The sequence below is a fragment of the Brevundimonas aurantiaca genome, from assembly GCF_904830995.1.
Taxonomy (GTDB): domain Bacteria; phylum Pseudomonadota; class Alphaproteobacteria; order Caulobacterales; family Caulobacteraceae; genus Brevundimonas; species Brevundimonas aurantiaca.
Genome location: NZ_CAJGVD010000001.1, coordinates 2,677,341 through 2,786,791 on the forward strand (window position 1 = coordinate 2,677,341; position 109,451 = coordinate 2,786,791).

The 109,451-nt window shown below is 67.3% G+C and carries 118 protein-coding genes, 1 tRNA gene and 2 pseudogenes (2 of these 121 cut by a window edge); 81 read left to right on the plus strand and 40 right to left on the minus strand.

Annotated elements, in window-relative coordinates; translation table 11 throughout:
• The 7 genes in view from JMT67_RS13190 to JMT67_RS13220 are tightly spaced (at most 39 nt apart) and all read left to right on the plus strand, a layout consistent with a single transcriptional unit that may run on beyond the window.
• Window positions 1-1,419, plus strand: partial view of a phage tail protein gene (locus JMT67_RS13190; RefSeq protein WP_201463716.1) — the 3' portion only. The gene continues 2,403 nt to the left of window position 1, outside the view; 1,419 of the gene's 3,822 nt are visible here — the last part of the coding sequence; its start codon lies off the left edge, out of view; the stop codon is at window positions 1,417-1,419.
• Window positions 1,412-1,840 (plus strand): hypothetical protein, encoded by a 429-nt coding sequence (locus JMT67_RS13195; protein WP_201463717.1) that lies wholly within the window; start codon window positions 1,412-1,414, stop codon window positions 1,838-1,840. Before JMT67_RS13190 ends, JMT67_RS13195 begins: the two co-directional genes overlap by 8 nt.
• Before the next feature lie 17 nt (window positions 1,841-1,857).
• A complete protein-coding gene (locus tag JMT67_RS13200; RefSeq protein ID WP_201463718.1) occupies window positions 1,858-2,358 on the plus strand; it encodes a hypothetical protein in 501 nt (166 codons plus the stop codon).
• Window positions 2,359-2,362: 4 nt separating this feature from the next.
• Entirely contained in the window at window positions 2,363-2,812 is a 450-nt protein-coding gene (locus JMT67_RS13205; protein ID WP_201463719.1) for a hypothetical protein, read from the plus strand.
• Entirely contained in the window at window positions 2,812-3,198 is a 387-nt protein-coding gene (locus JMT67_RS13210) for a PEGA domain-containing protein (protein ID WP_201463720.1), read from the plus strand. Before JMT67_RS13205 ends, JMT67_RS13210 begins: the two co-directional genes overlap by 1 nt.
• Window positions 3,195-3,443 carry a phage tail assembly chaperone gene (locus tag JMT67_RS13215; RefSeq protein ID WP_201463721.1) on the plus strand — a complete coding sequence of 83 codons (249 nt, stop codon included), beginning with the start codon at window positions 3,195-3,197 and terminating at the stop codon, window positions 3,441-3,443. The genes JMT67_RS13210 and JMT67_RS13215 overlap by 4 nt, the downstream gene beginning before the upstream one ends.
• Window positions 3,444-3,482: 39 nt before the next feature.
• Complete coding sequence (locus JMT67_RS13220; RefSeq protein ID WP_201463722.1) at window positions 3,483-3,794, plus strand: hypothetical protein; 312 nt, start codon at window positions 3,483-3,485, stop codon at window positions 3,792-3,794.
• A 22-nt stretch (window positions 3,795-3,816) separates the two neighbouring features.
• Here JMT67_RS13220 and JMT67_RS13225 read toward each other — a convergent pair whose 3' ends face one another.
• A complete protein-coding gene (locus JMT67_RS13225) occupies window positions 3,817-3,975 on the minus strand; it encodes a hypothetical protein (RefSeq protein WP_201463723.1) in 159 nt (52 codons plus the stop codon).
• A gap of 71 nt (window positions 3,976-4,046) precedes the next feature.
• On the opposite strand from JMT67_RS13225, the gene JMT67_RS13230 reads away from it, so the two are divergent.
• Window positions 4,047-4,436, plus strand: a complete 390-nt coding sequence (locus JMT67_RS13230) for a hypothetical protein (protein WP_054765135.1) — start codon at window positions 4,047-4,049, stop codon at window positions 4,434-4,436.
• On the plus strand, window positions 4,433-4,810 hold the full coding sequence (locus JMT67_RS13235; RefSeq protein ID WP_054765134.1) for a hypothetical protein: 378 nt from the start codon (window positions 4,433-4,435) through the stop codon (window positions 4,808-4,810). The genes JMT67_RS13230 and JMT67_RS13235 overlap by 4 nt, the downstream gene beginning before the upstream one ends.
• 141 nt (window positions 4,811-4,951) lie before the next feature.
• Here JMT67_RS13235 and JMT67_RS13240 read toward each other — a convergent pair whose 3' ends face one another.
• Entirely contained in the window at window positions 4,952-5,308 is a 357-nt protein-coding gene (locus JMT67_RS13240) for a hypothetical protein (protein ID WP_201463724.1), read from the minus strand.
• 94 nt (window positions 5,309-5,402) lie between these two features.
• Between JMT67_RS13240 and JMT67_RS13245 the strand changes: the two genes are divergently transcribed.
• The 3 genes from JMT67_RS13245 (at window position 5,403) to JMT67_RS13255 (ending at window position 6,767) form a co-directional block, all read left to right on the plus strand.
• A complete protein-coding gene (locus JMT67_RS13245; RefSeq protein ID WP_233455880.1) occupies window positions 5,403-6,119 on the plus strand; it encodes a M15 family metallopeptidase in 717 nt (238 codons plus the stop codon).
• Window positions 6,116-6,526, plus strand: coding sequence for a hypothetical protein (locus tag JMT67_RS13250; RefSeq protein WP_201463725.1), 411 nt, complete (start codon window positions 6,116-6,118; stop codon window positions 6,524-6,526). Before JMT67_RS13245 ends, JMT67_RS13250 begins: the two co-directional genes overlap by 4 nt.
• A gap of 70 nt (window positions 6,527-6,596) precedes the next feature.
• Window positions 6,597-6,767 (plus strand): hypothetical protein, encoded by a 171-nt coding sequence (locus JMT67_RS13255; protein ID WP_201463726.1) that lies wholly within the window; start codon window positions 6,597-6,599, stop codon window positions 6,765-6,767.
• 47 nt (window positions 6,768-6,814) lie between these two features.
• On the opposite strand, the gene JMT67_RS13260 is transcribed toward JMT67_RS13255, so the two are convergent.
• Entirely contained in the window at window positions 6,815-7,279 is a 465-nt protein-coding gene (locus JMT67_RS13260; protein WP_201463727.1) for a YozE family protein, read from the minus strand.
• Window positions 7,280-7,397: 118 nt separating this feature from the next.
• On the opposite strand from JMT67_RS13260, the gene JMT67_RS13265 reads away from it, so the two are divergent.
• From JMT67_RS13265 to JMT67_RS13275, 3 genes are all read left to right on the plus strand, one after another.
• Complete coding sequence (locus JMT67_RS13265) at window positions 7,398-7,721, plus strand: hypothetical protein (protein ID WP_201463728.1); 324 nt, start codon at window positions 7,398-7,400, stop codon at window positions 7,719-7,721.
• Between the two features lie 524 nt (window positions 7,722-8,245).
• A complete protein-coding gene (locus JMT67_RS13270; protein ID WP_152949013.1) occupies window positions 8,246-8,998 on the plus strand; it encodes a hypothetical protein in 753 nt (250 codons plus the stop codon).
• Entirely contained in the window at window positions 8,970-9,290 is a 321-nt protein-coding gene (locus tag JMT67_RS13275; RefSeq protein ID WP_152951017.1) for an STAS-like domain-containing protein, read from the plus strand. The genes JMT67_RS13270 and JMT67_RS13275 overlap by 29 nt, the downstream gene beginning before the upstream one ends.
• A 463-nt stretch (window positions 9,291-9,753) precedes the next feature.
• Here the strand turns inward: JMT67_RS13275 and JMT67_RS13280 are convergent, their stop codons facing one another.
• Genes JMT67_RS13280 through JMT67_RS13290 form a run of 3 tightly spaced genes read right to left on the minus strand, consistent with a single transcriptional unit; the run spans window position 9,754 to window position 11,037 of the window.
• Window positions 9,754-10,461 carry an SOS response-associated peptidase gene (locus tag JMT67_RS13280; protein ID WP_201463729.1) on the minus strand — a complete coding sequence of 236 codons (708 nt, stop codon included), beginning with the start codon at window positions 10,459-10,461 and terminating at the stop codon, window positions 9,754-9,756.
• Window positions 10,462-10,483: 22 nt separating this feature from the next.
• A complete protein-coding gene (locus JMT67_RS13285; RefSeq protein WP_201463730.1) occupies window positions 10,484-10,822 on the minus strand; it encodes a hypothetical protein in 339 nt (112 codons plus the stop codon).
• Window positions 10,819-11,037: a hypothetical protein gene (locus tag JMT67_RS13290; protein ID WP_152949010.1), complete on the minus strand. Its 219-nt coding sequence runs from the start codon at window positions 11,035-11,037 to the stop codon at window positions 10,819-10,821. Before JMT67_RS13290 ends, JMT67_RS13285 begins: the two co-directional genes overlap by 4 nt.
• A 172-nt stretch (window positions 11,038-11,209) precedes the next feature.
• Between JMT67_RS13290 and JMT67_RS13295 the strand changes: the two genes are divergently transcribed.
• From JMT67_RS13295 to JMT67_RS13310, 4 genes are all read left to right on the plus strand, one after another.
• The gene (locus tag JMT67_RS13295; RefSeq protein WP_201463731.1) at window positions 11,210-12,073 is read left to right on the plus strand and encodes a DNA adenine methylase; all 864 of its coding nucleotides are present in this window, start codon (window positions 11,210-11,212) and stop codon (window positions 12,071-12,073) included.
• Window positions 12,074-12,977: 904 nt separating this feature from the next.
• Window positions 12,978-13,241 carry a hypothetical protein gene (locus tag JMT67_RS13300; protein ID WP_152949508.1) on the plus strand — a complete coding sequence of 88 codons (264 nt, stop codon included), beginning with the start codon at window positions 12,978-12,980 and terminating at the stop codon, window positions 13,239-13,241.
• 67 nt (window positions 13,242-13,308) lie between these two features.
• Window positions 13,309-14,031, plus strand: coding sequence for a hypothetical protein (locus JMT67_RS13305; protein WP_201463732.1), 723 nt, complete (start codon window positions 13,309-13,311; stop codon window positions 14,029-14,031).
• 30 nt (window positions 14,032-14,061) lie between these two features.
• Complete coding sequence (locus JMT67_RS13310; protein WP_201463733.1) at window positions 14,062-14,814, plus strand: hypothetical protein; 753 nt, start codon at window positions 14,062-14,064, stop codon at window positions 14,812-14,814.
• A gap of 152 nt (window positions 14,815-14,966) precedes the next feature.
• Here the strand turns inward: JMT67_RS13310 and JMT67_RS13315 are convergent, their stop codons facing one another.
• On the minus strand, window positions 14,967-15,737 hold the full coding sequence (locus JMT67_RS13315; protein ID WP_183217790.1) for a DUF1365 domain-containing protein: 771 nt from the start codon (window positions 15,735-15,737) through the stop codon (window positions 14,967-14,969).
• Complete coding sequence (locus JMT67_RS13320) at window positions 15,734-17,116, minus strand: NAD(P)/FAD-dependent oxidoreductase (protein ID WP_201463734.1); 1,383 nt, start codon at window positions 17,114-17,116, stop codon at window positions 15,734-15,736. The genes JMT67_RS13315 and JMT67_RS13320 overlap by 4 nt, the downstream gene beginning before the upstream one ends.
• A 98-nt stretch (window positions 17,117-17,214) precedes the next feature.
• Between JMT67_RS13320 and JMT67_RS13325 the strand changes: the two genes are divergently transcribed.
• Both JMT67_RS13325 and chrR read left to right on the plus strand, forming a co-directional pair.
• Window positions 17,215-17,820: a sigma-70 family RNA polymerase sigma factor gene (locus JMT67_RS13325; RefSeq protein ID WP_182714564.1), complete on the plus strand. Its 606-nt coding sequence runs from the start codon at window positions 17,215-17,217 to the stop codon at window positions 17,818-17,820.
• Window positions 17,817-18,455 carry a cadmium/peroxide/UV radiation responsive anti-sigma factor ChrR gene (gene chrR, locus JMT67_RS13330; protein ID WP_183217794.1) on the plus strand — a complete coding sequence of 213 codons (639 nt, stop codon included), beginning with the start codon at window positions 17,817-17,819 and terminating at the stop codon, window positions 18,453-18,455. The genes JMT67_RS13325 and chrR overlap by 4 nt, the downstream gene beginning before the upstream one ends.
• Window positions 18,456-18,522: 67 nt before the next feature.
• Here chrR and JMT67_RS13335 read toward each other — a convergent pair whose 3' ends face one another.
• Complete coding sequence (locus JMT67_RS13335) at window positions 18,523-18,903, minus strand: hypothetical protein (protein WP_182714562.1); 381 nt, start codon at window positions 18,901-18,903, stop codon at window positions 18,523-18,525.
• Between the two features lie 281 nt (window positions 18,904-19,184).
• Here JMT67_RS13335 and JMT67_RS13340 point away from each other — a divergent pair, with 281 nt between their 5' ends.
• The 5 genes from JMT67_RS13340 to JMT67_RS13360 all read left to right on the plus strand — a co-directional run bounded on the left by JMT67_RS13340 (window position 19,185) and on the right by JMT67_RS13360 (window position 23,444).
• The gene (locus JMT67_RS13340) at window positions 19,185-19,532 is read left to right on the plus strand and encodes a hypothetical protein (protein ID WP_054764738.1); all 348 of its coding nucleotides are present in this window, start codon (window positions 19,185-19,187) and stop codon (window positions 19,530-19,532) included.
• A 2-nt stretch (window positions 19,533-19,534) separates the two neighbouring features.
• Window positions 19,535-20,215 (plus strand): response regulator transcription factor, encoded by a 681-nt coding sequence (locus JMT67_RS13345; RefSeq protein ID WP_054764739.1) that lies wholly within the window; start codon window positions 19,535-19,537, stop codon window positions 20,213-20,215.
• 10 nt (window positions 20,216-20,225) lie between these two features.
• Entirely contained in the window at window positions 20,226-21,653 is a 1,428-nt protein-coding gene (locus JMT67_RS13350; RefSeq protein ID WP_183217797.1) for a sensor histidine kinase, read from the plus strand.
• A gap of 69 nt (window positions 21,654-21,722) precedes the next feature.
• On the plus strand, window positions 21,723-22,634 hold the full coding sequence (locus JMT67_RS13355) for a DUF1206 domain-containing protein (protein WP_201463735.1): 912 nt from the start codon (window positions 21,723-21,725) through the stop codon (window positions 22,632-22,634).
• Window positions 22,635-22,775: 141 nt separating this feature from the next.
• Window positions 22,776-23,444, plus strand: coding sequence for a DsbA family oxidoreductase (locus tag JMT67_RS13360; RefSeq protein WP_201463736.1), 669 nt, complete (start codon window positions 22,776-22,778; stop codon window positions 23,442-23,444).
• A 6-nt stretch (window positions 23,445-23,450) separates the two neighbouring features.
• Here the strand turns inward: JMT67_RS13360 and ppk2 are convergent, their stop codons facing one another.
• Complete coding sequence (gene ppk2 / locus JMT67_RS13365; protein ID WP_182714573.1) at window positions 23,451-24,200, minus strand: polyphosphate kinase 2; 750 nt, start codon at window positions 24,198-24,200, stop codon at window positions 23,451-23,453.
• Between the two features lie 230 nt (window positions 24,201-24,430).
• Here ppk2 and JMT67_RS13370 point away from each other — a divergent pair, with 230 nt between their 5' ends.
• The 3 genes from JMT67_RS13370 (at window position 24,431) to JMT67_RS13380 (ending at window position 26,238) form a co-directional block, all read left to right on the plus strand.
• Entirely contained in the window at window positions 24,431-25,000 is a 570-nt protein-coding gene (locus JMT67_RS13370) for a chemotaxis protein CheD (RefSeq protein ID WP_152949515.1), read from the plus strand.
• A gap of 76 nt (window positions 25,001-25,076) precedes the next feature.
• Window positions 25,077-25,838: an extensin-like domain-containing protein gene (locus JMT67_RS13375; protein ID WP_201463737.1), complete on the plus strand. Its 762-nt coding sequence runs from the start codon at window positions 25,077-25,079 to the stop codon at window positions 25,836-25,838.
• 196 nt (window positions 25,839-26,034) lie between these two features.
• The gene (locus JMT67_RS13380; RefSeq protein WP_008264090.1) at window positions 26,035-26,238 is read left to right on the plus strand and encodes a cold-shock protein; all 204 of its coding nucleotides are present in this window, start codon (window positions 26,035-26,037) and stop codon (window positions 26,236-26,238) included.
• A gap of 110 nt (window positions 26,239-26,348) precedes the next feature.
• Here the strand turns inward: JMT67_RS13380 and JMT67_RS13385 are convergent, their stop codons facing one another.
• A complete protein-coding gene (locus tag JMT67_RS13385; protein ID WP_201463738.1) occupies window positions 26,349-28,538 on the minus strand; it encodes a histidine kinase dimerization/phosphoacceptor domain -containing protein in 2,190 nt (729 codons plus the stop codon).
• Between the two features lie 235 nt (window positions 28,539-28,773).
• On the opposite strand from JMT67_RS13385, the gene JMT67_RS13390 reads away from it, so the two are divergent.
• Complete coding sequence (locus JMT67_RS13390) at window positions 28,774-29,550, plus strand: transglutaminase-like domain-containing protein (RefSeq protein ID WP_191555148.1); 777 nt, start codon at window positions 28,774-28,776, stop codon at window positions 29,548-29,550.
• A gap of 14 nt (window positions 29,551-29,564) precedes the next feature.
• Here the strand turns inward: JMT67_RS13390 and JMT67_RS13395 are convergent, their stop codons facing one another.
• Both JMT67_RS13395 and rpmB read right to left on the minus strand, forming a co-directional pair.
• A complete protein-coding gene (locus JMT67_RS13395) occupies window positions 29,565-31,337 on the minus strand; it encodes a M1 family metallopeptidase (protein ID WP_201463739.1) in 1,773 nt (590 codons plus the stop codon).
• A gap of 110 nt (window positions 31,338-31,447) precedes the next feature.
• Window positions 31,448-31,744 carry a 50S ribosomal protein L28 gene (gene rpmB, locus JMT67_RS13400; protein ID WP_054764747.1) on the minus strand — a complete coding sequence of 99 codons (297 nt, stop codon included), beginning with the start codon at window positions 31,742-31,744 and terminating at the stop codon, window positions 31,448-31,450.
• Between the two features lie 275 nt (window positions 31,745-32,019).
• On the opposite strand from rpmB, the gene JMT67_RS13405 reads away from it, so the two are divergent.
• On the plus strand, window positions 32,020-32,481 hold the full coding sequence (locus tag JMT67_RS13405; protein WP_228185138.1) for a DUF3617 domain-containing protein: 462 nt from the start codon (window positions 32,020-32,022) through the stop codon (window positions 32,479-32,481).
• A gap of 3 nt (window positions 32,482-32,484) precedes the next feature.
• Here JMT67_RS13405 and JMT67_RS13410 read toward each other — a convergent pair whose 3' ends face one another.
• Both JMT67_RS13410 and JMT67_RS13415 read right to left on the minus strand, forming a co-directional pair.
• Window positions 32,485-32,865, minus strand: coding sequence for a hypothetical protein (locus tag JMT67_RS13410; RefSeq protein WP_233455881.1), 381 nt, complete (start codon window positions 32,863-32,865; stop codon window positions 32,485-32,487).
• 106 nt (window positions 32,866-32,971) lie between these two features.
• Window positions 32,972-33,301 (minus strand): ArsR/SmtB family transcription factor, encoded by a 330-nt coding sequence (locus JMT67_RS13415; RefSeq protein WP_201463740.1) that lies wholly within the window; start codon window positions 33,299-33,301, stop codon window positions 32,972-32,974.
• A gap of 81 nt (window positions 33,302-33,382) precedes the next feature.
• On the opposite strand from JMT67_RS13415, the gene JMT67_RS13420 reads away from it, so the two are divergent.
• Window positions 33,383-34,129 (plus strand): SDR family NAD(P)-dependent oxidoreductase, encoded by a 747-nt coding sequence (locus JMT67_RS13420; protein ID WP_201463741.1) that lies wholly within the window; start codon window positions 33,383-33,385, stop codon window positions 34,127-34,129.
• Window positions 34,130-34,198: 69 nt separating this feature from the next.
• On the opposite strand, the gene JMT67_RS13425 is transcribed toward JMT67_RS13420, so the two are convergent.
• Both JMT67_RS13425 and fdxA read right to left on the minus strand, forming a co-directional pair.
• Window positions 34,199-34,729, minus strand: a complete 531-nt coding sequence (locus tag JMT67_RS13425; RefSeq protein ID WP_054764749.1) for a CarD family transcriptional regulator — start codon at window positions 34,727-34,729, stop codon at window positions 34,199-34,201.
• A gap of 309 nt (window positions 34,730-35,038) precedes the next feature.
• On the minus strand, window positions 35,039-35,380 hold the full coding sequence (gene fdxA / locus JMT67_RS13430) for a ferredoxin FdxA (protein ID WP_054764750.1): 342 nt from the start codon (window positions 35,378-35,380) through the stop codon (window positions 35,039-35,041).
• 180 nt (window positions 35,381-35,560) lie between these two features.
• Between fdxA and JMT67_RS13435 the strand changes: the two genes are divergently transcribed.
• Window positions 35,561-36,202 (plus strand): YceI family protein, encoded by a 642-nt coding sequence (locus JMT67_RS13435; RefSeq protein WP_224764380.1) that lies wholly within the window; start codon window positions 35,561-35,563, stop codon window positions 36,200-36,202.
• Here JMT67_RS13435 and JMT67_RS13440 read toward each other — a convergent pair.
• The 4 genes and pseudogenes from JMT67_RS13440 to JMT67_RS13455 all read right to left on the minus strand — a co-directional run bounded on the left by JMT67_RS13440 (window position 36,192) and on the right by JMT67_RS13455 (window position 41,133).
• Window positions 36,192-36,470: an RNA-binding S4 domain-containing protein gene (locus JMT67_RS13440; protein WP_152949520.1), complete on the minus strand. Its 279-nt coding sequence runs from the start codon at window positions 36,468-36,470 to the stop codon at window positions 36,192-36,194. The genes JMT67_RS13435 and JMT67_RS13440 overlap by 11 nt on opposite strands.
• A 184-nt stretch (window positions 36,471-36,654) precedes the next feature.
• Window positions 36,655-39,143 (minus strand): annotated as a pseudogene (locus JMT67_RS13445) (helicase-related protein).
• 68 nt (window positions 39,144-39,211) lie between these two features.
• The gene (gene fixJ / locus JMT67_RS13450) at window positions 39,212-39,823 is read right to left on the minus strand and encodes a response regulator FixJ (RefSeq protein WP_054764753.1); all 612 of its coding nucleotides are present in this window, start codon (window positions 39,821-39,823) and stop codon (window positions 39,212-39,214) included.
• A complete protein-coding gene (locus JMT67_RS13455; RefSeq protein ID WP_227976046.1) occupies window positions 39,820-41,133 on the minus strand; it encodes a sensor histidine kinase in 1,314 nt (437 codons plus the stop codon). The genes fixJ and JMT67_RS13455 overlap by 4 nt, the downstream gene beginning before the upstream one ends.
• A gap of 523 nt (window positions 41,134-41,656) precedes the next feature.
• Here JMT67_RS13455 and JMT67_RS13460 point away from each other — a divergent pair.
• From JMT67_RS13460 to JMT67_RS13520, 13 genes are all read left to right on the plus strand, one after another.
• Window positions 41,657-43,591, plus strand: coding sequence for a methyl-accepting chemotaxis protein (locus JMT67_RS13460; protein WP_201464055.1), 1,935 nt, complete (start codon window positions 41,657-41,659; stop codon window positions 43,589-43,591).
• A 74-nt stretch (window positions 43,592-43,665) separates the two neighbouring features.
• On the plus strand, window positions 43,666-43,953 hold the full coding sequence (locus JMT67_RS13465; protein WP_054764755.1) for an STAS domain-containing protein: 288 nt from the start codon (window positions 43,666-43,668) through the stop codon (window positions 43,951-43,953).
• Complete coding sequence (locus JMT67_RS13470; RefSeq protein ID WP_054764756.1) at window positions 43,950-44,315, plus strand: response regulator; 366 nt, start codon at window positions 43,950-43,952, stop codon at window positions 44,313-44,315. Before JMT67_RS13465 ends, JMT67_RS13470 begins: the two co-directional genes overlap by 4 nt.
• A gap of 30 nt (window positions 44,316-44,345) precedes the next feature.
• Window positions 44,346-46,625 (plus strand): chemotaxis protein CheA, encoded by a 2,280-nt coding sequence (locus JMT67_RS13475; RefSeq protein WP_201463743.1) that lies wholly within the window; start codon window positions 44,346-44,348, stop codon window positions 46,623-46,625.
• 3 nt (window positions 46,626-46,628) lie between these two features.
• A complete protein-coding gene (locus tag JMT67_RS13480; protein ID WP_054764758.1) occupies window positions 46,629-47,084 on the plus strand; it encodes a chemotaxis protein CheW in 456 nt (151 codons plus the stop codon).
• Window positions 47,081-47,941: a CheR family methyltransferase gene (locus tag JMT67_RS13485; protein WP_054764759.1), complete on the plus strand. Its 861-nt coding sequence runs from the start codon at window positions 47,081-47,083 to the stop codon at window positions 47,939-47,941. Before JMT67_RS13480 ends, JMT67_RS13485 begins: the two co-directional genes overlap by 4 nt.
• Entirely contained in the window at window positions 47,941-48,981 is a 1,041-nt protein-coding gene (locus JMT67_RS13490) for a protein-glutamate methylesterase/protein-glutamine glutaminase (RefSeq protein ID WP_182715089.1), read from the plus strand. Before JMT67_RS13485 ends, JMT67_RS13490 begins: the two co-directional genes overlap by 1 nt.
• 17 nt (window positions 48,982-48,998) lie before the next feature.
• A complete protein-coding gene (locus JMT67_RS13495) occupies window positions 48,999-49,388 on the plus strand; it encodes a response regulator (protein ID WP_054764761.1) in 390 nt (129 codons plus the stop codon).
• Window positions 49,385-49,930: a chemotaxis protein CheD gene (locus tag JMT67_RS13500; protein WP_054764762.1), complete on the plus strand. Its 546-nt coding sequence runs from the start codon at window positions 49,385-49,387 to the stop codon at window positions 49,928-49,930. The genes JMT67_RS13495 and JMT67_RS13500 overlap by 4 nt, the downstream gene beginning before the upstream one ends.
• Window positions 49,930-50,271 (plus strand): hypothetical protein, encoded by a 342-nt coding sequence (locus tag JMT67_RS13505; protein WP_054764763.1) that lies wholly within the window; start codon window positions 49,930-49,932, stop codon window positions 50,269-50,271. Before JMT67_RS13500 ends, JMT67_RS13505 begins: the two co-directional genes overlap by 1 nt.
• 4 nt (window positions 50,272-50,275) lie before the next feature.
• A complete protein-coding gene (locus JMT67_RS13510) occupies window positions 50,276-50,869 on the plus strand; it encodes a response regulator (protein ID WP_054764764.1) in 594 nt (197 codons plus the stop codon).
• A complete protein-coding gene (locus JMT67_RS13515) occupies window positions 50,866-51,363 on the plus strand; it encodes a hypothetical protein (protein ID WP_183217819.1) in 498 nt (165 codons plus the stop codon). Before JMT67_RS13510 ends, JMT67_RS13515 begins: the two co-directional genes overlap by 4 nt.
• Before the next feature lie 215 nt (window positions 51,364-51,578).
• Window positions 51,579-51,655: transfer RNA gene (locus JMT67_RS13520), tRNA-Arg, on the plus strand.
• 350 nt (window positions 51,656-52,005) lie between these two features.
• Here JMT67_RS13520 and JMT67_RS13525 read toward each other — a convergent pair.
• Window positions 52,006-52,713 carry a glutathione S-transferase gene (locus tag JMT67_RS13525; protein WP_201463744.1) on the minus strand — a complete coding sequence of 236 codons (708 nt, stop codon included), beginning with the start codon at window positions 52,711-52,713 and terminating at the stop codon, window positions 52,006-52,008.
• A gap of 173 nt (window positions 52,714-52,886) precedes the next feature.
• Window positions 52,887-53,990, minus strand: a complete 1,104-nt coding sequence (locus tag JMT67_RS13530) for a helix-turn-helix transcriptional regulator (RefSeq protein WP_201463745.1) — start codon at window positions 53,988-53,990, stop codon at window positions 52,887-52,889.
• 223 nt (window positions 53,991-54,213) lie between these two features.
• Here JMT67_RS13530 and JMT67_RS13535 point away from each other — a divergent pair, with 223 nt between their 5' ends.
• From JMT67_RS13535 to JMT67_RS13545, 3 genes are all read left to right on the plus strand, one after another.
• Window positions 54,214-55,914 carry a ShlB/FhaC/HecB family hemolysin secretion/activation protein gene (locus JMT67_RS13535; RefSeq protein ID WP_201463746.1) on the plus strand — a complete coding sequence of 567 codons (1,701 nt, stop codon included), beginning with the start codon at window positions 54,214-54,216 and terminating at the stop codon, window positions 55,912-55,914.
• 8 nt (window positions 55,915-55,922) lie between these two features.
• A complete protein-coding gene (locus JMT67_RS13540) occupies window positions 55,923-59,867 on the plus strand; it encodes a beta strand repeat-containing protein (protein WP_201463747.1) in 3,945 nt (1,314 codons plus the stop codon).
• A 298-nt stretch (window positions 59,868-60,165) separates the two neighbouring features.
• A complete protein-coding gene (locus JMT67_RS13545; protein WP_201463748.1) occupies window positions 60,166-60,777 on the plus strand; it encodes a MarR family winged helix-turn-helix transcriptional regulator in 612 nt (203 codons plus the stop codon).
• Window positions 60,778-60,855: 78 nt separating this feature from the next.
• Here JMT67_RS13545 and JMT67_RS13550 read toward each other — a convergent pair whose 3' ends face one another.
• Window positions 60,856-62,595, minus strand: a complete 1,740-nt coding sequence (locus JMT67_RS13550; protein ID WP_201463749.1) for a methyl-accepting chemotaxis protein — start codon at window positions 62,593-62,595, stop codon at window positions 60,856-60,858.
• Between the two features lie 300 nt (window positions 62,596-62,895).
• Here JMT67_RS13550 and JMT67_RS13555 point away from each other — a divergent pair, with 300 nt between their 5' ends.
• The 4 genes from JMT67_RS13555 to ligD all read left to right on the plus strand — a co-directional run bounded on the left by JMT67_RS13555 (window position 62,896) and on the right by ligD (window position 67,804).
• On the plus strand, window positions 62,896-64,398 hold the full coding sequence (locus JMT67_RS13555; RefSeq protein ID WP_201463750.1) for a methyl-accepting chemotaxis protein: 1,503 nt from the start codon (window positions 62,896-62,898) through the stop codon (window positions 64,396-64,398).
• A gap of 5 nt (window positions 64,399-64,403) precedes the next feature.
• Window positions 64,404-64,916, plus strand: coding sequence for a chemotaxis protein CheW (locus JMT67_RS13560; RefSeq protein WP_054766834.1), 513 nt, complete (start codon window positions 64,404-64,406; stop codon window positions 64,914-64,916).
• Window positions 64,897-65,166, plus strand: coding sequence for a hypothetical protein (locus JMT67_RS13565; protein WP_201463751.1), 270 nt, complete (start codon window positions 64,897-64,899; stop codon window positions 65,164-65,166). Before JMT67_RS13560 ends, JMT67_RS13565 begins: the two co-directional genes overlap by 20 nt.
• A gap of 82 nt (window positions 65,167-65,248) precedes the next feature.
• Complete coding sequence (ligD, locus tag JMT67_RS13570) at window positions 65,249-67,804, plus strand: DNA ligase D (RefSeq protein WP_201463752.1); 2,556 nt, start codon at window positions 65,249-65,251, stop codon at window positions 67,802-67,804.
• Between the two features lie 128 nt (window positions 67,805-67,932).
• Here the strand turns inward: ligD and ku are convergent, their stop codons facing one another.
• Window positions 67,933-68,778, minus strand: coding sequence for a non-homologous end joining protein Ku (gene ku / locus JMT67_RS13575; RefSeq protein WP_201463753.1), 846 nt, complete (start codon window positions 68,776-68,778; stop codon window positions 67,933-67,935).
• 99 nt (window positions 68,779-68,877) lie between these two features.
• Here ku and JMT67_RS13580 point away from each other — a divergent pair, with 99 nt between their 5' ends.
• Both JMT67_RS13580 and JMT67_RS16300 read left to right on the plus strand, forming a co-directional pair.
• Window positions 68,878-69,666 carry a cytochrome c oxidase assembly protein gene (locus JMT67_RS13580; protein ID WP_233455883.1) on the plus strand — a complete coding sequence of 263 codons (789 nt, stop codon included), beginning with the start codon at window positions 68,878-68,880 and terminating at the stop codon, window positions 69,664-69,666.
• Window positions 69,663-70,382, plus strand: coding sequence for a cytochrome b (locus JMT67_RS16300; protein ID WP_233455884.1), 720 nt, complete (start codon window positions 69,663-69,665; stop codon window positions 70,380-70,382). Before JMT67_RS13580 ends, JMT67_RS16300 begins: the two co-directional genes overlap by 4 nt.
• Before the next feature lie 46 nt (window positions 70,383-70,428).
• Here the strand turns inward: JMT67_RS16300 and JMT67_RS16495 are convergent.
• Window positions 70,429-71,022: pseudogene (locus JMT67_RS16495) on the minus strand (c-type cytochrome); the annotation flags it as partial.
• Between the two features lie 96 nt (window positions 71,023-71,118).
• Between JMT67_RS16495 and JMT67_RS13590 the strand changes: the two are divergent.
• The 4 genes from JMT67_RS13590 (at window position 71,119) to JMT67_RS13605 (ending at window position 75,319) form a co-directional block, all read left to right on the plus strand.
• Window positions 71,119-71,523: a c-type cytochrome gene (locus JMT67_RS13590; protein ID WP_201463755.1), complete on the plus strand. Its 405-nt coding sequence runs from the start codon at window positions 71,119-71,121 to the stop codon at window positions 71,521-71,523.
• Entirely contained in the window at window positions 71,513-72,484 is a 972-nt protein-coding gene (gene coxB, locus JMT67_RS13595) for a cytochrome c oxidase subunit II (RefSeq protein ID WP_201463756.1), read from the plus strand. Before JMT67_RS13590 ends, coxB begins: the two co-directional genes overlap by 11 nt.
• Window positions 72,481-75,033, plus strand: a complete 2,553-nt coding sequence (locus JMT67_RS13600) for a cbb3-type cytochrome c oxidase subunit I (protein ID WP_201463757.1) — start codon at window positions 72,481-72,483, stop codon at window positions 75,031-75,033. The genes coxB and JMT67_RS13600 overlap by 4 nt, the downstream gene beginning before the upstream one ends.
• 91 nt (window positions 75,034-75,124) lie before the next feature.
• Window positions 75,125-75,319 carry a hypothetical protein gene (locus JMT67_RS13605; RefSeq protein WP_224764354.1) on the plus strand — a complete coding sequence of 65 codons (195 nt, stop codon included), beginning with the start codon at window positions 75,125-75,127 and terminating at the stop codon, window positions 75,317-75,319.
• Window positions 75,320-75,324: 5 nt separating this feature from the next.
• Here the strand turns inward: JMT67_RS13605 and JMT67_RS13610 are convergent, their stop codons facing one another.
• Genes JMT67_RS13610 through JMT67_RS13620 form a run of 3 tightly spaced genes read right to left on the minus strand, consistent with a single transcriptional unit; the run spans window position 75,325 to window position 77,987 of the window.
• Entirely contained in the window at window positions 75,325-75,705 is a 381-nt protein-coding gene (locus JMT67_RS13610) for a hypothetical protein (RefSeq protein WP_233455885.1), read from the minus strand.
• A gap of 4 nt (window positions 75,706-75,709) precedes the next feature.
• On the minus strand, window positions 75,710-76,540 hold the full coding sequence (locus JMT67_RS13615; protein WP_201463758.1) for a TIGR02587 family membrane protein: 831 nt from the start codon (window positions 76,538-76,540) through the stop codon (window positions 75,710-75,712).
• Window positions 76,541-76,586: 46 nt separating this feature from the next.
• Window positions 76,587-77,987: a UDP-N-acetylmuramate--L-alanine ligase gene (locus tag JMT67_RS13620; protein ID WP_201463759.1), complete on the minus strand. Its 1,401-nt coding sequence runs from the start codon at window positions 77,985-77,987 to the stop codon at window positions 76,587-76,589.
• A gap of 68 nt (window positions 77,988-78,055) precedes the next feature.
• On the opposite strand from JMT67_RS13620, the gene JMT67_RS13625 reads away from it, so the two are divergent.
• From JMT67_RS13625 to rpoD, 5 genes are all read left to right on the plus strand, one after another.
• Entirely contained in the window at window positions 78,056-78,895 is an 840-nt protein-coding gene (locus JMT67_RS13625; protein ID WP_201463760.1) for an LD-carboxypeptidase, read from the plus strand.
• Between the two features lie 363 nt (window positions 78,896-79,258).
• Entirely contained in the window at window positions 79,259-81,121 is a 1,863-nt protein-coding gene (dnaG, locus tag JMT67_RS13630) for a DNA primase (RefSeq protein ID WP_201463761.1), read from the plus strand.
• 45 nt (window positions 81,122-81,166) lie between these two features.
• Entirely contained in the window at window positions 81,167-81,406 is a 240-nt protein-coding gene (locus JMT67_RS13635) for a hypothetical protein (protein WP_182714159.1), read from the plus strand.
• Window positions 81,403-81,807, plus strand: a complete 405-nt coding sequence (locus JMT67_RS13640) for a type II toxin-antitoxin system VapC family toxin (protein ID WP_201463762.1) — start codon at window positions 81,403-81,405, stop codon at window positions 81,805-81,807. Before JMT67_RS13635 ends, JMT67_RS13640 begins: the two co-directional genes overlap by 4 nt.
• A 365-nt stretch (window positions 81,808-82,172) precedes the next feature.
• Window positions 82,173-84,119 (plus strand): RNA polymerase sigma factor RpoD, encoded by a 1,947-nt coding sequence (rpoD, locus tag JMT67_RS13645; protein WP_191555168.1) that lies wholly within the window; start codon window positions 82,173-82,175, stop codon window positions 84,117-84,119.
• 42 nt (window positions 84,120-84,161) lie between these two features.
• Here rpoD and JMT67_RS13650 read toward each other — a convergent pair whose 3' ends face one another.
• On the minus strand, window positions 84,162-84,425 hold the full coding sequence (locus JMT67_RS13650) for a DUF2798 domain-containing protein (RefSeq protein ID WP_152949547.1): 264 nt from the start codon (window positions 84,423-84,425) through the stop codon (window positions 84,162-84,164).
• A gap of 202 nt (window positions 84,426-84,627) precedes the next feature.
• On the opposite strand from JMT67_RS13650, the gene JMT67_RS13655 reads away from it, so the two are divergent.
• Genes JMT67_RS13655 through JMT67_RS13665 form a run of 3 tightly spaced genes read left to right on the plus strand, consistent with a single transcriptional unit; the run spans window position 84,628 to window position 86,091 of the window.
• Window positions 84,628-84,807 (plus strand): DUF2256 domain-containing protein, encoded by a 180-nt coding sequence (locus tag JMT67_RS13655; protein WP_152949548.1) that lies wholly within the window; start codon window positions 84,628-84,630, stop codon window positions 84,805-84,807.
• A gap of 56 nt (window positions 84,808-84,863) precedes the next feature.
• A complete protein-coding gene (locus JMT67_RS13660; protein WP_054764794.1) occupies window positions 84,864-85,604 on the plus strand; it encodes an extensin-like domain-containing protein in 741 nt (246 codons plus the stop codon).
• Window positions 85,605-85,641: 37 nt separating this feature from the next.
• Window positions 85,642-86,091, plus strand: coding sequence for a hypothetical protein (locus JMT67_RS13665; protein ID WP_152949550.1), 450 nt, complete (start codon window positions 85,642-85,644; stop codon window positions 86,089-86,091).
• A gap of 4 nt (window positions 86,092-86,095) precedes the next feature.
• Here JMT67_RS13665 and JMT67_RS13670 read toward each other — a convergent pair whose 3' ends face one another.
• The 4 genes from JMT67_RS13670 to JMT67_RS13685 are packed head-to-tail and all read right to left on the minus strand — an operon-like array spanning window position 86,096 to window position 87,866.
• On the minus strand, window positions 86,096-86,443 hold the full coding sequence (locus JMT67_RS13670; protein WP_054764796.1) for a DUF1428 domain-containing protein: 348 nt from the start codon (window positions 86,441-86,443) through the stop codon (window positions 86,096-86,098).
• A 22-nt stretch (window positions 86,444-86,465) separates the two neighbouring features.
• Window positions 86,466-86,948 (minus strand): VOC family protein, encoded by a 483-nt coding sequence (locus JMT67_RS13675; RefSeq protein ID WP_152949551.1) that lies wholly within the window; start codon window positions 86,946-86,948, stop codon window positions 86,466-86,468.
• Window positions 86,948-87,406 (minus strand): SRPBCC family protein, encoded by a 459-nt coding sequence (locus JMT67_RS13680; RefSeq protein WP_201463763.1) that lies wholly within the window; start codon window positions 87,404-87,406, stop codon window positions 86,948-86,950. Before JMT67_RS13680 ends, JMT67_RS13675 begins: the two co-directional genes overlap by 1 nt.
• A gap of 13 nt (window positions 87,407-87,419) precedes the next feature.
• Window positions 87,420-87,866, minus strand: coding sequence for a VOC family protein (locus JMT67_RS13685; protein ID WP_201463764.1), 447 nt, complete (start codon window positions 87,864-87,866; stop codon window positions 87,420-87,422).
• 56 nt (window positions 87,867-87,922) lie between these two features.
• On the opposite strand from JMT67_RS13685, the gene JMT67_RS13690 reads away from it, so the two are divergent.
• The gene (locus JMT67_RS13690; RefSeq protein ID WP_201463765.1) at window positions 87,923-88,618 is read left to right on the plus strand and encodes a winged helix-turn-helix transcriptional regulator; all 696 of its coding nucleotides are present in this window, start codon (window positions 87,923-87,925) and stop codon (window positions 88,616-88,618) included.
• 91 nt (window positions 88,619-88,709) lie between these two features.
• A complete protein-coding gene (locus JMT67_RS13695) occupies window positions 88,710-90,614 on the plus strand; it encodes a methyl-accepting chemotaxis protein (protein ID WP_201464058.1) in 1,905 nt (634 codons plus the stop codon).
• Between the two features lie 13 nt (window positions 90,615-90,627).
• Here JMT67_RS13695 and JMT67_RS13700 read toward each other — a convergent pair whose 3' ends face one another.
• Complete coding sequence (locus tag JMT67_RS13700) at window positions 90,628-90,837, minus strand: flagellar basal body rod C-terminal domain-containing protein (RefSeq protein WP_201463766.1); 210 nt, start codon at window positions 90,835-90,837, stop codon at window positions 90,628-90,630.
• A 205-nt stretch (window positions 90,838-91,042) separates the two neighbouring features.
• Here JMT67_RS13700 and JMT67_RS13705 point away from each other — a divergent pair, with 205 nt between their 5' ends.
• The 3 genes from JMT67_RS13705 to JMT67_RS13715 all read left to right on the plus strand — a co-directional run bounded on the left by JMT67_RS13705 (window position 91,043) and on the right by JMT67_RS13715 (window position 94,301).
• Window positions 91,043-92,956, plus strand: a complete 1,914-nt coding sequence (locus JMT67_RS13705; protein WP_201463767.1) for a DEAD/DEAH box helicase — start codon at window positions 91,043-91,045, stop codon at window positions 92,954-92,956.
• Between the two features lie 38 nt (window positions 92,957-92,994).
• A complete protein-coding gene (locus tag JMT67_RS13710; protein WP_201463768.1) occupies window positions 92,995-93,318 on the plus strand; it encodes an Mpo1-like protein in 324 nt (107 codons plus the stop codon).
• Window positions 93,319-93,410: 92 nt separating this feature from the next.
• On the plus strand, window positions 93,411-94,301 hold the full coding sequence (locus tag JMT67_RS13715) for a hypothetical protein (RefSeq protein ID WP_191558197.1): 891 nt from the start codon (window positions 93,411-93,413) through the stop codon (window positions 94,299-94,301).
• 72 nt (window positions 94,302-94,373) lie between these two features.
• On the opposite strand, the gene JMT67_RS13720 is transcribed toward JMT67_RS13715, so the two are convergent.
• The 5 genes from JMT67_RS13720 to JMT67_RS13740 form a co-directional block, all read right to left on the minus strand.
• Window positions 94,374-94,934, minus strand: a complete 561-nt coding sequence (locus JMT67_RS13720) for a 3D domain-containing protein (RefSeq protein WP_152949556.1) — start codon at window positions 94,932-94,934, stop codon at window positions 94,374-94,376.
• Window positions 94,935-95,018: 84 nt separating this feature from the next.
• Window positions 95,019-95,843, minus strand: coding sequence for a sulfite exporter TauE/SafE family protein (locus tag JMT67_RS13725; RefSeq protein ID WP_201463769.1), 825 nt, complete (start codon window positions 95,841-95,843; stop codon window positions 95,019-95,021).
• A gap of 35 nt (window positions 95,844-95,878) precedes the next feature.
• Entirely contained in the window at window positions 95,879-96,565 is a 687-nt protein-coding gene (locus JMT67_RS13730; RefSeq protein ID WP_183217981.1) for a hypothetical protein, read from the minus strand.
• A gap of 75 nt (window positions 96,566-96,640) precedes the next feature.
• Window positions 96,641-97,657: a tRNA dihydrouridine(20/20a) synthase DusA gene (gene dusA, locus JMT67_RS13735; RefSeq protein ID WP_201463770.1), complete on the minus strand. Its 1,017-nt coding sequence runs from the start codon at window positions 97,655-97,657 to the stop codon at window positions 96,641-96,643.
• Between the two features lie 219 nt (window positions 97,658-97,876).
• Window positions 97,877-98,806 carry a LysR family transcriptional regulator gene (locus tag JMT67_RS13740; protein ID WP_054764807.1) on the minus strand — a complete coding sequence of 310 codons (930 nt, stop codon included), beginning with the start codon at window positions 98,804-98,806 and terminating at the stop codon, window positions 97,877-97,879.
• Between the two features lie 92 nt (window positions 98,807-98,898).
• Here JMT67_RS13740 and JMT67_RS13745 point away from each other — a divergent pair, with 92 nt between their 5' ends.
• The 9 genes from JMT67_RS13745 to JMT67_RS13785 all read left to right on the plus strand — a co-directional run.
• A complete protein-coding gene (locus JMT67_RS13745) occupies window positions 98,899-100,401 on the plus strand; it encodes a CoA-acylating methylmalonate-semialdehyde dehydrogenase (protein WP_201463771.1) in 1,503 nt (500 codons plus the stop codon).
• Window positions 100,402-100,545: 144 nt separating this feature from the next.
• Entirely contained in the window at window positions 100,546-101,685 is a 1,140-nt protein-coding gene (locus tag JMT67_RS13750; protein ID WP_201463772.1) for an isobutyryl-CoA dehydrogenase, read from the plus strand.
• Between the two features lie 66 nt (window positions 101,686-101,751).
• Window positions 101,752-102,033: a type II toxin-antitoxin system Phd/YefM family antitoxin gene (locus JMT67_RS13755; RefSeq protein WP_182714146.1), complete on the plus strand. Its 282-nt coding sequence runs from the start codon at window positions 101,752-101,754 to the stop codon at window positions 102,031-102,033.
• Window positions 102,014-102,424 (plus strand): type II toxin-antitoxin system VapC family toxin, encoded by a 411-nt coding sequence (locus tag JMT67_RS13760; protein WP_201463773.1) that lies wholly within the window; start codon window positions 102,014-102,016, stop codon window positions 102,422-102,424. Before JMT67_RS13755 ends, JMT67_RS13760 begins: the two co-directional genes overlap by 20 nt.
• Window positions 102,425-102,431: 7 nt before the next feature.
• Entirely contained in the window at window positions 102,432-103,478 is a 1,047-nt protein-coding gene (locus JMT67_RS13765) for an enoyl-CoA hydratase/isomerase family protein (RefSeq protein WP_201463774.1), read from the plus strand.
• Window positions 103,372-104,433, plus strand: coding sequence for a 3-hydroxyisobutyrate dehydrogenase (mmsB, locus tag JMT67_RS13770; protein ID WP_267904152.1), 1,062 nt, complete (start codon window positions 103,372-103,374; stop codon window positions 104,431-104,433). The genes JMT67_RS13765 and mmsB overlap by 107 nt, the downstream gene beginning before the upstream one ends.
• A 242-nt stretch (window positions 104,434-104,675) precedes the next feature.
• On the plus strand, window positions 104,676-105,173 hold the full coding sequence (locus JMT67_RS13775; protein WP_182714142.1) for an RNA polymerase sigma factor: 498 nt from the start codon (window positions 104,676-104,678) through the stop codon (window positions 105,171-105,173).
• Window positions 105,170-106,138 (plus strand): FecR family protein, encoded by a 969-nt coding sequence (locus JMT67_RS13780; protein WP_183217992.1) that lies wholly within the window; start codon window positions 105,170-105,172, stop codon window positions 106,136-106,138. The genes JMT67_RS13775 and JMT67_RS13780 overlap by 4 nt, the downstream gene beginning before the upstream one ends.
• A gap of 112 nt (window positions 106,139-106,250) precedes the next feature.
• Window positions 106,251-109,451: the 5' portion of a TonB-dependent receptor gene (locus JMT67_RS13785; RefSeq protein ID WP_201463776.1), read on the plus strand. It continues 54 nt past the right edge of the window; only the first 3,201 of its 3,255 coding nucleotides appear in the window; its start codon is at window positions 106,251-106,253; its stop codon lies beyond the right edge, outside the window.

Here is a 109,451-nt window from a genome sequence, read left to right on the forward strand (position 1 = left end):
AACGGTCTGTTTCTGACGGTGGCCGGCGGCGGCTCGGCCGAGAGCGCGAACAGAGGCGTTTATCAGCCGTCCGGCGTTGGGGCGCTGGGCACGGTGCAGGGCGACGGCTGGTATGTCCAGGAGCTGACGGTGCGCCTCGACAGCGGCTCGCTGATCGGCGCGGGCATGCACCTGCAGCATATCGACGGCGCCGGGAACATTATCGGTTCCACAAACATCAACTGCGCAGGCGACCAGACCGTGACCGGCGGCGCGGCCGGCGCCGGTGTGGTCGGGCAGGTCTATCGATACGCCGTCCTGATCAAGGCGACGGCCGGGACCAAGATCTTCGTGCCCTTCGCCATGGCCTTCTGGAACGGCTACTCCGCCGCCGCCGTGGCGAAGTCGGTCACCTTTACAAAATGCCTGGTCAGGCCCGCGACGGCCGGCGAGATCGAGACCGGCGTCGCGCGCAACGGTTACGGCACGATCCACGCCCGGATGACGAATGAGGAGATGGTGCGCGCCTCGGAGACGGCGGCCCTGTCCGTGCGGCAAGGCGTCCTTGAGGCCAAGGCCACGGTGCTACCGAACCTGCTTCGGAACTCCGATTTCAGCCAGGGCATGCGGTACTGGACCTCCGGCGGCGCCGCTGCGCTGTGGACCACCTTTTACGACCCGGCGTACGGCTCACTGGCCGGGGCTCTTGGTGGGAACGACGGCCAAGCCTACTATCTGATTTCGGACCTGGTCCGGGTCTACGGCAACGCGACCTACACCCTCTCCTGGAACGGCGACGGCGGTGCAGCGCCGGGGGCGGTCGGATTCTACTGTTCGCAGTTCGACGTGAATGGAAACTACATCGCCGAGGGCGACGGCCTGGGATTCACCAACTTCACCAGCGTCGATTGGGTGACGCGAAAGTCGACCACCTTCACCACGCGAAGCGACTGCGTCTATCTCAAGGTCGTCGTCGTCAAGCCCGGATACGCCAACGGCAATCCTCTGAACGCCTTCGTCAGCCGGATCATGCTGAACACGGGCTCGGTCGCCGCCGGTTGGACCGATGGCGCGACGGCGCGAGATCTGGCCGCCCGCGTCATCAGCAGCGAAGGGGCCCTGGCGACCGTTCAGGGGCGCCAGACGGCTTGGGCGCAGAAGCGCGTCATCGCAGGAAGCGCCGAGGCCTTCGCCGAAATGATGGCGTTGGATGACAACGGAAACGTCACCTCGGCCGTCAACCTGGGCGGCAAGCGGATCGGTGTGTGGAACCCGGTGGACGGGGGTTGGATCGAGGTCGTCAGCGTCGCGGACGGTCGCGCGAAGATCGACGGCGCCGTGGATATCAACGTCGGGTCAAACGCGGTGACGATCCGCTCCGCCGCCTCTGGCGCACGGATCGAGATGACCGGCTCGCGACTGTCGATGTACGATGGTTAAGCGCAACGCAATCGGCCTGTTGAGCACCGGCGCCTGGGGGATCGACATCAGCCTGCCCGGCGTGGATGTCGATTCCGCCGCCCTCAATCAGATGGCCTTTTCGTCGCGCTGGGCCAACGGTTGCGTCATCCACCAGACCGGCATCGTGACCAGTGTTTTCGACGGCGGCGGCAAGACGGTTTCGTTTCCGGCCCTGCCCTATGTGCCCATGGTCTATCTGGTGGCCCGGCGGGACGACAACGGGACGATCCGATCGTCGGTTCAGTACATGAACCTGAACTACAACGATCTGCGGTTCATGTTTCACCCCTTCTGCCGAGTGACGGCCTCCAGCCTGTTCTTCGACGCCCAGCAGAACGGGCGGCTGCCGGGCATCAACTACGACTGCCGCTATGTGGTCTTCAAGACGCCTGGGGCTTGAGAGGGGGGAGCTTGAGTATGACGCGGCGACTCGTGATGGGCGATCTGGGGTCAGGGCAGTGGGCCGCCCGCATCAGCAAGCCGGGGGTGGACGCTCTGACCGGCGACCGCGCCCAGATGATGTTCGATTCCGATCTCGCCAGCACCCGCATCCTGATGGCCGGATCGGTGACCTCGTTCTTTTCTTCGTCCAACTCGCGGACACGGGTCGAGAACCAGACGGTGCAGCTGCCGGCCATCGACTATGAGCCGATCATCTTCTGCGGCTTCATCAATCGGGTGTCGGACCAGGCGGGCAATGGAGTAGTCGATCCGCTGTCGGGGCAGAGGGTCGGGTCTCTGTGGTTCAGCGGCGTCACAAACGCCAATCCCAAGGACTATGCCGACTGGGCCTGGAACCCATCGACCTATCAGCTGACGTTCAACGCCGAGTGCATCAACACCTGGTGGCCCTTCGCCCGTCCCGGCAGTCAGCCGATGATCTTTCGCTACATCGTCTTTTCGTCGCGGAGCAACTGAGGTGGTGGAGCGTATCAGGGTCGAGCCGGGCGTCTTTCGCATCAGCAAGCCGGGGGTGGACGTCGGCTCGGCCTCCGCGACCAGTCCGGACAACTTCATCCTGCATGAGGGCTATCAGAACCTCGGCGTCTTCATGACGGGGACGGCGACCCTGGCCGCCTACGCCGAGGACGGCAACGGCTCCTATAACGGGCAGACCATCCTCTATCCCTACGACCTGGGCTACATTCCACTGGTCATCGCCCATTGGTTGCTGCTGCCGGGCGAGGCTTTCGCCTCCTACGCCAACTCCGAAAGCTGGCGGTACATGGAGCCCGACGTCGAGACGACCGACCGGGGCTTCTATGTCTGGCCCATGCGCGACCGGCTGAGGTGCACTCGCTGGGGCAACTCAAGCCTTGGGGACGTGACGATCCGCTACACCGTTTTCTTCGCCAAGATGGGAGACGCCTGATGATCGTGGTCTATGACCAGCAGGGCCGCATCCAGTACACCGTCGACGACCCCTATCCGCCCGAACTGGAAGAGACCTATTCGGCGCTGGAGGCCGAGCAGGCGGATTTCAACTATCACGACGAGCCCCAGGCCGACGTCATCGGCTGCTATGTGGACATGGTTGGGCGGGTGGTCACGCCGCGCCCTGAGATGGATGTGGCGGTGACGGGCGCTACGCTTTCGAACCTGCCGGCAGGCGCAACGGTGGCGGTGGATTCGGTTTTTGTGGTCGAGGACGCCCCGTTAGCGGTGACGCTGGAGGCCGTCGACGCAGGCGCCTATTCCGTCCGGGTCTCCAAATGGCCCTACTTGGATTTCGAGACGACGATGGAGCTGACGCCATGAAGCTGATTGTCAGCAAGCGCACGGACCATCACTGGGCGCCGGTGCGCGCTGAACGCGACCGCCTGTTGGCCCTGACCGACGCCTATCTGACCGGCGACCGGCTGGATGAGACGCAGACGGAGACGCTGAAAACCTATCGCGCGAGGCTGCGGGATTTGCCGCAGAGCCAGGTATCGGCCGCCGATGTCGTCTGGCCCGACCTGCCGCCCTTCGTCAAAGAACCGCCAGGGCCATCGAGGGTGTGAGCCCGCCCTGACACATTTTCCGTCGATTGGAGACAGACCATGACCCCGACCAAAACTGATGAAGAACTGGCGACCGAGGCGCAAGCCGCTCTTGACCAGGCTGCAGCCATCAAGCGCGAGATCGCCGGCCGTCAACTGGCGAAGGTTCAGGCATTCGCCGACGCCATAGCGGCGGGCGACGTGGCGGCGGCGCGGATCGCCGCCGAGGGGTTGCCGGACCCGGCCGCCAGTCACGCCCGAAACTGGCTGACCGTCACGGAGGGCGTGCCGAGCCTGATCGCCGCCGAGATCGACCGGCTGAAGACGGCGGCGGCAGAGCCCAGTTCGCCGTCTGATATGTCCCCAGCCTGACCGCCCGAACGGCGTCGAGGGGCTAGAGGTCCTTCGCCGGGCCGTCGGGTTCGTCGGGCTCGCCGTCGGCGTCCTTGTCGGTGAAGTGAGCGGGCTTGCCCCATCCCTCGATCCGTCCGGACACCGCAAACAGGGCGCCCGCCAAGATCACCGCGCCTATGCCGAGCCAGATCAGTTCCATGTCATGTCCATGACCGGGAAGCGCCCGCCCGTCCCGATCGGTTCCCTACCGCCTGATCCTTTGGAGGCAAGATGCCCGAACGCGCCCGCGACATCGTGGAACTGTTGGTCGCGGCCGGCGGCGGCGCCGGGATCACCGGCTTCTGGGCCTGGCTGAACGGTCGCCGGCCGGGCCAGGCCGCCATCCTGGGCGCGGCGGCCCAGCTTCAGGAGGCGCTGAACAAGGCGGCGGAGAACACCGTCGCGGGCCTGCGCGAAGAGGTGGACGGCCTGCGCCAGGAGATCCAGCGGCTGGAGGGCGAACTGCGTCAGGAGCAGCAACGGTCGCTGAGCCTGGAGAGCATTCTGCGCAAGAACGGCTACGACCTGTCGGACGCGACGCAGCCGGGCGCCTTCACCGCCATAGACCCAGCCGCCGGGACCGCCTCCGTCGTCCCGCCCCGCCGCAGGAGAAAGCCATGACCGACCCGGAAGCCGCCAAGGCCATGGAGGCCGTCGCCGCCGCGACCAAGGGGGCCGACACGCCCGAGGCCGCCTCGGTCGTCGCCCGGCCGCCGGAAGCGGCGGTCAAGATGCTGGCCTGGGCCGGGCCGGCCCTGTCGGTCATGATCATGTCGATCGTGGCGGCCCTGGCGTCGGCCCCGGCCTGGCGCTGGCTGGGCCTGCCTGAATGGCCCGATGAGGTCGCCGCCGTCCGGGTTCAGGCTCTGGCCTGGATCGCCGGGGCTCTGGTCGCCATCCTGGGCGTCGTCGTCTTCCGGCTGGCGTCCGGCGGGCTGAAGCGGGTCGAGGCCAAGGCCGGTCCGGCCGGGCTGACGGTCGAGACGGGCGACTGACGAACCCCGTTCGCGAACGGCGTGCGCGTCAGGCGAGGATTCGGGCGATGGCGAAGGCGCCGATGGCGATCGCCAGCCACAGAGCCGCGCCGCCCAGGACGGCAGCCCAGGTCCGTGACCGCCTGTTGTCGTTCTGAGGCTTCATGAGAGGCGCCTCAGCCGCTCGGCGGCGGCGCGATCGATGATCCGGCTCAGGATCGACGTCAGCTCAGGGTCGTGCGCCAGGTCGCAGTTGTAGAGAAGCTCGCGCGCGGTCCGCAGCACGGCCATGGGGTCGGGGCCGCTATCGAGCGCCTCCAGCGCCGCATCCAGGTCGATCGACGGCGTCGCTCCGCCGGGGTGACGGTTGGGATATCGGTCGCTCCAAGCGCTGAGGTTCGCCAGTCGCAGACCCTGAACCAGTTCGTCGGGCGTCACGTGGTCAGGAAGTGCGCCGAAAGCGTGAGCGAAGGCGGCGAGGCGAGCCAAATCCAGGTTGACGACAAGCAGAACCGACATCGTAGAACCCCCGTCTTTCGCGACAACCATAGATGCGGCACATCACGACCACAAGTCACGCCTGACACGGCGTCACTAGGCGGCGTGGGGCGGTTTGGAAGACGAAACGCCGTTCATCTACGACTGGCCGAAAGGGCGCCGGCAGCGGTTCAAGCCGCTGGACAGCGAGGCGCTGAACATCTGGGCGCACGGGCGGACCTGGTGCCCGCGCGCCTTCTATCCCCCGCCACTGAACCCCTTCTGGTGCAGGCTGCGTCCCTGCCCGGCCGGATGGCCGGACGGCGAGAACGCGGTCTGCCCGCTGATGCCTTCATCTGAAACCGGAGAGTCCACCATGGCCTTTGTCCTAGGCGCGAAGTCGCGCGCCGAATTGAACGGGGTTCACCCCGACGTCGTGCGGTTCGTCGAGTTGACGCTCAAATATTCGACGCAGGATTTCAGCGTCCACGACGGGCTGAGAACCGAGGCCGAACAACGGGAATATGTCCGCACCGGCGCGTCTCAGACCATGAACAGCCTGCACCGCAAGCAAGCTGACGGCTGGGGCCATGCCGTGGACCTGGTGCCGTTCATCAACGGAAAGCTGCGTTGGGAATGGGGGCCAATCTATGTGATCGCGGCGGCCGCGAAGCGCGCGGCGGCGGATCTGAACGTGCGCATCCGGTGGGGCGGCTGCTGGCAGGAACTGTCGCAGATCAAGGGCGCCGCGCCTGACGACATGGAACGGGCGGTGGCCGCCTATGGCGCCGAGCGGCGCAGGGCCGGAAAGAAGGCCTTCACCGATGGTCCGCACTTCGAGTTGGTCCGATGATCCGCGCGGCTCTCACCGTCGTCGCCCCCTGGGCGCTCGCCGCCGTCGTCGGCGCCCTGCTTTGGACCTGGACGCCGCTCGTCGGCCCGGCCGCCCGCTACGCCCGTCTGGAGTCCGACCGCGACGCCAAGGCCGCCGCCGCCAAGGCGTGGGAGGCCCATGCGCGCGGCTGGATGGCCAGCTTCCTCGCCGCCGAGGGCATCCGTCGCGACGAACGCCAGAACAGCCGCATGGCGACCGATCAACTGGCCGCCCAGTGCGACGCCCGCGTGGCCCAGGCCCGTCAATCCTCCCGCGTCATCGAACGCATCGTCACCAAGGAGCCGACCTATGATGAGACCCGTTGTCCTGTGCGCAGCCTCGTTGATCCTGGCGAGCTGCGGCGGGCGCTCCAGCCTGCCGACTGAGCCGATCGTCCCGCGGGCGGCGAGGGCGACGGACCCGCGCCTGTGCGCGCCGCTGAAGGCGGAGCCGCCGGTGGAAGGTTCGATCGTCCAGCCGGTGACGGCGGCCGAGGCGGACGCCATCCGCGATCACCTGACCAGCGACGCCGAGGCGCGGGCCTGGGGCCGTGAGGGATGGGAGCGGGCGGCGGTCGCGGCGGAGCGATGTGAGCCGCCTCCCCAGCCGCCGCCCCGGCCGGGCTAGACTCAACGAGCGCCGTCGCCCGCAGGGGCGGCGGCGCTCTTCAGCGTTCAGGGCAGATATTCGTCCAGGGCTTCCATCAGGGCCTTGCGCCCCGCGCTGAAGCGGGGCTGGGAAAGATAGTCGAGGCAGTCGCCCGGCGTCCCGTCCGGAAAGTCGGGGTCGGCCTTGGCGTCCCGCGCCAGGTCGCCGACCGGATCGTCTCGGTCGGCTTGGTCGAAAAGCCAGCGGGTGAAGCTGGCGGGCGACGGGGCGGCGTCGGTGATCAGCCGCGCCAAGGCGAGCGCATCGCGCCGCGCCGACGGAAGGGCAAGGCTGATATCGCCGCGTTCCACCGCCAGCGACAGAGACGCGCGTTCCAACGCCAGCTGGTGCCGATGCTTGAACTTCTTCCAGTCGTCGTCGCCCAGTTCCAGGTCGACATAGGCGGTCTTGCCCAGGCCCATGCGCTCGGCCATCTGGGCCTGGGTCAGGCGGGCGCGCTCCCGAAGGTCTTTCATTTCCTGAACGCTCATAGTCCACTCCTTCAGCGGCTGAGGATCAGGGCCGCCCCCTTTCGGAGGCGACCCCTTTCCGCTACATTCGGAACTTGACGGTCAGTCTAAGTCCGATCCAGCGGAGGACCAGTTTGAGGTGCAAGCTCATCTGGTTCTCCCTGCTTTCGTCAGCGGGATTGCTGACACGCTCTGTATGACCGGTTTCCGGTATTCATTCAAGCATTTTGACCGTTTTCCGGTATTTATTTCGCTTTCGACGCTGGACTGTGGTCGCGAGCGGAGCGATGGTCGGCTCATGGAAAACGCACAAACCATCGAGTTCTGGATCACCCGCAACGGTCGGCTGACGGCCGACGGCGAAGTGATCGGCCAGTTCGGCAGCGAGGCCGCCGCCGCCGACGTCGCCATCCGTTTCTCCCAGGATGCGGGGGTGTTCTACCGGATCTATTATTCGTTGTGAGCGGGTAGGGGCGAACCCCCGCCTTGTCCTCGGCTCGCGGCATGGCTTTACGAGGCCGTCGGTTCAATCCTTGCGGTTGGACTAAAGGGATTGATGGGTTATCAACCCACAATCTTCCTTGAGTCGTGTGGAGTCGATTTGCCGAGAGCCAGATGCGGCGCCTGAGCCCGACGCAGAAACTATATCACCAGCGCCGCGCTCGTAGGAATCTACGGTGGAAGCATCGGCTTAATCTGCCGAAAGTACTTCCCACACCAGACGGCCAGCGCTTTCTCAACAACGCAATGGAGGCGGGGTGGGTCATCCTTCCTGCTCCACGCGATCTGTCGTGGGCAGATACCAATCTGCACCGGCTATGCACCTATCTAGCGAAGATACGGCGTGAGGTCAGCCTACGCGGTCGGAAGGTCATCGTAGATCTCAGTCCTTGTTCGAAGATTTCGTCTCTAGCTTGTATGATGTTGGCCGCAGAGATTGAGCGGTGTCAGCAACTGCATCCTGACTCGATCAACGGGTTAGATCCCTTGAACAAGAAAGCGAGGGCGATGCTCTATGCGATGGGATTCTATGAGCATCTGAAGATGAACCGGCCGCCTGTGACGGAGAGGGCACCACAGGCGATTCAAATACGCTCGGGATTAGGGTCTGACGAAACCATCGCTGCCGACGCTCACGAGGTCGCCGAGCTCGCGAACAAGGTTTTCGAGGACGACAATTTTGCAAAGCGAGTTCACTCGGCTCTCAACGAGGCGCTGGGCAATGTGCAGATGCATGCTTACGCCAACGAGGCAGGGGTTTCGCCTCTTGCAGGGCGATGGTGGATCGCCGGCCTGGTCGATCACAAGAACCACGAAGCCTACTTCTTCGCTCTGGATCACGGCGTCGGAATCCCCGCTACGGCCCCAAAGAGCATGGGGGAAGCACTGGCAAGCCGCTTGTCGGCGGTCGTCGGTACCGCCGTGGCTCGCGATCACCAGATTCTTCAAGCGGTAGTAGACGAGCGCCGAACCCGCACAAAGAAGGCCCAGCACGGCAAAGGCATCGCCTCTATGATCAGCCTAATCGAGCTGGCTGGTGAGGGCGAGTTTCGGATTTTCAGCGGGAAGGGGCTCTATCTCCTCGATTTTGTGAAGGGTGGAGCAACGGAACCTCAAGCTTTCGCGCTGCCTTTGGGCTATACATTCCCAGGTACGCTCATTATCTGGCGTGTAGCTGGGCCGGCTGAGAATGCGGAGTCCACGGGAGATGATGGCCAAAGTGATCAAAGTCGCGAGTGATTTCACGCGCTTCCCTTATGGGCGGTATCGGTCGCAAGGAAAATTCAGCGGCGAGGCCTTCCGAGACGATGTGCTTCTGCCTCTGCTGAAAGCGGGCCAATCTGTTGAGGTGGATCTTGATGGGACGAGCGGCCTGTCCCCCTCGTTCCTAGAAGAAGCCTTCGGAGGGTTGGTGCGCGCCGGCCTCGAGGTGGAGCGGATCTTGCAGCAGGTCAAAATCAAGTCCGACGATGATCCGTCCTACATCGATGAGGTGAAGGAGTACGTGCGCGACGCAGGCTTGGTGCACTGAAAGTTGGCCGATAGCCTGGGTGGAGCACTGACTGGCGCGCTGACGGGAGGCACGGTCAGTCTCTTGATGGGCATTGGACACGCCTACGCCAGACGCTTCATGGTGGCGGTAGACGCAGAACTCGGCCGTTTGGACGACTTAATCGACAGCGCCGTGGGCCTTGCAAAGGTTCGGGGCGGCGGGTTGGAGGCCGGGTCCACCGACACTGCCTCCCTCTTTGAACGTCGGTACAGGCTGGGGCGAAATTTGAAGCGCCTTATGGGAACTCGGCCGGGGTACGCAAACGTTGCCACCTGCCTTGCGCTGTTCTCTCGTCATCTGGCCAAGTTTGACCCGTGTGAGGGCGACGCCTCTCTCGCGTCTCCCGATGAGATCGAGGCTGACGGGCAAGCGCTCAGGCGAGCCGTATGCGCTGTTGCAGGAAAGAATTGGTACTGGCGATATTTCAGGTCTCTTTAGGTTTTTATCTTAGCGCCGCCAGCGCTCCGTCCGGCAGCGCCCGCTGAAGCCGCTGCGCCTGTGACCACGGCGCCGTCATCCACGCCTCGATCTCATCCGGCTGCGTCAGGATCACCGGCATTGCCTTGGGGTGAACCGACTTCACCGGCTCGCTGGGATCGGTCGTCAGGAAGGCGAAGAGGTCGGCGGATTCCCAGCCGGTCTTGATCTTGCGCACCCCCTGCCATCCCTGAAGGTGGATGCCGGCGAAGAAGGCCAGGGGCTCTGGGTCTTCGACCGCCAGCTTGAACCAGATCGGCCGGTATTTGCCGGCGGCGTCGCGGCCGGGCTCGCTGAAGGCGGTGAAGGGGACAAGGCAGCGGTGGGCCGGCTCCAGCCAGCGTTTCCAATGGGCCGAGGCAGTGTTGCGGACATTGGTCGTGCCGCTGTCCGGCTCCCTCTTCAGCAGCTCCTGAAAGTCGAACTCGGCGCCCTTGGCGCGCAGCTTGTCCGCGCGCTTGGTCGCCGCCTCATAGACGGCCCTGGACGACGACGGCATGCCCCAGCGGGCCAGGGCCAGTTCGCGCACGCCGTTCGCATCATTCCGGACGATCGGCGCGGCGTAATCAGGATAGACGTCGCCCGGCGCCAGGTTGCCGACCGAGGACGTCATGGCCTTTGCCATGTCCATGATGGCCTGGGGGCCGGTGCGCTGGCGATAGAGGTTGCACATGGGCGAACGCTGACACGGCGCGTCAGGTTTGTGGAGTCCGTCGCGCCGCTCTCTGGGCCGCGCGGCGGCTTTGGACCTGTCGATAGGTGAACAGCCAGTCGCTGTGCGCCTGAAACCGCGCGGCCCCTTCTGGGGTCAGCAGCCATTGGGCGCGAAGGCCCCGGTGGATCTGAAACCGGATCATGCCCAAACAATCGCCGTTGGTGCAGAACGGCAGGCGATCGGCCAGGGAGAAGTCGCGCCCCTTAACGGCGGCGATGCGCTGCAGATCGACGTCGGCGAAGTCGCCGCAGCACTCACAGTGGCGCGTGGTCCGGATTCCCTCATCTATCAGCTCGCCGACGGTGCATCGCGGGATCACGTCGCCGGCGACAGCAGACCCAGCCTGGCGGCGTCAGCGATCAGGCGGGCGTTCTCGGCCGGGTGCAGATAGACCACGTTCGACCCCGGCGCCGGCGTCGGCGGCAAATCCGGATGCGGCGGCGGGCAGCCGGTGCGCGCGTCCAGTTCGGCGATCAGCTGCAGGCGCTCGTAGAGAGAAAGGGTTCGAGGCGAACCCGGTTCGTCGGTCTTCATCCGTTCCTCCTCCATTCATTCCGCTCCACGTCCGGGGCGGGATCGGCGCGTTGCCGCGCGCCGATCTGCGGGCCGAACCCCGCACGACCAGGACCGATCGGCCGCCCGGTCGATCGCCGCCCCCGCTCACGCGAGCCGGGGACTCCTAACCGTGCGAAAGGCGACTCCGCAAATGAATTGTTCTCGTAATGTTCTCATCGTCACCCAGCGGCCCGTGGCGCCGTGCGAGCCGCCGGCCGCCTGGCTGGGCGGCAAGCGGAACCTGGCTCGCCGCATCTGTCAGGTGCTGGCCGCCACGCCGCACGACGCCTATGCCGAGCCCTTCATCGGCATGGGCGGGGTGTTTCTGCGGCGGCGGGTTCGGCCGCCCGTCGAGGTGATCAACGACCTGAGCGGCGACGTCGTCACCCTGTTTCGCGTGGCGCAGCGCTTCCCCGAGGCCCTGATCCGCGAACTGGCCTGGCGGCCGGCGGCGCGGGCCGAGTTCGAAAGGCTGCGCGAGACGCCCGACGCGGATTTGCTGGACATCGAACGGGCCGCCCGGTTCCTGTATCTCCAGACCCTGGGCTTCGGCGGTAGGGTGGCGGGGCGGTCGTTCGGGGTCAGCCCCAGCAGCCCCCACAACTTCGACCTGACCAAGATCGAGCCCCGGATTCGCCAGCTGCACGACCGCATGGCCGGGGTGGTGATCGAGAACCTGGACTGGCTGGCCTTCATCACCCGGTACGACCGGCCGGGGACGCTGTTCTATCTCGATCCGCCGTACTGGGGCGGGGAGGGCGACTACGGCGCCGGCATGTTCTCGCGCGACGATTTCCAGCGGATGGCGGACAAGCTGCAGGGGATCGCCGGTCGGTTCCTGCTGTCGATCAACGACCGGCCGGAGATCCGCGAGATGTACGCCTGGGCGGAGGTAGAGGCGGTGAAGACGACGTACTCGGTCGCCGGCGGGGACAAGGCGTCAACGGCGGCGGAGTTGTTGATCGGGAAGGGCGTGGAGTTGGCGCCGGCGGCGGCGCAGCTGGGGCTATTCTAGGCACGCGTCACGCCTTGCCAACGAACGCGGCGCAGATCACAACAGGGGAAGTCACGTACGTGACGAAGGTGGAGGGGAGAAGGTTTCCTTTGGCTGGTACCGTGGAACCGTCTCTCCCTCCGTTCGTCAGGCCCGCTGCATATCGCTAGCGGCCCTTCCGACCCGCGAAGGGCTTACTTGCCCTTCTTGGGGCCCGGCTTCACCGTTTCAACCACGTGGGTCGAGGGCTTCCGCCGGGCGACATCGACCGGAACGAAACGTCCGGTCCTGGCGCTGCGTCCGATTTTGCTCATCGGGCAACTCCTGTGCTCAAGCGCGACGAACAACCGTCACCGTCGCTCAAGGCCCGAGCAGCCTCGAGCCGGGCGACTATGACACGGGTCGAGTGATTCGAAACCAAACACAGTTACGCGCTTCTTACGCGCAAGCGGTTTTCGTCGGATAGGTCAGGCTAGCCTGGGGAAAAGTGTCGCCCGGGATTGCTTGCGGATTTTTCCAGGTGCCGATAAGCCTTTGATCTCAATAAGGGAGCGATGGGGCGGTTTTTCCCGCATCGTATTGAACGGCAAGGGTAGCGGCCCGCTTCCCAAGCTGAATGTCGTGGGTTCGATTCCCATCGCCCGCTCCAGTTTCCCGCCCATCCTCCGATCGCGCCCCTGGACCCCGACGCCTCTGCACGACGCGCCGTCCGCCCGTCGTGAGGCGCCCGGCACGCCGTGTGCGGGCGGCGTCCCCAGGGCGGAAAAGGATTTAGCACCGCAACTCAGAATTTTTTTAAGTTGAAGCGCCCGTAGGTTGTGCCTGCTAAGGGTTTTTGCATCGACATCTGAGCTTTTAGAATCCCTCAGGTTGTGGCTGTACTTGGCCGACGGAGCTGATCCGTCTGCAATGCGGATGTCGTCACATGCGTCGTTTGCTTGTTTCAGGCGCCGCCCTGATCGCCGGCCGGCCGTCGCGGGGCCGCCTCGGCCCAGGGCCAGGGAAAGCGGGCCCTCGATGCAACACCTTCACCACCACGATGACCCTGTCGTCCAAGGGCGTCTGGTCGTTCCGCTTCACCGCCACCCCCTATGGCGAGAACACCACGGCGGTCTGCACCTTCGAGCCCACATCGACCAATGCGTCGACCGGCCGATACTACGCCGACGCCAAGGTCTCCGGTCTCTGATCGGTTTACGTCTTAAAAGGGAAGAGATCGCAATCTGCGATCGCTTTCTCCTTCAGGGAAGCCCGCCATGACCGACGCCCTCAATCCCAAACCGCCTTCGGCTGCGGCCTCGGCCGCCGCGCCCAAATCCGACGCCGCGCCAAATCTCGCGCAGAACATGGAGCGGCTGCGGACCCTCGCCGCGATCATTACGGATGAGAGCGGGAACGTCACCACACAGGCCAAGCATGCGGCGGCTCTGGAGGAGCGCCGGATGTTTCTCGACGGAAAGTTCAAGGGGTCAGGTACGGAGACGACGCCGATATATCTTAAGATCAGCAACAGCGAGTTCAGAAAGAAAATAGATTCTATAAGAACTGAAATGATGAACTTAGACCTCAGTCCTGCGGACGAGGTGAAATTCGTTAATTCATACTCATCAGAAGACCAGCAGATCATATTCGATTTCATTTTAAGTCCCACATACGGAGACGGCTCTCGGCAGTACGCCGACCTCGACAGCTGGAAGAAGAATATGGAGGCCCTGTCCAAGGTTCAGGACTTCATGGCGAAGGCCAAGACGGACCCGGCGGTCAAGGCCGATCCCAAGTACGCCGAGGTGGAGAAGCTGTGGATGATGGCCGACACCTCCGCGCCGTCCTGGACCGCCCTGGTGCTGCAACTGTTCGGCGAGACGCCCAGTTCGAAACTGGACCTGTCGGACAAGGCCAGGACCGTCGTCGGCGACGTCAAGCCCAACACCCAGCCCGCCCCCTATGAGCCGGGCGCAGTGGCGTCAAAGCGCGTCTGATCCCTTCCTCCGACATCAAGAGCCGCTCCAATGACCGACGCCCTCAATCCTGCCTCGACCCCCGCCGCCGGCGCCTCCTCAACGGCGGCGCCTCCGATGACGCCGAAGCTGGCGGAGAATCTGGAGAAGCTGCGCGGTTTGGCGGCGATCATCGCCGACGGCGACGGCAAGACCAATGTGGAGGCGAAACAGAAGGCTTATGTTGCGGTGCGGCGCATGATCATCGACGGCGCCTTTGCAGGTCCGGCGAGCAACAACCAGTTGGTGTCGCCCATCCTGGATATCGTGGATCAAAGCGCATACGGAAAGCGCGTCGATACATTGTCGAAGAACTATCACGATGAGGTCATCGCCCTCAATCAAGACGGCCGACTGGGTGAGGCTCAGGTCGAAGTTCTGAGCAAATACTCTGAAGAAGATCAGAGGCTGATATATGACAACGACATCAACCCGGTTTTCTCGGGGGGGATGAGACGGTACGGCGACGTCGAGAGTTGGAAGAGCAACATCTCTGCTGTTTCCAAGGTCCGGGACTTCATGGCGAAGGCCAAGACGGACCCGGCGGTCAAGGCCGATCCCAAGTACGCCGAGGTGGAGAAGCTGTGGATGATGGCCGACACCTCGGCGCCGTCCTGGACCGCCCTGGTGCTTCAGCTGTTCGGCGAGACGCCCAGTTCGAAACTGGACCTGTCGGACAAGGCCAGGACCGTCGTCGGCGACGTCAAGCCCAACGCCCAGCCCGCCCCCTATGAGCCGGGCGCTGTGGCGTCAAAGCGCGTCTGATCATCGACCGACCGCGCTAGAGCATGATCGTTTCGGACGGAACCGCTTCGCGGTTCCGACAGAAGCGTGAATCATGCTCTCGCTTTAAATCTGGAGCCTGATTCACCGTTTCAGCGGAACCGCGAAGCGGTTCCTCCTCAACGGATCAGGCTCTAAAGCACCAGAACCCCCGGCTCGGGCGCCGGCTTGCGGGTCAGGGGGGTGCGTTTCAGCCACAGTTTCAGCGCCTCCCAATGGATGGCGGCGACGACCTTCAGCGTCAGCAGCGGCATGGACAGGGCGGCGGCCACCAGGGCGCGGTCGGTCAGGGGGTGACGGCGGCCGGTCATGGCGGTGGCGATCAACAGGCCCTGGGCGTCGCGGCCGTCGATCGCCAGGCTCAGGGTCTCGCCGGGCGGGCGGCCCCGGAAGACATAGTCCATCTCCATCCCCATGAAGGGCGAGACATAGAGGCGTTTGTCGGCCTGCTGGCGGAACCGGTCGTCGTCGGCCTCGGCCGCAGGGACCGGCAGGACATAGGACCGGCGCTCGCCGAAGGTGCTGGTGACCTCATAGACCATGGCCGCCAGCCGCCCGTCGGGCCGATGGCAGTAGTAGAGGCTGATCGGGTTGAAGACGAAGCCCAGCACGCGGGGCATGGTCAGGAGGCGGATCGCGCCGGAACCGACGTCGATCCCCGCCTCGGCCAGGCGGGCGACGATCTGGGCGCGAAGCGGGGCGCCCGAGCCGTCGCCGTGGTCGCGGTCGTAAAAGCCCATCAGGTTGAATCGGCCGCGCGAAAAGGTCTTGAGCCGCCGGTGCAGGACGTCGATCTCGTCCAGGTCCAGCATCAGCCAGAAGACGCGGTATTTCAGCCGATGCCGCCGGGGCCTCAGACGGGTGTGAAAGACCCCGCCGACATAGAGGGCCGAGGCCCCCGTCACGCGACGCGCGCCAGGGAGGCGGCGCCAGAGGTCAGATGGATGCGACCGCTCTCATTCTCGACCGTCCAGGGGCGGCGCACCCCGCCCAGCTGTTCGGCGACGGCGAGGCCCGACTGAAGCCCGTCCTCATGGAAGCCGGCGCCGAAATGGGCCCCGCAGAACCAGACGCCGCCGTGACCTTGCAGGCTCCACAGGTCTTTTTGCGCCCGGACGGCGGCCGGGTCGAAGATCGGATGTTCGTACAGTTCGCTGCGCAGCAGCGTCCCGGCCGCAGGCGGGCGGGGCGGGTTCAGGGTGACGAACAGGTCCTGGCCCGGCAGGCCCTGAAGCCGGTTCATCCAATAGGTGACGCAAAGGCCGTCGTCGGCCCCGATATAGTTCCACGAGGCCCAGGCCCGGCGCCGACGCGGCATCAGGCCGGGGTCGGTGTGCAATATGGTCAGGTTGCGGCTGTAGCGGAAGGCGCCCAGCAGCTCGCGTTCGCGCGCCGTCGGCTGGGCCAGCATGGCCAGGGCCTGGTCTGCGTGGGCGCCGATGACGACATGGTCGAACCGTTCGGTCGCCCCGGTCGCGTCCTGAACCAGAACCCCGCCCTCGATCCGTCGGACTTGGCTCACGGCCCGGCCCAGGCGCGACCCCTCGCCGCCGCGGCCGGCGGCGGCCGGGTTGGCCGCGATCTGGTTGGCCGAAATCTGGCGCGCCAGTTCCTGGACATAGACCCGGCTGCCCCCGACCACGGTGCGCCACAGCGGCCGGCCGACCAGTTTCAGCAGGCCGTGATTGCCGCAGAACCTCAGGAAAGACTCAGCCGGATAGTCCAGCAGCGTATGGGCCGGAGACGACCAGATGGCGGCGGCCATGGGCAGAAGGTGATCGTCGCGGAAGGCTTCGCTGAAACCCTCGCGCTTCAGATAGTCGCCCAGGGTCACGTCGCTGTCGGCCAGGGCCGCCAGCCCTTCCGGCGCCGAGCGATAGAAGCGCAGAATCTCGCTCAGCATGGACCAGAAGCGCGGGCGCAGCATGTTGCGGCGCTGGGCGAACAGGCCGGGCGCCGCATATTCGAACCGCCCCTGATCCAGGGAGACGGCGAAGGACATGTCGGTGGCCTGGGTCTTCAGCCCCAGATGGGCGAACAGGGCGATCAGGTTCGGATAGGTGGCGTCGTTGAAGACGATGAAGCCGGTGTCCACCGCCGTCTCGCCCTCCGCCGAACGGACGTCGACCGTGTTCGAATGGCCGCCCAGCCGATCCTCGCGCTCATAAAGGGTCACGTCGTGACGGCCCGACAGCAGCCAGGCGCAGGACAGGGCCGAGACGCCGGAGCCCACGACGGCGATCCGCAGGCGGGGACCAGTCTGTACGGCGGCTGAAGGGGGCATTGGGTTTCCAGAAGGGCGGATGTTTGCGACGATACGCCGCCCGCTCTGCAGCGGATCACGAAATGATCCAGACTTCGACCTGAACCGTATTAGGGTCGATGCATGAGCAGATTTCCATCCTTCGGCCGATTCGGACGCCCGTGATCCCGGCGGGCGATGATTTCGACCGCCTGATCGAGGCGGTGGCGATGCGACGCGATCGGGACGCCTTCGCGCGCCTGTTCGACCATTTCGCCCCGCGGCTGAAGGCCTATCTGATGAAGGCGGGGGCCACGGCCGGCGCGGCCGAGGACTTCGCCCAGGACGCCATGCTGACCGTCTGGCGCAAGGCCGAGCTGTTCGACCGCACCAAGGCCCATGCCGCGACCTGGATCTTCACCATCGCCCGCAACCGGCGGCTGGACGTGCTGCGCCAGGACGCGCGGCGTCTGCCCCTGCCCGAGATCGACCTGGTTCAGGACGAGCCGGAACAGCCCGACACGGTCGTTCTGGCCGCCGAAAACGCCGCCCGGCTGAAGGCCGCCATGGCGCGGCTTTCGCCCGATCAGATCGAGGTGCTGCGCCTGGCCTTCTTTCAGGACAACCCCCATTCGGAAATCGCCCGGCGGCTGGAACTGCCCCTGGGCACGGTGAAGTCGCGTATTCGCAAGGCCATGATCAAGCTGAGAACCCTGCTGGACGACGAACAGGGAGGGGCGGCGTGACCGGCGTGCACAATCCCTCCGAAGAGCGGCTGTTGGCCTATGCGGCCGGGACCCTGAGCCCGCCCGAGGCGGTGGTGGTCGCCGCCCATCTGGCGATGCGGCCCCAGAACGAGGCCTGGGTCAGGACGCTTCAGGCCGTAGGCGGCCGTCTGCTGGACGAGCTGGAGCCTCAGGCCCTGGCCGAGGACGCCCTGGCGCGGGTGATGGCGCGCGCCGAGACCGACGCCGGAGAGGTTCTGGCCTCCACGCCGCTGAATGACATGGCCGGCCTGCCCGAGCCGTTGCGCCGCTACGCCTTGGGGCCGTGGCGCTGGCTGGGACCGGGCATGCGCGCCCGCGACGTCCATGCGCCGCGCGACGGCGATTGCCGCGTCATCCTGCTGGAGATCGGGCCGGGGCGGGAGACGCCCAAACACACCCACGGCGGGATCGAGCTGACCTGCGTCATCCACGGCGCCTACGCCACCGAGACGGCGCTGTTCGAGCCGGGCGATTTCGAAGAGGCGGACGGCGAGGTGCTGCACCAGCCGCGCGTGGTCTCGCCCGACCCCTGCCTGTGCGTCGTGGCCCTGGACGGCCAGATCCAGCTGGACGGCTGGCTGGGCAAGCTGATGCAGCCCTTCATCAAACTGTAGGCCCACAAGGAAAGACGCCCGGTCCGCAGGGACCGGGCGTCTTGGTTTTCAGGCCGGGAGAGGGCGATCAGCCGCGACGATTGTCCCAGTCGCGGCGCTCATAGCGGACCTGGGCCGCCAGGCGATCCAGGCGGCGGTCCAGATCGGCGCGCTCCCAACCGCTGAGGCCGCCCCGGCGGTAGCCGGCTTCCAGACGCTGGACGCTGTTGAGTTCGGCGCGCAGACGGCCGGCTTCGCGGCGGCTCAGCTGGCCGGTGCGCAGGCCCTGGTCGATGCGGCGGTCGAGTTGGTCGATGCGGACGTTGACCGAGGGGCCGTAGCCGTAGCCGGCGGGCTGGGCGTGATGCGGACGACCATGAGGGCCGTAGGATTGGGCGGCGGCGGGCAGGGCGGCCGAGGCCGCGGCGGCCAGGACCAGGGCGGGGATGAGGGCTTTCTTGTTCAGCATCGGATCAATCCTTGCGTTGGGGACGCTCCGAGGGGGAGCGCCGATGAAGCCAAGAGACCACGCCCCGCCTGAGCCCGATCTGAACGGCGCGTTTCAGGCGCCGTTCATCTGTTCGCCCCCGTCGTTCGCCCCCGTCAAACGAGCGAACGGGGCGCACTCCGCCGTCTTTGGCGCGGGCCGTCTTTGGTGTAAGGGCGGTTGACGGGGATTTTCATCAGTCTGGCCCCTTTCCGACACCCTCGTTCAGCGGCTGTTCAGAGCCGTCCGCCTAGAACCACCCCATGACCCGCACCCGCGCCCTCCTCATCGCCGCCGTCCTGGCCCTGGTCCCTGCGACCCTGGTTCCCGCGACCCAGGTCTCGGCCCAGTCGCGCGAGGCGTCGCGGGATCAGGATCGCGAGGCCGCCCAGGACCGTCGGGGTCCGCCCCCGCGCGACAGCCGGGCCATGGACGCGCCCCGCGCCGACCTGGGGGCCGTGGTGCGCCGGGTCGGCGCCGGTCGCGAGGGCCGGATGCTGGGCGTCAGCCCGCGCGGCGACACAGTGGTGGTGCGCTGGGAATATCCTGGCGGCCGGGTGGCGGATATTCGCGTCGACGCCCGTTCGGGCCGCGTGATGGGAGAAGACTGAAGATGCGTGTCCTGCTGGTCGAAGACGACGCCGATCTGTCGCGGCAGCTGAAGGGCGCCCTGGCCGACGCCGGCTATGCGGTGGATCACGCCGCCGACGGCGAGGAGGCCTGGTTCCTGGGCGACACCGAACCCTATGACGTGATCGTTCTGGACCTGGGCCTGCCCAAGATCGACGGGGTGTCGGTGCTGGAGCGCTGGCGGCGCGAGGGCAAGGCCACGCCGGTCCTGATCCTGACGGCGCGCGGCGCCTGGTCGGACAAGGTCTCGGGCTTCGACGCCGGGGCCGACGACTATCTGACCAAACCCTTCCATACCGAAGAGCTGCTGGCGCGGCTGCGGGCCCTGCTGCGCCGCTCGGCCGGCATCGCCTCGGCCACCCTGTCGTGCGGCGGCCTGCGGCTGGACCCGCGCGCGGCCCGCGCCAACGTCAACGGCGAGCCGCTGCGCCTGACCTCGCTGGAGTACCGGCTGCTGCACTATATGATGATGCATCAGGGCCGGGTGATCAGCCGCACCGAACTGGTCGAACATCTGTACGACCAGGACTTCGACCGGGATTCAAACACGATCGAGGTCTTCATCGGCCGACTGCGCAAGAAGATCGGCTCGGACCGGATCGAGACGGTGCGGGGCCTGGGCTATAGGCTGGCCCCCCTGGCCGGCGAGTCCGAGGCGGCGTGACCCTGAGTCGATGAACCGGGACGGGGGGACGAGGCGCGCCGGCTGGGGCCGATGGTTCGGCCGGCCGGGGCGGTCGCTGACGCGGCGGCTGATCTGGCTGGCCTCCGGCTGGATCCTGCTGGCTCTGGTCGCCACGGGCCTGGTCCTGACCAATCAGTTCAAGGAATCGGCTCTGCGCCGCCTGGGCAACGTCCTGGCCGAGACGACCGACGAACTGGTGGTGCGGACCGTCACCGCCAGCGGAACGGTGATGACGCCCCAGATCATGGACGCCCCGACCTTGCGGGTCTTTTCCGGCAAATACTGGATGACGGCCGAGCCGACCCTGGCGGGGGGCCTGCGCATCCTGACCCGGTCGGACTCCCTGTATGGCGAAGACCTGGTCGCGCCGCCGGACCTGCCGGCGCGGCTGGACGACGCCTATGGCCAGACCATCACCTATAACGCCGTCGGTCCGGCGGGCGAGCCGCTTCGGATCGCCGCCAGTATGAAGTCCCTGCCGGGGCGGGCCGCGCCGGTGGTCTTCTTCGTCGGAATCGACCGCTCCAATGTCGAGGCGGATGCGCGCCAGTTCGCCACCGTGACCTGGGTCGCCCTGTTGCTGCTGGGCTTCGGCCTGGTCTCGGCGGTCTTCATCCAGGTCCAGGTGGGTCTGCGGCCCCTCTATGATCTGAGGAATGAGATCGCGGCGGTCCGCAAGGGCCAGGCGGCCCGGATCGAACGCGCCTATCCGCTGGAGATCCAGCCCCTGGCCGAACAGGTCAACAATCTGCTGGACCACAATCAGGAGGTCGTGGACCGTCAGCGCACCCATGTCGGCAACCTGGCCCACGCGCTGAAGACGCCCATCTCCGTCATGCTGGCCGAGGCCGGGACGGCGCAAGGGGCCCTGCCGGAACTGGTGCGTCGCCAGACCCAGATCATGCAGGGCCAGGTCGATCACCATCTGCGCCGCGCCCGCGCCGCCGCCCGCGCCGCCCACGGCCTGGGCGAGACCACGCCGGTGCCCGAGGTGCTGGACGAGCTGGCGGTCATGATCGAACAGGTGTTCCGCGACAAGGGGGCCGAGATCGACTGGCGCGCGCCCGACGACCTGGCCTTTCTGGGCGAGCGTCAGGATCTGCAGGAGATTCTGGGCAATCTTATCGAGAATGCGGCCAAGTTCTCGCGGCGGCGGGTGCGGGTCTCGGCCGGGGGCAACGGCCTGGGCCAGATGATCGTCGTGGTCGAGGACGACGGACCGGGCCTGCCGGCCGATCAGCGCGAGGCGGTGATGAAGCGCGGCGCCCGGCTGGACGAAAGCGCGCCCGGATCGGGCCTGGGTCTGTCGATCGTCGAAGACCTGACCCGCGCCTATGGCGGGCGGCTGACGCTCAGCGACAGCGACATGGGCGGGCTGAAGGCGGTGCTGGAGCTTCCCGCCGCCCACGGAGCCTGAGGCGGCGGGCGGGGCGGGAGCCATAGGCGGCCGGGCACGTTGAACGGCTCCGCCTCTTCAGGAGCCCGCATGGCTGTCGCCCGCCTTCGTCACGCCGCCGCCGCCCTGGGCCGAACCGTGCGCGACCGGCTTGCCGCCGCGCGCCGGACGCCGCCGCTCCATGTCCTGATCGAACAGGCGGCGCGGATCGGCTATGGGGCGCGGGGCTTCGTCTATCTGTCGGCCGGCGCCCTGACCCTGCTGGCGGCCCTGGACCGGATCGGCGACGCGGTCGGCACGGGCGGGGCGGCGGGCTGGCTGGCGGAACAGCCGTTCGGTCGGGTCTGGCTGGTGGCCCTCGGCCTGGGATTGTGGGCCTTCGTCGGCTGGCGCGTCCTGCAGGCCGTCTTCGATGCGGACCATGCGGGGCGCGATCTGAAGGGCTGGGCGACGCGGGCGGGCCAGGCGGCCAGCGGCCTGTTCTACGGCCTGCTGGCGGCGGGGGGGTTCGAATATCTGGACGAGGCGGGCGGCGCGACCAGCCAGGCGGCGGACCAGGCCGAAAGCATCGCCGAAAACCAGGAGAAGGCGGCCATGGTCCTGGACCTGCCGTTCGGCGACCTGCTGCTTATGTCGGCGGGGCTGGTGGTGCTGGGGGTCGGGATCGGCAACATCGTGCGGGCCTTCCGCGACGACTTCGACGCCGCCCTGGCCTGTCCTGACGGCCTGCGCCGTCCGGCCTCGATCCTGGCGCGGATCGGCTATGGGGCGCGGGGCTTCGCCTATCTGCCGCTGGGGGTCTTCGTCGTTCTGGCCGGTCTGCACACCCGATCGGGCGAGGTCACCAATACGGCGGCCGCCCTGGAGACGCTGGAAAGCCAGCCCGGCGGCTCATGGATCCTGGGGCTGACGGCTGTGGGTCTGATGGCGTTCGGCGCCTTCGCCTTCGTCGAGGCCCGCTGGCGACGGATACGTCCGCCGCGCGATCTGAAGCTGGGGTGAGTGAAGCGCGCGGGTGCGGGTGAACAAGCGGTGCGCGGGGTCTGCGGCGGCAGACCCGCCCCGCTCACCTCCTGCTCACTGGCGCCAGGGCAGCGGCCCTCCCATATGATCCGAAACCAAGGCTGTTTCAGAAGGCGCGCCATGTCCCAAATCGCTTCCAAGACCCTGAAGATCGACTTCGTCTCCGACGTGGTCTGCCCCTGGTGCGTGGTGGGGCTGGGCGGCCTGGAGGCGGCGCTGGACCGGCTGAAGGATGAAGGCGTTCTGGCCGACATCACCTTTCACCCGTTCGAGCTGAACCCGCAGATGGCGCCGGAGGGCGAGAACATCGTCGAACACATCGGCCGCAAATACGGGGCGAGCCCGGAACAGTCGGCCGCCAACCGCGCCATGATCCGCGAGCGGGCAGGGGAGGTCGGCTTCGACATGCGGATGACCGACGAAAGTCGGATCTGGAACACCTTCGACGCCCACCGGCTGTTGCACTGGGCCCACGAGACCGCGCCTGAAAAGCAAAAGGCGCTGAAACAGGCCCTGTTTACCGCCCATTTCACCGAAAACCGCAACCTGACCGACGCCGGGGTTCTGACGGCCGCCGCCGAGGCGGCAGGGCTCGACCGGGCCGAGGCGGGCGAGGTCCTGGCCTCGGGCCGCTACGCCCAGGCGGTGCGCGCCGAGGAGGATCTGTGGCGCGCGCGGGGGATCAACTCGGTTCCGGCCGTGGTGGTCGAGAACAAATATATGATCAGCGGCGGCCAGCCCGCCGAGGTGTTCGAACAGGCCCTGCGCCAGATCGCCGGCGAAGCCTGACCTCTTTTAGCGCGCCAGCCGGCCCTTGGCTTCGGCGGCGGTCAAGACCACTTCGTCGTCCGGTGCGGCGATCTCCTCGCCGCAATGGTCCAGCACCTTCAATATGTGCCGGATCAGGTTCAGCCGGGCGGTCTTCTTGTCGTCGGTGGCGATGACGGTCCAGGGGGCGTAGGCGCGGTCGGTCTCGTCCAGCATCCGGTCGCGGGCGGCGGAATAGGCGTCGAACCGGGCCTCGGCCTCGGCGTCCAGGGACGACAGTTTGAACTGTTTCAGCGGATCGACCCGGCGCTCCTTCAGCCGCTGAGCCTGCTCCTTGCGCGAAATGTCCAGCCAGATCTTGATCAGAATGATCCCGTCCTCGGTCAGCATCCGCTCGAACCGGGGGGCGTCGGTCAGGAACTGGGCGTATTGTTCCGGGGTGCAATAGCCCATGACCGGCTCCACCCCGGCGCGATTGTACCAGGAGCGGTTGAAGATGACGGTCTCGCCCGCCGCCGGCAGGTGCGGGACATAGCGCTGGAAATACCACTGGGTGGTTTCGCGATCGCTGGGCTTGGGCAGGGCGACCACACGGGTCTGGCGCGGCGACATATGTTCGGTCAGCCGTTTGATGGCGCCGTCCTTGCCCGCCGTGTCGCGCCCCTCCAGCACGATCACCACGCGCAGCCCGTGTTCGATCGTCCAGGCCTGGGTCTTCACAACGGCGAGCTGGAGCCGTTCCAGTTCGGCGTCATAGGCGTCGGTCTTTTTTCCCATCGGGGCATGGTGAAGGGTCCGGCGCGTCGGGACAAGCGGAGCTTTAATGAGGGTGTCGCCGATTACGGCTGTATACTTAGGAAGACAACCGTCGGCTACATGGTAGGCGGCCAATTGTCTATGCAATTCCAGCAATTTAACTTGAAAATAAGGAGCAATACCGACCTATCCTATACTGTTTATACACCCAGAGCGCTCATGGTCGGCGGATCAGTCAAACGGGTTCGCAGATGTTGATCGGCAATTTCTCAGTGGTGAACAGGGACCCCCTCGGGAAGGGGCGTCGGTTCTCCCTGGGACAGGGCGAATACGGGGTGTCGGACGAGTCGGATCTGGCCCTGACCACGGTCCTGGGCTCGTGCGTGGCCGCCTGCATCCATGATCCGGTCGCCGGCGTGGGCGGGATGAACCATTTCGTGCTGGCCCGCCGCAACCGCGGCGCCAGCGGCGATCCGGCCCGCTACGGCGACCATCTGATGCCGCTTTTGATCGAGGGGCTGTTGCAGGCCGGGGCGAAGCTGAACCGGCTGGAGGCCCAGGTGTTCGGCGGGGCCAGCCCCGGCAATTTCGTCAACTCCATCGGTCAGGACAATCTCGCCTTCGCCTGCGGCTTTCTGGAAGAACTGGGCGTGCCCGTCGGCGTGGGTGAACAGAGCGGCCCGGCGGGATGCCGGATCGTGTTCTGGCCCGCCAGCGGCCATGTGACGCACAAGCCCCTGACGCGCGTCAAAGAGACCAAGGTGCGGCGCATTATCCTGCCGCTTGTGAAACCGCTGAACCTGACGCCGGCCGCCGCCTGAGACTCCCTCGGCGTTGAACGTGCAGCCCTGCGCGGCGTTTGCCAGCAGGGCCGTTGGCGGTCCATGCTGGGACCGTATGAAGCGCGACTTCGCCGATTTCTGGAATCTGATGTGGGAGGTCGGGCTGTTGGCCTGCGCCGCCTTCGCCCTGCTGAACGCCTATGCGCCGCCGCAGGATCTGCCCTGGAAACCGCTGGACTTGAACCAGCCGGTCGGGCGGGCGACGGCGGCCAAGGTGGCGGACTTCGACCTTTCCCCCACCGCCGCGCCTGAAGAGGTGCAGGGCGCGACCGAGGCCTGTATGCAGGTGCTGCGCGAGGCGGGGGTCGAGGTCGAGCGCGCCGCCGATCGCGACGACGGCGGCTTCTGCGTCGTGCGCGGCGCGGTGCGGATCACCGGCGGCGCGGCGACGCCCCTGGCCCCGGCTGATGTGGTGATGCAGTGCCCCCTGGCCGTGCGTTACGTCATCTGGGACCGTCAGGTGCTGCAGCCCGCCGCCCGCGACATCCTGGGCTCCGCCCCGGCTCGGGTCGAAAACTATGGGACCTATTCCTGCCGCCGCATCTACGGCTCTAAGGACGTCAGCGAACGGCCCAGCGAACACGCCCGCGCCAACGCCCTGGACGTCGCGGGCGTGACCCTGGCGGACGGGCGCACCGTGACCGTGCTGGACGACTGGCGCGGCGAGGGGCGGGCGGGACCGGCGGGGTCTCGCTTCCTGCACGCCCTGCGTGACGGCGCCTGCGGCCTGTTCGCCACGGTTCTGACGCCCGACTATAACGCCGCCCACGAGAACCATCTGCACCTCGACGCCGGCGACCGGGGCGTCTGCCGTTAAGCGCGATAGGCGAAAAGGCCCGCCGCTTTGCTGTTGACCGTCTGGAAAAGCCGGGTGACAACAGAGGCGCAGTCCGGATTTTGCGTGGGGTCCACACCCGCGTCTCGCTCCTTCGCCTGAACGAGCTGTCCAGATGGATTGTCGGGTCCTCCCGAGGGAGATCCGCCTGGAAAAGCGCGTTTACGGAGACGCAGACATGGCGACCGGTACGGTCAAGTGGTTCAACCCCACCAAGGGCTATGGTTTCATCCAGCCCGACAGCGGCGGCTCTGACGTGTTCGTTCACGTCACCGCCGTTCAGAAGGCCGGCCTTCAGGGCCTCGATGAAAACGCCAAGGTCGAATACGAGCTGGAAAATCAGCGCGGCAAGACCTCGGCCATCGACCTGAAGCTGCTTTAAGTCGAAGAATGGAAACGGGCGCGGAGATGATCTCCGCGCCCGTTTTTCCTGTTGACTGCGGCCTTCGCCGCGAAGCTTGTTTGACGCGGCGTCCGCCGCAGGGCCTGGCTTCAGGCCGGCGCCTCGATGCGCGTGCGCAGGGCGACCTCCAGTCCCGGCTTCTGATCGCGATAGTCGATCTGACCGCCAAGCTGGGCCACCAGACTGCCGATCATCATCGAACCGAAGCCCTTGCCGGCCTTGTGGCCGCCCTTGCCGTCGTCGGACACCACCAGACGCAGGCTGTCGTCCGCCTCGGTCAGGCCGATGCGCAGCGGACCCGGCGCCCCGTCATAGGCGTATTTCTGAGCATTGATGATCAGTTCGGTCAGGATCAGGCCGATGGTCACCGCCCGGTCGGCCCCGACGCAGACCGGCGCCAGATCGGTCTCGATCGCCGACACCCATTCCGGCCCCATGCTGGAGCCCAGATCCTCTACCAGTTCGCCGATGTAGCGCGACAGGTCGATGGCGGCGTCATGATCCCCGCGATAGAGGCGGGTGTGGACGCTCGAGACGGCCCGCACGCGGCGGCGCGCCTCCTGCAAGGCGACCCCGGCCGGGCTGTCGCCCAGGTCGCGCGCCTGAAGCCCCAGAAAGCTGGACACCAGGGTCAGGCTGTTCTGGACCCGGTGATTGACCTCGCGCATCAGGAACTCCTGCTGCTCCAGCCGCAGGTCGCGCTCGGACAGGCGGGCCTGAAGCGACTGGTTCAGGCTGCGAAGCTGGGTGACGGAGGTGAAGTCCGACAGGGCGTCGCGCAGGCGGGCGGCGGATTCGACGGCGGCGGCGCCCCAGCGACGGGCGCGGCCCGACACGGTCTCGCGCCATTCGGCGAAGGAGGCGCGCGGCGTCAGAGCGCCGCCCCCGTCCGTCGATTTGACGGCGGTCGACGGATCGCCGGCCCAGCGCACCGTCTCCAGAATCTCGGCGCGGAACCATAGCAGGCTGAGCGGCTGCGGCCCCGGCAGGCGCACGGCCAGAAGGCCGCTGGCGTGGGTCCGCCAGGCCTCGGCCTCGGGCAGGAGGGTGGACAGGGCGTTGGTGGCGACCGGACGAAGCCCCGGCTGCGCCTCCAGCCAGTCCGCGATCTGACGCTGGGCCTCCGGCGGCGGGACATGGCCGAACCCCTCGATCCGGTCGCCCTGGACGATCGCCACGCCGTCGGCGCCGACCAGGTCCTTGAGCGCGCCCGCCTGATCCCCCAGGCCCGAGGCCAGGTCGCGGTCGCGCGACAGACCGATGATCAGCTCATCCTCCAGCCGACGCAGCCGGACCCGTTCGCGATACAGTTCGGCGTCCGCCTTGGTCTTCAGCTGGCGGGCCAGGGTGCGGGCCAGGGTGGTGCAGGCCACGCGCAGTTCATAGGACAGCAGCAGGGGCGTGCTGCTGTGGCAGGCGACCAGGCCCCACAGAACATCATCGACGATGATGGAGACCGAGGCCGAAGCCCGCACCCCCATATTGTGCAGATACTGGATATGGATCGGCGACACGGAGCGCAGGCCGCTGTCGCTCATGTCCAGCGGAGGCTCGTCCGGATACGGCGGCCGCAGCGGCTGGGGCGTGTAGCGGGTGTCGGGAATGACCCGCACCGGATTGCGCAGATAAAGGGCCCGCGCCTGGCGGGGAATGTCGGTCGCCGGGAAATGGTGGTTCAGGAAGGAGGTCGCCTCGCCCGCGCGCGATTCCGCCACCACCTGGCCCGCCTCGTCGTCCAGGAAGCGATAGATCATGACCCGCTCAAAGCCGGTCAGGCTTCGGAAGGCGTCGGCGGCGCGTTCGCAGACGCCTTGGACCGTGGCGCTGCGTTCCAGGGCCGCGCCGGCCGTATCGAGCCGGGTGATCAGTTCGACGCCCAGCCGGGCCTGTTGCGAGCTCTGCTCGACCTCGACCACCATCCGCAGGGCGGGGGCGGTCTCCGTCGCGGCCGCCTTTCCGGCGGGCGCATAATAGACGACGACGTCGTATTCCAGCCGGTTGGCCGCGCGCCAGCGGCCCGCGAAGCCCGCCTCGCGGATGGCCGCCATGTCGCGCAGACGACGCCCCACCACCTCGCCCAGAAGATCGGCGATCGGCAGGCCGATCCAGCGGGTCTGGCCGGTCAGATCCTCGATCGCCCCGGCTCCCTGTTCCAGAGTCAGGGCGTCTGGATTCAGCACCAGCAGCAGGCCGTGGCCCTGGATCGCCTGGGGGATGTGGATCGGCTCCCGGTCGCAGTCGTTCAGGGCGACCTGGGCGCGGACGTCGTAGTCCGTCATGATTTCGTCTTCCCGTTGCGGCGGCTTCGCCCCCAGCGGAAGGTCGCAAGTCCGACCTGCGAGGCAGACGGCAGGTCAGATAGGGAGAGGTCCATAGGGCTCACACCGTAACACATTGGCGAGGCTTGTCTATTTAAGCCTTCCGTGTACGGCGGCGTACAGTCTGGAGGGGCTGGACATGGAACGGCCGCAGTCGCATGGCGTTAGCCCCATTCCCTTCCACCGGTCAGACCCCATGAAATTGCGCGTTCGCGCCGAGCTCGTTTACAGCTTTGATCCGCCCACGGACGCCATCTACAAGATTCAGGTCGCCCACTGGCCCGGCCAGGAGATTCTGGAGGAGCGACTGACCTTCGATCCGCCGGTCCAGTTCCAGGAAGACGAGGATGTCGATTTCGGCGCCCGGACCCTGCGTTGCCACGTCCAAGGCGAGGTCGCCCTGGTCTATGAGGCGGTCGTGGACAATGGGGTGCTTAAGGGGCTGCCGCCCAGCGTGTCGCAGCATGACTGGGGCGATCTGCCGGCCGAGGTCCTGCCCTATCTCCAGCCCAGCCGCTATTGCCCGTCCGACCAGTTCGGCCGGTTCGTGACGCGCCAGTTCGGCGAGACGGCGGGCGGGGCCCGGGTTCTGGCCATTCTGAACTGGATCGCCGAGAACATCGACTATGAGCACGGGGTCTCGGACACCGAGACGACGGCGGCCCGCACCTTCATTGATCGGGCGGGCGTGTGCCGCGACTTCACCCACCTGGGCATGACCTTTTGCCGGGCCTCGGGCATTCCGGCCCGCGCCGTCAGCGCCTTCGCCCATCAGCTGACCCCGCCCGATTTCCACGCGATCTTCGAGGTCTGGCTGGACGGGGGCTGGTGGCTGGTCGATCCGACGGGCCTGGCCCCGGTCGAGGGGCTGGTGCGGATCGCCTGCGGCCGCGACGCCGCCGACATCGCCTTTCTGACCACCCAGGAACGCTGCCGGATGGTGCGCCAGTCAGTGACGGTGGAGGCGGCTTAGGAGGCCATCAGCCTCTAGGGCTTGGCCGCCGCCCTCTGCTCGGCCTTATAGGCCTGAAGCCGGTCGATGACGTCCATCTGGCGCAGCACCTTGTTCTGCGGGTCGATCAGGACATGGGCGCCGGCCGGGACCGCGATCTCGCCCCGGCCGCCCGTCATGGCCACGGTCCGAACGCGGCCGTCGATCTCGACCTCGACCGGCATGGGGAAGACGCCGCCGTCGCCGGTGGTCCATTGCAGGCTCAGCCGGCCGTCACGCCGGGTCTGGGTCAGGACCGGCAGGGCGGCGTTGTACAGATAGCCGCGGAAGAACCAGCCATAGTCTTCGCCCGTCACCGCATTGACGATCTGCAGATAGTCCTGGGTCGAACGGTACAGGGGCGTAAAGGCGCCGGGGCGAGGATCGTCGGTCCCATAGACCAGCCGCGTCAGGGACCGATGGAAGGCGTCGTCGCCGATCAGCATCCGCAGCGAATGGGCGATCAGCGAACCCTTGGAATAGATGTCGCCGCCGGGACCCACGTCGCCCTTATAGACCTCGTCCTCAGTCTTGGGCGTGCCGGACACCACGGGGTATTTATTGACCAGCCCCTCGCGCTGATTGGCCAGTTCCCGCTGCATGTAGCGGTCGCCCAGCAGCCAGCGGGCGTACAGCGGCTGCATATAGCTGCCCAGTCCCTCATGCAGCCACATGTCGTCGGCGTTGGCGTTGGTCAGCTGGTTGCCGAACCATTCGTGGGCGAATTCGTGCTGCAACAGCCAGTCATAGCCCCGGCCGTCGATCTTGTAGCCGTTGCCGTAGGCGTTGATGGTCTGGTGCTCCATGCCCAGGTGCGGGGTCTCGACCACGCCCATCTTCTCGTCGCCGAAGGGGAAGGGGCCGACGTTGGCTTCGAAGAAGTCCAGCATCTGGGGGAATTCGGCGAACAGGGCCTGGACCTTCTCGGGCGCGTCCGACTTCAGATGCCAGTAGTGCAGCGGGATCGTATTGCCGAACCGGCTCTGATACTGGCCGCTGACCTCCTCATAGGGGCCGACGTTCAGGGCGATGGCGTAGGTGTTGGGGCTCTTGGCCGACCAGTTCCAGGTGGTCCAGCCGTCGCCGTGATCGACCTTGCCCAGGAAGCGGCCGTTGGACGGAGCCGACAGGTCGGACGGGACGGTGATGTGCAGATCGACCCGGCCGGGCTCGCCGTGCGGGCTGTCGATACAGGGCCAGAAGATGTCGCAGCCCTCGCCCTGGACGGCCGTGGCGATCCAGGGCTCGCCCGAGGGGGCGGTGGACCAGACGAAGCCGCCGTCCCAGGGCGCGCGCGGGGCGACGCGCGGCTGTCCGGCATAGGCGACCCGCAGGACGACCGACCCGCCCGCGGCCAGGGTCTGGGGCAGTTCGACCGTCAGCCGCCCCTCGGGGTTGGACCAGCGGTCGGCGGCCAGTTCGACCCCGTCGATCTGGACCGAAGAGATGGGCAGCAGCGTATCCAGATCGACCATCAGCCGCTCCAGCGGCGCCTTGGCGGTGAAGCCCAGAACGGCGACGGCGTCGATGGCCTTGTCCTGGGGAATGACCTTGATCGACAGATCGGCCGTGTCGAACCGCATCGCCTGCTGTTCGACGGTCAGGGGCTGGTCGGTCGCCAGGGTGTAGGGGGTCGATTCGCGCACCGGCGTCGCCGCCTGCGTCTCCTGCGCCTGGGCGATCGACGGCGCGACGGTCAAAGCCGACAGGCCCGAAACCGAAAGACCAAGGGCGGCGGCCGAGGCGGCCAGGGTGCGGGCGACAGTCATGCGGATTCCCCTCCAGTTGCCCGTCAGGCTTAATCCGGGCTTGGAAGGCGCGCAAAGAAAAAGGCCGGCGTCGCCGCCGGCCCTTTCCAGATCATGATGCGTCGCCCGACTTAGGCGGCGGCCTGTTCGGCCAGCTTGGCGCGGACCTGGCGCTTGATGCGCTGGGCGGCGATCGACAGCTGCTCGTCGCGGGCCTTGACGATGAAGGCGTCCAGGCCGCCCTTATAGTCCAGGGTGCGCAGGGCGGCGTTCGAGATACGCAGCGAGAAGGTCTGACCCAGGGCGTCCGAGGTGACCTTGACCGTCTTCAGCGACGGCAGGAAGCGGCGCTTGGTCTTGATGTTCGAGTGGCTCACGCTGTGGCCGACCATCGGGCCGATACCGGTGAGTTCGCAACGACGCGACATCGTCAGATCCTTAAGGTGCGGCGTCCGGCCCGAAGCGTGGGAGCGGACGCATGAAACAGTTGCGCGCGGGAACCAGCCCGCGCGAGAGGGGGCCGTATAAGGGAAGAGGCGGTCGGGCGTCAAGCCGAGTCTTGAACGCCGAGGCCAGGCGCGCCGGCGGCGGCCGAAATCCAGCCCTGCGGCTGGACGGCGGGGAACAGCCTCGTTCAGCCGTCATTCAAATGACGCGCTCTATACGCCATATCATGAAGACTTCCGCTGAACAGAAGGCCGCCATGTCCCGTCCGTCTCTTAAACTGCTGGCCGCCCTGGCGCCCGTCGCCGCCGGCGCCCTGATGCTGGCCGCCCCGGCCATGGCGCCCGCCCAGACTCCGGCCCAGTCGGAAGTGCTGCCGGGCTATTGGGAATACACCACCAGCGCCCTGGGCCAGAACGAGACCCATCAGAAATGCGTCCGTCCCAGCGAGATCAACCGCTTCTTCGGCGGCCTGTCGACCAACCGCTGGCGCTGCACCTATCCGACCCGGGTGGTCGGCGACGGCCGCGCCCGGTTCGAGGGGACGTGCCAGGACAAGAAGGGGCGGCGGATTCAGGTCCGGCTGAACGGAACCTATGAGGACACCAGCTTCAGCTTCCGCGGCGGGGCCCAGCTGCTGCGCGGCACCCCCTATATTCCGGCCAGCATCACCGCCCGGCGCATCAGCGCCCAGTGCCCCGCCAACGCCGAATATTTCTGACGCTCAGACCGGCTCGGCCCGCGCCACCACATAGGTGTGGGTCTGGTCGCCGGTCGAAAGGCTGAGGTATTCGCCGGTCTGGATCACTTCGTCGGCCAGGCGGAAGCCGTGGGCGTCGTCGGCCTCTCCGGGTTCGAAATCGAGGAACCAGCGGTCCGGCGCCGCATGGCGCAGGCGTCCGAAGGCCAGGGTAGCCCCGTGCGAGAAGCGGCGCACCCGGCATTTCTCCGGCGCCTCGCGCCAGACGGCGGCGTCCAGCCGGCGCTCGGCCGTCAGGGGCGCCAGTATGTCATAGCCCATGTCATGGTCGCCGTCGGGGTGCTGGGGTTCGCGCGCCAGCTCCAGGCGGATGTGGTGAAACCCCAGCGGGGTGGCGTCGGTCATGGTCGGCTCCTTGTCCGTCTTCATCAAGGCGAAGCGACGTGGCGCGGCATTGACCGGGATCAAACGGGTCGACTCTTAGAAGGCGGGACCGCCTGCGCCGGCCGTCCTAATCCGGCGCCTTGGCGGAGGCCGAGGCCAGGATCTGGGGGAGCAGGCCGGGAAACCGCCGCTCCAGATCGTCCCATCGCAGGGTGTTTATGTTCTCGACGCCGCGCTTGGTCGTTTCGACCAGACCGCTTTCGCGCAGAACGCGGAAGTGGTGGCTCAGCGTCGACTTCGGGACGTTGCCGAAGGGCGCGGTGCTGGCGGTGCAGTTCAGGCCGCAGTCCGCCCCCGCCAGGACCTGCACGATGTTAAGGCGCACCGGGTCCGACAGGGCCGTCAGGACGTGGGACAGCTGTAGAGTCTCTGCGGGGGGGTGAACAAAGGCGACCATGCCTTTCCTTAGCAGACCGCTTGCCATGGTTCCATTGTTCGATAATATTGAACTACCGAACATCGGGATAAGGGAACTGATATGAGCAACGTGACACGAGCGGCCTTGGTGACGGGCGGCACAGCCGGCATCGGCCTGGCGTCGGCGAGCGCCCTGGCGGATCAGGGCTACACAGTCTTCGTGACCGGCCGGTCGCGGGATCGGCTGGAGGCGGCGGCCGGGCAGGATTCCCGGCTGAAGGCCGTTGCGGCGGACGTGTCCGACCCGGAGGCCATTCAGGCGCTGTTCGACCGGTTGAAGGCCGAGGGCGTCAAGCTGGACGTTCTGGTCGCCAACGCCGGCACGGCCGAGACGACGGTCTTCGGCCAGACGGACGTCGCCGCCTTCGACCGGACCTTCGACCTCAATGTTCGAGGGGTCTTCTTCACGGTTCAGACCCTGGCGCCCCTGCTGGCGGACGGCGCCTCAGTCATCCTGATCGGCTCGATCGTCAGCATCAAGGGCATGGCCGATCTGTCAGTCTACAACGCCTCCAAGGCGGCGGTGCGGTCTTTCGCGCGGTCCTGGGCCAACGATCTGCGGGCGCGGCGGATTCGGGTGAACACCCTCAGTCCCGGCCCGGTCCGCACGCGCCTGGTGCAGAGGCTGCGAGGTCAGGCGGATGGTTCCATCGACGCCTTTGAGGCCTGGGCGGCCGAAGCCGCGCCCGCCGGCCGGATCGGCGAGCCGCAGGACATCGCCGGCGTCGTCGCCTTCCTCGCCTCGGACGCCGCCGCCTATGTCAATGGTGTGGAGCTGTTCGTCGACGGCGGTCTGGCCCAGATCTGACGGCCAAACGGTCAAAGCAAAAAGGCCCCGGATCGCTCCGGGGCCTTTTCGTCGTTCCGATACGGACGCTTAGGCGGCTTCGGCGGTCGGGACCGGCTTTTTGGCGCTGAGCGACTTGGCCAGCAGCTCGACGGCGGCGTCCTTGTCGATCTTGTTGGCGGCGGCGACTTCGCGCGCCATCCGGTCCAGAGCCGATTCATAGAGCTGGCGCTCGGAATAGGACTGTTCCGGCTGGGTGTCGGCGCGGTGCAGGTCGCGGACCACCTCGGCGATGGAGATCAGGTCGCCCGAGTTGATCTTGGCCTCGTATTCCTGGGCGCGGCGCGACCACATGGTGCGCTTGATGCGGGCGCGGCCCTTCAGGGTGGTCAGGGCCTTGGTCACGACGTCGTCGGCGGCCAGCGAACGCAGGCCGGCGGTGGCCGCCTTCTTGGTCGGGACGCGCAGGGTCATCTTCTCGTGGTCGAAGGTCACGACATAGACTTCCAGCGACATGCCCGCGACTTCCTGCGTCTCGATGGCCGCCACCTTGCCGACGCCGTGCGCCGGATAGACGACCGCGTCGCCAACCTTGAACTCCAGACCAGTCTTGCTCGTCATATTCGTCCTTTCCCGGTCAGGGCCGGGCGAAGCGAAGGCGCATCAAACGCAATGCAGTCTCGCCGCCGGAAGCTTCCGTCGGTCGATGAAATGCGGACGTCAGATGCGGAAACGGATCACCAAACCTCTGGCCGATCCCGTCTATGGGCGGGATTCTGTCGCAAACACGGGCGGCGCGAAGGTTTCGCGGACCGCCCGATCCAATGAAACAGAACCTATCACAAATTTGCGGAATTTCAAAACGTCCACACAGCCGACGCGGAATGTCGCGAAGGTTTGAACGCGCGGCCCTGCGTCGGCCGCCCCGGCTCAGGAGCCCTTGCCCGGCTTGGGGCTGAAGTATTTCTCGAACTTGCCGGTCTCGCGCTCATACTGTTCGCGGTCGGCGGGGGGCGTGCCCTTGACGGTGATGTTGGGCCAGACCTTGGCGTATTCGGCGTTGACCTGAAGCCATTTGCCGTCCGGCTCATCCTCGGTGTCCGGCACGATGGCGTCGACGGGGCATTCCGGCTCGCAGACGCCGCAGTCGATGCATTCGTCCGGGGCGATGACCAGGAAGTTCTCGCCCTCGTAGAAGCAGTCCACGGGACAGACCTCGACGCAGTCCATGAACTTACATTTCACACAGGCGTCGGTGACGATGTAGGTCATTGGGCGGCGAAGAGATCACGATTGCGAGCGGGAGGTCTGCGACATGGCGGCCGCGCAACCAACTGTCAACAGCAGGGCTTAAGGTGAGAGGCGTTCGCGGGCCTGGCTCGACCGCTTGACACAGGCCGGGCTTAATCGCAACTGTGTAGATTACATATCAACCCCTACCGGAACATGACCATGCGCGCTCCCCTGATGAAATACGCCTTCGCCAAATACGCCGTGGCCGGCGCCCTGGCCCTCAGCCTCGCCGCCGGTGGCGCCGTCGTGGCCCAGGCCGCCTTGACCCAGAACCCGGCCGAGGTTCGCGCCGGCGACTATGCGCTGGAGTCCAGCCACGGCAAGATCACCTGGTCGGTCAGCCACTTCGGCCTGTCGACCTATACGGGTCAGTTCGTGAACGTGAAGGCCGAGTTGAAGCTGGACCCAGCCAACCCCTCCGCCTCGACCCTGACCGCCACCGTCCCGCTGACCGACGTGGCGCCCAATGACGACCGGCTGAAGGCCCATCTTCAAACGGCCGACTTCTTCGACACCGCCAACCATCCGACGGCGACCTTCGTCTCGCGCTCGGTGACGGTCGACCCGTCCGATCCGAATGAGGCGACGGTGGTCGGCGACCTGACCCTGCGCGGCGTGACCAAGCCGGTGACGATCGAGGTTGAGTTCAATGCGGCCGGATCCGTCATGGGCGCCTATAAGGCCGGCTTCGACGGCGAGGCCACCATCAAACGCTCGGACTTCGGCATCAACTACGCCCTGCCGGCCGTCTCCGACGAGGTGAAGCTGCACATCGAAGGCGAGTTCGTGATCAAGTCGTAAGGCGGTTGTAAAGGGCGCGGGCCTCTTCGGCGGGTCCGCGCCGCTCGCCCAGGGCCTCGATCCTCAGGGTCGTGACCTCGCCGTTCTGGACGAAGGTCAGTAGGTCGCCGGGGTGGACGCAGCGGCTGGGCTTGTCCAGCCGGGTCTCGCGCCCCTGATGGGTCAGCCGCACCGCGCCCCGCTCCACGAGGGCGGCGGCCAAGCCCCGCGTCTTCACGAAGCGCGCCCGCCACAGCCAGACGTCGATACGACAGGCGTCGGTCTTCATCCCTTTCGTCATCCTCCGGCAAGCCGCTTGCGGCGCAGACCGGGGGACCCAGCGGCGCCGAAGGCGATGTGTCCGCCGCATAATGTCCACAGCGCCTTGTCCGCGACAGGTTCGCGCTCGCGCGCGCCGCTGGGTCCCCCGGTCTCCGCTTCGCTTCGCCGGAGGATGACGAAAGGACAGGGCCTCAAGAGGCGGCCTTTCGGCGCGGACGCCGCCGCTTGGGTCTGGCCGTCGGCGCCTCGGTCAGGGCGGCCAGGGCGGCGAAGGGGGAATCCTTGACGATCTTAGGCGCGGCGCCCGGCTTGTCGGGCCGGCGCGCGCGTTCGGTTTTCAGGGCGGCGATGAGCTGTTTCGCCTGATCGGCGCTCCACCCCAGATCGGTCAGGGCCTCGTCCGACAGTCGGCCGTGATTGGCGGCGCGCAGCTCCGCCATCTTCTCCAGAGCCTCCACCGGCGCCAGCCACCGACCGGCGTGGCGCAGACCCGAGGCCGACAAGAGGCGGGGCGAGGGCGGCTCGACCGGGGCGGGGATCAGGTCGGGGCTGGCGGGGATCAGCGGGGCCGTGACGAAGGCCTGGGCGAAATGGCGGGCGCGTGGCTTTTGCAGGCCCGGCAGCCAGACCGAATGGACGCCGACGCGGATGGCGAAGCTTTCAGGGTGCGGCGCTCCACCTGGCTCAGCGCCGCCAGATCCCGATCCACGTCGCGCCGGTCGATCAGCCCGCCGGCCTCGATCAGGCGGAAGGCGAGGCCGCGCGGCAGGCCCTTCAGCGCGCCGGATTCGACCGCCTGTTTCAGCCGCCGCAGATCGCGCAGCGCCCGACCCGCCTCGGACGCCAACCAGGCCTCGATCCGTCGGCGGGCGCGCTCGCGGGCCGGCGTCGCCCCCAGGTCGCCCAACAGACGCACCGACGGCGAAAAGGGGTCGGCCCCGGTCGGCGTCGCCTGAATCTGGGCGGTCAGCACCCCGCGCCACAGCACCGCCCCGTCCGGCGTGACGGCGAAACCCTCGTCGGCCTCGGCCGCCAACTGCCCCAGACGGCGATTGATCTCGGGCGTCACGGCCCGCACCGCCGCCTGGCGCAGGGTGCGGTCCTCCAGGGCCGAGGCGCCCTTTTCCATCTGGAAGCGGACGCCCTCGAGCTGACCCACCACCTGGCCCTCCACCGTCACCTCGCCGTCCTCGGCGACGCCCGCAAACGCATCCTCCCGGACGTTCAGCGCCCGCATCAGGGCCGTGGTGCGTCGATCGACGAAGCGGGCCGTCAGCCGTTCGTGCAGCACGTCCGACAACCGGTCCTCCAGGGCGCGGGTCCTGTCGCGCCAGCCTTGGGCGTCATGGACCCAGTCGGGGCGGTTGGCGATATAGGACAGGGTGCGCACCGCCGACAGCCGGGCGGACAGCTGGTCGATCTGGCCGTCGTCGCGGTCCACGAAGGCGAAGCGCGGCGCCATCCAGTCGTCGGTCAACCGCCCCCGCTTGCCGGTCAGGGCCTGGAACACGTCCTTGGCCAGGCGGGCGTGTTCATCCAGCGTGGTCTTCTGAAAGTCCGGCAGCTGGCAGGCTTCCCACAGCCGCATCACCGCCCCGCGCGAGCGGCCGATACGGGCGACCTCCTCATCCTTGATCAGGCGGCGCAGCAGGGTCTCGTCCAGGGCCTCGGCCGTCAGGCTGAGCCCCGCGCGGCCCGGCGTCACCGTCAGGGACCGCAGAAGGTCGGGCAGGGTGTCGAAGTCCAGCCGGGCGTTGCGCCATTCGGCCGCCTCGATCGGATCGAACCGATGCTCGACCACCTGTTCGACCAGATCCACGTCCAGATCCTCGGCCTCGGCCGTGACGCCGAAGGTTCCGTCGCGCAGGTGGCGGCCGGCCCGCCCGGCGATCTGGCCGATCTCGTGCGCATGGAGCCAGCGGGTGCGGCGGCCGTCGAACTTTCTCAGGCCCGCAAAGGCGACATGGTCGACGTCCATGTTCAGCCCCATGCCTATGGCGTCGGTGGCGACCAGGAAGTCGACCTCGCCCGACTGGTAGAGGGCCACCTGGGCGTTGCGGGTGCGCGGGCTGAGCGAGCCCATGACCACGGCGGCGCCGCCCCTCTGACGCCGGATCAGTTCGGCGATCGCATAGACCCGCTCGGTCGAGAAGGCGACGATCGCGCTGCGTCGGGGCAGGCGGGTCAGCTTCTTGGAGCCGGCGTAGGACAGGGTGGACAGCCGATCCCGGGTCACGATCTCCACATCCGGGATCAGGCGGCGGATCAGGGGCTCCATGGTCCCGGCGCCCAGGAACATGGTCTCGAAACGCCCGCGCGCATGCAGCAGCCGCTGGGTGAAGACGTGGCCGCGTTCGGGATCGGCGACCAGCTGGATTTCGTCGATGGCCAGAAACTCGACCGACCGCTCCAACGGCATGGCCTCGACCGTGCAGACGAAATAGAGGGGGCGGACCGGGACGATCTTCTCCTCGCCCGTGATCAGGGCGACGGCGGCGGCCCCGCGCTGTTTGACGATCCGCTCATAGATTTCGCGCGCCAGGAGCCGCAGGGGCAGGCCGATCATGCCTGAGGCGTGACCCAGCATCCGCTCGACCGCCAGATGGGTCTTGCCGGTATTGGTGGGCCCCAGGACCGCAGTGACGCGCGATGGGGGCAGGCCTGCGGACCGGTCGCTCATGACAGGACAAGGTGGCGACGATCGCGCCCGGGCTCAAGTGAGTCTTTTGAGCCCAGAGGCGGCGGGCGTCAGGCGTCGGCCACGCTGAGCCCCAGCCGCACCAGCATGGACAGGCTCTGGGCCTGCATCTTCTGCATCACCTTGGCGCGGAAGATCTCGACCGTGCGGGGGCTGATGTCCAGGGCCAGGGCGATCTCCTTGTTCGACTTGCCGTCGATCAGGGCGTCGAACACCTGGCGCTCGCGCGGCGTCAGGCTGGCCAGCCGGGCGGCGGTCTGTTCGCGCGCCTCGCTCTCGACGCCCTGGCGCGCCAAGGCCGACAGACAGCCGCGCACCGCCTCCAGGATGCGGTTGGGATCGAAGGGTTTTTCGATGAAGTCCACGACCCCGGCCTTCATCAGCTGGACGGCCAGGGGCACGTCCGCGTGGCCGGTGATGACGATCACAGGCCAGGCCTCGCCCTTCAGCGCCTTGAGCCGCTGGATCAGTTCGGAGCCTTCAATCTGGGGCATCCGCAGGTCGGTGATGACGCAGGCGGACTTGTCGTCCGGCAGCTGTTCCAGAAACTGCATCGCGCTGGCGAAACCCCGCGCGCGGATGCCCTCGCCCCGCAGGAGCATGAGCAAGGAATCGCGCATGGCTTGATCGTCGTCGATGACGAAGACGGAATGGTCGGTCATGCGGCTTCGAGCTCCGTGACAGGCGTGAGGCGAAAGGAGAAGGCGGCGCCGCCCAGGGCGCTGCGGCCTACGGCCAGGGCGGCGTCGTGGCTCTCTATGATGGAGCGGGTGACGGACAGGCCCAGGCCCATGCCGCCGGCCTTGGTGGTCATCATCGGTTGGAAGATCCGGTCCATCTGATCCTCGGCGATGCCGGGGCCGTTGTCCTCGATCCGGATCTCATAGCCCTCATCGGCCAGGCTGCGGCCCGTGAGCGATACGACCGCACCGGGATGGTCGCCGACGGCGTCGACGGCGTTGCGCACCAGATTGGTGATGGCCTGCTGAAACTGGATTCGGTCGGCCAAGACCCGATCCCCGGTCGTATCGACGTCGATGCGGACGGCGATACCGGTTTCCTGCCGGATCAAATCGAAGAGGGGGCGCAGGTCGTCCACCATGGAGGAGACCCGCTCTTCCGTCAGCTGGGACGCCCCGGTCGCGATCAGTTCGCGCATGCGCCGGATGATGTCCCCCGCGCGCAGAAGCTGGGTCTTGGCCAGGTCGAGGGCGCGGCCCGCGCTGTCGCCGATCGGCCCGGCGCGCGCGATGTCGGTTTGGCACGCATGGAGATAGACGGTGGCGGCCGTCAGGGGCTGGTTCAGCTCATGCGCCAGGATAGCCGCCATCTCACCCATGGAATTGAGCCGCCAACTCTTGCTGAGCTGGTCCATCAGGTCGCGCATGCGATCGTTGACGGCCAGGCTCGGACGCTGGTCCGCCAGGGACAGGACCACCCGCTCGGAGGCCATGCTGTGCGCCAGCAGCCCGCCGTGGATGATCACCGGCACGATCTCGCCGTTGGGACGTCTCACCAGCCAATAGCCGGAGGGCGGGGCGGCCAGGGGGGCGTCCTTGACGAAACTCGCCAGGATGTCCTCGCCGAAGTCCGGCGCGAACAGGCTGAAAGGGCGTTCGTGAGCATCCTCGGGCGCCACGCCCAGCAGATCGGCCGCCGGGCCGGTGATGCGGCGAATACGCCCCTCGTCGTCCAGCGTCACCACGGGCACCGAGGTCAGTATGCTGTGCAACAGGGCGGTCCGGCTGGTCAGCCGATGACCGACTTCGGCCAACAGCAGGGATACGGCGATGAAGAGGCCGGCGCCGACCGCCGCATCGAAGAGGTCGCTTCGCCCCTTCATCGCCAGATCGGCGGCGATGGAGACGCCGATGACGAAGAGGGTCGCGGTGCGGCTGCCGACCAGGGCGGTCGCCATGACGGCTCCGAACAGCGGCAGGTAGTGCACGTGATCGACGTCGCGAAGAGCCACGCTCGTCGTAACCGCCAGCGAGACGCAGACGCATGCGAGCAGAACGGCGTTCTTCGGAGATGCGTTCGCGGATTTTCCGATGACCCGCTTCAACAACTCAGTAAAGGCGTCCGCCCGCGCCCCTGTCATGTTGGATCTCGCCGTTGCGAAATCATCTGGACTTCACCGTCGCCGCTTTTCTGACGAATTTACTACAACGACAAGGGCGTGGCTGGGAAGCGATATCGTCGTCTTTTCACACGCCTCGCGACTATCGAGCGCACTTCGTCCGATGCGATTCAGGAGATCCGCCGCTTTCGCTGCGCCGGATGGCGCCGCCCCTCAGCCCGCGCCAACCTTCGCTACGCATTCCTACCTAAGCCGCAGTTCAGAAATCGTATTAATCATCCTTCCATCCTTGGTCGGACAGATGCGGGTTCATCGCAGAGGGGCGGCTGACGCGCCGCAAAGGGCCGTTTCGGCCGTGGCGGCGCGCTCAGATCGACGAAGACCGTAGGAGTTTGGGTTGCGTTTTATTGAGAACATGTCCGTCGGACGGAAGCTCGCCGTGGCTTTCGGCGTGGTCCTGGCCGCCATCGCCGTCATGGGCGTGGTGGTGGTGACGAACCTTCTGGCCTTGCAGCGCGCCGACCACGCTCGCAATCTGGAAGGTGAGATCAATCAAGTGCTCGCCGTCGCCGAGTTCCGCCTGTCCAAGCAGGAAAACTCCTATCGCGGCTATCTGCTGTCGCAGGACCCCTATTACGCCGAACGGCTGGATCTGCACCGCGCCAAGTTCAAGGAAGCGCTGGAGGAGGTGCGGGCAAAACTGCCCGCCGATCGCGCCGCGCCCGTCGACGAGGCCATCAAGGCCGCTGACGGCTGGTACGCCAACATCGTCCAGGTCGGTAAGGCGATGGTCGCCGAGGGGCGGATCGCCGAGGCCAGCCGGATGGTCGGTCAAACCGGCGTCGCCGACCAGTTCATCGCTCCAGTTGAAGAAGCGATCGACGTCCTGAGGGCTGAGAACGAGGCCGCCCGCGAGGCGACCCGCAAGGCTCAGGCCGAGGCGGCCCAGGCCGCCCTCATGGCCGTGATCGTGGGCATGGTCTGCGCCCTGCTGATGGCCCTGGCTGCAGGTCTGGTCGCCACCCGTTCGATCGTGCGGCCGACCTTCACCATGATCGGCTATATGCAGAAGCTGATGGCGGGCGACACCGCCATCCAGGTCCAGGGCGCCGACCGCAAGGATGAGTTCGGCAAGATGGCTCAGGCCATCGTCGCCTTCCGCGACGCCGCCATTGAGAAGGCGCGTCTGGCGGCGGAGGCGCTTTCGCAGCGCTCGATGAGCGAGCAGGAGCGGGCCGCCCGCGAGGCCGAGAAGGCAGCGGAGGCCGAAGCCGACCGGGTGACGATCGAGGCCTTGGGCCGGGGTCTGGCGGCCATGGCGGACGGCGACCTGACCTATCGGATCGAGACCGAATTCGCGCCCAAGGCGGCGCAGCTGAAGACGGACTTCAACGCCGCCATCGCTCAGCTCCAGCAGGCCCTGTCGGTGGTGGTGGGCAATATCGCCGGCATCCGCTCCGGCGCCGGCGAGATCAGCCAGGCGGCCGACGACCTGTCGCGGCGCACCGAACAGCAGGCTGCGGGGCTGGAGGAGACGGCGGCGGCTCTGGACGAGATCACCGCCACGGTGAACAAGACGGCGTCGGGCGCGCGCCAGGCCTCGGACGTGGTCCAGGCCGCCAAGGGCGACGCCGAGACCTCGGGCGTCATCGTCCGCGACGCGGTCCAGGCCATGCAGGCCATCGAAGGCTCCTCCGAACAGATCAGCCAGATCATCGGCGTCATCGACGAGATCGCCTTCCAGACCAACCTCCTGGCCCTGAACGCCGGGGTCGAGGCGGCCCGGGCGGGCGAGGCCGGTCGCGGCTTTGCGGTGGTGGCCTCCGAGGTCCGCGCCCTGGCCCAGCGGTCGGCAGAAGCCGCCAAGGAGATCAAGACCCTGATCTCGACCTCCAGCACCCAGGTCGGTTCGGGGGTGAAACTGGTCGGCCAGACCGGCGAGGCCCTGCAGCGGATCGTGGACCGGGTCGCCGAGATCGACGGACTGGTGTCGGAAATCGCGGCCTCGGCCCAGGAACAGGCCATCGGCCTGGCCGAGGTCAATACGGCCGTCAACCAGATGGACCAGGTCACGCAACAGAACGCCGCCATGGTCGAACAATCGACCGCCGCCAGCCACTCTCTGGCCCAGGAGGCCCAGTCGCTCCAGGCCTCGGTGGCCCGGTTCAAGGTCGGCTCAGCGGCCCAGGTCGCCGCCGCCCCCGCCCGCGCCCCTGCGCCCGCGCCTGCGTCTTCCGCACCGGCCAAGCCGGCCCATCGAATGGTCCAGGCCCTCAAGACCCTGGGCCGCGGCGGCGCCGCGCCCGCCCAACAGGCCGCTCCCGCCGAAGACGGCTGGGAAGAGTTCTAAAATGCTCCGTTCTTCAAGCGATATTTACCAACCGCGTGAGACGAAGCGGACGGGGCTGAAACAAGGAAACACCAATGGCTGAGGTCATAAGTCTCGCATCGGTCCTGGACATGAACGCAGCCGAGCCGCTGAAGGCCGAACTGTTGGCCAAGCGCGGCCAGGCCGTAACGGTGGATGCGAGCGGCGTCGAACGCCTGGGCGGTCTTTGTCTCCAAGTCCTTCTCTCCGCCCGCAAGACCTGGGCGGCCGACGGGGTCGATCTGATGATCACGCCCCAATCGACGTCTTTCGCTGAACAATGGGCCGCCTTCGGCGCGTCCGAAACCAACGCACCAGACCTCACTGAAGGAGCGCTCGCGTGAGCAAGACCGTTCTGACCATCGACGATTCCCGCACCATGCGGGACATGCTGCTGATGGCCCTGGAAGACGCCGGCTATGTCGTCATCCAAGCCGTAGACGGCGTGGACGGCCTGGAGACGCTCGCCGCCCAGGGCGCCGACGTCATCATCACCGACATCAACATGCCCCGCATGGACGGTTTCGGCGTCATCGAAGGCGTGCGCGCCGATCCGAACCACCGCACCACCCCGGTGCTGGTGCTGACGACCGAGAGCGACGCCGAGAAGAAGGCCCGCGCCCGCGCCGCCGGCGCGACCGGCTGGATCGTCAAACCCTTCGACCCGGTGAAACTGGTCGACGCCGTTCGCCGCGTGGCGGCCTAACACTTTTCCAGATCGGTCGGGCCAACAGCCATGGACGCCTTCGAAGCCATCAAAGCCACCTTCTTCCAGGAGTGCGACGAACTGCTCGCCGAACTGGAATCGAAGCTGATGCTGTTGGAGCAGGGTCAGACCGACCTGGAGACGATCAACGCCGTCTTCCGCGCCGTTCACTCGGTCAAGGGCGGGGCGGGGGCGTTCGGCCTGGAGGCTCTGGTCCGGTTCGCCCACGTCTTTGAGACATTGATGGACGAGCTGCGGGGCGGCCGCAAACCCTGCGACGCGGTCACGATCAAGACCCTGCTGCGCGCCTCCGACGTGCTGGCCGACCATATCCAGGCCGCCCAGGGCCTGGCTCCTCCGGTGGACGAAGAGCGTTCGGCCGGCCTGGTCCAGGAGCTGGAGCTTCTGACCCACGGCGGCGAGGCGCCGCCCGCCGTCGAAGAGGAGGAGGAAGACGACTTCGGCTTCACCCCCATGGCCTTCGACGCGCCGCTGGACGACCCGGCGCTGGCGGTCGAGGCTACCGCTGCGGATGCGGCGCCCGCGGGCCAGCCCGGCTGGCGCATCGTCTTCAAGCCGCACGGCCGCATGTACGGCAGCGCCAATGAGGCGGGTCTGCTGCTGCGCGAAGTGGGCCGGCTGGGCCCCATCACCGTCTCTGTGGACGAGGCCGCCCTGCCGACCCTGGACGTGCTGGTCGCCGAGGACGGCTATCTGACCTGGACGATCGACCTGGTCGCCGATGTCGACGAAAAGGCCGTGCGGGAAGTGTTCGACTTCGTCGAGGCCGACTGCGACCTGACCATCACCCCGCTGGGCGGCGCCCCGGCCCTGGTCTTCGAGGAAGAGCCGCCGGCCGTCCTGCCCGCCAGCGACGAACTGGACATCGCCGCCCTTCTGGCCAAGGCCGCTGCAGGCGCCGCGCCCGAAACGCCCGCCGCCGCTCCGGCGCCGGCCCCCGCGCCCCAGTCTGTCGCGCCCCAGTCGGTCACGCCCGAGCCGGCCGCGCCTGCGCCGGTCGCCGCCCAGGTCTCCGCGCCTGAGCCCGCACCGGCCCCGGCCGCCGCCCCCATTCCCCCCGCCCAGGTCGCCACCCCCGTGGCGCCGGCGCCGGTCACCATCCGCGTCGACCTGGATCGGGTCGATCGCCTGATCAACGTCGTCGGCGAACTGGTCATCCAGCAGGCCATGCTGTCCCAGCGCGTGCTGGAAAGCGGCCTGGCCCGCTCTTCGGGCATCGCGCTTGGGATGGAAGATCTGGAGCTTTTGACGCGCGAGATCCAGGACAGCGTCATGGCCATCCGCGCCCAGCCGGTGAAGTCGGTGTTCCAGCGCATGCCGCGCCTGGTCCGCGAAGTCGCCGACATGGTCTCCAAACAGGTCCGTCTGGTCACCTCCGGCGAAGACACCGAGGTCGACAAGACCGTGGTCGAACGCCTGGCCGAGCCGATCACCCATATGCTGCGCAACGCCATCGACCACGGGCTGGAGACGCCGGAGGAGCGGATCGCCGCCGGCAAGCCGGCCGAGGGTACGGTGCGCCTCGCGGCCCTGCACCGCTCGGGCCGGATTGTCATCGAAATCGCCGACGACGGCCGCGGCATCAATCGCGAACGGGTCAAGAAGATTGCGGTGGACAAGGGGCTGATCGCCGCCGACGCCGCCCTGACCGACGAACAGATCGACAATCTGATCTTCCTGCCCGGCTTCTCCACCGCCGCCGTGGTGTCCGACATCTCGGGTCGGGGCGTGGGGATGGACGTGGTCAGGCGGTCGATCCAGGCCCTGGGCGGCCGCATCTCGATCAGTTCGGTCCCCGGCAAGGGCTCGACCTTCACCCTCAGCCTGCCGCTGACCCTGGCGGTTCTGGACGGCATGGTGGTGACGGCCGCCGACCAGACCCTGATCGCCCCTCTGCCGGCCATCGTCGAAAGCCTGACGCCGCAGGAAAGCGACCTGCACTATGTCGGCGGGCTCGATCCGGTGATCCGCTTCCGCGATCGCTTCCTGCCGCTGATCGACGTGGCCCTGACCATGGGCTTCCGCGAGACGCCGATGGTCCCTTCCGAAGGCGTCGCCGTGGTGGTCGAGACCGAAGGCGGCCAGCAGGCGGCCCTGCTGTTCGACGCCATCCAGGGCCAGCGCCAGGTGGTGATCAAGAGCCTGGAGACCAACTACCGCCAGGTCGAGGGCGTCGCCGCCGCCACCATCCTGGGCGACGGCCGTGTGGCCCTGATCCTCGACGTCGATGTCCTCGTCACCGACATGCGCCGCAAATCTCCCCGATCCGACTTCAAGCTCGCGAGCTGACCCATGACAGAAGCCAACGACACCCAGCGCGAACTCATCGCCTTCCGCATCGGCCGGCAGGAATTCTGCGTCGACATCATGTCGGTGCGCGAAATCCGCGGCTGGACGCCCGCAACCCCCCTGCCGCGCTCGCCCGGCTATATGAAGGGGGTGATCAATCTGCGCGGCACCGTCCTGCCGATCATCGACCTGGGCGCCCGGTTCGGGCTTGAGACGTCCGAGCCGACCGCTCGCCACGTCATCATGGTGGCCCATATCGGCGGCCGCATGGTGGGGCTGCTGGTCGACGCCGTGTCCGACATCCTGGAGATGAACGACGCCGCGGTTCAGCCGACGCCCGACGTCGCCAGCGACCAGGTCAAGACCTTCGTCAAAGGCATTTTCTCGATCGACGGGCGGATGATCAGCCTGATCGAACTGGACCACATCCTGCCCCAGGTCGAGGCCGAAGCCGCATGAACCCCGCCCCGGGACGGGGGTCGATCGTCGAAGGCGAGTTCGTCTTCACCGCCGACGACTTCCGTCAGATCGCCCAGATGCTGCATGCCCACGCCGGCATCGCCCTGAACGAGGGCAAGGCCGCGTTGGTCTATTCGCGCCTGGCCAAACGGCTGCGGACCCTGGGCCTGACCAGCTTCCGGGACTATTGCGCCCTGGTCGAGGGCGCCGACGGCGTGGACGAGCGTCAGAAGATGACAGCGGCCCTGACGACCAACGTCACCCGCTTCTATCGCGAGCCGCATCATTTCGACGATCTGCGCGACCGCGTCATGCCCGATCTGGCCGCCCGCGCCCGCGCCGGGGGCCGGGTCCGGCTGTGGTCGGCCGCCTGTTCGAACGGGCAGGAGCCCTATTCGATGGCCCTGACGGTGCTGTCGGTTCTGCCGGAAGCGGCCGACCTGGACGTGCGCATCCTGGCGACGGACATCGACCCCAATATGGTGGCCCAAGGATATGACGGGGTCTATTCCGAAGAGGCGCTGGAGCCGGCGCCGGCGACCCTGTGGCGCAAATATTTCAACCGCGCGGACCGTGGAAACTGGGTGGCGGGGCCGCAGCTGAAGCGGCTGGTCACCTTCCGCGAACTGAACCTGATCGGCGACTGGCCGATGAAGGGCCGGTTCGACGTGATCTTCTGCCGCAACGTGGTCATCTATTTCGACGATCCGACGCAGGAGCGGATTTGGAGCCGGTTCACCCCGCTGATGAACCCCGGCGCCACCCTCTACATCGGTCATTCCGAGCGCGTGTCCGGCCCGGCGAGCCGCCAGCTGCAGACCGCCGGCCTGACCACCTACCGCCTGGGAGCCGCCTGATGGCCGATCGCGTCAAAGTCCTGGTCGTGGACGACAGCCTGACCATGCGCGGCCTGATCTCGGCCGCCCTGAAGTCGGACCCCGAAATCGAAGTCGTCGGCACCGCCGCCGATCCGCTGGAGGCCCGCACGGCCATCAAGGAGCTGAATCCCGACGTCCTGACCCTGGACGTCGAAATGCCCAATATGAACGGGCTGGAGTTCCTGGATAAGATCATGCGGCTGCGCCCCATGCCGGTGGTCATGGTCTCGACCCTGACCGCAGCGGGCACGGACGTGACCCTGGCGGCGCTGGAGATCGGCGCGGTGGACGCGGTCGCCAAGCCGGCCGTGGCCAGCGCCGAGGCCTTCCACGAACTGATCGGCAAGGTGAAGACGGCGGCCCGGTCGCGGGTTCGCGCCCGCGGCGACGTGCCCGCCGCCGCCGCCGCCCCCAGCGCCTATCGCCCCGCGCCCAATCACGTCCTGGCCATCGGCTCCTCCACCGGCGGGGTCGAGGCCCTGCTGACGGTCTTGAGCGGCTTTCCCGCCAACTGCCCGGCGACGGTCATCACCCAGCACATGCCGGCGACCTTCACCTCCAGCTTCGCGGCGCGCCTGGACCGGGTCTGCGCCCCGGCGGTCAGCGAGGCCGTGGACGGCGCGCCGCTGAAGCCCGGCCACATCTATCTGGCGCCCGGCGGCGCCGCGCACCTGGAGCTGACGCCGGGCCTGTCGCCGCGCTGCCGCCTGGTGAACAGCGAACCCGTCAACGGCCACCGTCCGTCTGTGGACGTGATGTTCGATTCGGTCGTCCGTCTGAAACGGCCCATGACCGGCGTGATCCTGACCGGCATGGGCAAGGACGGCGCCAAGGGGCTGAAGGCCATCCGCGATGCGGGCGGCCGCACCCTGGGTCAGGACGAAACCACCTCGGTCGTCTATGGCATGCCCAAGGCCGCCTTCGAACTGGGCGCTGTGGAGCGGCAACTGCCGCTGCACCGCCTGGCCCCAGCCATCCTTGATCTGTGCGCCGATCCGGCCGCACGGTCCGTCGCCTGACACCGGGAGCCTTACTCATGCCCGCCGCCGCCTCACTTCACTGCCTGGTCGTCGACGATCAGATGACGATGCGCTCTCTGGTCCGCACCAGCCTGCAACAGCTCGGCGTGCGCGAGATCCGCGAAGCCGCCGACGGCGAAATCGCCCTGCGCGACATCATCGCCAAGCCGGCCCATCTGATCATCTCCGACTACAACATGCCCAATCTGGACGGCCTGGGCCTGCTGCGCGCCGTGCGCGCCCACCCCCCGACCTCCAAGACCGCCTTCATCATGCTGACGGGTCGGGCAGATCGCGAGCTGGTCCAGCGCGCGGTCCAGTTCGGCGTCAACAATTACCTGGTTAAGCCTTTCACCGTGGCCCAGCTGAAGGGCAAGATGGAAGCCGTCTTCGGCGCCCTGACATGACCTTTTCCGCCCTGAAGGACACGCAAGAAAAGCGTCTGCACGTCGGACAGGGCGAACACCATGTCACGCGCGATCCCAATGTGGTGCTCAGCACCATTCTGGGCTCCTGCGTCGCCATGTGTCTGCGCGATCCGGTCGCCGGGGTGGGCGGCATGAACCACTTCCTGCTGCCCGAAGGGTCCGGCGCCGGCACCGACGCGGGCCGCCGCTACGGCGCCTACGCCATGGAACTGCTGATCAACGACGTGCTGAAGGCGGGCGGCCGGCGCGATCGGCTGGAGGCCAAGCTGTTCGGCGGCGGCCGCATGTTCGACTCCCTGCGCGACGTGGGTCGCTCCAACGCCGATTTCGCCGAGAAATTCCTGCGTGACGAAGGCATTCCGGTCGTCGGCGGCAGCCTGCGCGGAGACGGCGGGCGCCGGGTCCACTACTGGCCCGTGACCGGCAAGGCTCTGCAACGCGCCGTGACCGACACTGTGGCGCCGCGGCCCGCGCCCGTCGCCCCGCCTCCGGTCGATACCGGCGCCCTGGAGCTGTTCTGATGCACGCCCCTCCCGAACACGCCGAACTGCTGGTCGCCGTCGCCGACGAGCTGACACGGGTGCGCGAGGGGATCGACCATGTCGAGGCCCTGGTCAGCCGTCTGGTGCGCCGCGCCCCGGCCGAGGATCGGGCCGAGGCCCTGACCGAGGCCCAGGCCCTGGACGCCCTGACCCAGCGGCTGGAGGCCCTGTCCGGCGTCCTGCGTATGCTGGGCGACGGGGCCACCCCGGCCGAGTCCGTCAGCCGCATCTCCCTGGCCGACATGGCGGTGCGGCTGCGGCCCGCCGCCGGCGTCAAGGTCTCGGCTCCGCCCGATTCGGGCGATCTGACCCTATTCTAACGCCGTGACCAAGGCGCCCGATAAGGTCAATCTGGCGCATTCCACCCTGCTGCTGGTCGATGACCAGCCGACGTCGCTGGATCTGCTCAGCTCGATCGTCCAGGGGTTCGGAGTGCGCGAACAGCTGAAATGTCCGTCCGCCAAGGAGGCGGTCGAACTGCTGCGTCGTCGGGCGGTGGACCTGATCCTGGTCGATTGCGCCATGCCGGAGATGGACGGCTACGACTTCGTCACCTGGCTGAGGCGCGAGGCGCCCGAGCCGGCCCGTTTCACACCCGTGATCATGATCCTGGGCCACGCCGCCCAGGCGCGAGTCGCGCGCGGCCGCGACTGCGGCGCCAGCTTCATCGTCGCCAAACCCCTGACGCCGTCGGTCCTCCTGCGCCGCATCGTCTGGCTGGGCGCCCAGAACCGCCAGTTCATCGAGGCCGAAAACTATGTCGGGCCGGATCGGCGCGTCCACAACTACGGCCCGCCGCCCGGCGAGGATGGCCGCCGCAGCACCGACCTGTCGGGCGAGGTCGGCGAGGCGGTCGGCGAAAACATGAACCAGGACGATATCGACATGCTGTTGAAGCCGATGAAGGTGAACCTGTGACCGCCGCCTCCAAAGCCGTTTCTCAGGATGTCTCAAAGCCCGCCGTGCGGATTCGCGACATCACCACCTCGCTTCAGCGGCAGATGGCGCGCCCCGGCGGCATAGATATCGAGGCCGCCGTCGCCGCCGCCGAACAGGGACTGGAGGGGCGCCGGGAGGAAACCCTGCGGGTGATCCAGGACAAGGTCCAGGCCTTGGCGGCCTTCTGCGCCGGTCGGCCCGCCGCCCCGGAGGCCGAGCTCTACGCCATCGCCTCCGTCCTGGTGGATACGGCGGGCTTTCTCGACATGCCCGCCTTCTATGAGGCCGCCTACAGCCTGTGCGAGGTCGTCAGCCGGATGTCGGCGGCCGAGGCCTGGTCCTGGCCCTCGATCGACGTCCATGTCCACGCCCTGTCGCTGATCCTCGGCGAGGGGGGCGGCGCCTCGGACGCCAATTCGACCCTGCTGGCCGGTCTGCGCGCCGTCGTGGACCGCACGCCCGCGCCCGGTTAAGCGCGATCCGCAGCCGGCGGAACAGGGACGAAACGAATCAGGACCGAATCACGGACTCGCGCCGATTCAGCCTTTGTTCACCCCAAGATATTGTATCTTAAGACAGATTAACCACAATCGAGTTCGGGCGGCGCCGACCACGCGGCCAAGAAAATGCAGTTCGCCGCACCCACCGTCTTCCCCCCTCCGCCCCGACCCGCTAGTTCACCCCTGCGGGCCCCGTAGCTCAGCTGCATAGAGCAAGGCTTTCCTAAAGCCGAGGTCGCAGGTTGGAGTCCTGCCGGGGTCGCCATGAAGTCGGGCAATGGGAGTTCATCTGGACAGCATCAGCCGCGAGCACCCCGCCTTCCGCCGCGAGCAAGACGGGGAAGGCTTATCCTTGTCCGCAAGGAGGGGCAGGATTCAGCCTTCAACGAGATAGCACGAGACTTGATCAACTCTGCCGGCGAGGAGTTTCTGGTCTTCCCCACCACAGATGGTCAGACAGGATATGAACGGGTTTTCGTCCTTCCTGTTTGAGAAGGTCTCGGGCTCTCGACGCCCAGAGCCCGTCTCGACGCCCTTTGCCGATACTGACCCTGTTACTCTTAGGCATCATGGCGACTTCGCGGATGTGAAGGGCGCCGTGATCCGTCAATCTGGCTATTGACGGGCGCTCAAGACCTTGCGGAGCGAAGCCTCGATATTTCCGCCGCTCCAGGTGTCCCCGTAATCTGACCGCGCCTTATTGGCCAAGTCGGCCAAGGGCGAGAGGGCGGCCACCCTGCTGGACAGGGCCGCTGTCATCGGTGCGGCATCCCTGATCAAGTCCTCAAGGGGCTGGAACCGGTCGGCCAGGGTGGCCCAGAGCGTCGCTGTCACAAGATCCGCCATCTGTGGTTTTGCGCTGCCGAGCAAGAAGCCGGAGGTCCCCGTTAGGCCGTGACGTCGGCCGGTCTCCTCCCAGAGGGACATCCATTTTCTCAGACGCGGCTCGAAGTCGGCCCATCGCGGGTTTGTCCACATCTGACGGCCGCCGTCGAGCGTGAGTTCGTCGATCACATCATTGGCGTCATTGATGATCTTGAGCGTCAAAGCCCGAGCCCCGGGCGTTGCCGGCAGCAAATCGAGAGTTTCGCCGAGATAGAGGAGAATGGCCGGCATTTGGGATAGCGCGACCTTATTCTGTTCGTCGATAAGAACCGGCGGCGCCATGAAGGGCACTGGCATGGCGCGGACCGGCCCCTCCATCAAGCGGGAAATCTCTCTGTCGTCGGGCTCCCGCCAAGTCTTGCCGGAATAGGCCAGAACCGCGCGAACGAACTGCCCCCGAAAGGGCAGGGACCAATAATAGAGGGTGTAGTCCGTCATAGCGAACCTTTGATCCTGAAGCTCACTGACGAACGCGGGCGGGCGTCAGGCGTTCACGGCGCCACGCGCGGGGCTTCAGAACAGCCAGTCGCAACGGATCGCCAGCGCGGTCGCGATCCGGCGCTCCGACTTCGCCGGTCGCCAGGATGGGGATGCCGACATAGTCGTCGTCATTAAAGTCGCGCCAGAAGCGCCACGAGTTCCAGTTGGCTCCGCACGCCGCATTTCTCGAATATGCGGCGTACATGTGTGCGTACCGTTCCGACGGCGACGCCGTTGGCTTCGGCGATTGCTTGGGGCCCCATTCCGGCGGCTAGTTTGGCGGCGACTTCCGCCTCTGCCCTGGTCAGGTGAAACAGGCTGCGTGTTGCGGCGACAAGGCGCGCCTCCTCCTGTCGCGGCGGGCGAATGACCACCAGGGCGGCGGCCCCGAACCTCAGGGCATAGTCTCCAGGTGCGGCACAGACTTCGGCAAGGGTCGGCCGGTCTCCTCTGGCGTCGCGCAGCACGACGGGTCGGGGCGGCGGCCGGAGGCCGCCGGTGCTCGCCGCCGCTGCAGCGATCGCGGTGCGAAGGGCGGCGGTGTCCGCATCGCGAGCGCCGGCCGCCATGCCGCGCGTCACGCGCAGGATCTCGCCCGAAGTCGCCATCGCCTCAGCGGCGGGGGAGAGCGCCAGGACTCGACCGTGCCCGTCACAGATGAGGATGGCGTTTGAAAGCGTATCTAGAAGGCCCAGGGCGAGGTTCAATCCTCGCGCGTCCAGGGCGATCTGGGTCCGGACGGCGGCGCGGACGTGAGGAACGACGGTTGCGAAGGCCCGACGCTGTTCCACTGTCACATTGCCCTGAGACTCGCTCCGCATCAGCGCCAGACCCACCAGCAGGTCGTCCTGGCGCAGCAGCGGGGACAGGCAGGCGAAGGCCAGATCATGCCGACGCAACCAGGCGCCGTATTCCGGAAAGCGCGCGGCGTCCTGCGCGCTGGTGAAGGCCGTTTCGTCGAGCACCGCCATCTCGGGCGCCGCCATGCCGATTCGAACGCGCGAGTTCACGCGCGGGTCGCCGCCGCCCGCCGTCACGAACTCGGCGGAGGCTTCCGGCGGCAAGCCCGTCATCCAGTTGAACGGCACCGCCGCCTCTCGACCCAGGCCGATCAGTTCGCCGCCCTTTGAACCGGTCAGCCTGGCCAGGCCTTCCAGCGCCTCCACCCAGGTCCGGTCCCCCAAGCCCACGCCCTGGAAGGCGGCGGTCGCCGTCGCGACATCCTCTTCGGTCACGCTAGAGGCTCTGAGCCGGTGCGCGAATGCTGATTCATCACTGCGTTGTCCTTCTCTGGCGCGAGTCTCCTGGATCGACCGAAACCTCTACAAGATTGTAGATGCAGACAAGAGTGAGGGAGTCTAGTTCAGCGAACAAGGACTGGATCGCCGCCTTACGGCGGTTGGGGAGAGGGCAGGCGTGATGGGTGGTATTGCAAGGCGCGGCGCCTCTTGGCGACTTATGGGAGGCGCATCGACCCTGGCCGTCGCGCTGTTCCTGGCCCCAGGCGTCGCCTCAGCCCAGGTCGTCCCCGGCCAGACCCGCGAAGAGATCGATCCGGCGCGTCAGGCGCGCCCGCTGGCCGCACCGGTCGTTGATCCAACAACCTTGTACCAGCCCGGACAATGCCCCTTCACAGGTCAAGGTCGCACGACCCTGACGCGGATCGAGGCGCAGGGCGCCAGCCTGATCTCCGACGCCGAGATTCAAAACGCGGTGGCGGATCTGATCGGTAAGGACAGCGATCTGTCGGTGCTCTGCGTCGCTCGGGACCGCGTCGCCGCCCTGTACGGTGCTGAGGGCGAAGCCCTGGTGCGGGTGGATCTGCCCCAACAGCGGATGACGGGCGGCGTCCTGGTGATCGCCGTGACCGAAGGTCGAGTGGTCAGCGCCTCCGTGATTGACGCCGACAAACTGGGCCCTGCGGCCGCCCTTGCCGCCGACCATCTGAGCGCTCTGAAAACGGAACGGGCGACGCGCTGGCGCGAAGTCGAACGCGCCTTTCTCTTGGTTCGCGACATTCCCGGCGCCGACCCGTCTTTCAGCATCCGTCGCGCGGAGACGGGCGAAGCCAATGGTCTGGAAGCCGTGGCGGCCTTCGCCCCTCGGCGGAAGCTGGACGTCACCCTGAGCGGCCAGAACTTCGGTTCAGAAGAAGTCGGGCGCGAGGGCGCCTCGATCCGCCTTGACGCCAACAGCTTCACCGCCTTCGCCGAGCGCACCAGCCTGATCCTGTTCTCGGGTTTGGAAGGCGATCAACGAGTGGTCCAACTGCTGGAGGAATTCCGTATTGGAGCCTCCGGCCTGACCGTTCTGGGCGATGTGGCCTACAGCGAATCCGAGCCCGGCGGCGCCCTGGCGCCGCTAGAGTTGGAGGGACGCTCGACCGTCAGCCGACTCGGCGTCCAGTATCCGGTCGTCCTCACTCGGCCCCTGCGCATGGATGTGGGCGCCCGGTTGGAGTGGGTGGATCAGAAGAACGATCTGGGCGCCTTCCGCCAGCCGAACGGCGATGCGACCGCCCTGTTCGAGGAAAGCCTGCGGGTCCTTTCCGCCGAGGTCGTCGCCACCTGGCGGCCGAGGCAGACGCCGGGGCTTCAAGGCGGGTTCCAAGCCGAGTTGCGCAAAGGTCTGGAGGCTTTCGGCGCCAGCGAAGCCGGCGATCCCTTGTTGTCGCGGCCCGAAGGGCGGCCGGACTTCACCTCGGTTCGAGGTCAAGCCTCGATCCGCAAGGACGTCGTCCTGTCGCCGGGACGCGGCCTCTATGCGGCGGCGGCTTTGCTGGGGCAGTGGGCGCCGGATCCGCTGCCGGCCTATGAAGAGTTCCAGGTGGGATCCTACACCGTAGGCCGGGGCTTTGATCCGGGAGCGGCGTCCGGCGATCGGGCCCTGGCGACCCAGATCGAGGCGGGCTGGGAGGCGGCGTCCGCCCAGGCGGTCTGGACCGTCTTCGGCTTCGTCGATGCGGCCAAGCTGTGGAACCAGGACGCCTTCGGCTACGACAGCCGGCCTTGGTCCGTCGGCGCCGGGGTGCGCGCCCGCACACGCAGGGGGCAGGTCAGCCTGGTCTATGCGGCGCCGCAGAACGCGCCGTTCCCCGGCGCGGTCCGGCCGAAGGATCGGCTGCTGCTGTCGCTCTCCACCACCTTCTCGTTCCGTTGAGGCTCGCCATGAACAACGCTCACGCCGCTCGTCGTCGCGTCTCGCTTCTTCTGAGCGCCGCGGCCCCCGTCGCACTTTTGCTGGCGTTGGCGGCGCCGGCCTCGGCCCAGATCGCAGCCGGCGGTGGAAGCACGGCCGCCGGAACCGTCTCCAACACCTATAACGGATCGGGATCGGCGACCGTCTTCTCGGGCGCGGCGTCCAACACCGGCGGCGCCGACACCTCGACCATCACTTTGAGCGGCTCGCGGACGCTTTTGAACTGGAACGGTTTCAATCTGGCGCCCGGCGACACGCTGAACTTCAACCAGAGCGGCTCGACGAGCATTGCCGTCAATCGGGTTCTGGGCGGAGGCGGCACGATCATCAACGGCGCCGTCAACAGCAACGGCCAGGTCTGGTTTCTCGATTCCTCCGGCGTAGCGGTGGGAGGGACCGCGGTTCTCAACGTCGGCGGACTGTTGTTGTCGTCTCTAGGGCTGACCGACGCCGATATCTTTGACAACGACAGCAGTTTCAACTTCACCGGCGTGGGCGGCTCCGTCGCGGTGAACGGGGGCGCGGCGCTGAACGCCGCCGCCGGCGCGGTGACCGTGGTGGGCCCCGAAATCAACTTCTCAGGCAGCGCGACCGCCAGCGGCAGCATCGCCCTGATCGCCGCGCGTGACGCGACGCTCGTCTTCGACGGCGATCTCGACGCCTATCTTGCGCTCACCGTCGCAACGGGTACCGACAAGAACACCGCAATCAGCGTCGGATCCCAAGCGCGCTTCGACACCGCGTCGGCTGCCGCCGGAGGACGCACCTATCTGATCGCCGCCGGCTACAACGGCGGTCTCGGCTCCATTCTGTTGGGCGGTTCGGCGGCTGACGCAGTGGAGTTCGTCGATGGCGACGTCGTGCTTTACGCAGCGGGAGAGGAGTCCTTCAGTCGCCACTTCATCGCCGGAGGGGCGTTGCAAACACCGACGGGGGCTCCCGCAGGGGATGTGACAATCGGCGCCGCCACGGTTTCCGGGGGCGATCTGAACGTGATTGCGTCCGATGAAGTGATCATCAACGACCTTATCTCAGTCCCCACCGGAAGCGTGCGGCTGGAGTCAGGCAATTTGACCACTGTTTCCGTCTCGGTCGAGGTGGGTCAGAACTATACCCTAAAGGCGCCGGACTGGACCGGAGGCGCCGCTTTTTCGCCGGTCTTCCTCAACGCGGCTTCGGGGATCGGCAAGTTCATCATTCAGGACATGGCCTTCGGCGTAACCCTGGGCGGGCTCAGCGCGCCGGATGAACTTCGCATTACCGCCGAGAACGGCGGCGCCGTCAACGTGGTGGGGACGCTCACCGCGGGCAACGGCCTCTATCTGTCGGGGCAGTCGCTCCAGCTCGGCGGCGATCTGACCGAGACCGGAGCGGACGGGGTTCTCAGCCTGACGTCCAGCGACGGAATTTCTCAGACCGCCGGAGCCCTGACGGCGGGAGTCCTGACGATCTCGGCGATCAACGGCGTGACCTTGAATGGTGCGGCCAATGCGATCGGCGCCCTGGGCGCGTCCACCGCGAACGGTTTGAGCCTGGTCGATACAGGCGGCCTGACGGTCAGCGGCGCGCTCAACGGCGGAGCCACCGGGGTCTCGCTGACCACCACGGGCGACTTGACGGTGCAGGCGCCGATCACCGCCAGCGGAATCACCCTGTCGGCGAGCGGGGCGAGTTCGGACATCGTGCTCAACGCGGCGCTCGATGCAGGAACCTCCACGGTTTCGCTCCATGCCGGCGGAACGATCAGCCAGAGCGCCCTGGGCCGGATCACGGGTAATCTGATGGGGGGATCAGGCGGGGCCACCGATCTGACGGCGGCCGTCAACCGTGTTCGCGATCTCGACGTCTTTACGGCCAACGGCTTTTCGCTCGTTGATGAGGGTGGGCTGACGGTGACGGGCGGCGTCAACGCCGGCGCCGGCGACATCTTGGTCCGCACCACCGGAGGAGCCTTGTCGTTCAGCCCCTCGGGGATCGCAAGCGGGCGCGACATCGTCCTTTCCACCGACGGCGACTTCATCAACCAGTCGGGCTCTTCTGCGCTTGCCGCCTCGGGCAAGTGGACGATTTATGCGGCGTCTCCGAACTCCAGCACTTTCGGCGGTTTGGACAGCGGCTCCACGGCCCTCTGGAACGGAACCTTGGCGACACGAGCGCCGGCGGGTCTGAGCGGCAACCGCTACGTCTTCGCCGTCCAGCCCACATTGACGGTCACTACCCTTTCCACGAGCAAGGTTTATGGGACCGATCTGACGGGTTCGGTGGGCGCCCTTTACACCGTCAGCGGCTATCATCCGGGCGTGGCGGGGGCCTTCCTGGCCGATACGGCGGCGACGGCCTTCAGCGGGGCAGCTGCGATCAGCTCTACCGGATCAGCGGAGCGCGCCTCCGTCGCTGGCGGGCCCTATGCCGTCACCGCCGCGCAGGGCACGCTCACCAGCAACAGCGGCTACGCCTTCGCCTTCAGCAACACCGGCCAGATCACCGTCACGCCCAAGGCCCTGACGAGCGCCCTGACCGCCTCGAACAAAACCTATGACGGCACGACCGCCGGTTCCGGCTCGGTCGCCCTGTCGGGCGTCGTCAGCGGCGATACGGTCGGCACGACGGCTGGAACCTGGACCTTCGCCGACCGCAACGCCGGAACCGGCAAGACGGTGACGGTGAGCGGCGTCGGTCTGACGGGGGCGGATGCGGGTAACTACACCGTAACCATTCCCGCCACGGCCCTGGCCGACATCCTTCAGCGCAGTCTGACCGCCACCCTGACGGCCTCGAACAAGACCTATGACGGCACGACGGCGGGCTCCGGCTCGGTCGCCCTGTCGGGGGTCGTCAGCGGCGATACGGTCGGCGCGACGGGGGGAACCTGGACCTTCGCCGACCGCAACGCCGGAACCGGCAAGACGGTGACGGTGAGCGGCGTCGGTCTGACGGGGGCGGATGCGGGCAACTACACCGTAACCATTCCCGCCACGGCCCTGGCCGACATTCTTCAGCGCAGTCTGACCGTCACCCTGACCGCCTCGAACAAGACCTATGACGGCACGACCGCCGGTTCCGGCTCGGTCGCCCTGTCGGGCGTCGTCAGCGGCGATACGGTCGGCACGACGGCGGGAACCTGGACCTTCGCCGACCGCAACGCCGCAACCGGCAAGACGGTGACGGTGAGCGGCGTCGGTCTGACGGGGGCGGATGCGGGCAACTACACCGTGACCATCCCCGCTACGGCCCTGGCCGACATCCTTCAGCGTGCGATCACCGCCAATGTGTCTGCGTCTAACAAGACCTATGACGGCACGACGGCGGCCGCGGGAACGGTGACATTGAACGGCGTGCTCGGCGGTGACAGCGTCGGCGCCACCGCCGGATCCTTCGCCTTCACCGACGCCAACGCCGGAACCGGAAAGACCGTGACGGTCAGCGGCGTCGGCCTGACCGGCGCCGATGCTGGCAACTATACTCTCACCGTGCCCGCATCGACTCTTGCGACCATCCTTCGACGGTCGATCACCGTGTCCGCCGACGCGGTTTCCAAAACCCAGGGCGCGCCGGATCCCGCGCTAACCTACGCCGTCACTACCGGCAGTCTTGTAACCGGCGATGCGCTGACCGGCGCGCTTACACGGTCCCCAGGCGAGGCGCCAGGCGCCTACGCCATCACCCAGGGAAGCCTTGCGGCCTCGGCGAACTACCAACTCACATTCATCGGCAACAGCTTGACGATCACGGCGGTCCCGGTCGCTCCGACCACGCAAACAGCGACCGTTCAGGAAATCCAGGGTCTCGTCGCCTATCTCGCCTCGTATGAGACGCCAGGCAGCCGCGAGGGTGCATTGAGTGTCGTAGACGAGCGCGGCGACTGCAATGGCGACCGGGGGACAAGCGACTGCGCGATTGACCCAACACGCTGACCCTGACCGCTGAAGGGTATCCAGGTTCTGCGGGATGCCTAGTCTGTTATTTTTATAGCGTCTCATGAGCGGCGCCTGTGGTGACACCGTCATGTTGCGCGGCCTTGCGGTGGCGGCTTTAACCTGGGACAGGGTCTTGCCGATCGCCCATCATTCAGGCGTGGCCGGGCTTATCCCACGACAGCCTTAACTTGGCCCGACAATGTCTGTTGACGATTACATACCCCGCCCACTCGGGAAAATCCTTATTGCGTGCAGGGTCTTTGGGTGAAACTGTCAGGCTAGGAGGAAACCTGACATGCACGACGGCGCCCGACTCGCCGCGCCAGAAGATCGACCCCTCGTCTGTGGCGATCCCACGTCGTGCGGACGTCACCGCCCGGACGCGAACTGCGGCGACTGCGGCAAGGGCGACGCCGGCAACACCCTGGGACTGACGGTTGCGGTCCTGGCGCGGCGGTGGGCCGCCCACCTGGACGAGGTTTTGGTCGAATCCGGCTTCAGCGTCGGACAGTTGGCCGTGCTGACACTGTTGCAGAACCGGCCGGCCGGCCTGACCCAGCGCGAGGCCGCCGACCTTTTGGCTGTGTCAGAGGCGGTCATGTCCACCCGCACGGCCGCACTGCTGTCGGCGGGATTGGTGAGCCGTCAGACCCTGATCGGCGACCGACGGGCGCATCTTTTGCAGATCACCCCCGAGGGACGGGCGGCCCATGAGGTCTGGTCTAAGTGCCTGTCCTGCGTTCAGGAGCGGATTCTCGAGTCCGTCTCCGCCGAAGACTTGGCCGTGACCCAGAGAACGCTCGCCAAGATCGGTGCGGCGGTCGAACGGCTGTCTGAGCAGGAGGGACGCAAGCTCAAGCCCGCCCCGCGTCGACGCCCGCCCGCTGCGTCCGGTCCCAGGGCCTGATCGGCTGAAAATCCAAGCGAGCGCTTGACTGACGCTTTGGCCGGAACCGCTGCGCGGCGCCGGCCGAACGATCGGGTTCTAGAACTCTTCCCAGTCCGCCTCGACGCTCTGGGCGGCGGCGGTCTGACGGCCGGCGACGGCGGCCAGCTTCACCGGCGCGGGACGGGGCGGCGAGGCGGGGCGAGCGGCGGCGAGCACGTTTGATCCGGCGCCCAGGCGGAACCGCCCGATCATCGAGGCGAGGTTCTCGGTCTCCTGGCGAAGCGAATGGGAGGCGGCTGTCGACTCCTCCACCATCGCCGCATTCTGCTGGGTGACCTGGTCCATCTGGTTCACGGCGGTGTTGACCTCGGCCAGGCCGGTCGACTGTTCGCGCGCCGAGGTGGCGATTTCGGTGATCAGGCCGTCGATCTCGGCGACCCGGTCCACGATGACGGCCAGGGCCTGGCTGGTTTCGCCGACCAGTTTCACCCCCTTGCCCACCTGACTGGTGCTGCCGGCGATCAGACCCTTGATCTCTTTCGCCGCCTCAGCCGACCGCTGGGCCAGGGCTCTAACTTCAGACGCCACGACGGCGAAGCCGCGACCGGCTTCGCCCGCGCGCGCCGCCTCGACCCCGGCGTTCAGGGCCAGAAGATTGGTCTGGAAGGCGATTTCGTCGATGACGCCGATGATCTGGTTGATTTCGCCGGAGGAGCGCTCGATCTCGGCCATGGCGCCGATCGCTTCTTCCATGACGGCGCCGGACCGTTCGGCGTCGCCGCGCGCCCCGGCGGCGACGGTCGCGGCCTGCTGGGCGTTGGCGGCGCTGCGCTGGACGGTGGCGGTCAGCTGATCCAGAGCCGCGGCGGTCTCCTCCAGACTGGCGGCCTGCTGTTCGGTGCGGCGCGACAGGTCGTCGGAGGCCACGCCGATCTCGTCGGCGCCGGAACGGATGGCGCCCGCCGTCTCGCCGACGCTTTTCATCGTCGCCTGCAAGGCGTCGACGGCCGCGTTGAAGTCGGTTCTCAGCTTGTCCAGTTCCGGGATGAAGGCCGTGGTGATGCGGCGCTCCAGGTCGCCCTGGGCCAGGGCGGTCAGGGCGTCGCCGATCTGTTCCACCGCCTCGACTCGACGGGTCACGTCCACGGCGACCTTGACCACCTTGGCCACCTTGCCGTCCGGATTGACGATGGGGTTGTAGGAGCCCTGGATGATGACGGCCCCGCCGTCCTTGCGGACGCGCCGGAACTCGCCGGACTGGAACTGGCCGGACGACAGGGCGGCCCAGAACTGGCTGTACTCAGGACTGTCGCGATAGGCCGGCTCGGCGAAGATGGCGTGCTTGCGCCCGATGATCTCTTCGAGCCGATAGCCCATGGCGTCCAGGAACAGGCGGTTGGCGTTGACGATGGTCCCGTCCAGGGTGAATTCGATCATGGCCTGAGATCGGCCGATGGCCTCGATCTGGGCCGCAAAGTCCTCGCTGGCGAGCCGATAGCGGGCGTCCGCCCATTCCACGACGAAACCGGCGGCCTTGCCGCCCTGTTTCAGCGGCGTGACCAACAGGTCGAAGGCGCGACCCCCGACCCGGATGGTGGCCGAATGGGGTTCGCTCAAAGTCGCCAGCATCCGCCGCTGGTGGGCCGGGTTCTTGTGGAAGACGTCGATGTTGGAGCCGACCAGCCGATCAACGCTGAAGTTGGGCAGGTCTGACCGTAGCTCGGCTTCCGCCTCTTGCAGAAGATTGCGAACCGCCGGGTTCAGATAGGTGATGTTCAGGTCCTTGTCGGCCAACATGATGTTGGTGCGAAGAGCCTCTACAGCCGTTTCCAGCATGCCGCTCGCCGGCTTTTTCCCCTTGGCCCACATATCCGCTCTCGATGCTGCGGGCGTTCGTCGCCCTTTGGCTGCAGCGTTAGTGCTCACTCATTACTGGAAAGTGTACGGAATGTTTATCTGAACCCAACATCGCTGTGTTTTACGGGGATACTAGTACTTTTACTTATAAACGAAGTTAAACTGGCAGTGGCGTAGCGGCATCGACCAAGGTTGTAAAAGCTTCGGGCGCGAAGCATCGTATAGCGAAGCGGTAATGTGGGTCTGGGAAAAGGCGGCAAAGAAGAGAAAGCCACCCGAATGCGTAAGCTGTTCAATCGACCGCAGGCGGAAAGCGAGGAGCTCTTGGAGCTTCGCGCCGTCGTCGCGGCCGTTCATTTGTCTCAGGCGGTGATCGAGTTCGATCTCGACGGCGTGGTGCGCGACGCCAACGCCAACTTCCTTGCGGTGCTCGGCTATGACCTGTCCGAGATCAAAGGCCGTCATCACCGAATGTTCGTCGATCCGGCCGAGGCCCGCTCGCCGGCCTACGCCGAGTTCTGGAAACGGCTGAACGCCGGGGAATTCATCGCCGACAAGTTCGTCCGTTACGGCAAGAACGGCAAGCGGGCGGTGATCGAGGCGTCGTACAACCCGATCTTCGACGTCAACGGCAAGCCCTATAAGGTGGTCAAGTTCGCCATTGACGTCACCGCCGTCGAAGAGGAGCGCGAACGCCGCGCCGAGGCTGATCGTCAGGCGGCGGCCGTTCAGGCCATGGTGGTGCGAAATACGGGCCAGGGCCTGTCGGCCATGGCCTCGGGCGATCTGTCCTATCGGATCGAAGAGGATTTTCCGGGCGAGTACGCCGCTCTGCGCGAGAACTTCAACCGCGCCATGGCGGCGCTGGACCAGGCGATCGCCGTCATCGGCGGCAACGCCGAGACCATGCAGTCCGGCGCCAAGGAAATCAGTTCAGCGGCCGAAGATCTGTCCCGTCGCACTGAACGTCAGGCGGCCAGCCTGGAAGAGACGGCGGCCGCCCTGGATCAGATTACGGCCACCGTCCGCCGGACGGCCGAGAACGCCCAGGAGGCCGACAAGGTGGTCAGCCAGACCCGCGCCCAGGCCGAAACGGGCGGCGCCGTGGTCCAACGGGCGGTGGACGCCATGGGCGAGATCGAACGCTCGTCCGACCAGATCAGTCAGATTATCGGCGTCATCGACGAGATCGCCTTCCAGACCAACCTTCTGGCGCTTAACGCCGGAGTGGAGGCGGCGCGCGCCGGCGAGGCCGGGCGGGGCTTTGCGGTCGTGGCCTCGGAGGTGCGGGCCCTGGCTCAGCGGTCGGCGGACTCGGCCAAGGAGATCAAGACCCTGATCTCCGCCAGCGGCGCCCAGGTCAAATCCGGCGTCGTCCTTGTGCGTGAAACCGGCGAGGCCCTGACCGGCATCGCCGGCCGGATCGTCGAAGTCACTCAGCTGATGAGCGAGATTCGCGGATCGACCCAGGAACAGGCGGTCGGCCTGGCCGAGGTCAACACCGCCGTCAATGAAATGGACCAGGTGACCCAGCAGAATGCGGCCATGGTCGAGGAGTCGACGGCCGCCAGCGTGGCCCTGAGCCGCGAGGCCGCCGAACTGGCCCAGCTGGTCGGCCGGTTCACCACCAGCCAGGACGGCGGCTCCAGCCGACCTGCGCCGCTGCAAGAGGCCCATGGCCGGATCGCCGCCTTCGCGGCCGACCGCCCTGCGCCCCGACTGAAACTCGCCGCGGGCGGAGGCCGACAGGCCGCCGTTCACTCCGAATGGGAGGCCTTCTGATGTCCATGGCGCATACTCAAACCGACGCCTTTTCCGTCAACCGCGCCGGCGCCGGCCGTCGTGAGATGGTCGGCTTCCGGGTCGGGGACCAAGCCTTCTGCATCGACATCACCTCGGTGCTGGAGATCCGGGGCTGGACCCCCGCGACGCCCGTGCCCCAGTCGCCCCATTATATGAAGGGGGTGGTCAATCTGCGCGGCAGCGTCCTGCCGATCATCGACCTGGCCGCGCGCCTGGGCCTGCCGACGACTGAACCCTCAGCGCGTCACGCCATCATGGTCGCCAACTGCGGCGGGCGGACCGTGGGCCTGCTGGTCGAGGGAGTGTCCGACATCGTCCAACTGGACGACGCCGACCGCCAGGCGACGCCGGACATGGGCCATGGCCAGGGTGGGGTCGTCGCCGGAATCTTCGCGGTGGACGGCGCCATGCTCAGCCTGCTGGACCTGGACAATCTGCTGCCGCCGGACCGCAGCCGTCCCGCCGACGAGGCTTTCGATGCGATCGCCGCAGCTTGAGATCCCGGCCGCAGACGCCTCCTGGCCGCCGTATGGCGTGGCGGCCTGGCTGGCCGATGAGGTCGAAGAGCGCGATCTGAGCCCTGTCATGCCGGACGGCTGCGACAGGGCCGGCATGGTCTCGGCCCTGCTTCAGATGGCCCTGTCGGTGTCTGAAGAGGGCGCGCCCTGGGCCGACGACGTCTGCGTCCTTCTTCTGTCGGGATGGGGCGCCTTGCAAGCCGCCGCTTCGGCCAACGAAACCGTCTGACGGTCGCCTGAGGGCCGGGTGATCGTTTTCGCCCCACGCACGTTGTCGTCCGACCAGGGACGAAGACGGGCGAGGCGGCGGCATGGCGAACGGATTGGAAGCCTATCGGGCCAAGCGCGACTTCACCCGCACCCCCGAACCGGCGGGAAAGACCAAGGCCGGACGCAAGGGCCGGCTGACCTATCTGATCCAGCGCCATGCGGCCACCCGGCTGCACTACGACTTCCGCATCGAACATGACGGGGTCCTGAAGTCCTGGGCCGTCACCAAGGCGCCGTCGCGCGATCCGTCCGTCAAACGACTGGCAGTGGAGGTGGAGGACCACCCCCTGGCCTATGGGACGTTCGAGGGGACCATTCCTTCCGGCAACTACGGCGCCGGGACCGTCCAGCTGTGGGACCGCGGCGAATGGGAGCCGCAGGAGCCCGACATAGAGGCGGCGCTGAAGCGCGGCTCGCTGAAGATGATCCTGCACGGCGAGCGGCTGAGCGGCGGCTGGGCCCTGGTGCGGCTGAAGTCCGATCGCGGCAAGCCGTCCAAACGCAACAACTGGCTGCTGATCAAGGAGAAGGACGAGGCGGCCGTGCCCGGCGAGGGCGACGCCAATATGGAGATCGACGCCTCCGTCGCCAGCGGCCGCAGCCTGGCGGAGATCGCCGAAGGCAAGACCCAATGGACCGCCTCCCGCCCCGTCGCGCGAAAGGGGCCCAAGCCGCCCAAGGCCAAGCCGCGCGAGGCGGACCTGGCCCAGCCCCCCGCCTTCCAACCGATCCAGCTGTGCAAGGTGGCGGACCATCCGCCCGGCGGGGCCGGCTGGGTGCATGAGATCAAGTTCGACGGCTATCGCATCCAGATCGCCGTCGGCGGCGGGCGCGCGCGGCTCTACACCCGTCGGGGCCATGACTGGACCGACCGCTTTCCGGAACTGGCGGCCGATGCGGCCCAGTGGCCCGACGGGGTGGTGGACGGCGAACTGTGCGCCCTGACCGAGGACCATACGCCGGACTTTTCCGCCCTTCAGGCCGCCATAGCCGACGGAAAGACCCAGGACCTGGTCTATTTCGCCTTCGACCTGCTGAAGGAAGGGCGGGACGATCTGACGGCCCTGCCGCTGTCGCACCGGAAGGCGCGGCTCCAGGCCCTGATCGACCGGATCCCGGCCAAGGCGCGGGGGAGGGTGCGCTATGTCGATCACTTCGCCTCCACCGGCCAGGCGGTGCTGGACAGCGCCTGCCGAATGGATCTGGAGGGGGTGATCTCCAAGACGCTGAACGCCCCCTATCAGCCGGGCCGGTCCTCGACCTGGGTCAAGTCCAAATGCCGGGGCAGGGACGAGGTCGTCATCGGCGGCTGGTCGTCGGAGGGCGGGACGCGCTTTCGCTCCCTCCTGGTCGGCGTGGCGGAGGAGGAGGGGCTGCGTTACCTCGGCCGGGTCGGGACCGGCTATTCCGCCCCGCTGCTGAAGACCCTGCTGCCGGCCTTGAAGGGGGCGGCGGCGGAGACCTCGCCCTTCGTCGGAAAGGGGGCGCCGCGCGGCGGCAAGGACATCCACTGGCTGCGGCCGGTCCTGGTGGCCGAGCTGGAACACGGCGGTCTGACCGAAGGCGGCTCCCTGCGCCATGCGGCCTTCAAGGGGCTGCGCGAGGACAAGCGGGCTCAGGAGGTGGTCGATGATCCGCAACCGCCGTCGCCGAAACAGGCGGAGAAGGCCGCGCCGACGCCGCGCCGAACGGGCAAGGACAAGGTGGTCGTCGCCGGCGTCACCCTGTCCAGCCCGGACAAGGTGCTGTGGCCCGCCGCCGGGGGGCGGCCGGCCATCACCAAGACGGGCCTGGCCCGCTACTATGAACAGGCGGCCGAACGGATCCTGGCCCATGTCGCCGACCGGCCGGTGTCGATCATCCGCGCGCCCGACGGGATCGAGGGCGAGACCTTTTTCCAGCGCCACGCCATGCCGGGCTCGAACCCGCGGCTGAAGCTGATCGACGTGCATGAGCGCAAACCCTATGTCGCCGTGGTCGATGTCGGGGGGCTGGTCGCCGTCGCCCAGTCGGGCGGGCTTGAGCTGCACCCGTGGGGCTGTCGGCCCGGCGATCCGGAGACGCCCGAACAGGTCACCTTCGACCTCGATCCCGACGAGGGGTTGGATTTCGAAGCGGTCATTGCGGCGGCCAAGACGGTGCGAAAAACGCTGGAGGCCAAGGGGCTGAACCCCTTCGTCAAGACGACCGGCGGCAAGGGGCTGCATGTCGTGGTTCCGATCCGCTCGGACGGCCGCAGCCGGATCGAATGGGACCGATGCAAGGCCTTCGCCAAGGCCGTGGCCGAAGAGGTGCGCCGCGCCGATCCCGACCGGTTCACCACCACCCTGGCCAAGAAGGCGCGCGGCGGAAAGATCTTCATCGACTATCTGAGGAACGGGCGGATGGCGACGGCGGTCGCCCCCTGGTCGGTGCGGGCGCGGCCGGGCGCAGGCATCGCCTTTCCCCTGTCCTGGGGCCAGGTCAAGGCAGGCCTGGATCCCCGGGCCTTCACCCTTCACGACGCCCCGGCCCTGCTGAAGAAGTCCGATCCGTGGAAGGATTTCCGGGCCGGGGAGGTGAGTCTGAGGCCCGTGCTGAAGGCGATGGGGCTTTAAGAACGGTGCTGGTGATTAGTGCTAGTGCTAGTGAGCAAGAGGTGAGCGGACTCTGGCGGCGCCATCTCAACGGCTCACGCCTTGCTCACTAGCACTATTCACTAGCACCCGACCGACCCCTCGCCGCCTCACGCCGCCGTCTTGCGTGTCGTCGACTTCTTCTTGGCGGGGGCCTTTTTCTTCGGCTTGGCGCCGGTCGCGGAGCCCTTGAGGCTGTTGCGCAGGGCCTCCATCAGATCGATCACATTGGTGTCGTCGGGCTCGGGCGCCTCGACCACCGACTTGCCGCCCTTCTGCTTGGCCTTGACCATCTCGCGCAGGGCCTCGTCATAGCGGTCCTTGAAGTCGGTCGGGTCGAAGTCCGTCTCCTTCTGGGCGATGATCCGGCTGGCGATCTCCACCATGTCCTTGTCCGCCTTGACCGAGGGAATGTCGTCGAAATATTCCTCGGCGGGCCGCACCTCGTCATGCGCCCGCAGGGAATAGGCCACCAGGCCCTTGCCGCGCACCTCCAGGGCCAGCTGCCGTTCCCGCCCGCGCAGGACCAGGGTCCCAATGGCGATCTTGCCCGCCGACTTCATCGCGTCGCGGATCACGGCGAAGGCCTCGGCCCCCACGCCCTTTTCGGGCACCACATAGAAGGGGTCGTCCCAGTACAGGCGGTCGATCTCGTCCTCGTCCACGAAGCTGTCGATGCAGATGGTGCGGGTGGTCTCCAGCTTGACCTTGTCGAAGTCGGCGTCGTCGAACAGGACATATTCGTCCTTGGCCACCTCATAACCCTTGACCAGATCCGACCGTTCGATCGGCCCGGTGTCCGGGTCGGTCGGCACCATGCGGATGCGGTTGTGGGTCTCGGGATTGATCAGGTGGAAGCTGACGTGGGCGTTGGAGGCGGTGGCGGTGTAGAGGGCGACCGGACAGGTCACCAGCGACAGTTTCAGATGCCCCTGCCAGGTGGGTCTTGCGGCCATGGTGCGTTCCTCGCCTTGGGTTCGGTGACCTAACGCCGCAGGGCTGCGGGCGTTTCCGCGCGGAACCGGCCGGCCTGTCGCACCTTTCCGATGTGAAGCTTGCAGCAAGGGCGGGCCCATGCAGCCGACCAGACGATCCTGATGAACCCGAACCTGACCCCCGTCTTGGGCTGGACGCCCTATTGCGGCCCCGCGCCCGCCGCCGGCGACTGGCGCTGGAACCTGGACCCCGTCCTGCTTCTGATTATGGCCGGGGCCACGGCCCTGATCCTGATGCGGACGCACGGTCGGTCGCGGGGCCTGGGCCTGGCCGCCATGGCCGTGCTGGGCGTCAGCTTCGTTTCGCCCCTGTGCGCCCTCAGCTCCGCCCTGTTTTCGGCCCGGACCGTGCATCACGTCCTGCTGGTCACGGTCGCCGCCCCCCTGCTGGCCGAGATGGCGCCGAGACGGCGATACGGGTCTCTGGCTTTGGCGACCTTCGTCCAGGCGGCGGTGCTGTGGGTGTGGCATGCGCCCGCCGCCTATGGCGCCGCCCTGTCCAGCGACGCCGTCTATTGGATCATGCAGCTCAGCCTTCTGGCCTCCGCCGTCTGGTTCTGGGCGGCGGCGCGGGCGGCCAGCGCGCCTGCGGCCGTGGTCGGCCTGTTGGCGGCCATGCTGGCGATGGGGCTGTTGGGCGCGGTCTTGACCTTCGCCGGCCAGGCCGTCTATGCGCCCCACGCCTATACGACCCTGGCCTGGGGCCTGACCCCGCTGGAGGACCAGCAGGCGGCGGGGCTGATCATGTGGGCGCCGGCGGCGGGCCTCTATCTGCTGGCGGCCCTGTGGCGGCTGGGCCGGATGCTGGGGCCGGATCTTCCCGCCGAAGCCGGGGTGCGTCCGGCGTGATCGAAAAGCTCTTCACCCAACTGTTGGAATGGGCGGCGGGCCACCATGACCAGGGCCGCTATTCGCCGGTCGGCATCCTGTTTCACTGGGTCATGGCCGCCCTGGTGATCTTTCAGCTGGGCTGGGGCTGGTGGATGGGGCGTCAGCCGGTCGGCGGTCAGATGCTGGCCGCCTATGATCTGCATTTCGCCGTGGGCGTCCTGATGCTGATCCTTGTGATCGGGCGGCTGTCCTGGCGGCTGCTGGCGCCGGACCTGATCAATGACGCCGACAAGCCGGGGTGGGAGAGCTGGGCCGCCCATGTGACCCACTATGTCTTCTACATCTGCCTGTTCGGCCTGCCCCTGTCGGGCTGGGCCATGATCTCGGCGACGGACCGGACGCGCGAACTGGAGACGCTGGGCTTCATCCCCTGGCCCCTGCTGCCGTTCCAGGACCTGTCCAACAGCCAGCTATGGGCGATCGAGGCGGCGGCGGAATGGATGCATTGGGGCCTGGTGGTCACCCTGCTGCTGATGATCCCCATCCACGCCGGGGCCGCCCTCAAGCACCATCTGATCGATCGGGACGACGTGTTTCACGCGATGCTGCCGGTCGTGCCGCTGCGTCGACGGAAGCGGACCCGGTGGCAGAGGCGCTGGCGGGCGCTGGAGAAGCAGGTTGCGCGGACAGCCAAAGCCCTATGGCGCGGATTTCTGGGTCCGAAAGCGGTTTGACGGCGGCGGCCATGACGCCGCGCGGATCGTTGCGGCGTTCGCCCGACTTCCACCGCTCCATCTGTTCGACCAGATAGGGGTAGGGCTGACCCGCGATCTGAGGATTGCCGCCCAGACCGGTTCCTTCGCCGTTCAAGCCGTGACACGAAGCGCAGGCCACCACGCCGCGCGCGGGATCGCCCCTCAGATAGACCAACGGCGCCGGGGCGGCGGCGGCGTTCAGCTCCGTCGGCGGGATCGGCAGGGCGGCGTAATAGGCCGCCACCTCGCGTCGGCTTCTCTGATCCAGGGCCTTGGCGATGCGCGTCATCTGGTCGTCGGCCCGCAAGCCCGAGGCGTAGTCCTCCATCTGTTTCTGCAGATAGCCGATGTCCAGGCCCGCCAGTCGGGGCGCGGCCGCGCCGTCGCCGCCGCCGTCCAGGCCGTGACAGGTGAAACAGGCGTTGGCCGCACCGCCGGCGCCGCCGCTGAGGGCGATGACTTCGCCATTGGCCGAAAGAACGCGGTCGGTGTCGGTCGCCGCCGCCTCGCATCCGGCCAGCAGCATCAGGAGCATCAGAGGGGCAAGGGGCGCGCGCACCTGCATCCAACCCCCGCCTACGGCCCCGGTTCCGAAGGCGCCGCCCGACGGAGACGCCATGTCGCAGCCGGGGAACTTCCTCCTCCTGCGGGGATTGGTCTGGTGAAGCTTTCGAGGCCTGGCCCGAGGCGATTCAGGGCGGGGGACCGGGCGGCGATGAGATGGGGCGGACAGGGCGAGGCAGGGCGGACCGCCGCCGCGGCTCTGCTCGCGCTCGCCTCGGCGGGCCTCAGCGCCTGCGTCGACAAGGCGGATCAGCCCCGGCCGGTGGCCCAGGGCGATCCGGCGCGCGGCCTGGCGGTCATCGAGGCCGGCGGCTGCGCCGCCTGCCACACGATTCCCGGCGTCGCCTGGCCCGAAGGCCGCAGCGGCGGCGACCCGGCGGGCTTCGGGGCGCGCCCCTTCATCGCCGGGCGCCTGCCGAACCAGCCCGGCGTCCTGACCCGCTGGCTGATCGACGCGCCGTCCCTGGATCCCGGAACCGCCATGCCCCCCATGCCCCTGAACCAAGCCCAAGCCCGCGACGTCGCGGCCTATCTGTATACGCTCGATGACGACTGAACCGACGCCGGGAACCGCGGGCTGGCCCCCGCCTGTGCTGGACCCGGCCGGCCCCTTCGCCGGGCCGATCGAGGTGGTGGCCTGGGTGCTGTTCGTCATGGCGGCGGTGGTGATGACCGTGGTGCTGATCGCCCTGGGGATCGCCCTGTTCGGCCCCCGGCGGTGGAAGCGGCGGGTCAGCGGCGAGCGTCTGGTCTGGATTGGCGGCCTGGCCTTTCCGATCGTGGTTCTGACCGGCCTTCTGATCTACGGCCTGACCACGACCGCGCGGGTCGCCGAGGCGCCGCGACCGGGCGAGATGCGGGTCCGCGTCACCGGCGAGATGTGGTGGTGGCGGGTCGCCTATCTGGACGACCAGGGACGCGAAATCCTTCAGGACGCCAATGAGGTCCATATCCCCGCCGGTCAGCCCGTGGTGTTCGAGCTGGAAAGCGCCGACGTGATCCACAGCTTCTGGGTTCCGCGCCTGGGCGGCAAGACCGACATGATCCCCGGCCGGCGCAACTTCATGCGGCTTCAGGCCGATCAGCCGGGAACCTACGGCGGCCAGTGCGCCGAATACTGCGGCGGGCCGCACGCGCTGATGGGGCTGGTCGTGGTGGCCCATGCGCCTCAGGACTTCGCCGCCTGGCGCGCGCGTCAGGCCGGACCGGCCCTGATAGCGGCGGCCCAGGGCGACGCCCTGATCGCGCGCGGCCGCGACGTCTTCGCCGCCTCCGGCTGCGGCGCCTGCCACACCATTCGGGGAACCGAGGCCAATGGTTTGGCCGGTCCCGACCTGACCCATGTCGGATCGCGCCAGACGATCGGGGCGGGCATATTGCCGAACAATCAGGGCACGCTGGCGGGCTGGATTTCGGACAGCCAAGGGATCAAGCCCGGCAACCGCATGCCCTCCTATCCGGTCCTGACGGGCCAGGACCTGCGCGCCGTCTCGGCCTATCTGGACAGTCTGAAATGAGTTCGGAAACCGCGTTCGATCCCGAACTCTACAAACGCCTGCCGACCCGCGAACCCCGCCCCGAGGGCGAGCTGGAGCAGCTGGAACAGGTCTGGTGCGCCCCGCGCAAGCCGTGGGAATGGATCACGGCGATCAACAACAACTATATCGGCGTCTATTACGTCGGCGCGGCCATGCTGTTCTTCGTGCTGGCCGGGGTTCTGGCCCTGTTGATGCGCACCCAGCTGGCCCTGCCGATGACGGGCTTTTTGGCCCAGGAGACCTACAACCAGATCTTCACCATGCACGGCACGGTGATGATGTTCCTGTTCGCCGTGCCTGCGGTCGAGGCCCTGGGGGTGCTGCTGCTGCCCCAGATGCTGGGGGCGCGCGACCTGCCGTTCCCGCGTCTCAGCGCCTACGCCTTCTGGGCCTATCTGATCGGGGGGCTGTGCTTCTTCTGCTCCCTGTTCTTCGGCCTGGCGCCAAACGGGGGCTGGTTCATGTATCCGCCCCTGACCTCCATGGCCTATTCGCCGGGGATCAACGCCGACTTCTGGCTCCTGGGCATCGGCTTCATCGAGATTTCGGCCATCGCCGGCGCCATCGAGATCATCGTCGGGGTCCTGAAGACGCGGGCGCCCGGCATGACCCTGGACAAGCTGCCGATCTTCGCCTGGGCCATGCTGATCTTCGCCTGTATGATCATCATCGCCTTCCCGTCGATCATCCTGTCGACCCTGCTGCTGGAGTTGGAGCGGGCGCTGGGCTGGCCCTTCTTCGACGCGGCGAAGGGCGGCGATCCGATGCTGTGGCAGCACCTGTTCTGGTTCTTCGGCCACCCGGAGGTCTACATCATCTTCCTGCCGGCGGCGGGGGCCATGTCCACCATCATTCCGGCCGTGGCCCAGACCCGGCTGGTGGGACACAGGCTGGTGGTCCTGGCCATGCTGGCGACGGGCTTCATCAGCTTCGGCGTCTGGGCCCACCACATGTTCACCACCGGCATGCCCCAGATCTCGATCAACTATTTCAGCGCCGCCTCCATGGCGGTCAGCGTGCCCGCAGGGGTTCAGGTCTTCGCCTGGATCGCCACCCTGGCGGCGGGGAAGATGCGGTTCAACACGCCCGGTCTGTTCGCCGTCGGGGGGCTGGTCATCTTCGTCATGGGCGGGCTGACGGGGGTGATGGTCGCCATGGTCCCCTTCGACTGGCAGGCCCACGACAGCTATTTCATCGTCGCCCATCTGCACTACGTCCTGATCGGCGGCATGGTCTTTCCGCTGTTCGCCGCCATCTACTATTGGACCCCCATGTCCAGCGCCCGGCCGCTCAGCGAACGGTGGGGCAGGTGGGTGTTCTGGCTGATGTTCGTCGGCCACAACGTGACCTTCCTGCCCATGCATCTGACCGGGCTGATGGGGATGCCGCGGCGGGTCTACACCTATCTGCCGGATCGGGGCTGGGACCTGCCCAATATGATCTCGACCGTCGGCGCCTTCCTGTTCGGCCTGGCGGTGCTGATCTGGGGGGTGGACATGATCCGCAACTTCCGCCCCTTCGGGCGACGCGAGGCGGGCAATGTCTTCAATGGGCCGGGGCTGGAGTGGCTGCCGGCCGGCCTCTATTCGCTGCGCTCCATTCCGGTGATCAAGAGCCTCTATCCCGGTTGGGAGCAGAAGGGGCTGGCCGAGGACGTCGAGGCCGGCCGCTATTTCCTGCCCGGCGCCCCGCGCGGCGAACGCGAGACCATCGTCACCAGCCCGCTGAACGCCGAACCCCAGTATCTGCTGCAAATCCCCCGGCCCTCCAGCTGGCACGTCTGGGGGGCGGTGTTTACGGCGGGCTTTTTCCTGATCCTGACCATCCAGGCCTATCTGGCTTCGGTGATCAGTGGAATTCTGGCCGTATATTGCATCCTCAAATGGTGCTGGAAGCTGGACCGGCCGGACCGGCGCGAGGGCGGGGCGGCTGTGGTGGACGTCGGGGCGGGCGTGCGCCTGCCGACCTATGTCTCGGGCCCGACCAGCCACGGCTGGTGGGCCATGGTCATCACCCTGATCGTCGCCGGCATGGTCGCGGTCATGGCCGGCTTCTCCTACGTCTTCCTGTGGAGCCGTCGTCCCGATCTGTGGCAGGCGCCGCCGGAGACGGGGTCTCTGATCCAGGTCGTCGGCCTTTGCGCGGCGGCGGCGCTGCTGGCCTGGGTCTCGCTGCGGGCCCTGGCGCTGGACCGGCCGCGCAGCGGGGTGATCGCCGCCCTCCTGATGCTGCTGGCGGGCCTGGCGATCGGGGCGGGCTGGGCGGTCGAGGCGTCCGCCTGGTGGGGCTCGGGCCTGCGTCCCCAGGCCAGCGGCCAGGGGGCGACCGTCTTCGCCCTGATCGCCTGGCAGGGGCTGTTCGCGGCCATCTGCGCCATCATGGCGGTCTTCGCCCTGATGCGCTGGGTGTTCGGCCTGCTGTCGGCCCGGAGGCCGGCGACCTATCAGCTGATCGCCCTGTTCATCGGTTTTTCCGCCGCGCAAGGGGCGGCCGCCGCCCTGTTGACCCATCTGTTCCCGGGAGGCTGACATCGGACGCTGGCTGATCCTGACGGGCGGGCTGCTGATCTGGGCAGCCCATTTCCTGGGCGTCTATCTGATCTCGTCCACGGCGGACGTGGTGGCGACGGCCGAGGCGCCCCTGTGGCGCCTGATCGGCGGGGGATTCAGCCTGGCCTGTCTGGCGGGCGAGGCGGGGCTCGCCCTGTTGATCCTGAAGACCCGTCGGGGATTCGAGCCGGCCATCGGCGTCGGCGGCTGTTTCATCGGCGGCGTCGGGGTGGTGTTTCAGACCCTGCCCCTGCTGCTGATCTGAGCCCTTCAGGGCGCCGACCAGCCCTTGACCGTCACCACCGCCGCGCGCGGATCGGCGTCGAACCGCATATAGGCGGTCGCATGGCCGCGGCCGGGCACATAGTCCAGGGTGGCGGTCGCCGTCTGGTCGCCTGCCACGGCCTCGACATCGACCCCGGCGGCGGTTTCGTCGCCGTCATTGACGACCTTGATCGCGGCCACATGGCCGTGGGCGGTGGTCTCGACCCTCTCGATCCGCGCGCTCAGGGTCGCCGGGGCGGCGGGTTGCACGGCCTCCCACACGATCACTCCGACGGCGGCCAGGGTCGCCACCCCGCCCAGAGCGGCCATGGCGGTCTGCAAAAGCGGGCGGGGCGGGGCGGCTTTTCGGCGCGTGGCTCGGGTCATCGGATCAGACCAGCAGACGGGCGGCGGCGGCCCCTATGGCGGCGGGAAAGCCCAGGACGGCCGTCGCCTGAACCACGCCCGCCAGCGAATGGCCGTCGATCCGCCCGAAGACGAACAGGGCGAACAGGCTGACCCCCAGGGCGATGGCGTAGCCGGGCAGGGTAAAGTGGAAGAAGGCGTCGGCCGGTCGATCCGCCTCCTCCTGACCGGCGAAGCCTGCGCGAAAGACGATGATGTGCAACAGCAGGATCGACACCGCCATCAGCCCCAGAACGTGGATCGGTCCGGCCTTGTAGGCGATCAGGATCATCTCCTCGGTCGGGGCGACGTTCAGGGCGAAGAACAGGGCGCCGGCCGCCATCAGGAACAGCTCCCCGACATAGGAGGCCTGATCCTCCTGGGTCTCGCCGCCGTCCGCGTCGCCGCTCAGCTGGCGGCGGGCCAGCAGGGCGCCCATGGCGCCCGGAACGGCCTGAAGCGCAATCCTGCCCAGGGCTTCACGCGGGGGATCGCCCCATCGGACCACGCCGAACAGGCTCAACAGCACGCCGGCGGTCAGGAAGCCGACCGCCAGGGCGACGGCCGTGTCCATCAGATCGTTCACCAGCCCCCGCCGGTCGGAGAAGCCCGCATAATAGGCCAGGCCGTAAAGCAGGGGCAGGCCGGCGACGATGAAGGCCAGCAGCCGGCCCCGGTCCATGGCCACGCCCTGTTCCCACATCTCCATCGTCATCAGCAGGGGGATGCTGAACACCAGGGCGCCCCCGAACGCGCGGCCCAGGTCGCGCAGATAGGCGCGTTCTCGGCTCAGATCGATCAAGGCGGCGGCGCTCATCTTCCGCCAACGTCCGAAGCGGCGCCTTGGCTCCGAACGTCAGGCTTCAGCGCGCGCCCAGCCGCTCCAGCAGATCGGCGGCGAAGCTGGACAGGGTGTCGTCGCGCGCCCCCATGACCAGGACGCGGTCGCCGGGCCGGGCCATTTCGACGATGCGGTCTCCGCAGCCCGCACGGTCGGGCAGGGCCTCGGCCTGACGGCCGGCCTCGCGCACTCCTTCAGCGATGGCCTCGCTGCCGACGCTGCGGTCGGTGGTGCCGCCGTAATAGACCGGCTCAGGCATCAACAGGACGTCGTCTTCGCGCATCAGGCCGACGAAACCGTCGATGAACTCCCGCCGCATCAGTTTCAGGGGGCCGAAGCCGTGGGGCTGGAACAGGATCAGCAGGCGGCCGTCGAAGGCGTGCAGCGTCTTCAGCGTGGCGGCGATCTTGTCGGGGTTGTGGGCGAAGTCGTCGATGACGGTGACGGCGTTGACGGTCCCCACCACCTCCATTCGCCGCCGAATGCCGGCGAAGCTTTCCAGCGCCTTGACCGCCTCGGCCGTCGAGACGCCCAGGGCCTTGACCGCGCCGAGCGCCGCAAGCGCATTGGCGACATTGTGGGCGCCGGGCACGTTCAGCCTGACGTCGAACTCGCTCCAGCCCTCGATCAGGCGGAACCGCATGCCGGTCGGCTGGGGCTGAAGGTCGTGGGCGGACAGGTCGGCCGCCTCCTCGCCCAAAGCGAAGGTGATCGCCTTTCCGGGCGGCAATTCCTGCGCCAGGGCCGCCGTCTCGGGATTGTCCAGGTTCAGCACCGCCGTGGCCGCCCGCTGGACGAAGCCGCCGAACAGGTCGCGCAGCTCCTCCATCGACTTGTGGTCAAGCGAGATGTTGGAGACGACCGCCACGGTCGGGACGTAACGGGCGATCGAGCCGTCCGATTCATCGACCTCGGACACGAACAGATCCGACCCGCCGATCAGGGCGCTGGCGAACGGATGGTCGGCGTCGGCGAAATTCTTCATCACCGCCCCGTTCATGACGGTCGGATCGCGGCCGGTCTGGTGCAGGATCCAGGCGATCATGCCGGTGATGGTGGACTTGCCGCTGGTGCCCGCCACCCCGATCGAGGTGGGGGCGGCGTTGAACAGTTCGCTGAGCAGTTCGGGGCGGGTCTTGATCGTCGCCCCGACGCGGCGGGCCGCGCCGATGTCGGGCACCGTCTCCTCGACCGCGCCGGTGGCGATCACGATCTGATCGGGCCGGGTGACGCCCGATCCGTCCTGGGGGTGCAGGGTGACGCCGTGGGCGCGCAGCCAGTCGAACTTTTCAGGGGTGCGGCCCTGGTCCAGCGCCCGGTCCGAGCCTTCGATCCGGGCGCCCTGGGCCTGGACGATCAGGGCCAGGGGCAACATGCCCGACCCGCCGATGCCGCAGAAGAAATAGGAGGCGTCTTGGTTCATGCCCCCTTAGAACAGGGGATCGGGCCGATCCGCCAGAGGCGGACTGCAATTTCGACGAAGAAGACGACGTGACGAGCAACACCTTCAAGATCGGCGTGGTCTGCGCCAGTTCCCGCTTTTCAAAGGAGCGGGCCGAGGCCGTCGAACAGTGGATGGCCGAACATCACCCGGATCGCGACGTGGCTGTGGTCTTCCACCCCGCCTGCTTCTTGAAGCACGGTCACTTCGCGGGGGACGACCGGGCGCGGGCCGAGGCCTTTATCGAGTTCGCCAATGATCCGCGCATCGACGCCGTCTGGTTCGCCCGCGGCGGCTATGGCTCTTGCCGCATCGCCGAGGCGGTGATCCCCCGGCTGAACGCGGTGGCGCGCAAGAAACGCTATCTGGGCTATTCCGACGCGGGCAGTCTGTTGGCCGGGATGTACCGGGCCGGATTCGAACATCTGGCCCATGGGCCGATGGCTTCGGATTCGGTGCGGGACGATGCGACGGCGAAGGGCGCGCTGGCTTGGCTGACCATGGGCCGGACGGACTGGATCGAGCCGTCCCTGGCCGCCGACCCGCGTCCCGCCGTCGCCTTCAACCTGACCATCATCGACCAGCTCGTCGGCACGGCGCTGGAGCCGGATCTGACCGGCCATGTCCTGATGCTGGAGGAGGTGTCGGAGGCCGCCTATCGGATCGACCGGATGATGTTTCACTTGACGGGCCAGGCTTCTATCAGAGGTGTGGCCGGAATTCGCCTGGGGCGTGTTTCCGATGTCACGCCAAACGATCCTGATTTCGGCCAGACTCCGGAGGAGATCGTTCGATACTGGTGCCTGAGATCGGGCATAGACTACCTGGGCTCCGCTGATATCGGGCACGATACGGCCAATAAGGTGGTGCCCTTTGGACCTCGCCGCTGAAAAGCCGTTGCGACGCGAAAGACACAGTCCGGCCATGATCCGCATCACGCCGGTCGCCGGCCTCTCGACAGCCGACGCCGTCGAACGTCAGATGAAGGTCCGCGAGGCGTTAGGACTTCGTTAGCCAAGGCGTTGGGGGACGCTGCGGCTTACGCCTTCTGCGATGCGGCGGTTCGTTCGGCTATCGGGGGATGCCCGGACGAACCGCCTGATCGTTCTGTGTCATTATGAGTTGCGACCGATACTGGCGCAGGTGGGAGTTAATGCTCACTATTATCCACAGCGCGAATCATGGTCGGGGATGTCCCGCCCGACGCAGATTTTCCCTGTTTTATTTTGTAGTTGCTGAAGGCTTGTGCTCGTGTGCGTTTCGACGAGAGATTCATCGATGAACTGAAGGCCCGCCTTCGGCCGTCCGACGTGATCGGGCGGACGGTGAAGCTCAAGCGGCAGGGCCGCGAGTATGTCGGCCTGTCGCCCTTTTCGAAGGAGAAGTCGCCGTCCTTCTTCGTCAATGACGACAAGGGCTTCTTTCACGACTTCTCGTCCGGCAAACACGGCGACATCATCTCCTTCCTGCAGGAGACCGAGCGGCTGAGCTTCGTCGAGGCGGTGCAGCGGCTGGCGGGCGAGGCGGGCATGCAACTGCCGGCCGAAGACCCCAAGGAGGCCGAGCGCGAGCAGAAGCGCTTAGGCCTGTCCGAGTGGATGGACCTGGCCCAGAAATGGTTCGCCGCCAATCTGCGCCGCACGCCGGGCAAGGCGGCGCGCGAATATCTTGAGAAGCGCGGCCTGCCCGAGGATCAGTGGGAGCGGTTCGGCCTGGGCTATGCGCCCAATGACCGCGAGGGGCTGAAACAGGCCCTGGTCCAGCGCGGGGCGCGGCCGGCCGAACTGGTCGAGGCCGGGCTGCTGATCGCGCCGGACAGCGGCGGCCAGCCCTATGATCGGTTCCGCGACCGGCTGATCTTCCCCATTCTGGACGCGCGGGGGCGGATCGTCAGTTTCGGCGGCCGGGCCATGAACCCCGACGACCGGGCCAAATATCTGAACGGGCCGGAAAGCCCGCTGTTTCACAAGGGGGCGACGCTCTACGGCCTGCCCGAGGCGCGGCGCATTCTGGGGGCCGAGAGCCGGAACGACCAGCCGATCATCGTGGTCGAAGGCTATATGGACGTCATCGCCTGTCAGCGCGCGGGCCTGCCGGCCGTGGCCCCCATGGGCACGGCCCTGACCGAAGAACAGATGGAGCGGCTGTGGCGGGTCAGCCATGAGCCGGTGCTGTGTTTCGACGGGGATGCGGCGGGCCTGCGCGCCGCCTATCGCGCCATCGAACGGTCGCTGCCGCTGCTGAAGCCGGGGCGGTCGTTCCGTTTCGCCCTCCTCGGCGGAGGCCAGGACCCCGACGACATTCTGCGCGACAAGGGGGCGCCGGCCCTGCGCCAGGCCCTGGCCGAGACCCATGGTTTCGCCGAGGTCCTGTTCCGCCGCGAACAGGATGTGGAGCCGCTGGACACGCCCGAGCGCAAGGCCGGCTTCAAGGCGCGGCTGCGGGCGGCGGCCGGCGCCATTCAGGACAGGGATCTGGCCGAACAGTATCGCCGCGATCTGTTCGACCGGTTCGACGCCCTGTTTCCCCGCACCCCGGCTCGCGCGCCCTGGACGCCCGGACGTGGCGGGGGGCGTTTCGGTCCGCCGCCGAAGCTTGGGCAGACGGTCGAGGGCGCCCAGGCCATGCAGTCTCTGTTCCGGGCGGTCAGTCCGGTGGCGGCGGCCCTGGCCTATGCGGCCATCGACGACATCGAGCGGCTGGACGATCATCTGGAAGAGGTCAGCGTCCAGGGCTTCGGCGACCCGGCCCTGGAGGGCTTGGCGCAGGAGTTGGTGCGCTTGCGGCTGTCCGGCCAGGCGTCGGACGCAGCCGTGGTGCGGCATCGGCTGCGAGACGCCGGTTTCGACCCGCTGCTGAGAGAGATCGAGAAGGCGGCCGCGAAATCCGGCGCTTCCTTCCTGTCGTCCGATCTCCCCGTGGCCGAGGCGCGCGCCCAATGGCTGAAGGTGTTCGGCCTGATGACCCATCTCGCCGCCCTGTCGCGCGCGATAGAGACGGCGAAACAGGACCTGGGCCAGGGGACGGGCATCGAGGCTCTGATCCGGCTGAAGGCCGAGCGGGACGCCATCACCCGCTCGTTCGCGTCCCCCGACTTCTGGACGACCCTGGTCTGAGCTGCGCCGATTGGCGGGCTTGACGATCTGGAGTAGTCTCGCCCCATGGATGGCTCCCAACCCGTCAGGATCACGCGCGAAGGCGATCATCAGGTCGTCCACCTGCCGAGCGGCGTCGCCGTTCCGGCGGACGCCGTGGTGCGTCAGGAGGGCGAACGGCTGATCATCGAACGGGGACAGGCGTCGAATCGGCACAGACTGCTCGACACCCTGGCGCGCCTCGAGCCGATCGAGGAGGACTTCGCTCCTATAGACGACCTGCCTTCGAGCCCTGTCCGCTTTTGATCCTCTATCTGCTGGATACGAACGCGCTTTCGGATCTGGTGCGCAATCCGCACGTGCAAGTGGCTCAACAGTACAGTCTCCGTTTGGAAGACGCCGCGACCAGCATCATCGTTGCGGCCGAGTTGCGGTTCGGCGCTGAAAAGCGCGGGTCCGCAAGACTTTCGGGCCAGTTGGAGGCGATTTTGGCCGACATCCCGGTCCTGCCCTTCGATCCGCCGGCTGATCGCGCCTATGCGCGGACTCGCCAGGCGCTGGAAAGGTCAGGGGCGAGCATCAGCGCCAACGACCTGCTGATCGCCGCCCACGCCCTGGCGCTGGACTGCATCCTCGTCACCGACAATGAACGGGAGTTTTCCCGCGTTCCGGGTCTGCGCGTCGAAAACTGGTTGCGCGAGCCGTAGGGCGGCCTTGACTCCGCCCGCTTGCGACGCCATCTGGCGCAATCGGATCATGACGCCTTAGTGCGCGAGGTCGAGAAGGCGGCGGCGAAGTCCGGTGCGCCATTCCTGGCCGCAAATGCGCCCCTCGCCGAGGCAAGGGTCCGATGGTCGCAGGCGTTTGACGACGCCTCGGTCCCGGCGCGAGAGGCGTCGGGGCGGGATGAGGGGGTTCCGTCGGCGGCAGCTGCGCGGGATGCGCTTCGCCGTGCGATCAAAGCCGGGACGATTTGGGAAGACAGCGCGGGCGCGTAACCTTACGCCTCGCCAAGCATTGTATTTTCGCCGGGGCGGATTGATCACCCCCTCCGGCCGGAGACAGACTGACTATGAACGCACAGACCGAGACGCAGGACACCGAGGTTTCGACCGATGGCCCCCTGCTCGATCTGACCGACGCCGGCGTCAAGAAATTCATCAAACAGGCCAAGGCGCGCGGCTATGTGACGATGGAGGAGCTGAACAAGGTCCTGCCGTCCGAAGAAGTCACCCCCGACGCCATCGAAGACACCCTGGCCATGCTGTCGGAAATGGGCGTCAACGTCGTCGAGGCCGAGGAGGACGCGCAGGAGCAGCAGTCCACCGACGTCGCCGCCGCCGCCTCGACCGGGGTGGCGGAAACGCCCGCCAAGGCCGCCTATGACCGCACCGACGACCCGGTGCGGATGTATCTGCGCGAGATGGGTTCGGTCGAACTCTTGAGCCGTGAGGGCGAAATCGCCATCGCCAAGCGGATCGAGGCTGGCCGCGACGCCATGATCTCGGGTCTGTGCGAAAGCGCCCTGACCTTTGAGGCCATCATGGTCTGGCGCGACGAGCTGGAGAACAACCGCATCCTGCTGCGCGAGGTCATCGACCTGGACGCCACCTACGGCGTGCTGAACCCTTCGTCCCTGCCGGGCGCCGCCCCGGCTGAGGGCGAAGAGGAAGAAGACGTCGAAGAAAAACAAGTGGCTGAGGATAAGCCGGAGTCCGATGACGAGGACGACGACGACTTCGACGACGGCGGCGGCATGTCGATCTCGGCGCTCGAGGCCGAGCTGCGCGACGGGGTGATGGAGGTTCTGAACGCCATCGCCGCCGACTTCGGCGCCTTCCGCGCGTTGCAGGACAAGTTGGTCCAGGCCCGGCTGAAGGGCGAGACCCTGAGCGCCAAGGACGAAAAGACCTATCAGACCCTGACGACGACCATTTCGGATCGTCTGAAGACGATGAAGTTGAACAACAACCGCATCGAGGCCCTGGTCGAGCAGCTGTATGCGATCAACAAGCGCCTGATCGGTCTGGAAGGCCGGCTGCTGCGTCTGGCCGACAGCTACGGCATTTCGCGCCCCGAATTCCTGAAGGCCTATTTCGGCTCCGAGCTGGACCCCACCTGGACCGATCGGATCAAGGATCAGGGCGTGCGCTGGACCAAGTTCAGCGAGAACGAAGCCAGCCAGATCGCGACCATCCGCGCCGACGTCGCCGCCGTGGCCCTGGAGGCCGGCCTGCCGATCGACGACTATCGCCGCATCGTCCAGACGGTGCAGAAGGGCGAGCGTGAGGCCCGTCAGGCCAAGAAGGAGATGGTCGAGGCCAACCTGCGCCTGGTGATCTCCATCGCCAAGAAATACACCAACCGCGGCCTTCAGTTCCTGGACCTGATCCAGGAGGGCAACATCGGCCTGATGAAGGCGGTCGACAAGTTCGAATACCGCCGCGGCTACAAGTTCTCGACCTACGCCACCTGGTGGATTCGTCAGGCGATCACCCGCTCGATCGCCGACCAAGCGCGCACTATCCGTATTCCGGTGCATATGATCGAGACGATCAACAAGATCGTCCGCACCAGCCGCCAGATGCTGCACGAGATCGGCCGCGAGCCGACCCCGGAGGAGCTGGCCGAAAAGCTGGCCATGCCGCTGGAGAAGGTGCGCAAGGTCCTGAAGATCGCCAAGGAGCCGATCAGCCTGGAGACCCCGATCGGGGACGAAGAGGATTCGCACCTGGGCGACTTCATCGAGGACAAGAACGCCGTCCTGCCGATCGACGCCGCCATCCAGTCGAACCTGCGCGAGACCACCACCCGCGTCCTGGCCTCGCTGACGCCGCGCGAGGAACGGGTGCTGCGCATGCGCTTCGGCATCGGCATGAACACCGACCACACGCTGGAAGAGGTCGGCCAGCAGTTCTCGGTGACGCGCGAACGGATCCGTCAGATCGAGGCCAAGGCCCTGCGCAAGCTGAAACACCCCAGCCGGTCGCGGAAGCTGCGGTCCTTCCTGGACAGCTGAAGACGATCAGGGGCGGCGCCGAAAGGGCCGCCCCTTCTTCGTTCAGCGGGCGGGCTCGACCAGGGCGGCGACGATGCGCCGGACCAGGGGCAGGATCAGCAGCAGGACCGGGAAGGCGATCAGCCAGGACAGGCCCCAGGCCTGCATCCAGGCGCTGGGAAAGGCCGGGACGAAGCCTAGGGTTCGAGCGGTGGCGATGGCTGAGACCACAAAGGTCATGATCAGCGACAGGATCAGCGGCATGACCAGTCCGGCGTAGCGGGCGGGCAGGCGTCGGAACCGGACGACGGCGGGATGAGGGTGCATGGTTTGCGTCTCTCTTAAACTCAGGTCTTCGGCGCGGGCATCCGCCGGACGAACCGGCCCCGGCCGAAGACCGGGATGGATGCGTTGCCTGACGTGAGACGCTTACGGCCGCCGAGGCGACGTGCGCCCTATAGCAAGGTTGAGAGTGTTTCGCAACAATGGCGGCGCGGTCCCTCGCCCGCCGTTTCAAATAGAGGACCGGATGGGCCGCAAACACGTCAATCTGGGCACGGCGCCGGCCAAGGCCGATCTGCCGCAGAAGGTCTGCGCCGCCTGCGGCCTGCCGTTCGTCTGGCGCAAGAAATGGGCGCGGGACTGGGATCGTGTGCGGTTCTGCTCGGACCGCTGTCGGGCCAAGGGCGTGTCGGAAGAGCGGCGATAGGCAGCTCTCCGCCTCGTGACCGGCGGACCCGGCGGGAATCGGCTAGGACCGGAGCCATGTCCTCGTCGCCTCGTCTGATGCGCCTTTGCGCCGGCCTTTCGGTCCTGCTGGTCTTGGCCGGCTGCGTCCGGCGCGCGCCGGAGCCCTTGCGGCCGTCGCCCTATCCGGGCCAGACGGCGGCGCCTCTCGTCGGGGGGCTGATCGACCGGCCGATCGACGGGGGCACCCAGGCGGCGGTGGTGCGCGAAGGCTCTGAGCTGGGGCGGTGCATGGCCCAGCTGACCGCGGCGCGGGTGCGGTTCAGCCCCGTGCCGGATCGGCAGAACTCGGCCGTCTGCGGCCTGAGACAAGGCGGGGTGCTGGGGCCGGACCTGGGGACGGTGGCGCGGATGGCGCCCGGCGACGTCGAGATGACCTGCCAGACCGCCCTGGCGCTGAGCGTCTGGCGGCGTCAGTCGCTGGAACCGGCGGCGCGCGAGATCCTGGGGTCGGACGTGGTCCAGATCGACCATATGGGCGCCTACGCCTGTCGCAATGTGAACAACGGCGTGGGCTCCAGCCGGATCAGCGCCCACGCCCAGGCGGCCGCCCTGGACTTCGCCGGGGTGCGGCTGAGGGACGGGCGGCGGATCACGGTGACGAAGGATTGGAGCGGCGACGCGCCCGAGGCCCGATTCCTGCGCCGTATCCGCGACGACGCCTGCCGCATCTTCGGAACGGTGCTGAGCCCAGACTACAACGCCGTCCATTTCGACCATCTGCATCTGGAAGCGACCGACACACGTTTCTGCCGCTGAGACGGCGCCGAGTCGGGCCGTCGGCCGGGAGAGGCGCATGGCGAAACGGTTGAAGGTCTTCACCTGGTCGGACGGGTTTCACGCCTTCACGGTCGCGGTCAGCTCGCGGCCCAAGGCGCTGGAGGCCTGGGGCTCCAAACAGGATCTGTTCGCCACGGGCCTGGCCAGCGAACTGAGCGGCGGCCCCGACTATGAGGCGGCCTTAGCCGCTCCAGGCGAGGTGATCGAACGCGGCCTGGCCATCGACGTCGGCAAGATCAAGAAGGCGGCCGGACCGAAGAAGGCCGCCGGTCCGTCCAAGGCCCGGCGCGCCAAGATCCAGCGGCTGGAAGCCGAGCTTGAGACCCTGGACGCCGAACATCAGCAGGCGATGGCGGATCTGGCGGATCGGCTGAAGGCCTTGGAGGACGAACAGGCCGAGCGGGAGCGGACCCATGCAAAACGCCGCAAGGCCCTGACGGCGGCCCTGAAGGCGGCGCGCCGCTGAGCCCCTATGACTGGAAGATGGTTTCGAAACCGCCCCACATCATCCGCTTGCCGTCGAAGGGCATGTCCATCTCGGCGAAGCCGGGGTCGGTCTCCATCTGCGCCCAGCAGGCGTCGGCGGTGGCGCGGTCGGGCCAGGTGACCCAGGAGAAGACCACCACCTCGCCCGGCTCCAGCTTTACGGCCATGGGAAAGCTGGTCAGCTTGCCGTCGGGCACGTCCTCGCCCCAGGTCTCGACCTGGGACAGGGCGCCGTATTTCTGAAACAGGGGCCAGGAGGCCTGGGCGGACTTGACGTAGCGCGCCTTGTCCTCGGATTTCACGGGGGTCAGGAAGCCGGTCACATAGGTCATGGGGTCGTCCTTTGCTGAGGGTTCAGAGGTCGGCGACGGCGCGTTCCAGGGCCGCGACGTCGATCTTGATCATCTCCATCATGGCCTGCATGGCGGCCTTGGCGCGGGCGGGATCGGGGTCGGTCGTCAGTTCCACCAGGCGCCGAGGCGTTATCTGCCACGACAGGCCCCAACGGTCCTTCAACCAGCCGCAGGCGTTCTCGCGGCCGCCGTCAGCGGTCAGGGCGTCCCACAGCCGGTCGGTTTCGGCCTGATCCTCGGTCATCACCATAAAGGAGACGGCCTCGGTGAAACGGAAGTTCGGCCCTCCGTTCAGGGCCAGATACTCACGGCCCGCCAGGACGAACTGCACCGTCAGGACCGAACCGGCCGGGCCGGACGGCGTGTCGACCGGCGAGCGGTTGACGGCGGTGATACGGCTGTCGGGCAGAAGCGACACATAGAAGGCGGTGGCGGCTTCCGCCTCGCCGTCGAACCACAGGCAGGGAACGATCTTGTCGGCCATCACGCCGCTCCTTCGGCCAGTTCGGCCAGTTGATCGGCGACGGCGGCCCAGCCCTGTTCGAAGCCCATGGCTCGGTGCGCCGACATGGCCTTTTCGTCCCAATGGCGGGCGACGGCGGTGTAGAGGGTCGCATCGCCCTCGACCTCAAAGGTGTCGATGCGGACGAAGTTCATCTCGCCGGCCTGGGGAACCCAGCCCTCGGTGAAGGCGCCGGTCGAGACCAGTCTGCGGCCCGGAACCACCTCCAGGAAGACGCCGGAATAGGGATGACGCTCCCCCTCGGGCGAGGCCATTTCGACATTGGCCCGGCCGCCGACGCGCAGGTCCCAGTCCACCACCGGCGTGGTCCAGGGACGGGGGCAGAACCATTCGGCGGTGCGTCGCGTATAGACGTTCCACACCGTTTCCGGCGCGGCCCTGATCAGGCGGCTGATGCGGAGTTCGAAAATCTCGGACACGGCGACCTCCGTTTCACGCCGGCGTCAGGTCATGGGCGGCGAAGGCCTCGGGCCCGGCGGCGACGGCTGTGGGGTCCATCCACATGACCTCCCAGATATGGCCGTCGGGATCGGCGTAGCTGCGGCCGTACATGAAGCCGTAATCCTGCGGGCTGTTCGGGTCGGGCAGACCCCCGGCGCCGGCGGCCCGGGCGACCGTCGCATCCACCGCCGCCTTGTCCTCGCGCGACAGGCACAGCAGCATCTGGGCCGAGACCTGGGCGTCGGGAATGGCCCGGTCGGTGAAGCTGCGCCACTTGTCGTGGGTCAGCAGCATGACGTTGATCACGTCCGACAGGACCATGCAGGCGGCCGTCTCATCGCTGAACATCGGGTTTTTCGTCGCCCCGACGGCTTCATAAAAGGCGACCGAACGGTCAAGGTCGGCGACGGGCAGGTTGATGAAGATCAGTTGGGTCATGCGGCGGTCCTCTCCCTCTTTGCGAACCGTGCCTTTGATAGTTAGAATAGTCAATAATGAAGTTAGAAAAAGTAACTGCAAAGCCGGGGCGCCGTTATCATGACGCCTGTGGGGCCGCCCATGGGCTGGACCTGATCGGCGAACGCTGGGCCCTGCTGGTCGTGCGCGAGCTGATGCTGGGCCCGCGCCGGTTCGGCGATCTGAAGAAGGATCTGCACGGCATATCGGCCAATGTCCTCACCCAGAGGCTGGAGGGGCTGGAGGCGTCGGGAATTCTGCGGCGTCGCAAACTGCCGCCGCCCGCCTCGGTCCAGGTCTATGAGCTGACCGACTGGGGGCTGGAGATCGAGCCGGTCTTCATCGTCCTGGGGCGCTGGGCGGCGCGGTCGCCCCAGCATGATCCGACCCTGCCGATAAGCGCCGTCTCGATCATGCTGTCGTTCAAGACCATGTTCGATCCCGCCCTGGCCGGGGGCGCCGCCCTGGTCCTGGGCTTCGTCTTTGAAGACGAGACCTTCCGGGTTGAGATCCGGGACGGCGGTCTGGACGCGCGGCGGGGGCCGATCGACGACGCCGCCGTGGTCCTGACCACCCGCCCCGAACGGGTCGCGGCGGCCGTTTACGGCAAGGTTCCGACGGCGGCGCTTGAGGCCGAAGGCGGGCTGAGGATCGTCGGCGACCGGGCGGTCTTCGAACAGTTCACTGGGTATTTCCACCTACCCGAAAAGGTCGGATTGGAAGCGTCGCCTTAGAAGGTTTGGTAAGGCTTGTCCGGTAGTTGCGACGGGTTAACCGCTTTCGGAGCCGGTCGTGTTCAAGTCCTTGTCCATATCCATCAAGCTGATGATCGCGCTCGGGGCGATGATGAGCGCGTGCGGCGTGGCGACCCTGGTCGTCCTGTTCAGCCTGGTGACGCTGCAACGGTCGGACACGGCCGAACGGTCCGCCTATCAGATCAGCGAGGCGGCCACTCTGACCCTGGCCGCCGCCGTCGAACAGCAAAACGCCCTGCGCGCCTATGTGGCGACGGGCCAGGAGACGGCGCGACGGGACTATCTGGCGCGCAAGGCCGCCTTCGACCAGGCGGCCCAGGCCCTGGACGCCAGCGACGCCGATCATGTCTACGCCGCCCAGCATCAGGCGCTGAAGGCCGCCAGCGACGCCTTTCACCAGCAGTCGCAGGGGCTGATGGCCCAGGCCGCCGATCCGGCGACCCGGCTCCAGGCCGAAGCGCGGCTGTTGCAGACGGCGGACCTGAAGGACATTCGCGCCGCCGTCACCGCTGTCGATCAGGCCGCCGATGCGGTGCTGAGTCAGAGAAGCGCCGCCAAGAAGGCGGCTTTCGGACGGGGCTATGCGGCCCTGGTCGTCGGCGGGATCCTGGCCCTGCTGGTCGCCGCCGCCATGACGGTCTGGCTGGTCCGGGCGCTCAGCCAGCCGATCGTCGCCATGACCCGCGCCATGGCGCAGCTGGCCGGCGGCGATCTGAAGGTCTCCATCCCGGCCCAGGGGCGTGGCGACGAGATCGGCCGGATGGCCGCGGCCGTCGGCACCTTCCGCGACAACGCCGTCGAAAAGGCCCGGCTGGAAGCCGAGGCCCAGTCGCAGCGGGCGGTCAGCGAGGCCGAACATCGCGCCAATGAAGCCGAAAAGGCCCGGATCGCCGAGGAGGATCGGATCGCGCTTACGGCCCTGGCCGAGGGGCTGTCGGCCATGTCCAACGGCGACCTGACCTATCGGATCGAAACCGAGTTCGCGCCCAAGGCCGCCCAGCTCAAGTCCGACTTCAACGCCGCCATCGCCCAGCTGCAACAGGCGATGGGCGTCGTCCTGGGCAATGTGGCGGGCATTCGTTCGGGCGCGGCCGAGATTTCCCAGGCCGCCGACGACCTGTCGCGCCGCACCGAACAGCAGGCCGCCTCTCTGGAAGAGACGGCGGCCGCCCTGGACGAGATCACCGCCACGGTGAACAAGACCGCCGCGGGCGCGCGCCAGGCCGCTGACGTCGTCGACGCCGCCAAGGGCGACGCCGAGACCTCGGGCGTCATCGTCCGCGACGCGGTCGAAGCCATGCAGGCGATCGAGTCCTCGTCCAGCCAGATCAGCCAGATCATCGGCGTCATCGACGAGATCGCCTTCCAGACCAATCTGCTGGCTCTGAACGCGGGGGTCGAGGCGGCGCGGGCGGGCGAGGCCGGTCGCGGCTTCGCCGTCGTGGCCTCCGAGGTCCGCGCCCTGGCCCAGCGGTCGGCGGAGGCGGCGAAAGAGATCAAGACCCTGATCTCGACCTCCACCAGCCAGGTGGGCACCGGCGTGACCTTGGTCGGCCAGACCGGCGAGGCTTTGCAACGGATCGTCGACCGGGTGGCCGAGATCGACGGTCTGGTGTCGGAAATCGCCGCCTCGGCCCAGGAACAGGCCATCGGCCTGGCCCAGGTGAATACGGCCGTGAACCAGATGGACCAGGTCACCCAGCAGAATGCGGCCATGGTCGAACAGTCGACCGCCGCCAGCCACGCCCTGGATCAGGAAGCCCAGTCCCTGCAAGCCTCTGCGGCCCGGTTCAAGGTCGGGACCGTGGGGCAGGCCTCGCCCAAGCCCGCGGCGCAACGTCCGGCGGCGCCGGCTCCGGCTTCGGCGCGGGCGTCTACGCCCCATATGGCGGCGGCCTTGAAGACCCTGGGGCGCGGCGGCGCGGCCCTTGCACCCAAGGCTGCGCCCGAAGCCGACGGCTGGGAAGAGTTCTAAGCGGCGACGCGGCTCAGGCCAGGATGTCCAGCAGGGTCGCCGTCATTTCGTCGGCGGTGCGGACCACGGCGGCGTTGGCGCTGAAGGCGGTCTTGGCCTGGAGGCGTTCGAGGGTTTCCTCGGCGAGGTTGTCGAGCGGCGCGGTCGCAGTGCGGCGCGCGCTGTTTTCGAACCGCATCTGGGCGCTGGTCATTCCGGCGGCGGCGATGGAAAGCGCTTGCATGACAGGCTCCGAACGAGGCGGGTTTGATCGCCAGACTGTCGCCCTCAGGTCAACGTCGCCTGAAGGAACAGGGTGAACGGCGTTTTCCGCCCCGCTTCAGCCTTTATCCGTGTATAGAGCGCCCATCATTCGCCCGGCCTGAGGTCTGTCCTCGGCCGGGCGCGGTCGTTTCGACGACCGCCTCGTCCGTCATTCCAGGTAGCCGATGCCCTTTCCCGCCGTTCACCCCGCGCTCGACCGCGCTCTGATCAACAAGGGCTATGCCGAACCGACCCCGGTTCAGGCCGCCGTGCTGGAAGAGGGCCATGCGGACCGCGACCTGCTGGTCTCGGCCCAGACCGGATCGGGCAAGACGGTGGCCTTCGGCCTGGCGGCGGCGCCGACCCTGCTGGGCGACAGTCCCCAGTTCGGCCCCGGCGGCGCGCCCCTGTGCCTGGCCATCGCGCCCACGCGGGAGCTGGCCATGCAGGTCGCCGCCGAGCTGCAATGGCTTTACGCCGATTCCGGCGCCAAGATCGCCACCTGCGTCGGCGGCATGGACGCGCGCCGTGAAGCGCGTGCCTTAAGCTTCGGCGTCCACATCGTCGTCGGCACGCCCGGCCGTCTGAAGGACCATATCGACCGGGGCAATCTGGACCTGTCCGAGCTGAAGGTCGCGGTGCTCGACGAGGCCGACGAGATGCTGGACATGGGCTTCCGCGAGGACCTGGAGCACATTCTGGACCAGGCGCCGGAAGGCCGCCGCACCCTGCTGTTCTCGGCCACCCTGGCGCGCGAGATCGTGACCCTGGCCAAGCGCTACCAGAAGGATGCGGTGCGGATCGACGCGACCGACAAGTCGCGCCAGCACGCCGACATCGAATACAGGGCCTATCGCATCGCGCCCAATGAGATCGAACATGCGGTGGTCAACACCCTGCGCTGGTTCGAGGCGCCGCGGGCCATGGTCTTCTGCTCCACGCGCGACAGCGTGCGGCATCTGCAATCGTCGCTTCTGGAGCGGGGCTTCTCCTCGGTCAGCCTGTCGGGCGAAATGGGCCAGCGCGAGCGGACCGACGCGCTTCAGTCGCTGCGGGACGGTCGCGCCCGCGTCTGCGTCGCCACCGACGTCGCCGCGCGGGGTCTGGACCTGCCCGACCTGGGCCTGGTCATCCACGCCGAACTGCCGATGAACCGCGCCGGCCTGCTGCACCGTTCGGGCCGGACGGGCCGGGCGGGCAAGAAGGGCGTCTCGGTCATGCTGGTGCCCCACTCGCGTCGCCGCAAGGCCGAGCGTCTGATGGACGAGGCGGGGATCGAGGCCGTCTGGTCCGGCGCCCCGACCTTCGACGAAATCCGCAAGGCCGACGAGGATCGGCTGCTGTCGCCCGCCCATTTCGAGGCCGAGGTGTCGGACGAGGACATGATCGTCGCCAAGCGGATGATCGCCGAACGCACGCCGGACGAGATCGCCGCCGCCCTGGTGCGCCTGTTGCGCAAGGAACAGCCGGCGCCGGAAGAACTGTCCGATCCGGGCGCCGATCGCGGGCCGGCCAAACGCGACCGCGCCGCCCGCAACGACGACGGCACGGCCGCCCAGCCCTGGCCCGGCGAACGCCTGGGCGCCGACGAGGTGGTCTGGTTCCGCCTGGACGTGGGCCGTAACAAGAACGCCGACCCCAAATGGCTGATCCCCCTGATCTGCCGCATCGGCGGCATTTCCAAGCCCCAGATCGGCTCGATCCGCACCTTCCCCGAAGAGACCCGGTTCGAGATCGCCAAGACCCATGAAAAGGCCTTCCGCGAGGCGGTCGCCGCCTCGAAGGAAGAGGTGAAGATCACGCCGTCGGAAGCGCCCACGCCGGGGTCGATGAAGGCGTCGCGCTTCGCCGGCAAGCCGCGCGAGGACGGCGACCGCCCCTTAAAGAAGACGCCCTACAAGCGTGCCGAAGGCGGAGAGGGCGACGCCCGTCCGCCGTTCAAGAAGAAGCCCTGGGCGCCCAAGACCGACGGCGCCGCCAATCCGCGGTCGAATGCGGCGGGCGACAAGCCCTTCGCCAAGAAGCCGTTCAAGGCCAAGCCGGGCTTCAAGAAGGACGGGTTCAAGAAGGACGGCTTCAAGGGCAAGCCCAAGGGCTGAGACTTGATTGATCCTGGGCGGAGGCGCACCCTTCGCCCATGAGCACGCCGTCCGAACCCCAGGGCCGATACGCCTCGTTCGAGGCCTTCTACCCCTATTACATCCATGAGCATTCCAACCGGACCTGTCGGCGCATCCACGTCGTGGGCACCGGACTGGTGATCCTGGCCCTTCTCGCCTTCGTCGTGACCCTGAATCCCTGGTGGCTTCTGGCCATGCCCCTGGTCGGCTACGGCTTCGCCTGGGTCGGACATTTCTTCTTCGAGAAGAACAAGCCTGCCACCTTCAAATATCCGCTGTGGAGCCTGATGGGCGACTTCCGCCTGTTCTTCGAGACGGTGTCCGGCAAACGCAAATTCTGACCGCGCGCCCTCGGTTTCGGAAGCTGCGCCTTTCTGGAAAATGGGTTATGCAGAAGGTGCGGCGGGAGGCCGCAGGGAAGGGGAAACGCTTCATGAAACGCATCGCCGCCGCGGCCGTCGCCGCCCTCATGCTCACGCCGGGCGTGGCCCTGGCCCAGAAGTCGGGAAGCCGCCCGGACTTCACCCTGTCGCCCAACTATGGGGAGGTGGAGCTGGAAAGCGGCTTCACCCCCGATCCCTGGACCAAGTCCATTCTGGCCGGCGGTTCCGTGGCCGCCTCGGCCGCCCGTTCGGGCTGCGAAGGTTCGGTCAGCGCCGCGCCGGATCTGCAACTGACCTATGAGGCCGGCGAACTGGACCTGACCGTCCGGGCCACGGCCTCGGAAGACACCACGCTTCTGATCAATACGCCCGACGGTCAGTGGCTGTGCGACGATGACAGCGGCGGCGATCTGAACCCTCAGGTGCTGATCTCCGATCCGCAGAGCGGCCGCTACGACATCTGGCTGGGCACCTATAATGACAAGATGGTCCAGGCGACGCTGGAGGTCAGCGAACTGGGCGGCTCCAGCAGCGGCGGCGGCGAAAGCCCCGATACGGATAAGGAGCCGAACTACGGCTCGGTGCGCCTGCGCACCGGCTTCACCCCCGATCCCCACGAAAAGTCGATCCTGGCCGGCGGCTCGGTCCCGGCCGCCAACGCCAAGGCGGGCTGTGAAGGTTCGGTCAGCGCGGCGCCCGACTATCAGGTCTTCTTCGAGGCGGGAAATCTGGACCTGACCTTCCTGGTCGAGGCGTCGGAAGACACCACCCTGTTGATCAATACGCCGAACGGCCGCTGGTACTGCGACGACGACAGCGGCGGCAGTCTGAACCCCAAGGTCCAGATCACCAATCCGCAGAGCGGCCGCTATGACGTCTGGGTCGGCACCTATGGGGACGACATGGTCCAGTCGACGCTGAAGGTCAGCGAACTGGACTGAGCCTTCGCAAATCCCGCACATGAAAACGCCGGCCCCTGACGGAGCCGGCGTTTTTCACGTCTGGACGGTGAATTAGCGGCCGGCGCTTTCCCAGGCCGGGGGGCAGCCGTCAAAACGACCGGCGTCGGCGATGGTCAGGGTCCGCATGTTCAGACGACGCGCCTGGGCCATCGAGCCGCGGCCGTTCCCGGTATAGAGGTCGATCTTCTGACCCTTGATCGCCCCGCCGGTGTCGGAGGCGTACCAATAGCCGTCATGGATCGAACCGTCGGCCAGACGCATGCCCACGGTTTCGCGGATGAAGAGTTTGGTGCGACGCGGAATGACGCGGGGATCGACCGCCACGGTGCGCATGGCGATGGGACGGCAACCCAGGGAATCATTGCCCGTCGCCCCGCCGCCGCCCGCATGATAGAGCCGGGCCGAGGCGCGCCAGTCGGGATCGCCGGCCATAAGCTCGGCCTGTTCCTCCGTCAGGGCCGCAGCCTCCAGATCGGGGGAACCGATGTCGTCCGCCGGGGTTTCAACCCTGGCTGCATCCGCCGCGACAGCGACATTGTAAGGGACTGGCTCGCTCGAAACCGAGGACAGAGCGGTCCACAACAAGGCGAAGGCAGCGGAGGCGCCGATCATCCGATTTGCTCATAGAGGCGCCGGCTCCCAACGCCGCCGGCGCGCGTTTTGTCGCCGGGACTTGTGGCCAGAAAGGGGCGCGGCTCAAAACGCCTTGATGACGACCGATAGGGCTGTCGCCAACAGATAGACTGCAAAGGCTTTTTTCAGGACGCGCCGATCCAGCCGGTGCGCCAGCCGCGCGCCCAGCGGCGCCGACAGGGACGTCATCGTCCCCATGATCACGGCGGCGGGCAGATTGACATAGCCGAGCGACAGGGGCGGGCGGCCCGGCGCGTCCCAGCCGAAGACGACGAAACCGGCCGCCGCCGCCGCTCCGATCGCGACCCCGAAGCCCGAGGCCGTCGCCACCGCCTGGTGGATCGGCCGGCCGAACAGGCTCATGGTCATGCCGCCCAGACTGCCGCCCCCCACGCCCATCATGGCCGAGAACAGGCCGATCAGGCTTCCCAGGACGCCTCGGGTCCCGCCCGTGGGCATGTCATTCCTCAGCACGTAGCGCTCGGGCAGCAGGCCCATCTGGGCCGCCACCAGGATCAGCAGGACGCCGTAAACCAGGGCCAGCCCCTCCATGGAGGTCACGCCGGCGATGGCCGCCCCCGCCACGGCGCCCAGGGCCACCCAGGGCGTCCAGGTCCGCAGCACCTGTTCGTCCACGGCCCCGTGCTTGCGGTGGGCGGCCAGGGACCGCAGGGCCGTGACCACGATGGTCGCCAGCGAGGTGCCGATGGCGGTGTGCAGATCGCCCTCTCCCCCGACGCCCAGGACAGTGAAGGCGTAGAACAGCACCGGCACCAGAACCGTGCCGCCGCCCACCCCGAACAGGCCGGCGATGATCCCGCCGAACAGCCCCGCCCCGATCAGGGCCAGAACCAGCAGGGCGATTTCAGACAGGGGCAGGCCGAACATGCCGCGCCCTTAGCAGGCGCGGGGCGCCTTCACCATCAGAACCGGTAGTTGAGCCCGATCTGCACGACGGGCAGGACCTTGTAGTCGTCGGCGTCGGCCTGAATCTCACGCTCCTCTTCCGCCAGACGATCCTGGAAGGCCGGCTGGTCGGACAGGGTCCCGCCCGAGGCGTTCAGATCGACCTGGGGCGCATCGCCGAAGGCCGCGCCGGCCAGCAGCCGCAAGCCCCAGCGCCCGTCATGGGTGAAGGTGTTGTCGAACCCGAGGCCGACGAAGGGGGCCGTGCTTTCCAGGTCGATGCGGCCGGTCAGGGTTCCGACCTGCTCAGGCGTGAAGACCAGGCCGCCGATATTGACCGGCTCGGTCGGGGTGGCGTTCAGATCGACCTTGCGCGTGCCGAAATAGGCGCCGGCCGAGACGAAGAAGGGGTTCTTGAACGGGTGCAGATCCACGAAGGCGCCCGGCGACTTGAAGTCGATGTCGGCCTCATAGTCGATGCCGTCATAGGTGTCGTCGCGGTCCCACTGAAGCGCGTCATAGCCGCCGCGCAGCACCAGATAGTCGTTCACGGCGAACTGGGCCTGAAGCCCGGCGCCCGGCGTGCCGACCTGGGCGCCCAGGGCGAACCGGCCCCGCTCCGCACTGGAAACGGGCGTCTGGGCTGCGGCCTGGGCGGCGGGCAGGAGGGCGGCCGCGGCGGCGGCGAGGGCGATGAGCTTCATGGCGGACTCCGGTCGCGAAAAGGGTTCGACGCTGAAAGGCGCGGCGACCCGGACGGTTCCCGTCCCGGCTGGGCGTCAGGCCGCCGCGTCGCGCCGCGCCTCGGCCTCGCGCACCGCCTCGGCGGCGCGGTCCAGAACCTCCAGCCCAGCGCCCGGCCGGATGGCCTCGACGGTCAGGATGCGGCGGAAGGCCCGCGCGCCCGGCCGTCCGTGCATCAGCCCCAGCATGTGGCGCGTCATGGCCGCCAGCCGCACCCCCTCCGCCAGCCGGGCCGCCATATAGGGGCGATAACGGTCCAGGGCCGCAAAGGCGTCGACGTCGACCGTCTCGGCCCCGAACAGGCGCCGATCCGCCTGACCCAGGAGGGCCGGCTCATGATAGGCGGCCCGGCCCAGCATCACCCCGTCCAGCCGCACCCCGTCGGTGTCGTCCAGCAGGGCCTCGGCCTGATCCAGATCGGCGATCCCGCCGTTGATCGAAATGTTCAGCTGGGGCCGCTCGCGCTTCAGCCGGCGCACCAGTCCATAATCCAGGGGCGGCACGTCCCGGTTCTCCTTGGGCGACAGGCCCTGAAGCCAGGCCTTGCGCGCATGGACGATGAAGACCTCGATCCCGACGGCGGCGCAGGCGTCCACGGTGGCGAACAGGCTGACCTGGGGGTCCTGGTCATCGACGCCGATCCGGCATTTGACCGTGGCGGGCACGGACACGGCCTCCCGGATCGCCGCCATACAGTCGGCGACCAGCGCCGGCTCGCGCATCAGACAGGCGCCGAACCGGCCCGACTGAACCCGGTCCGAGGGACAGCCGACGTTCAGATTGATCTCGTCATAGCCGTAGGCTTCGCCGATCCTGGCCGCCTGGGCCAGCTCTTCAGGATCGGACCCGCCCAGTTGCAGGGCGACCGGATGTTCGACCGCATCGAACCCCAGCAGATGATCCCGATCCCCATGCAGCACCGCCGGCGCCGTCACCATCTCCGTATAGAGCAGGGCCCGCGCGCTGAGGGCGCGGTGAAACGCCCGGCAATGCCGGTCGGTCCAGTCCATCATCGGCGCAACGGCCAGCCTACGCGCTTGGGTTATAGACATTGTTCATTAATATCAAAATGTTGGTTGACGGCCTGTGCGCTCGATCTTGCGCCGGTTTGCGACGTTGTTTCCGGCTTTTCGACATCTCAGCGCACGCAGAGCGCACACGAAAATGGCGAGATATGCGAAGCTCCCGTCCGGAACATGCGAGTCCAGGAGGAAGGGTCGCTATATAGGCGAGACCGTCCTCAAACGCGATGATGCGCGGGACAGCGGCCGTCAGCGCCGCTTCGATCCCTGTCGAGCCGGACGGTCCTGATCGGACCCGCGACGCTCGTGGGGAGACAGTCGTGTGCGGTGCATGTCGCAGATGTCCTTTATCCAGGCGTGAACAGCCTTGATCCGTGCACTGCCGTGGACCTCCCGGTGGGTGCTGAGCCAGAAACGACGCTCTATCCAGAGGTCTGGAAGCACGCGTTGGAGGCCGGTCGCCATGAAGCAGGGCAGGACGCCGATTCCCCCGTTCCCGGCGATGATTTCCCTCTGCGCGCGGATGGATGAAGAGGAAAGGACGGGCTTCAAACCCGGTGAAACCTCATCGAGATACCTGAGCTCCGGCGCATAGATCAGATCCTCGACATAGCCGACGATGTCGTGCCCGGTCAGGTCATTGGCGTCCTGGGGCGTCGGGTGTCGCTCGAGATACTCCGGCGAGGCGTAGAGCCCGAGCTGATAGGGCGTCAGCGGCTCCACGACCAGGCGAGCGCTGTCGGGCGCGCTCAGGGTGACGGCCATATCCACTTCGCGACGGCTGGGAGAGAGAAAGCCCGAGCTGGCCGCCAGTTCTATCCGGAGATGAGGATGCTGCCGGCGAAGCCCGGAAAGGGCAGGCGCCAGGATGGTGGCGCCGAACCCCTCGGCGGCGCTGATCCGCACGGTGCCCGCGATGCGATCGGGATGGCCGACGCTTGCTGCGGCTTCCATCGCCACCTCGGCCTGGGCGCCCGTTTCGAGGAGGTAGGCGCCGGCGGCTGTCAGCCGAAGGCCGCTTTTGGACCTCACGAGCAAGGTGGCCTTCAGGGCCGATTCCAGCCTCGCGATCCGGCGGCCCACGGTCGCCGCGTCGATCCCGAGCCGGATGGACGCTGTCGAAAGGGAGCCGCTGCGGGCTGCGGCGAGGAACACCCGGAGATCATCCCAATCAAACATGCGAAAATGCAATCTCAAACACGCAAAAACGCAGTTCAAGTCTGTAGATGAACAGTCTAGGGCTGGGCAAGATAAAAAAGGCAGGAACGCTCATGCGCGACATCAACCATTTCATCGACGGTGCCGTTTTCGCGGGCGCGTCGGGCCGGTTCGGCGAGGTGTTCAATCCCAATACGGGGGCGGTTCAGGCGCGGGTCCAGCTGGCCACGACCGGCGAGGTCGATCGCGCCGTACAGGCGGCCCAGAACGCTTTCGAGGGCTGGTCCAGCACCAATCCCCAGCGTCGCGCCCGGGTCATGTTCGACTTCAAACGCCTGGTCGAGGCGAACATGAACGAACTGGCCGAACTGCTGTCCAGCGAGCACGGCAAGGTCATCGCCGACTCCAAGGGCGACATCCAGCGCGGGCTTGAGGTGATCGAGTTCGCCTGCGGCATCCCCCATGCGCTGAAGGGCGAATACACCCAAGGGGCCGGGCCCGGCATCGACGTCTATTCGATGCGCCAGCCTCTCGGCGTGGTGGCGGGCATCACCCCGTTCAACTTCCCCGCCATGATCCCGATGTGGATGTTCGGCGTGGCGATCGCGGTGGGCAACACCTTCGTGCTGAAGCCGTCCGAACGCGATCCGTCGGTGCCGGTGCGGCTGGCCGAACTGATGCTGGAGGCCGGGGCGCCCAACGGCGTGCTGAACGTGGTGCATGGCGACAAGGCCGCGGTCGACGCCATCCTGACCCATCCGCTGGTCCACGCCGTCAGCTTCGTCGGCTCGTCCGACATCGCCCACTATGTCTATCAGACCGGCGCGGCCAACCATAAGCGGGTCCAGGCCATGGGCGGGGCCAAGAACCACGGGATCGTCCTGCCCGACGCCGACATGGATCAGGTCATCAAGGATCTGGCGGGCGCCGCCTATGGCTCGGCCGGCGAGCGCTGCATGGCCTTGCCGGTGGTCGTGCCGGTCGGCAAGAAGACGGCGGACGAACTCCGTGAACGGATGGTCGCCGAAATCCCCTCGCTGCGGGTCGGCGTTTCGACCGACGCCGGCGCCCATTACGGCCCCGTCGTCACGGCCCAGCACCGCGAGCGCGTCGCCGGCTGGATCGAGAAGGGCGTTCAGGAAGGCGCCGAACTGGTCGTCGACGGTCGCGACTTCAGCCTGCAAGGGCATGAGAAGGGCTATTTCATCGGCCCGTCGCTGTTCGACCATGTGAAGCCCGAGATGTCGTCCTATCATGAGGAGATCTTCGGCCCGGTGCTGCAGATCGTCCGCGCTGAGACCTTCGAGGAGGCCCTGGCCCTGCCGTCGCACCACCAGTACGGCAACGGCGTCGCCATCTTCACCCAGAACGGCCGCGCGGCCCGCGACTTCGCCGCCCGGGTCAATGTCGGCATGGTCGGGATAAACGTGCCCATCCCGGTGCCGGTCGCCTATCACACCTTCGGCGGCTGGAAGCGTTCGGCCTTCGGCGACATCAACCAGCACGGCATGGAGGGCGTCCGCTTCTGGACCAAGACCAAGACCGTGACGGCCCGCTGGCCCGACAGCGCCCTTGAGCATTCGGACAGCTCGTTCGTCATTCCGACGATGCGCTGACCCTTCGCCGCCGTCACCCTCGGGCTTGACCCGAGGGCCGGATTGTCCGCGGCTTGTGCGACGACGCGGACGCGCAGACGCTCCGGCCTCCGATCCTCGGGTCAAGCCCGAGGATGACGGGGGAGGGGCGGGGAGTGATGACCTATGAACTTCGCCCTTACCGACGACCAACGCGCCATCCAGGATGCGGCCCGCGCCTTCGCCGAGGCTGAACTGGCGCCCCATTCGGCCCGCTGGGACGAGGAGAAGCAGTTCCCCGTCGAAGTGATGAAACAGGCGGCCGAGATGGGCTTCTGCGGCATCTACACGGCTGAGGAACACGGCGGCATGGCGCTCGGCCGGGTCGAGGCGGCGCTGATCTTCGAGGAGTTGTCGCGCGGCGATGTGGCGACGGCGGCCTTCATCTCGATCCACAATATGGCGACCTGGATGATCGACCGGTTCGGATCGGACGCTCTGCGCGCGCGGTTCGTGCCGTCGCTGGTCGGGATGGAGAAGATCGCTTCGTACTGCCTGACCGAGCCGGGGTCCGGCTCCGACGCGGCGGCGCTGCGGACCACGGCGGTGCGCGACGGCGACCACTATGTGCTGAACGGCTCCAAGGCCTTCATCTCGGGCGCGGGGACCAGCGACCTCTATGTCGTCATGGTTCGCACCGGCGGCGAAGGCCCCAAGGGGATCAGCGCCCTGGTGGTGGAGGCCGGCACGCCGGGCCTGTCGTTCGGGGCCCAGGAGCGGAAAATGGGCTGGAACGCCCAGCCGACCGCCATCGTCCAGTTCGACGACTGCCGCGTGCCGGTCGCCAATCTGCTGGGCGAGGAGGGGGCGGGCTTCCGCTACGCCATGGCGGGTCTGGACGGCGGGCGTCTGAACATCGCCGCCTGTTCGCTGGGCGGGGCGCGGCTGGCGCTGGAGACGGCGCAGGATTACGTCGCAACCCGCAAACAGTTCGGTCGGCCGATCGGCGAGTTCCAGGCGTTGCAGTTCCGCCTGGCCGACATGGCGACCGACCTGGAGGCGGCGCGGCTGATGGTGTTGCGCGGGGCCTGGGCCATCGACGCCGACCATCCGGAAAAGACCAAATGGTGCGCCATGGCCAAGCGAATGGCCACCGACGCCTGTTTCCACATCGCCGACGAGGCCCTGCAACTGCACGGCGGCTACGGCTATCTGAAGGACTATCCGCTGGAACGGATCGTGCGGGATCTGCGGGTCCACCGCATCCTGGAAGGGACCAATGAGATCATGCGGGTGATCATCGCACGGGAGATGGGACGGGCATGACGCCGCCTATGGCTCCAGCCCCTTGGACGGTTTATGTTCTGACCATAATGGTCAGGAGACAGAGCCATGCGTGAGATCGGAGTGCTGGAAGCCAAGACCTCGTTCACCAGCTTGATCGCTGAGGTGGAGCGAACGGGCGAAGAGGTGCTGGTCACGCGACGGGGGCGGGCGGCGGTCAAGATCGTGCCGGCGTCGCCGCAGCGCCGGACCCGGTCGCCGGAAGAACGCCGCGCCATAGCCGAGGAGATCATCGCCTGGCGCGACGCCCAACCCATAGACTCGACCCTGGCGGAGATGAGCTGGGACGAGCTTAAAAAAGTGATCCGCGATGAAGACCGTCACGATTGACGCCTCCTGCGCGATCAGCTGGCTGTTCGCCGAACAGCGCACACGGGCGGCGGATCGATTGCTGCTGGACGAGGCGATTTATCGGACGGCGCCGGATGTGTTCGCGTGGGAGATCGGCAACTTCATCTCATTGCGGGTGGGGCGAGGCCGCGCCGATCTGGACCCATTGCGCGAGAAGCTGGACCAGTTGGACATTCGCGTGACGCCTCCCAGGGACAGCGAGGCGGCGTTGGCTCTGATCGGCCCGTCCGTGACGCACGGACTCAGCCTGTTCGACACCGCCTATCTGCTTCATGCCTTGGGCAATGGGGGGGCGCTGGCCTCCCGAGACGCTGCCTTGTTGGACGCCTGCCGCGCCGTCGGCGTCGATGTTTTTGATTTGCGGGATTGAGCCGAGAATGACCACCGAAGCCGAAATCATCGCCCGCATCGAGAATGGCGTGGGCCGCATCACCCTGAACCGGCCCAAGGCCATCCACGCCCTGAACCGGCCGATGTGCGAGGTCATGACCCAGGCCCTGCTGGCCTGGCGCGACGATGCGGCGGTCACGTCGGTGCTGATCGACCATGCCGGCGAGCGCGGCTTCTGCGCCGGGGGCGACATCCGCACGCTCGCCGAGAGCGGGGCGGGCGATGCGTCGGAGGCCAGGGCCTTCTTCCTGGCGGAATACCGGCTGAACCATCTGATGTTCGACTATCCCAAGCCGATCACGGCGATCGTGGACGGGATCGTCATGGGCGGCGGCGTCGGCATATCGGAACCCGCCGCCATCCGTATCGCCACCGAGCGGACCACCTACGCCATGCCCGAGACGGGCATCGGCCTGTTCCCGGACGTCGGCGGCGGCTGGTTCCTGCCGCGCCTGCCGGGCCAGACCGGCGTCTGGCTGGCGCTGACGGGGGCGCGGCTGAAGGCGCAACAGACGATCGAACTGGGCATCCACACCCACTATGTTCCGTCCGATCAGATCGAGGCGCTGAAGGCGGACATAGTGAACGGCGGCGAGCCGATCGAGGCCGTGGGCAAGCACGACATGCCGATTCCGCCGGGCTTCACGTTCGAGCGCAAAGCCATCGACCGGCTGTTCGCCTTCGACACGGTCGAAGAGATCTTCGCAGCCCTGGAGGCGGACGGTTCGGACTGGGCACTGGCTCAGCTGGCGGTCCTGAAGACCAAGTCGCCCCAGTCGTTGAAGGTCTCGCTGCGCCAGATCCGCACCGGGGCGAGGCTGACCGCCTTCGCCGACAATATGGCGATGGAATACGCCCTGGGCGGCCGGATGGTGCGGACCCACGACTTCCAGGAAGGGGTGCGGGCCGTGATCGTCGACAAGGACAATGCGCCCCGCTGGTCCCCTGCGGACCTGTCGGGCGTTACTGAAGCGACGCTGGACGCCCTGTTCGCGCCCTTGCCGGACAACGAAAAATGGACGCCGCTGGCCTGACCGCGGCCCCCGCTTTCGCGGGGATGAGCGGCCAACAATAGGGAGAGAGACCATGACCAAGATCGCCTTTATCGGCCTGGGCAATATGGGGGGCGGCATGGCCGCCAATCAGGCCAAGGCCGGCCATGCCGTCGCCGCCTTTGACCTGAGCGCGGCGGCGCTGGAGCGGGCGCAGGGCGCCGGCTGCAAGCCCGTCGGATCCGTGGCCGAGGCGGTCAAGGACGCCGAGGTGGTGATCACCATGCTGCCCGCCGGCCCCCATGTGCATAAGGTCTATGCCGAACAGATCATTGGGGCGGCGCCGTCCAGCGCCCTGCTGCTGGACTGCTCCACCATCGACGTGGAGACGGCGCGCAAGGTGGCGGGCCTGGCCAAGGCGGCCGGCTACGCCTTCGCCGACGCGCCGGTGTCGGGCGGGACGGCGGCGGCTGATGCGGGAACCCTGGCCTTCATGGTCGGCTGCGACGAGGGCGACTTCGCCCGGGTCGAGGTGGCGCTGGAACCCATGAGCCGGATCACCATCCGCGCCGGCGATCACGGCGCGGGCCAGGCGGCCAAGATCTGCAACAACATGCTCCTGGGCATATCCATGCTGGGCGCGTGCGAGGCGATCGCCCTGGCCGAGAAGCTGGGCCTGGACCCGGAGCGCTTCTTCGAGATCGCCTCCAAATCCTCGGGCCAGTGCTGGAGCGTGACCAGCTATTACCCCTGGCCCGGCCCCGTACCCGCCGCCCCGTCGAACCGCGGCTATCAGGGCGGATTCGCCACCGCCATGATGCTGAAGGATCTGAAACTGGCCCAGGACGCGGCGGCCAAGTCCGGCGCCTCCACCCCCCTGGGCGCCCAGGCCCAGGCCCTCTACGCCCTGTTCGACGGCCTGGGCCACGGCGGCCGCGACTTCTCGGCCATGCTGCAGATGCTGCGCGGACGGCTGGACGCGCTGGAGGCCCAATGATGGCCGACACCCCGGCCCCAGGCGCTGAATGCGCTGGATTCGGCCCTGTTCGCCGGGCGAGGGGCCCCGCCAAATCAGCCGCCTGATGCGGGAAGGTTGAAACGCGGTCGCCCTTTTCCGCGCGGTTTCGCCCTCTTGGGCCGATCTTTGGTTAAAAGCCGAGGGCGGCCGTCGAGGCGTTATGAGTCTGTCAAAAGCGCCTGCTAAGCCCGGCTCCGGGTCTGGAGAGACGGGCGACAGTCTTGGACGATCACGCGCGCTTCTCCGAAGCCTTGGAAATCGACGGGCAGCGCCGGCCGTTGATGCGATTTCTGTCGCGTCATGTGCGAGATGAGAGCGTGCGCGAGGATCTGGTGCAGGAAAGCCTGGTCCGCTTGCTGCTGTTTTCCCGTCGACACGCCGTCCAGAACATCTCGGCGGCGGCCAGGACCATCGCCTGGAACGTCATGCGCGACCACTTCCGCCGCCGTCGCCGTGTCGAGGCCGAGCCCTTGAGCGACGGCCAGAGCAGCGACGCGCCCCTGCCGGACCAGATGCTGCTGCACAAACAGCGGCTTCAACAGTTCGTCCAACTGCTCGAAGAGATGCCGCCGCTGCGTCGGGAAGTCTTCATCCGGCGTCGACTGCACGGCCAGACTCATGCGGAGATTGCCGAGGCTCTGGACCTGACGCCGGATGCCGTGGAAAAACACATCGTGCGCGGCATGCGGCAGTTGTGCGAAGCGATCGACCAGAGATGACCTCCTCCCTCAAAGATCAGGCCGCGCGGTGGGTGGACCAGGGCGGCGGCGCCGAGGCGTTGAACGACTGGCTCCAGGCGTCGCCCGAACACAGGCGCGCCTATGATCAGATCGATCAGACGATGCGCGATCCCGCGCTGGTCGAGGCCATGCGGCTGCACGACGCCCGACCCAAGGTCGTCGGGTTGCGCCCCCAGGCGCGCGCAGGGGCCTTCACACGCCCGGTCCGGGGCTGGACGCCGGCCCTGGCGGCCGCCCTGGTCGCCGGCCTGCTGCTGGCCGGCGTCTTGAGCGCGCCGCCGCTGCGCGAGCGCCTCTATCCGGTCGCGGCGCCCAGGTCGCCTCTGTTGGTGGTCACAGCGCCGGGACAACTGCGGACGATCACCCTGTCGGACGGCAGCCGAATCCACCTCAACGGCGACACCCGACTGAGCCTGGCGCAGCAAGGCGGCGGACGACATGCGCGGCTGATCCGGGGCGAGGCCCTGTTCGACATCCGCCACGATCCGGAACGGCCCTTCGTCCTTGCGCTGGATCACGGCTCGCTGACCGATCTGGGAACCACCTTCAATGTCAGCATCTCCGGCGATCAGGCCGCCGTTCAGGTCTATTCCGGCACGGTTCGACTGAAGGGTGAGACGGGGGTGGCGACGCTGAACGCCAATCAACAGGCCGATTTGACCCGAGGAGTCGTCGGATCGGTCAGCGGCTTCGACGCCCAGGCCGGCGACTGGCGGGGCGGTTGGATCGAGGCGCGCGATTGGCCGCTTCACCGCGTGGTCGAGGCGCTGAGACGGCGCAGCGGCGTCGCCATCGTCGTGGCCAGCCCGGCCCTGGAGTCCAAACGCATCACGGGCCGGGTGCGGCTGGACACCCCGCGTGAGGATCTGGACGCCCTGGCCGACCTGCACGGCTTCGTCGTCCGAGAACGTTCGGACGGTCTGGTGCTGACCCAGGGCGGCTGAGGCGAAGGCGCCTTTCACAAAACCTTGTCAAAACTCCCTGTCCGGTTTCGCCGGACCCCGGCGTCGTAACTCCCGTCATCTCGGCCAGAGCGCCGGAATATCGGGGGATAGAATGACCAAACGCATCTACGACTTCCGCGCCTCGGCCCTGGCCGTGGCGATCGCCGCCGGCGCCTGCGCCGCTGTGGTCACGCCTGCGGCCGCCACCGCTCCGGCGTCGTCCGACGCCGCGGCGCCGATCGCCTTCAACATTCCCCCCGGCGCGCTGGGCGAGGCTCTGATCCGCCTGTCGCGCGCCACGGGCCTCACTGTGGTCGCCGACCCTGAGGTCGTCGCGGGGCGGACGACGCAGGGCGCGGTCGGCCGCCTGACCGTCGAGCAGGCGCTGGATCAGCTTCTGCGCGGCCAGGACCTGTCCTACCAGCGCAGGTCCAATGTCGTAGTCATTCGGCCTGGGGCGCGCGCACCCCAGGCGGCGACGGATCGCGCCGTCCGCCAAGCCGATCAGCAAGCCGCAGCGCAGCTGGAAGAGGTGGTGGTGGTCGGCACCCGCCGCGACGCCGGCTTCAGGGCGTTCCAGGCGATCCAGCCCGTGTCGATGCTGTCGGCCGCCGACCTACAGCATACCGCCACCCACAACGCCGCCGAGATTCTGGGGCTGCTGCCCAGCGTCAACGTCATGCAGAACGGCAGTTCGTTCCTGAGCGGCAGCAACGCCTATGCGATCGACGGCGCCTCGCGCGGCGAAGGCCAGTTCGTCTCGATCCGGGGCATGAACGCCGAATACAATGTGACCCTGCTGAACGGGGTGGAGGTGGCCCAGGCCCAGGCCTACTCCCGCGCGGTGCAGCTGAACCTTCTGCCGCCCGCGGCGGTGCAGACCGTGGTCTTGCGAAAGACCTCCACCCCCGACATGAACGGCGACGCCATCGGCGGGACAATTGATTTCCGCACCCCCACCGCCTTCGACTTTTCGGGACGGTCGCGCGGGTCGTTCAGCGTCAGCGGGCGTCTTGAAAGCCAGGCCCTGCGGCTGGACGCGGACGGCGCCGGTCAGGGCGTCGCCGCCGAATACGGCCGCAAGCTGGATGCGGAGGAACGGTTCGGCGTCTACGCCAGCGGCTATTATTCGGTACGAAACTACGCCAATTCGCTGATGGGCGGATTGCAGGCTGCGGCCAGCGGCGACGATTCCCGCGCCTATGCCGTGGTGGACGCCGACGGGAACAATCCCGCCGGGGTCGACCCGATCTCCAACATCCTCCTGGCGGGGATGAACATCGGCGTGTCCAGCGGCCGGACGGAGATGTGGGGGGGAACGCTTTCGCTGGATTGGCGGCCGGACGCCGACACCAGCGTCTATCTCCGGGGAACCTCCGCCCGCTATTTCACGACCCAGAACTCCAGCCTGAACCAGATCATCGGCGAACACGCCGTCAATCGCGAGGGGCGCAGTCCGTTCAAGACCGACCTGGACGGGAATTTCATCCTCGACAGGAACGGCGCCAAGATCGTCAGCGACAATGTGTACAAGACCGACGCCGCAGGCGGCTACATCCTGGATGCCGACGGCAACAAGGTCTTCCAGGGCAAGTACATCGACCTGGGCGGCGGTCGCTACGGCACCACAATTCCCTTCGTCTCGAACCGGCTCTGGTACGAGACCAACCCGGAACGGGCGGAGCTGATCACCCTGTCTCTGGGCATGGACAAACATGCGAACGGCTGGACGTTCGCTCCCAACGCCTTCTATTCACAGGGGCGCAACGATCGCCCGGACCATCTGGAGCTTTGGACCACTTCGGTGCCGATCGGCGGCGCCAGCGCCGGGGCCTCCCCGTTCGGACGGCCGACCCTGGTGAGCTATAATTCCAGCGGCTACCCCGTGCCCCAGCTGACGCCGGACATGGAAAGGGCGGCCTCCAGTCCCGGCTCCATGCCCGCCGCCTGTTGCTACGAAAAGACCACCGGCCTCAGCGAGCAGACCAAATACGGCGCCAAGCTGGACGTCAGCCGCGAAAGAGACGGCGATTTCGCCCGTCTGATCAGCGGGGGGCTTCGCTACGTGCGCAGCAGCCGCGACGTCAGCAACCGCGACTGGACGGTGAACGAACCCAATCCTTTAGCCACGATCGCCGATGACCGCCGACTGCTGAAGGGGTATTTTCCGGGCTTTCCCGGTCAGTACGACTATCCGATCCCCGATTTCGATCTGGATGAACTGTCGCGTCGCTTCGGCGCCCTGACCGACACCCAGGCCAAGCTGGACGCCGCCAGCGACATCTGCACCGGAAGCGACTCCGCCTGGAAGGTCGTCACCAACGAGAACTGCAACACCCTGAGCGGCAGCGAGGCGGTGTGGGCCGGCTATATCAGCGCCTTGTCCGTTTTCGGCGACGCCCAGGTGGTGGCGGGCCTGCGTTACGAAAAGAGCATCATCCACAACCGCTACTGGGTGCGGCAATGGAATGAGGCGGGGGACGAGGTTCTGGGCGCCTTCGACAGCAACCGATCCGCCTATTCAAAACTGCTGCCCAGCATCGCCCTGACCTATCGCCCCAGCGATCGCTCCGTCTATCGCGCCAGTCTTTGGACCAGCTACACCCGGCCGCCCTTCTTCCAACTGGGGGGATCGGCGACCCAGACCTATGATCCGGCGACGCGCGTGACCTCGATCACGCGCGGCAATCCGGACCTCAAGACGATCGACGCGATCAATTTCGACGTCAGCGGCGGGTGGACCTTCGATCAACACGGCTATCTGAACGTCGGCGCCTATTACAAGCACCTGTCCAACTACATCTACGGCAGCGGCTCGAACTATGTGAACTCCGAACGCGGCCAGGTCAGCCGAGTCATCGTCAACCAGCCCCGTAACGGCGGCGACGGGGATCTGTTCGGCGTCGAGTTCGAAGGGCAGCAGAAGCTGGGCGCGCTGAACCCTGTGCTCGACGGTTTCTCCATCGGTGGAAATCTGACGCTGCAGCATTCCGAAGTCGATATCGGCGCCGACTGGGGCCGCCATCAGCGCATGCAGAACGCGCCGAACGTGACCGGCAATATCGGCGTCTTCTATGCCGACGACCGCTTCACCCTGGATCTTCTCTATCGCTACACCAGCGACTTCCTGCAGAAGTACGATCTGTTCTCGACGGGCTCGAGCTGGAGCGACGTCTGGGTCCGCCCGACGAGGCGGGTCGATCTGCACGCGGGCTATCGTCTGGGCGCGGTCGATCTGGATCTTTCGATTGCGAACCTGACCGGAACCTACAGCTATTGGTCGCATGTCGGCCGCAACAGCTCCGCCATCTCC

Coding starts and splice junctions, on each gene's coding strand:
- JMT67_RS13195 (WP_201463717.1), top strand. CDS start 1,412: ATGGTTAAGCGCAACGCAATCGGCCTGTTGAGCACCGGCGCCTGGGGG.
- JMT67_RS13200 (WP_201463718.1), top strand. CDS start 1,858: ATGACGCGGCGACTCGTGATGGGCGATCTGGGGTCAGGGCAGTGGGCC.
- JMT67_RS13210 (WP_201463720.1), top strand. CDS start 2,812: ATGATCGTGGTCTATGACCAGCAGGGCCGCATCCAGTACACCGTCGAC.
- JMT67_RS13215 (WP_201463721.1), top strand. CDS start 3,195: ATGAAGCTGATTGTCAGCAAGCGCACGGACCATCACTGGGCGCCGGTG.
- JMT67_RS13220 (WP_201463722.1), top strand. CDS start 3,483: ATGACCCCGACCAAAACTGATGAAGAACTGGCGACCGAGGCGCAAGCC.
- JMT67_RS13225 (WP_201463723.1), bottom strand. CDS start 3,975: ATGGAACTGATCTGGCTCGGCATAGGCGCGGTGATCTTGGCGGGCGCC.
- JMT67_RS13230 (WP_054765135.1), top strand. CDS start 4,047: ATGCCCGAACGCGCCCGCGACATCGTGGAACTGTTGGTCGCGGCCGGC.
- JMT67_RS13235 (WP_054765134.1), top strand. CDS start 4,433: ATGACCGACCCGGAAGCCGCCAAGGCCATGGAGGCCGTCGCCGCCGCG.
- JMT67_RS13240 (WP_201463724.1), bottom strand. CDS start 5,308: ATGTCGGTTCTGCTTGTCGTCAACCTGGATTTGGCTCGCCTCGCCGCC.
- JMT67_RS13250 (WP_201463725.1), top strand. CDS start 6,116: ATGATCCGCGCGGCTCTCACCGTCGTCGCCCCCTGGGCGCTCGCCGCC.
- JMT67_RS13260 (WP_201463727.1), bottom strand. CDS start 7,279: ATGAGCGTTCAGGAAATGAAAGACCTTCGGGAGCGCGCCCGCCTGACC.
- JMT67_RS13275 (WP_152951017.1), top strand. CDS start 8,970: ATGGCCAAAGTGATCAAAGTCGCGAGTGATTTCACGCGCTTCCCTTAT.
- JMT67_RS13280 (WP_201463729.1), bottom strand. CDS start 10,461: ATGTGCAACCTCTATCGCCAGCGCACCGGCCCCCAGGCCATCATGGAC.
- JMT67_RS13290 (WP_152949010.1), bottom strand. CDS start 11,037: ATGAAGACCGACGAACCGGGTTCGCCTCGAACCCTTTCTCTCTACGAG.
- JMT67_RS13295 (WP_201463731.1), top strand. CDS start 11,210: ATGAATTGTTCTCGTAATGTTCTCATCGTCACCCAGCGGCCCGTGGCG.
- JMT67_RS13300 (WP_152949508.1), top strand. CDS start 12,978: ATGCGTCGTTTGCTTGTTTCAGGCGCCGCCCTGATCGCCGGCCGGCCG.
- JMT67_RS13305 (WP_201463732.1), top strand. CDS start 13,309: ATGACCGACGCCCTCAATCCCAAACCGCCTTCGGCTGCGGCCTCGGCC.
- JMT67_RS13310 (WP_201463733.1), top strand. CDS start 14,062: ATGACCGACGCCCTCAATCCTGCCTCGACCCCCGCCGCCGGCGCCTCC.
- JMT67_RS13320 (WP_201463734.1), bottom strand. CDS start 17,116: ATGCCCCCTTCAGCCGCCGTACAGACTGGTCCCCGCCTGCGGATCGCC.
- JMT67_RS13325 (WP_182714564.1), top strand. CDS start 17,215: ATGCATGAGCAGATTTCCATCCTTCGGCCGATTCGGACGCCCGTGATC.
- JMT67_RS13335 (WP_182714562.1), bottom strand. CDS start 18,903: ATGCTGAACAAGAAAGCCCTCATCCCCGCCCTGGTCCTGGCCGCCGCG.
- JMT67_RS13340 (WP_054764738.1), top strand. CDS start 19,185: ATGACCCGCACCCGCGCCCTCCTCATCGCCGCCGTCCTGGCCCTGGTC.
- JMT67_RS13345 (WP_054764739.1), top strand. CDS start 19,535: ATGCGTGTCCTGCTGGTCGAAGACGACGCCGATCTGTCGCGGCAGCTG.
- JMT67_RS13350 (WP_183217797.1), top strand. CDS start 20,226: ATGAACCGGGACGGGGGGACGAGGCGCGCCGGCTGGGGCCGATGGTTC.
- JMT67_RS13355 (WP_201463735.1), top strand. CDS start 21,723: ATGGCTGTCGCCCGCCTTCGTCACGCCGCCGCCGCCCTGGGCCGAACC.
- JMT67_RS13360 (WP_201463736.1), top strand. CDS start 22,776: ATGTCCCAAATCGCTTCCAAGACCCTGAAGATCGACTTCGTCTCCGAC.
- ppk2 (WP_182714573.1), bottom strand. CDS start 24,200: ATGGGAAAAAAGACCGACGCCTATGACGCCGAACTGGAACGGCTCCAG.
- JMT67_RS13370 (WP_152949515.1), top strand. CDS start 24,431: ATGTTGATCGGCAATTTCTCAGTGGTGAACAGGGACCCCCTCGGGAAG.
- JMT67_RS13375 (WP_201463737.1), top strand. CDS start 25,077: ATGAAGCGCGACTTCGCCGATTTCTGGAATCTGATGTGGGAGGTCGGG.
- JMT67_RS13380 (WP_008264090.1), top strand. CDS start 26,035: ATGGCGACCGGTACGGTCAAGTGGTTCAACCCCACCAAGGGCTATGGT.
- JMT67_RS13385 (WP_201463738.1), bottom strand. CDS start 28,538: ATGACGGACTACGACGTCCGCGCCCAGGTCGCCCTGAACGACTGCGAC.
- JMT67_RS13390 (WP_191555148.1), top strand. CDS start 28,774: ATGAAATTGCGCGTTCGCGCCGAGCTCGTTTACAGCTTTGATCCGCCC.
- JMT67_RS13395 (WP_201463739.1), bottom strand. CDS start 31,337: ATGACTGTCGCCCGCACCCTGGCCGCCTCGGCCGCCGCCCTTGGTCTT.
- rpmB (WP_054764747.1), bottom strand. CDS start 31,744: ATGTCGCGTCGTTGCGAACTCACCGGTATCGGCCCGATGGTCGGCCAC.
- JMT67_RS13405 (WP_228185138.1), top strand. CDS start 32,020: ATGTCCCGTCCGTCTCTTAAACTGCTGGCCGCCCTGGCGCCCGTCGCC.
- JMT67_RS13410 (WP_233455881.1), bottom strand. CDS start 32,865: ATGACCGACGCCACCCCGCTGGGGTTTCACCACATCCGCCTGGAGCTG.
- JMT67_RS13415 (WP_201463740.1), bottom strand. CDS start 33,301: ATGGTCGCCTTTGTTCACCCCCCCGCAGAGACTCTACAGCTGTCCCAC.
- JMT67_RS13420 (WP_201463741.1), top strand. CDS start 33,383: ATGAGCAACGTGACACGAGCGGCCTTGGTGACGGGCGGCACAGCCGGC.
- JMT67_RS13425 (WP_054764749.1), bottom strand. CDS start 34,729: ATGACGAGCAAGACTGGTCTGGAGTTCAAGGTTGGCGACGCGGTCGTC.
- fdxA (WP_054764750.1), bottom strand. CDS start 35,380: ATGACCTACATCGTCACCGACGCCTGTGTGAAATGTAAGTTCATGGAC.
- JMT67_RS13435 (WP_224764380.1), top strand. CDS start 35,561: ATGCGCGCTCCCCTGATGAAATACGCCTTCGCCAAATACGCCGTGGCC.
- JMT67_RS13440 (WP_152949520.1), bottom strand. CDS start 36,470: ATGAAGACCGACGCCTGTCGTATCGACGTCTGGCTGTGGCGGGCGCGC.
- fixJ (WP_054764753.1), bottom strand. CDS start 39,823: ATGACCGACCATTCCGTCTTCGTCATCGACGACGATCAAGCCATGCGC.
- JMT67_RS13460 (WP_201464055.1), top strand. CDS start 41,657: ATGTCCGTCGGACGGAAGCTCGCCGTGGCTTTCGGCGTGGTCCTGGCC.
- JMT67_RS13465 (WP_054764755.1), top strand. CDS start 43,666: ATGGCTGAGGTCATAAGTCTCGCATCGGTCCTGGACATGAACGCAGCC.
- JMT67_RS13475 (WP_201463743.1), top strand. CDS start 44,346: ATGGACGCCTTCGAAGCCATCAAAGCCACCTTCTTCCAGGAGTGCGAC.
- JMT67_RS13480 (WP_054764758.1), top strand. CDS start 46,629: ATGACAGAAGCCAACGACACCCAGCGCGAACTCATCGCCTTCCGCATC.
- JMT67_RS13485 (WP_054764759.1), top strand. CDS start 47,081: ATGAACCCCGCCCCGGGACGGGGGTCGATCGTCGAAGGCGAGTTCGTC.
- JMT67_RS13490 (WP_182715089.1), top strand. CDS start 47,941: ATGGCCGATCGCGTCAAAGTCCTGGTCGTGGACGACAGCCTGACCATG.
- JMT67_RS13495 (WP_054764761.1), top strand. CDS start 48,999: ATGCCCGCCGCCGCCTCACTTCACTGCCTGGTCGTCGACGATCAGATG.
- JMT67_RS13500 (WP_054764762.1), top strand. CDS start 49,385: ATGACCTTTTCCGCCCTGAAGGACACGCAAGAAAAGCGTCTGCACGTC.
- JMT67_RS13505 (WP_054764763.1), top strand. CDS start 49,930: ATGCACGCCCCTCCCGAACACGCCGAACTGCTGGTCGCCGTCGCCGAC.
- JMT67_RS13525 (WP_201463744.1), bottom strand. CDS start 52,713: ATGACGGACTACACCCTCTATTATTGGTCCCTGCCCTTTCGGGGGCAG.
- JMT67_RS13535 (WP_201463746.1), top strand. CDS start 54,214: ATGGGAGGCGCATCGACCCTGGCCGTCGCGCTGTTCCTGGCCCCAGGC.
- JMT67_RS13540 (WP_201463747.1), top strand. CDS start 55,923: ATGAACAACGCTCACGCCGCTCGTCGTCGCGTCTCGCTTCTTCTGAGC.
- JMT67_RS13545 (WP_201463748.1), top strand. CDS start 60,166: ATGCACGACGGCGCCCGACTCGCCGCGCCAGAAGATCGACCCCTCGTC.
- JMT67_RS13550 (WP_201463749.1), bottom strand. CDS start 62,595: ATGCTGGAAACGGCTGTAGAGGCTCTTCGCACCAACATCATGTTGGCC.
- JMT67_RS13555 (WP_201463750.1), top strand. CDS start 62,896: ATGCGTAAGCTGTTCAATCGACCGCAGGCGGAAAGCGAGGAGCTCTTG.
- JMT67_RS13560 (WP_054766834.1), top strand. CDS start 64,404: ATGGCGCATACTCAAACCGACGCCTTTTCCGTCAACCGCGCCGGCGCC.
- JMT67_RS13565 (WP_201463751.1), top strand. CDS start 64,897: ATGCGATCGCCGCAGCTTGAGATCCCGGCCGCAGACGCCTCCTGGCCG.
- ligD (WP_201463752.1), top strand. CDS start 65,249: ATGGCGAACGGATTGGAAGCCTATCGGGCCAAGCGCGACTTCACCCGC.
- ku (WP_201463753.1), bottom strand. CDS start 68,778: ATGGCCGCAAGACCCACCTGGCAGGGGCATCTGAAACTGTCGCTGGTG.
- JMT67_RS13590 (WP_201463755.1), top strand. CDS start 71,119: ATGAGATGGGGCGGACAGGGCGAGGCAGGGCGGACCGCCGCCGCGGCT.
- coxB (WP_201463756.1), top strand. CDS start 71,513: ATGACGACTGAACCGACGCCGGGAACCGCGGGCTGGCCCCCGCCTGTG.
- JMT67_RS13600 (WP_201463757.1), top strand. CDS start 72,481: ATGAGTTCGGAAACCGCGTTCGATCCCGAACTCTACAAACGCCTGCCG.
- JMT67_RS13610 (WP_233455885.1), bottom strand. CDS start 75,705: ATGACCCGAGCCACGCGCCGAAAAGCCGCCCCGCCCCGCCCGCTTTTG.
- JMT67_RS13615 (WP_201463758.1), bottom strand. CDS start 76,540: ATGAGCGCCGCCGCCTTGATCGATCTGAGCCGAGAACGCGCCTATCTG.
- JMT67_RS13620 (WP_201463759.1), bottom strand. CDS start 77,987: ATGAACCAAGACGCCTCCTATTTCTTCTGCGGCATCGGCGGGTCGGGC.
- JMT67_RS13635 (WP_182714159.1), top strand. CDS start 81,167: ATGGATGGCTCCCAACCCGTCAGGATCACGCGCGAAGGCGATCATCAG.
- rpoD (WP_191555168.1), top strand. CDS start 82,173: ATGAACGCACAGACCGAGACGCAGGACACCGAGGTTTCGACCGATGGC.
- JMT67_RS13650 (WP_152949547.1), bottom strand. CDS start 84,425: ATGCACCCTCATCCCGCCGTCGTCCGGTTCCGACGCCTGCCCGCCCGC.
- JMT67_RS13655 (WP_152949548.1), top strand. CDS start 84,628: ATGGGCCGCAAACACGTCAATCTGGGCACGGCGCCGGCCAAGGCCGAT.
- JMT67_RS13660 (WP_054764794.1), top strand. CDS start 84,864: ATGTCCTCGTCGCCTCGTCTGATGCGCCTTTGCGCCGGCCTTTCGGTC.
- JMT67_RS13665 (WP_152949550.1), top strand. CDS start 85,642: ATGGCGAAACGGTTGAAGGTCTTCACCTGGTCGGACGGGTTTCACGCC.
- JMT67_RS13670 (WP_054764796.1), bottom strand. CDS start 86,443: ATGACCTATGTGACCGGCTTCCTGACCCCCGTGAAATCCGAGGACAAG.
- JMT67_RS13675 (WP_152949551.1), bottom strand. CDS start 86,948: ATGGCCGACAAGATCGTTCCCTGCCTGTGGTTCGACGGCGAGGCGGAA.
- JMT67_RS13685 (WP_201463764.1), bottom strand. CDS start 87,866: ATGACCCAACTGATCTTCATCAACCTGCCCGTCGCCGACCTTGACCGT.
- JMT67_RS13690 (WP_201463765.1), top strand. CDS start 87,923: ATGAAGTTAGAAAAAGTAACTGCAAAGCCGGGGCGCCGTTATCATGAC.
- JMT67_RS13695 (WP_201464058.1), top strand. CDS start 88,710: ATGATCGCGCTCGGGGCGATGATGAGCGCGTGCGGCGTGGCGACCCTG.
- JMT67_RS13700 (WP_201463766.1), bottom strand. CDS start 90,837: ATGCAAGCGCTTTCCATCGCCGCCGCCGGAATGACCAGCGCCCAGATG.
- JMT67_RS13705 (WP_201463767.1), top strand. CDS start 91,043: ATGCCCTTTCCCGCCGTTCACCCCGCGCTCGACCGCGCTCTGATCAAC.
- JMT67_RS13710 (WP_201463768.1), top strand. CDS start 92,995: ATGAGCACGCCGTCCGAACCCCAGGGCCGATACGCCTCGTTCGAGGCC.
- JMT67_RS13715 (WP_191558197.1), top strand. CDS start 93,411: ATGAAACGCATCGCCGCCGCGGCCGTCGCCGCCCTCATGCTCACGCCG.
- JMT67_RS13720 (WP_152949556.1), bottom strand. CDS start 94,934: ATGATCGGCGCCTCCGCTGCCTTCGCCTTGTTGTGGACCGCTCTGTCC.
- JMT67_RS13725 (WP_201463769.1), bottom strand. CDS start 95,843: ATGTTCGGCCTGCCCCTGTCTGAAATCGCCCTGCTGGTTCTGGCCCTG.
- JMT67_RS13730 (WP_183217981.1), bottom strand. CDS start 96,565: ATGAAGCTCATCGCCCTCGCCGCCGCCGCGGCCGCCCTCCTGCCCGCC.
- dusA (WP_201463770.1), bottom strand. CDS start 97,657: ATGTCTATAACCCAAGCGCGTAGGCTGGCCGTTGCGCCGATGATGGAC.
- JMT67_RS13740 (WP_054764807.1), bottom strand. CDS start 98,806: ATGTTTGATTGGGATGATCTCCGGGTGTTCCTCGCCGCAGCCCGCAGC.
- JMT67_RS13745 (WP_201463771.1), top strand. CDS start 98,899: ATGCGCGACATCAACCATTTCATCGACGGTGCCGTTTTCGCGGGCGCG.
- JMT67_RS13750 (WP_201463772.1), top strand. CDS start 100,546: ATGAACTTCGCCCTTACCGACGACCAACGCGCCATCCAGGATGCGGCC.
- JMT67_RS13755 (WP_182714146.1), top strand. CDS start 101,752: ATGCGTGAGATCGGAGTGCTGGAAGCCAAGACCTCGTTCACCAGCTTG.
- JMT67_RS13760 (WP_201463773.1), top strand. CDS start 102,014: ATGAAGACCGTCACGATTGACGCCTCCTGCGCGATCAGCTGGCTGTTC.
- JMT67_RS13765 (WP_201463774.1), top strand. CDS start 102,432: ATGACCACCGAAGCCGAAATCATCGCCCGCATCGAGAATGGCGTGGGC.
- mmsB (WP_267904152.1), top strand. CDS start 103,372: ATGCGCCCCGCTGGTCCCCTGCGGACCTGTCGGGCGTTACTGAAGCGA.
- JMT67_RS13780 (WP_183217992.1), top strand. CDS start 105,170: ATGACCTCCTCCCTCAAAGATCAGGCCGCGCGGTGGGTGGACCAGGGC.